The following is a 115,343-nucleotide window of genomic DNA, read 5'->3' on the forward strand; positions in this document are numbered from 1 at the left end:
GGGGCCCCCCCCGCGCGGTGTCCGGGGGGCGCCCCCACCACCCGGGCGCCCTTCCCCGCGCGGGGCGCGTGGCGTACGCCCCGGGCCGGGGGGGGGGGGGGGGGGGGGGCGGCCCCCCGCCCGCCCCGTCCGGATCAGTCGAGCCGGACGCGGGCGATGGTCTTCAGCCGGGAGTCGTCCCGGCCGAGCAGGCTCCGGCAGCGGAACCGCTGGATCTTGCCGCTGGGGGTGCGCGGCAGGTGGCCGCGCTCCACGAAGACGCACTCCGACAGGGCGATCCCCGACTTCTCCAGGGCCACCGTCGCCGCCCGGTCGGCGATCGAGCGGAAGTCGTCGCTCCGGCGCGCCGGTTCGAGGAGCAGCACCAGCCGGGAGACGGGGGAGCCGGGCACCTCGACCAGCGCCGAGCAGCCCTTGCGGACCGGGCCGAGGTCCTCGATCGCCGACTCGATCTCCCCGGTGTGGACGTTCCGTCCGCCGACCGAGATCAGGTCGTCGGCGCGGCCCACGAAGAACACCTCGCCGTCGTGGACGAATCCGAGGTCGCCGGTGCGCAGTTCGCCGCCGCGGAACCGGTCGGCGGTGCGGCGCGGGTCCCCGTGGTAGCCACTGGCGAGGCTCGGCGTGGCGACCAGCAGCTCGGAGACGCGGTCCGGTACGGCGGTCCGCACCCGCACGCCGGGCAGCGGCGGGCCGTTGGACACCAGCCGGGTCGCGCCCGGGGTGCCCGCCGGCACCTCGACGACCCGGTCGTCGAGCAGGGCCGCCCCGTCGAAGGAGCGCGCCGAGGGCAGCTCGCCCAGGGGACAACTGGCGATGGCGAGCGTCGCCTCCGCCATGCCGTACGCGGGCATGAACGCCTCCGGTGCCAGCCCGGAGGAGCGGAACGTCTCCGCCGCGGCGTTCAGGGTGTCGAAGTCGACGCGTTCGGCGCCCACCACGAACACCTTCAGCCGCAGCGGCCTGGGCAGGGCGGTGCGGCCCTGCGCCCGCGTCGCCAGGTGCAGGGCGGTGTTCGTGCCTGCCGTCATCGTCGCGCCGAACTCGGACATGTCGCGGAACCAGCTGCGCGGCGCCATGCCGAAGCGCTCCGGGGACGACATCACGAAGTCGTGGTCGAACGCCCAGGCGTGGAGCATCGTGCCGAAGACGCCCATGTCGTGCGAGAGCGGCAGCCAGGAGGCGATGGTCTCCTCGCCGGGGCGCCCGTCCGACATCTCCCGCAGCATGTGCAGGTGGGTGCCGACGGCGCGCGCGCTCAGCTCGCACCCCTTGGGCAGGCTGGTGCTGCCGGACGAGTACTGGATGAACGCGGTCTCCTCCGGGCCGGGCGGTTCCGGCTCGATCCGCCCGCCGCCGTACAGCGACGTCCACGTGCGCACCGGCAGGCGCGTGGCGAGCCCGGCCGGGACCAGGGACCGCAGCCGCTCGTCGACGAGGAGCGCGACCGGGTCGAGGCGGTCGCTGAGCACGCTCAGCTGCTGCCCGTACTCCTCCGGGCTCTGGCCGCGCGCCGGCAGCGGGAAGGAGGCGACGGCGCCGCCCGCCAGCCACACGGCGAGCAGACCGCGGACCGTGTGCGCCGAGTTGGTCAGCACGGTGGCGACCCGGCTGCCCGGCCCGACCCCGGCGGCGCGCAGGGACGCCGCCATGCCGTGCGCGTCGGCGACGACCTCGCGCCACGGCAGGTGGCCGAAGCCGTCGCCGTCCCAGTGGTGGAGGGTGCCGCGCGCGTCGTCGCGCAGCAGCAGCTCCCACAGGCCCGCGTCGGTGGCCGCCACGGTCACTCCACGTCCACGAGGGAGACGTCGCCGCCGTCGCGGGACCGCTCGGCCATGGGGGCGATCCGCTGCTGGCTGACCAGCAGCTCCTCCTGGCTGAGCCGGCTGCCGGCGACCCGGCTGACGCCGGCCTCGCGCATCGTCATGCGCTCGGGGTCGATGCGGATGACCTTCCACGCCAGGCGGGTCTTCTCCAGGCTCCAGATGAAGATCGCGGAGATGTCGACCTCGTACCACTTCATGCCGTGCCGGGCGGACCGGGGGAAGGCGTGGTGGTTGTTGTGCCAGGCCTCGCCGAACGACGGGATGGCCAGCCAGGCGACGTTGCGGGACTCGTCCGTGGTGGAGAAGCGGCGCCGGCCGAAGTAGTGGCCGATCGAGTTGACCGCGTACGTCATGTGGTTGATCAGGAAGATGCGGACCAGGCCGCCCCAGAGGATGCCGGTCAGCAGCGCCCGCACGGAGCCCCCGCTCACCGCGAAGGCGATCAGGCCCGGCAGGACGACGCCCGCGGCGACCACGGCCAGGAAGTTCTCGCTGAGCCAGCGCAGCGGCTTCTCCCGGACCAGGTCCGGGCAGTAGCGGATCGGGTCCGAGCTGAGCCGCACGTTGAACAGCCAGCCCAGGTGGGCGTGCCACATCCCGGCGAGCGCCCCCTTGAAACCGGGCTCGAAGCCGAGGTGGGGGCTGTGCGGGTCACCCTCCTTGTCGGCGACCCGGTGGTGCTTGCGGTGGTGGGCCGCCCAGATGATCGGCGGACCCTGGCCCGCCATCACCCCGGCGGCCGCGAGCCCCACCCGTATCGGCTTGTACGTCTCGAACGAGCGGTGCGTCAGCAGCCGGTGGTAGCCCGTCGAGATGCCGATGCCCGAGATCACGTACATGATCGCCGTCACCAGCACGTCGGTCCAGCCGAAGACGCGGTTCCACGCCAGCACCATGGCGACGCCGAGTGCGAGCAGCGGCACCACGGAGACCATCAGCATGTACCAGCGATGCTCCCTGCCGTCCATATCCCCTCTTCCCCTCACTCCTAGGTGTGTTGCACTCGGCGCCCCGGCGGGACGGGCCCCGGCGGGACGGGCCACGTCCGGGGCGGGCCCCGGCGGGGCGGACCCGCCGGGGGCGGGTCAGACGCCCGAGGTCGTCTCGGGGTCGAACTCCGTGCGCAGCGCGGGCAGGACCAGCGCCAGCAGCGCGGCGCAGGCGCTGAGCACGGTGCCGACGAGGAACGCCGAGTGGAAGCTCGCCAGCAGGGCGTCGGGCATCGCCGTGCCCGCGGCGACCTCGTCGTCGAGCCGGCTGCCGGCCAGCGCGGCCAGCACCGCGAGACCGGTGGCCCCGCCGATCTGCTGGCCGGTGTTCAGGACGCCGGAGGCCGCTCCGGAGTCCGCCTTCGCCACCCCGCTCACCGCCGCCACCACGAGCGGCACCATCGCCAGCCCGTACCCGGCGGCGCACAGCAGCAGGGTGGGCAGCACGTCGGACGCGTACGACGCCTTGACGGGGGCGCCCAGCAGCAGGCCGAGCCCGACGGTGGCCGTGCCCAGTCCGAGCAGGCACAGCACGCGGCTGCCGAGCTTCGGCAGCAGCTGGATCGCGATGCCCGAGAACACCGCCATCGTCACGCCGAACGGCGCCCACGACAGACCGGCCCGCAGCGGCGACCAGCCCTGGAGGAGCTGCATGTACTGCGTCAGGAAGAAGAAGATCCCGTACAGGCCGGACGCGGCGAGCAGCATCATCACGTTGGCCGCCGCGATCTGCCGGTTGGCGAAGATGCCCAGCCGGATCAGCGGCTGCTCGGCGCGCAGCTCCCGCACGACGAACCCGGCCAGCAGCACGGCCGCGCCGACGAAGCCGGCGATGGTCGCCGCCGAGCCCCACGGGCGGTGGCTGGTGCTGATCACCGTGTACACCAGGAGCAGCAGCGCGGAGGTGATGAGGACGGCGCCGGTGCTGTCCGTGGACGTGCCCTTCGCCGGAGCCTCGCGGTCGGCGAGCGCGGGCCGCATGGCGAGCGCGAACAGCAGGACTCCGACGGGGATGTTGATGAAGAACACCCACCGCCAGTCGATGACGTCGGTGATGACACCGCCGAGGAGCACGCCGGACACCCCGGAGATGCCGGTGAGCCCGCCCCAGATCCCCAGCGCCCTGCGCCGCTCCTTCGCCTCGGTGAAGACGGTGATGAGGATGGAGAGCGCCGCCGGGCTGAGGAGCGCCGCGCCGAAGCCCTGGGCGCCGCGCGACACGATCAGCATCTCCGAGCTGTTGGCGAGCCCGCAGGCGAGTGACGCCACCGTGAAGACGGCGAGGCCGGTCAGGAAGACCCGGCGGCGGCCGAAGAGGTCCGCGCACCGGCCGCCGAGCACGAGGAAGCCGCCGAACAGCAGCATGTAGGCGTCGACGACCCAGGCGAGCGACGCCTGTTCGAAGTCGAGCGCGGTGCGGATCGTCGGCAGCGCCATCGCGACGACCGTGTCGTCGATGATGACCATGAACTGTGCGCCGCACGTCACCGCGAGCGCGAGGCCCGCGGCCTTGCCGGCCGCGCCCGGCGTGGCCTTCGCGGCCCGTGCGGCGGACGGGGTCGTTCCCCTGCCCATGCCTTCTCCTGTTCGCCGTTCTTGCCTGGGGGTGGTGGTGCCGTGGGGGGTGGGCGGCGCGGCCGGCGGGCCGCGCCGCGTCAGGGGGTGGTCGCCCGGGCCACGACCCGGTTCAGCCGGTCCATGCGGGTGGCGAGGCTCATCCGCCCCTCCAGCCGGAAGGCGGGCAGCCGCCGGCCGTCGACGTCGGTGAAGCCGTACTCGGCGGCGAGGTCGCCGACGGTGAGGACCTGCCCGGCCCGCTCCCGGACCTCGGGGTCGCCCGCCAGGTGGGCGATGGCGCGGCCCACGTACTCGGGGGTGTGCACCACCGCGGCGGGACCGTCGCCCAGCGCCTCCCACGCGGCCTCGACCCGCTCGGTGCGGACGAAACCGGGGTGCAGGGAGAGGGCGGTGACCCGCTTCTTGCGCAGGTCCGCGGCGAACGCCCGGCTCATCCGGTCGTTGGCCGACTTGAACACGTCGTACGCGGCCTGCCCCAGGTAGGTGTCGCCGTCCGTGTAGCCGATGCCGACGACCAGGCCGCCCGGCCGCTCGAACATCAGCGGCGTCAGCAGCCGCGTCACGTCGTACTGGGCGCGCAGCGAGCCCTCGCACAGCTCGTAGCGCCACATCGGCTGCTCCCAGTACGGCGCGTCGAACCGGACGTCCGCGGAGCGCTCGTAGCCGGCCCAGGCGTTGTTGACCAGCACGTCCAGACCGCCGTGGTCGGCGCGGATCCGGTCGGCGAGGGCCTGGTTGTCCTCGGTCGAGCGGTGGTCGCAGCGGACGGCGACGCCGGTGCCGCCCCGGGCGGTGACCTCCTCCGCCGTGTCGTCGACCGTGCCGGGCAGCCCCTCCGTGCGTCCCTCGCCGCGGCTGCTGCGGCCGGTGACGTACACCGTGGCGCCCGCGGTGCCCAGGGCCAGGGCGATGCCCCGCCCCACGCCGCGGCTGGCGCCGGTCACCACGGCGACGGTCCCGTCGAGCCGCGGCGGCTTCCACTCCTCGTTCACTTGGCGTGCTCCTTCGGTCTCAGCTGAGGTGGGCGGAGGCGTACTCGAGCGTCCGCAGGTACGCGTCGGTGTCCTCGACGTGCGGGATGCCGTACCGCTCGCGCAGCTCCGGCATGGACGTCGGCAGGACACCGCCGCTGCACCGGGTGACCTCGCTGACGTCCCGCAGTACCGACAGGTACGAGCGGGCCGGCGGCGGGAGCCGCCGCAGCTCCTCCGGGTCGAGGGCGTCGGGGTCGGTCACCGGGACCGGCTTGAGGGTCCGGCCGAGGGTCGCCGCGTGCTTGGCGCACACCTCGACGGCCCGCTCCATGTCCATGGCCTCGTCGCCGTACGTCACCCAGAAGGCGCCCTCGTCGTCGCCGAGTTCGACGGCCCGCAGCACCGCCTTGGCGAGGAGGTCCTGCGGCACGACGTCGATGCGGTTGCCCCGGTGCACGGGGACGAACGGCGCCCGGCCGCGGCAGATCCAGTCCGACATCAGCTGCACGATCTGGCCGCGCGAGGTCCAGCCGGTGACCGAGTCGCCGATCAGGTTGGTGGGCCGGAACACGGTGTGCCGGATCCCGCTGTCGCGCAGCAGCTGCTCGGAGCGCAGCTTGGAGCGGACGTAGTTCGTCGTGACGTTCGTGTCGCTCAGCCGGTGTGGCGCGCCCGTGAAGAGCGCGGCCACGAAAGCGGTGCTCATGAAGTGGACGGTGGCGCCGGCGCGCTGTGCGAAGTCGATGACGCGGCGCGTGCCGTCGACGTTGACCGGCTTGTACCGCTCGTCGGGCAGCCCCCACTCGGTCAGCCCGGCCGAGTGGATGACGGTGTCGACGTCGCGGGCCAGGGCGGCGTAGCTGTCCTCGTCGAGGCCGAAGCGGGGCTGCGCCAGGTCGGCGCCGAGGACCTCCTCGGTGCCGGCCGGGAGGGGGGTGCCGCCGGGGCGGGCCATCGAGACGATCCGTACGGGCCGGCCGGGCGCCTCCCGCAGGACGGCCTGTCCCACGACGCCGGAGGCCCCCGTGAGCAGCACGGTGCGGCGCTGTCCGGTCATGGCCGGGACTCCTTCCACTCCATGAGCCGTGTGGTGGCCCGGGCGCCCACGTACAGCAGCGGCTCGGGCGGGAAGTCGCGCTGCCTGCGGTGGCCGTCGTCGACGTAGAGCAGGCGCGCGTACTCGGTGTCCTTGCCGAGGACGAGGTCGCGCAGGACCTTGCCGCCGGTGTGCGTGGCGGCGATGCCGTTGCCGTTGAAGCCGTAGCCGTAGAAGACGTTGCCGCCGGGCAGCCGCCCGAAGTGCGGGGCGTAGTCCCGGGTGACGTCGACCGTGCCGCCGTACGCGTAGGTGAACCGCACGTCGTCCCACATGGGGAAGAACCGGCGGAACTCCTCCTGGAGCGCCCGGTAGGCGCGCGGGTCGTTCATCCGGCGGCGGCGCGTGTCGCGGCCCAGGAAGTACAGGGCGGGCCCGCCGGCGAACATCAGCCGGTTGTCGGCGGTGAAGCGCGCGCAGGTCAGGAACGTCTTGGCCTCGACCATGCCCTCGCGGCCGGCCCAGGCGACCCGGCCCAGCTGCTCGTCGGTGAGCGGCTCGCTCACCAGCGCGTAGCTCCAGATCGGCACGGTCTTGTTGCGGAACGGCGCGAAGGTGAACTGGTGCGCGTTCGCCGCGATGATCACCTTGTCGGCGGTGATCCGCCCGCCGGGCGTGACCACCGTCGGCCGCACGCCGGGCAGCACCCGCAGCACGGGCGTGTTCTCGTAGACGGTGACGCCGCGCTCCTTGACGACCCGCGCCAGGCCCCTGGCCAGCTTGAACGGGTTGACCAGGGCGCCGCCGGTGCGCATCGCGCCGAGCACCGCCGGGGAGCCGATGACCTCCTGGGCGCGCGCCGCGGAGAGGATCTCGGGCTGTTCGCGGCCGGCGATGGTGGTGGCCAGCCGGCGGTCCTCGCGCAGCCGGCGCAGCTGGGCGGCGTCGGTGGCGACCATCAGGTAGTCGTTGGCCTCGTACTCGGCGTCGACCTTGTTGCGGCGCAGGAACCGGCCGATCTCCAGGATCGAGCGGCCGACCGCCTGGGACGCCTCCAGGGCGCGGCGCGTGCCGAACTCCTGGACGAGCGCCTGGATGTCCTTGCCGATGGTCGGCGTGACGAACCCGTCGGCGCGGCCGGACGCCCCGTACCCCGAGTACTCCGCCTCGACGATCCGGATGTCGAGCGCGGGCTCCGCCTCCTTCAGGAAGTGGGCGGCCCACAGCCCGGTGTACCCGCCGCCGACGACGGCGACGTCGCAGTCGACCGCGTCGCGCAGCGGCGGCTCGGGCGTGACGGCCTCGGTCTCGTGCCAGTAGACGACGTGCTTGCGTGTACCCACTACCGCCCCTTTTCGAGGATGATCCTCGACAGCCCCAGGTGCCGGTTCTCGAAGTGCCGGACGCTCGCCCCCAGGTACTTCTCGTAGTTGCGGACGTTCTCCTCGCCCGCGACCCGTACGGCGGACGCGCGGTTCTCCCGCAGGCGGCGCAGCCACTCCGCGCAGGTGCGGGCGTAGTGGTCGGGGTCGTTGCGCAGGGAGACGACGTCGAAGAGCTTCTCGGACGACTCGACCACCTCGGACAGGGCCGGGATCTCGGACTCCGGGAAGATCGTGTCGATGATGAACATCAGCTCCCGCACCGTGGCCTTGTCCATCACGGTGTTGTTGCCCTTGACGTTGGTCTGCAGGGCGATCCGGCCGCGCGGCGGCAGCCACGCGTGGCACCGCTCGAAGAACTCCCGGTACGCCGCGATCCGTTCGGCGCGGGACAGGCCCGTGGTGGCGAAGTGCTCGAACGCGCCGATGGAGACGATCGCGTCGTACCCCTCCTCGGGGCGGTGGTCGCGCCAGTTCTCCACGCGGACCTCCGCGCCGGGCAGCGCCGCCCCGCGGACCAGTTCGGCCTGGCTGTCGCTGAGGGTCAGGCCCACGGCGTGCTCGACGCCGTAGATCCCCGTGAGCCGCTTCAGCAGGCTGCCCCAGCCGCATCCCACGTCCAGGACGCGGCGGGCGCCGGCCGCCCTGGCCCCCTCGATGAGGTAGTCCAGCTTGCGGGCCTGTGCGCTCTCCAGCGTCTCCGGCACCCCGGCCAGGCCGGTGGCGGAGTCGTCCCACAGGGCGCAGGTGTAGGTGAGGGAGTCGTCCAGCCACAGGGCGTAGAAGTCGTTGGAGACGTCGTAGTGGTGCCGGATCGCCTCCGCCGTCGCGCCCCGGTAGGCGGTGGTCGCGGTGGTCATGCCGCCGCACCGGCGGACTTCGTGGCCTCCACCAGCGTGACCAGGTCGCCGACGGTCTTGACGTTGGCCGCCTCGCTCGGGTCGAGCTCGATCTCCGCGTCGTCCTCGATCGTGTAGACGATGTCGGCGATCTGGAGGCTGGACAGGCCGACCGAGTCGAACGCCGTGTTCTCGTCGAGCGTCAGGCCGGCGGCCTTGCTGCCGAGCTTCTTCTCTATGAGGGAGCAGACGGTGGCGACGGTGATCACGGTGGGTTCCCCATTCGTTCGTACGTCGATGTGCCGGGAAACCTAACGGCGCCACGTGGCCGGATACATGGCAGTCGGACATGGCAGATCCCTGCCATGCGAACCCTCCTCCGGCCGGCAGGTCACTGCCGGTTCGCGTCCGCGGCACCTGGTCGAAACCTGCCGGTGCCGCCCCTGTCGACCGGCAGATCCCGGTCACTTGTCGCTCGTCGGCGGCGCTGCCTGTAATGGCCGCACCACCGTCTGAAGGGGGCGGCCACATGAGAAATTCACCCCGCGTGGTCGATTTCGTCGTGGATTTCCTGCAACGGCAGGAAGTCAGCCATGTATTCGGAGTCGGCGGCGCCAACATCGAGGACCTCTACGACGCGCTGCACCACGCGCAGGCCGGCCCCCTGGGGGTGGTGGCCAAGCACGAGTTCTCCGCCGCCACCATGGCGGACGGCTACCACCGCGCGTCGCAGCGCGTCCCGGTGATCGCCGCCACCTCCGGCGCCGGCGCGATGAACCTCGTCCCCGGCATCGCCGAGCTGCGCGCCTCCTACGTGCCTGCGCTCGTCCTGATCGGGCAGCCGCCCGCCGCGCTCGACGGCCGCGGTTCCTTCCAGGAGACCAGCGGCCTCGCCGGCTCGATCGACGCCGCCCGGATGTTCGCCGAACTGGCCGTGTACTGCGTCCGCGTCGACGACCCCGAGTCGATCGTCCGGGAACTGCCGCGCGCCCTGGCCGCGGCGACCGACCCGGCGGCGCCCGGGCCCGCGGTGCTGCTCCTCCCCAAGGACGTGCAGCAGGCCGTCATCCCGTCGTGGGACCCGCCCGCCGCGGTGGCCCCGGCCGCGCTGCCGCTGTCCGACGCGGCCGAGCGGAGCCGCGCCGCGGCGCTGCTGCGCGCGGCGACCCGGCGCGGCGGTGTCGCCGTCATCGCCGGCGAGGCCGTCGCCCGCGCCGACGCCCGTCCCCAGCTGGCCCGGCTCACCGCGGCGCTGGGCGCGGCGGTCGCCGTCGTCCCCGACGCCAAGGACGTCGCCGACCCGCGCGACCCCGGCCACCTCGGCATCGCCGGCGCGATCGGCACGGCCGAGGTGCAGGAGGCCCTGGAGCGGGCGTCCGCCGTGCTGCTCGCCGGCACGCGACTGCCGCAGATGGCCGGCGCCGGACTGCACGAGCACCTCAAGGGCGTGCCGGTGGTCTGCGTCGACCCGCGCGAGCCGTTCCTCGGCGCCCACGAGGAGCTGGTCCGCCTCACCGGGCCGGTCGCCGCCGAACTGGAGCTGCTGGAGCGGGAGGTCACCACCGCGCCCGGCCCGGCCACGGACCGCCCGGCCGCCGGGCACCCGGCGCCCGACCGGACCGCCCGGCACCCGGGGCCCGCGCCGCGGCCCGTGCGCCCGGCCGCCGCCGTACCCGACCCGGCGACCCCGCTGGACCTGCGCACGGCCGCCCTGACCGTCGCGGCCCACCTCCCCGAAGGCGCCACCGTCGTGGCCGACGCCGGGAACACCGGGGCCGCCGCCATCCACCACGTCGACGTGCCCCCCGGCGGCCGGTTCATCGCCGCCCTCGGCATGGGCGGCATGGGCCACAGCTTCGGCGCGGGGGTGGGCGCGGCGTTCGCCACCGGCCGGCGCACCTGCGTCATCGCCGGCGACGGGGCGTTCTTCATGCACGGCATGGAGGTCCACACGGCCGTCGAACACGACCTGCCCGTCACCTTCGTCGTGCTGAACAACAACGCCCACGGCATGTGCGCCACCCGGGAGCAGCTGTTCTTCTCCGGCGACTACTCCTACAACCTCTTCCGGCCGGCCCGGATCGGCGACGGCGCCGCCGCGATGTTCCCCGGCCTGGCCGCCGACACCGTCCGCACCGCGGGAGAGCTGGGCGCGGCCCTGGACCGCGCCCACGCCACCTCGTCGCCCGCGCTGGTCTGCGTGGACGTCGACCCCACCGAAATGCCACCGTTCCGGCCGTTCCGGCAGCACGTGCTGCTCACCGGCCGCGGACGGCCCGTCCGAGAAGGAGCCGTACCAGGATGACCACCTCCGTCACCAACCCGACCCCCCTGCCCGGCTACGTCGCCCCCGAGCCCGTCCCGGCCGGCGTGAAGGACGTCCCCGGCCTGCTGCGCTGGGAGACCACGCCGCGCGAGGAGGCCATGGCCGTCGCCGCGCAGATGACGAAGGACAGCTTCACCTACGACGAGGTGTACGGCCGGTTCGTCACCGTCCACCAGTACATCGACGCGCCCCCGCAGGCCGTCTACGACTACCTCACCGACGTCCGCAACCTCAACGAGTACACCTACAGCACCCGCGACTTCGCCCCCACCGACGTGCCCGGCGTCTACCAGGGCCGCGACGTCCTCCTCGACGACAACACCAAGATCTTCATGCGGATCGACGGCGACCCGAACGCCCTCACCGTCGACATGCGCTGCGCCTGGGACCAGGGCGAGGAGCTGTGGATGAACTACCTCCACCGGATCGTCCCGGCGGAGATCGTCCTGAACAAGCCCGGCTCCGTGGTCATCTGGACCAACTGCCGCCACCCGTACTACGACGAGAACCCGCACCCGGAGCTCGCCACCACGCCCGACCGCCCCTGGGTCGGCGACATGTGGCCGCTGTTCTACGCGGGCCACCAGGCGGAGATCGACAACCTGAAGAAGATCCTGGAGCACCGGCACGGAAGCGGCGCCCCCGCATGAGGGGCGCCACCGGCGGGGAGACCGGCATGCGGGACGTGAGCCTCCTGGAGGTCGCCTCCTACATGCCGGGCGAACCGGTCGGCACGGAGTACTTCCTGCAGTACCAGGCGCAGGACGCGGCCCTCGCCGGCCACACCATGTTCAAGGCGCCGCGCTTCCGGCACCAGGTGTCCCGGGACGAGACGCCCGCCGACATGATGGAGAAGGCCGCGCACACCCTCGCCGACCGCGTCGGCCGGGACGCGCTGCGCGGCGTCGACGTGGTCATCACCAACACCCTGCTGCCGGAGGTCCCGTTCACCGGGCCCGGCGCGGAGGTCGCCCACCGGCTCGGCATCCGCGCCGACTGGGTGCTCGACGCACACAACGGCGGCTGCGCCTCCTTCGTCCACCTGCTGCGCCTGGCCCGCGTCCTCATCGGCACCGGCCAGGCCCGCTCCGCGCTCCTGCTCAACGTGCAGAACAGCGCGGGGCCGGTGATGACCCAGACCGAGGTGCGCCGGCTCGCCGAGGCGGTCATCCCCGGCGACGGCTGCGGCGCCGCCTTCGTCGCGGCGTCCTCCGAGTCGCCCGTCCTCGGCGTCAAGGTCGCCCACCACGGCGAGTACACCCGGGACTGCGGCCTGACCCTCGACGACGGCCGCAAGTACTGGGAGCCGGGCACCAGCCAGATGCACGTCGGATTCACCCCCGGCCGCGTCAAGGACATCGTCGAGCGCGGCAACCGCCTCGTGCCCGACGTCGTCCTCGGTCTCTGCGACGAACTCGGCCTGGAGACCGCCGACCTGGACGTCCTCATCACCAACCAGCCGAACCGGATGTTCCTGGAGCAGTGGCGGCAGCGCCTGTCCATCGGCCCCGACCGGCACCTGGACACCTTCGACCGGTTCGGCAACCTCTTCGGCGCCGCCGTGCCCATCACACTGGACCACGGCGTACGCGAAGGAAGGATCGGGGACGACAGCCTGCTCATGCTGGCCGGCTTCGCCCACGCGGGGGACTTCGCGGGCGCCGCGGCGGTGCACTGGCGGTCCGGGGGCGCCCGGACGTAGGGGGCGTCGTGCCGATCAGGCAGGACACCCCCCGGCTCGGCACCGCGACCCACCTGACCGGACACCCCCAAGGAGAGTTCATGTCCCCTCCACGAGCAGTGGTCATCGGCGCGGGAATCGGCGGTCTCACGGCAGCGCTGGCGCTGCACCGGCGCGGCTGGCGGGTGACGGTGCTGGAGCGCGCCGCCGGCCTCGCCCCGGTCGGCGCGGCGCTCACCCTGGCCCCCAACGCCCAGCGCGCGCTGGCCGCCCTCTCCCTCGACGAGGAGGTCAGCCGGCTCGCCGCCTGGGACGGCGACGGCCTGCTGCGGGACCCCCGCGGCCGGCCGCTGGCCAGGACGACCAGCGCGTCCGTCGTCACCCGCTTCGGCGGACCGCTGGTCGTGCTGCGCCGCAGCGACCTCGTCGACCTCGTCGTCGACCGGCTGCCCGAGGGCACCGTCCGCACCGGCGAGGCCGCCTTCCTCGCCGACGCGGGCGCGCCCGGCCGGCCGGCGAAGGTGTCGACGGCGGGCGAGGTGTACGAGGCGGACCTCGTCGTGTGCGCCGACGGCGTCAACTCCGCGAGCCGCCGCGTCCTCTTCCCCCACCACCCCGGACCGGCGTACGGCGGCTGGACGGTGTGGCGGATCCTCGCGCCCACCCCGCAGCGGTTCGTGCCCCACGAGACCTGGGGCGGCGGGCAGGTGTGGGGCAGCCTCATCCGCGACCCGGAGAGCGTCTTCATCTACGCCTGCGCCGTCACCGAGCGCGGGGGCCGCTCGCCGGACGGGGAGAAGGCCGAGCTGCGCCGCCGCTTCGGGCACTGGCACCACCCGGTGCCCGCCCTGCTCGACTCGATCGGGGAGGAGGACGTCCTGCGCCACGACGTGTTCCACATGGCGCAGCCGCTGGAGCGCTACCAGCGCGGCCGGTCCGTCCTCCTGGGCGACGCCGCCCACGCCATGGTGCCCACCCTCGGGCAGGGCGCCAACATGGCGATCGAGGACAGCGTCGTGCTCGCCCACCACGTGGCGCCCGACGCCGACGTGCCGGCCGCCCTCGCCCGGTACGACGAGGAGCGCAGGCCCCGCACCACGGCCCTCATCCGCCGCGCCGAACGCGCGTCCCGGATCATGGCGCTCCGCTCCCCGGCCGCGCTCGCCCTGCGCGACGGCGCGATCCGGGCGATGGCGAAGGTCGTCCCCGGACTGCTGCTGCGCGGCTTCGACGGGGTCGCCGACTGGCAGCCGCCGGTCACCCCACCAGGCCCCCGGCCGCGTGACACCCACGCGACCGGGTAACCGCGGCGGCGCCCGCGCCGCCCGGACGTTTCCACGCACACCACCCGTAGTCAGTGGAAAGGTTTTGATGATGCGTCAGATGTTGTCCACCACCGCCGTCGCCACCGCCGGGCTCCTCCTCGGTGGCATCGCCACGGCCGCCCCGGCCACCGCCGTCCAGTCCGCGGCCGCCTCCCAGACGGTGACGGCCCGCTACGACTGCGGCGCGTACGGCGTCACCGACCTCACCATCGAGGCGTCCGCCTCGGGCGGTGCCGGCTCGGTGCGCATCTCCACCAGCGGCGGCCTCGCCCCGTTCGACATCCCGGCCGACTCCATCAGCGCCACGCTCCGCCTGGAGCGTGCCGCCGGTGGCACCGTCGCGTTCAGCGGCACCGCCAACGACGCCGCGGCGGCCGGCCAGCCGGTCACCATCGGCCCCCTGACGGGCGCCGTGTCGGCGGGCGACAGCCTCGACTCGTACGTCCCGGCCGCCGGGGCCGGCGACGTGTCGCTGAGCCTGAACGTCGCCGGCATCGTCAACTCGTGCAACGCGGTCGGCAAGCAGACGCCCGGTCCGATCGTCTTCTGACCGGCGCCGGACCTCCTCCACCGGCCCGGCCGTCCCCGGACGGCCGGGCCCCCGGGAACGGCCGGCCGGGCCCCTGGTGCGGTGGGCCCGGCCGGTCCGCACGCGCGGAGCCGGCACGACCCGGCGGGCGACGCTCCGGCCCGCACGCCCTCGTCGGCCGGCTCCGGGCGGGCACGCCCCGGTCGGCTCCGGCCCGCACGCCCAGGTCGGCCGGCCCCCGGCCCGCACGCCCTCGTCGGCCGGCTCCGGGCGGGCGCGACCGTCCCGTTCAGCCCGTGCTCCCCTGGACCGCGCGGACGACGTGCACCCGGGAGGCGCAGTCGAGCTTCTGCATCACCACCCGCAGGTGGTTGGTCACCGTCCACTCCGAGATGCCGAGCCGACGGGCGATCTGCCGGTTCGTGAGCCCCTCGGCGACCAGCAGGGCGATCTCGTGCTGGCGCGGCGTCAGCCCGTGGGGCGCCGCCCCCGCCACCGCGCGCGGCGGCTCCGGCGCGGGCGGCGGCGCGAACAGCGCGGCGACCAGCGCGTCGTGCAGCGACACCTGCTCGGCGTCCCGGCGCAGCCGCCGCAGCAGCGCGGCGTCCACACTGCCGGCGAGCCGCTCGGTCAGCGCGCCCACCGTGCCCGCGTCGTCCGGCCCGGCGCCGTACCGCCTGCGGATGGCCTGCGCGTACGCCAGCACCCGGGCCACCGCGTGCCGCTGCTCCTGGTCCCCGCCCCCGCCGACGGACGTGACCGCCATGGTCTCCAGCGCCTCGGCGACCTGCACCGGGTCCCCGGTCCCCATGAGCAGCCGCGCGGCCTCCCGCGCGCTGCCGTACGCCTCCTGGTTCCGCCCGAGCACCCGCCGCACCCGGGCCAGCGCCGTCAGCAGGGACGCCCGCGTCGCGACGTCGTCCGCCACGTCGTCCAGCGCGCGCAGCAGCGGAAGTTCCGCCTCCGGGTCGCCGTGCGCGGCCAGCAGCAGCGCCTGGCCGCGGCGGGCCGGCGCGGCGCCGCGGCGTTCCCCGAGCGCGTCGAGGCGCCGTACCGCCGAGTCGAGCAGTACGGTCGCGGCCGCCGCCTCGCCCCGGCGCCGCAGCAGCTCCCCGGTGACCGCGGCCACGCGCGCCCGCACCGCGGGCAGTTCCGCCGCGAGGGACGCCGCCCGGTCCAGCACCCGCTCGGCCCGCCGGAAGTCCCCGCACCCCACGGCCCACCAGCCCACCGCGGTCAGCGCCCCGGCGACCTCCCCGGACGCGTCCGCCGGCGCCCCGGGCGGGCCCCCGGCACCCGCGTGGCCGCCGTGCTCCCCCTGCTCGCCGTCCTCGTCCCGTCCCCGGTCGGCCGCCCACGCCGCCGCGGCCTCCTCGACGAGGTCCGCCGCCGACGGGGCCAGCCGGTGCCGGAGCAGGGGCCCCTCCAACGCCGTCAGCAGCCGCAGCGCGGCCAGGTGGTCACCGTGCCCCGTCAGGTGCCGCACGGCCTTGAGGAGGTCCGGCAGGCGGGCCGCGACCGTCTGGAGGACCTGGTCGACGTGCCGCCCCGAGGCGAGCGCCGCGGCGGTCGTCCCGGCGAAGGCGCGCCAGTGTGCGGCGTGCCGGTCGAGGGCGCGGCGCAGCGCGTCGCCGTCGAGGGCGAGTGCCGCCCGGTGGTGGCAGCGCGCCATGTGCGTCAGCCGGAACTCCGGTTCGCCGTCCGGCCCGTCCGCGCTCAGCAGCAGGCTCTTGCGGACCAGCGACTCCACCCCGGCGACCGCCGCCGCGTGGTCGAGCCCGCTCACACCGCGCACCGCGGCCAGGTCGACGTACGTCTCGCACACGGACAGGTCCCGCAGGAGCGCCAGGTCGCCCGCGTCCAGCGTCCCGGCCGCCCAGCCCAGCGCGGCGGCGACGCTGCGGTGCCGCTCGGGGGTGTCGCGCGGCCGGCTCCGGCCGGGGTACTCGCCGCGCGCCAGCCGCTCCAGCAGGGCGCGCGGCCCCTCGGTGCCGACCGCCTCGGCGGCCATCTCGACGGCGAGCGGGATCCCGTCCAGCGTCCGGCAGATCTCCGCCACCGCGAGCTGCCCCGCCCCGCCGTCGACACCGGCCCGGTAGTACGGGCGCACCCGGTCCGCGAAGACCGCCTCGGCCGGCGAGCCGGCCCCGGTGGGCAGCGGCCCGACCGGCAGGATCCGCTCCGCGCGGATGTCCAGCGCGACCCGGCTCGTCACCAGGACCCGCAGCAGCGGGCAGGCCCGCAGCAGCCCGGCCACGTCCAGGGCGATGTCGGCGACCAGCCGGTCGCAGTCGTCCAGCACCAGCAGCAGCTCGGAGCCGCCGACCCGGTCGGCCGCCTCCCGCGCGGAGCGGGCGCCGAACAGCGCCCACACGGCCCCGCCGTCCGGCGCGTCGGCGAGGTCCGCCCACAGCAGCGCGGTGCCGTGGGCACGGGCGTGAGCGCCGACCGCCGCGTGCGCCAGGTGGCTCTTGCCGACGCCCGCGGGGCCGGTCAGGGTGAGCTGGCGCGCCCCCGCCCCCCGCTCCAGCCAGTCGCGGACCCGGCCCAGTTCGCGTTCGCGCCCGTACAGCTCGCCGAACCCCAGGTCGACGGGGCCGCCGGCGCGGGGCGCCGCCGCGCCGCCGCGCCGTGCGGTGGCCGGACCGGGCGCCACCTCCTCGCTCCTCACCGTCCGGCCCCGTCAGACCGCCGGCACGGCGGAGCCGTACCGGGTGGTGAGCGCGGCGACCGCGCGCAGCAGTTCGTCCTCGTGGGCGCGGACGAAGAAGTGCCCGCCGGGCATGGTCCGCAGCTCGCTGCCGCGCGCCCCGTGGGCCCGCCACGCCGCCATCTTCGGCAGCGGCACGAGGTGGTCGTCCACCCCGGTGAACAGGTGCAGCGGCACGTGGAGCGGTTCGACGTCGGCCGGTTCCACCCAGCCCGAGCACAGCCGCAGGTCGTCGCGGACCAGCGGCATGTACGCCGCCCGGAAGCGGGGCCGGCGGGCCAGCTCCCAGGGGATGCCGCCCAGTTCGGCCAGGCTCGTGGCGAGCGCCTCGTCGTCGGCGTCCGGGTCGAGGATCCGGTTGGGGCGTACGTGCGGGGCCCGGTGCGAGCTCAGCACCAGCGCCCGCGGCAGCGGCGCGCCCCGCCGCTGCCGCGCGAGGGTCAGGGCGTGCGCGACGAACGCGCCCATGCTGTGCCCGTACAGCAGGTGCGGCCGGGCGAACGCCGCGTCGAGCCGCTCGTCCAGGTCCGCGACGAGCGCGTCGAGGTCGGTGAAGCGCGGCTCGCCCGCGCGGTCCTCCCGGCCCGGCAGCTGGACCGGCAGGACCCGCACGCGGGCGCCGAAGGCGTCGAGGCGCTCCTGCCAGCGGGCGTACGCGGAGGCCCCGCCCCCGGCGCAGGGCAGGCAGAACAGGTCCAGCCCGGACCACGGCCCGGACGGCGGGGTGCTCAGGTAGGGCGTCATGGCGTACGTGCTCCCCGCCGCGCCTCAGACCAGCTGCCGGGCGGCGACCGCGCGGTCGTAGTACAGCGTCCCGTCGACCAGCAGCTCCCCGTCGAACTGGGAGAGCACCGCCACGGGCAGCTCCATCCGCTTGCCCCGGTTCGGTATGCCCTGCCAGTCCGCGGCCTGCGTGCCGTTGATCCGGCCCTCCAGGATCACCACGTCGGCCGAGTGGTGGATCGACAGCACCTCGGGCGCCAGGTCCGGGAAGGCGGCGAGCATCGCGTCGAAGTGGCGGCGGACCGCGTCGTCGCCGACCAGCGGCTGCTCCTCGAACGGCACGACGCGGCACACGCCGCCGGCCGGCCCGCCCGCCGTGCCCGGCCCGCCGGCGGGCGGCTCCGCCACCGTGGCGAGGGTGTTCCTGATGACCGTGTCCTCGCGCCGCCTCCGCAGCTCCGCGCCGACCCCCTGCTGTACGTCGTGCATCCCCGTACCTCTTCTCCCCGTTGCCGGCCGGGCCGCGTGCGGCGGCCCGGCCCGTACCCGTCGAAGCCTGCAACGGCCCCGGGCGGCGGGACAGTGGCCTCCTCCCGGTGCCCGGGATGTGTTCCTCTCGGACCGGACGTGAAGCCGTCATACCCGTCCGGCGGTGCGGAGGCGGCGCCCGTGGGGGAGTGGGCGGGGCGGCCGGGCGGCGGGAAATCGTCACGCCCCACGGGTGACGCGGTCACTGTCTGCGCCCGCCGCCCCGGTAGCAGGATCCGGATGACCGCACGGCGGACGCCGAAACCCGCGGTGCGGGACACGGCCGGCCCGCCCGGAGCGCCGGCCCGCCCGGAGCGCCGGACCGCCCGAGCAGTCCGCCCCGGCCGAGGAGCCGGACCGTCCGGAGAGCCGGACATCCGAAGAGTCGGGAACCACCCGAGGAACCGAGGAGTACGCACATGGGGGACGTCATCGCCCGGGCCACCGCGGCCGCCGGGTCCACCACCGAGCCGGGCCGGGGCCCGCAGCCGCGCCGCATCGTCGTGGAACACCTGGAGGGCGGCCCGGACGACGGGGTCGCGCTGTTCACCTTCTGCGCCGTGTCGTCCGCGGTCGAGGGCGATCCCGCCGGCGCATGACGGTCACCCGGGGGAACGAGACCGTCTACGTCGAACTCAAGAGCCACCTGCGGCCCGCCGTCGTCCCCGGGGACGCCGCCTACCTCGTCTCGCACGGGGGGATCACGGCGCTGCGCGGGGCCCCCGCCGAGGTCCTGGTCCCGTTGCTGGACGGGACCCGCACCCCGGCCGCCCTGGCGGACGCCGCCGCACCGGCGCTGAGCCGGGAGGAGGTCGCCGAGGCGCTGCGGCTGCTCGACCGGACGGGGCTGCTGCGGTACCGCGGACGTCCCGCGCCCGCGCAGGCCCCGCCCGGGGCACCGCCGGGCGCCGGGCACGGCGGCCCGCGGGCCGCCGAGCCCGCACCGCCGCACGACCGGGCCGCCGAGGCGTTCTTCGACCTCGCCGGCCTGGACGGTGCCCGCGCCACGGAGCGGATGGCGCGGGCGGTCGTGCGGATCGTCGCCCTGCCGGGCACGGACCCCGCCCCGGTACGGGCCGCCTGCGCCGCCTCCGGGCTGCGCGTGGCGGAACCGGACGGGGACCGGGGGGAGGCGGAGTTGACCGTCGTCCTGTGCGACGACTACCTCGCGCCCGGCCTCGCCGAGGTGGACGCCGGGCACCGGCGGGCCGGCCGCCCGTGGCTGGTGGCCCGGCCGGCCGGACCCGAGCCGTGGGTCGGGCCGGTCTTCCGCCCGGACGAGGGGCCTTGCTGGGCGTGTCTCGCGGCGCGGCTGCGGGGCCACCGCGCCGCCGAGCTGGCCGTGCTGCGCGCCCTGGGCCCGGACCGCCCGCTGGGCCGACCGGAGGCCGCCCTCCCGGCCGGCCGCGCCCTGGCGGCGCAGGCCGTGGCCCTGGAGGCGGCCAAGTGGGCCGCCGGGCTGCGCGGCCCGGAGGCGGGGCGGCTGCGCACCCTGGACACGCGGACCCTGCGCGTCGACGCCCACCCGGTGCCGCGGCTGCCCCAGTGCCCGGTCTGCGGGGACCCGGGCACCGTCGCCGCGCGGGGCCTGCGCCCCTTCACCGTCCGCAGCCGGCCCAAGGCCGCCGACGGCACGGGCGGCGGCCACCGCGCGCTCACCGCCGAGCAGATGCTGGAGCGCCACGGCCACCTCGTCGGCCCGGTCACCGGTGTGGTCAAGGAGCTCCGCCGGGCCCCCGGCGCGCCCGCCTTCACCGAGGCGTACGTCTCCGGCGAGAACCTCGCCGTGCGGCCGGCCGGTCCCACCGGGCTGCGGGCCGGGCCGCGCGCGCTCAGCGGCGGCAAGGGCCTGACGGCCACCGAGGCCCGGGTGAGCGCCCTGTGCGAGGCCGTCGAACGGTACAGCGGCACCCGCCACGGCGACGAACCCGTCGTCCGCGACACCTACCGGGCCCTCGGCGACGAGGCCCTCCACCCCAACGCCGTCCAGCTCTTCCACGAGCGGCAGTTCCGCGAGCGGGACCGGTGGAACGCCGCGAGGTCGCCGTTCACCGCCGTACCCGAGCCGTTCGACGAGGACCGGCCCGTCGACTGGACGCCCCTGTGGTCGCCGGCCACGGGCGCGCGCCGGCTGCTGCCCACGAGCATGCTGTACTTCTCCGCCGACCCGCCCCGGCCGCACGAGCCGGTCGCCGACTCCAACGGCGGCGCGGCGGGCAGCAGCCCGGAGGACGCCCTGCTCCAGGGCGTACTGGAGCTGGTCGAGCGGGACGCGGTGGCCCTGTGGTGGTACAACCGCACCCGCCAACCGGCCGTGGACCTGGCCGCGTTCGACGAGCCGTACGTCGAACGGCTGCGTGCCGGGTACCGCACGCTGGGCCGGGAGGTCTGGGCCCTGGACCTTACGGCGGACCTCGGGATCCCCGTGTTCGCGGCGCTCTCCCGCCGCACGCCCGCCGCCCGCCCGGCCGGCCGGCACCCGGACGGCCCGGACCCGGCCGCCCCCCGAACCGGAACCGGAACCGGAACCGGAACCGGCCCCGGCGCAGGCCCGGCCGAGGAGATCGTCTTCGGCTTCGGCGCCCACCTCGACCCGCGGATCGCGCTGCGCCGCGCGCTGACCGAGATGGGCCAACTGCTCCCCGCCGTGGCGGCGGTGGCGTCCGGCCGGGACACCGGCCACGGCGCCGCGGCCCGCTGGTGGCGCGGCGCCACCACCGCGAACTGCCCGTACCTGACGCCCGATCCGCACGCCGCGCCGCGCGGACCCGGCTCCTGGACGCACACCCACCGCGCGGACCTGCGCGACGACCTGACCGCGGTCACCGGCCTGCTGGCCGCCCGCGGGATGGAGCTGCTGGTGCTGGACCAGACCCGGCCGGACACCGGCATCCCCGTGGTGAAGGCCGTCGTGCCCGGGCTGCGCCACTTCTGGCCGCGGTACGCCCCCGGCCGGCTCTACGACGTCCCCGTGGCCCTGGGCCGCCTGGCCGAACCGACCCCGTACGAACGGCTCAACCCGGTCCCGCTGTTCGTCTGAGCACACCCGGCGACCGCCGCCACCGGGTGTTCGAGGGGTTCAACTGAAAAGTGCGGACCGGACGGCCGCTCGACGTAGAGTCACCCGAAAGAGTGTCTGGGGTCACACTGGCCCCTCCAGTCGCGGGGTGCCCGTGGAGCAGGGCGCCCCGGACTCTGCCACGCGCGGACGAGGAGCACCCGAATGCCCAGCTACGAGGAGCACGAGCCCGTCGCTGCCGGGGTGAGGACGAGCACCAGCCCGGCGCCCCGGCTGGCCCGCGTCATCCCGCTCGCGGTGATGACCTGCTACTTCGTGATCACCGTCATCAACCTCCTGAGCCGCCGACCGGACACCGAGGTGTTCGTGACCGGTCTGATCACGCTCTCGTGCGTGTTCGGCCTGCAGCTGTTCCACTCGCGCCGCGGCGCCGACCGCGCCCCGGCCCCGGCCAGGGCGGCCACGCTCGCCCTCCAGGCCGTCCTCACCTACCTGCCGCTCGTCTGGTTCGGCGTGGCCTGGGGCGCGATGGCCGGCTTCCTCGGCGGCTCCCTGCTCCTGCTGCTCCCGCCCCGGGCCGCCTGGCCGCTGTACGGGCTGACGGGCGCGAGCCTGCTCGTGCCGGGCCTGGCCCTCGACATGTCCGTCATCGACCTCGTCTACATGTGCCAGACCACGCTCCTGACCGGTCTGGTCGTGTACGGCGTCTCGCGACTGTCCGCCCTCGTCGACGAGGTCTTCGCGGCGCGCGCCGAGATCGCCCGCATGGCCGTGGCGCACGAACGGCTGCGGCTCGCCCGCGACCTGCACGACCTCCTCGGCTACAGCCTCTCCGCGATCGTCCTGAAGAGCGAGCTGCTCCAGCGGCTGGTGCGGCTGCGCCACGAGCGGGTCGAACAGGAGGTGGAGGAGGTCCTCGCGATATCCCGGCAGGCACTCGCCGACGTGCGCCGCGTCTCGCGCGGCTACCGGCAGATGTCGCTCGTCTCCGAGGTGTCGTCCGCGCAGTCCGTGCTGGAGGCGGCGGAGGTGGAGGCCACGGTGGTGGTCGACCCGTCGGTCGGGTCCCTCGGGCCGCGGACGGGCACGGTCCTCGCGACGGTCCTGCGGGAGGCCGTGACGAACCTGCTGCGCCACAGCAAGGCGACGCGGTGCTGCATCACGGCCGTCGTCGACGAGGGGACGGCCCGCCTCACCATCGTCAACGACGGGGTGGCGGCGGACTACCACGACCCGTCCCCGCACGGCGGGGACGGCCTGGGCAACCTCGGGCGCCGGCTGTCCGACGTCGGCGGCCGGCTCGTCGTGGACCGCGAACCGCCGGACACGGCGGGCCGGGACGGCTGGTTCCGGCTCGTCGCGGAGGCGCCCGCCACACCCGCCGACGAGGAGCCCGAGGAGCACGCGGAGGCCGCGGAGGGAGGCCCGGAAGACGGCGTGGAGCCCGTCAAGGGGGGCGCGGATCGCGTCACGGCGGCTTGATCGGGCCGATTGCTAAAGTGTCCGTCCACGTCTGGAGAGCAAGGGGGAGCTCCGATGATCCGTGTTCTGCTGGCCGAGGACATGCACATGGTGCGGGGGGCGTTGGAGGCCCTCCTCGGTCTCGAACGGGACCTGACGATCGTGGCGAGCGTGGAACGCGGTGACGAGATCCTGCCGTCCGCCCGCGCGTTCGCGCCGGACGTCGCCATCATCGACATCGACCTGCCGGGCCTCGACGGGATCAGCGCCGCGGCGCAGCTCCACGAGCGGCTGCCGTCGTGCCGGACGCTCATCCTGACCAGCCTCGGCCGCCCCGGCACCCTGCGCCGCGCGATGGCCGCCAAGGTGTCGGGGTACCTGCTCAAGGACGCGCCGCCGCAGGAACTGGCGCACGCCATCCGCAAGGTGGCGGCCGGCCAGCGGGTGATCGACCCCGAACTGGCCCTGGCCGCGTGGGGCGGCGCGGAGAGCCCGCTGACCGCCCGCGAGACCGAGGTGCTGCGGCTGGCGGCGGAGGGTCTGGACGCGACGGACATCGGCAAGCGGCTGCGGCTGTCCACGGGCACCGTCCGCAACTACCTCACCACCGTCGTCACGAAGCTCAACGCCCGCAACCGCGTGGACGCGATCCGGATCGCGACGGAGGCGGACTGGCTGGTGTGACCGGCCCCACGACCCCGGCGGCCACCAGGTAGTCGAGGATGCCCGTCGTGACGTGCGCGGGTATCGGCAGCGTGGCGGCCACGGCCTCGGGCGTGGCCGGCCACGCCAGCCGGGCGACCACGAGCAGGGCCTCGTACCGGTGGAGGACCACCCGGTGCGAGGCCGACCGCATCTCCACCGTGGCCGACGGGCTGTCGAACGCCACCGACACCCCGACCACCAGCTGCAAGACGGCCCCCGCGCGCAGCGGCGGCACGCACAGCGCCGCGCCCTCCGCGAGCGGCCCGATCGACAGCAGTGCCCCGCGCAGGTCGTCGAAGCCGACGGTGCGGCGCAGCAGTTGAGGGAAGCGGGCGAAGACCGGACGCATCAACAGGTACGCGTACACGTGCGGGTCCTGCTCCCCGGCGGCCCCCGCGACGACGGCGTTGCCCAGCAGCACGGGCCCCAGCTGCATCCGCCGCAGCACCTCCCGTACGGTCGGCCCGGCCGGCTCGACCGCCACGGTCCCGGTCTCCCACGTGACGACCACCGCGTCGCGTCGCGCCCCGGCGGCCACCGCCACGTCCTCCCGGAACGACCAGAGGTGCCGCAACCGCCCACCGGCCCGCTCCGCCACATCAGCCGAGCCCACCATCCGCACTCCTCGCCGTACCCCTGGGCCTCCAGCATGGGAGCGCCGCCCGCGCCGGCGACAGCCACGAGTTCATGCACCACCCATGAATCGCTCACGGTGCGACCCCCGACGGTCCGACCCACCGGACACGCCCGGGCCGGACAGTGCCGGGGACGGCCGGGCGGGACCACCGGGGCGGGACCACCGCCGGGCGGGACCGGCGTCGGGCGGCCGTCGACCGGGCGGGCGTGGACCAAGCGGCGGGCCTGCTCTCGGGGCGGGTGCCGTGCCCGGCGCCCGCCCCGCCTCCGGGGGGCGGGGCGGAGGCCGGCCTCACACCAGCAGGCGGTAGACGTAGAGGCCCCGGTCGCCCCCGACGGCGAGCCCCCTGCTGTCCGGGTGCCAACTACAGGACCGCAGCGCCCCTTCGGTCCGTTGGGCGGCCAGCACCCGTCCGCCCGCGCGGTCCCACACCCGTACCGTGGCGTCCTGGCCCGCCGAGGCGATCCAGCGGCCGTCCGGGGAGGCGGCCACCGCGTGCAGGGGTTCGCCGCCGCCCGCGCGCAGGCCCCGGTAGGCACCGGTCCGCGGGTCCCACAGGCGGAGGGTCCCGTCGTGGCCGCCTCCGAACAGCCAGCGTCCGTCCGGTGAGACCGACAGCGCCAGCACCGCGCCGCCCCCGCCGGCCAGCTGGTTCCTCCGGGTACGGGTGGCCAGGTCCCAGACGGTGACCACGCCGTCGGTGCCGCCGCTCGCCAGCCAGGTGGCGTCCGGGGAGACCGCGACGGAACGCACCTTGCCGCCGCAGGTCAGCACGGCCCGCGGCGTCCCCGACCGGGGGTCCCAGAGCCGTACCGTGCCGTCGTCCCCCGCGCTGGCCAGCCAGGTGCCGTCCGGTGCGGCCGCCAGCGCGTTCACGGTCACATAGGTGCCGTGTCCGTGCTCGATGACCTCGACGCCCCGGGCGGCGGCGAGGTCCCACACGGCGATCACGCCCTGACCGTCCGTGCCGGCCAGCCAGGAGCCGTCGGGAGCGAAGGCCAGACACTGCCCGCCACTGCGGAGCCCGTACCTCGTGTACTCCTCCAGCGCGGTGGCGGTGCCTCCCTCCGCCCCGTGGAGCCGCACGACGCAGTCGTGGCCCACCGCGGCCACGCGCGACCCGTCCGGTGTGTGGGCGACGGCCGCCACGGACGGGGGCCGGGTGTCGACCGGCGGCTCCGGGCGCGCGGGCGGGGTCTCCCACAGTCTCGCCACGCCGTCCAGCCCGACGGTGGCCAGCCGGGAGCCGTCGGCGGAGACGACGAGGTCGACGACGGAACCCGTGTGGCCCGTCAGCACCGCGCGGCAGTGCCCGTCGGCCAGGCCGTACAGGCGCACGTGCCCGTTGCGGTGGCCCGCGGCGCACCAGGCGCCGTGGGGGGCGACGGCCAGGGTCGTGACGGTGTCGTGGTGACGGGCGACGAGCGTGGAGGACTCCAGGGGCCTCGTGGGGGAGCGGTCCGCGAGTTCCCAGCGGCGGACGTCGCCGTCGACGTCCGCGATCAGGAGGAAGTCCCCGTCCGGGGAGAAGGCCATGGCGGACGCCCCTCGGACGCCCACGTACGTCTGCACCGCCCTGGTGGGCGCCGCCGGGTCCCACAGCCGGCCCCAGCCGGGTCCGGCGGTCGTGAGACGGTGCCCGCCGGGCGCGACGGCCAGCGGGCGCCAGGCCGCGGCGTCCCACGGCTGCTGCTCCCGGCCCGGCCTCGGCAGCGGTGGGCGCCCGTCCGGCCTCATGGGCAGCGGCTCGGGCGCGCGGGCGACGTAGCCGGGCTCCCGGTCGAGGACGGCGACGGCGACGGGGTCGGGGGCGGAGGCGGGGGCCCGCGTGCCGTCCGCCACCAGCACGTACCCGTACGCGTCCGCCGCCGCGTACCAGCGTCCGTCCGGCGCGGCCGCCACGTCCCGTACCCGGCCGGGCGTGGTGAACAGCGTCTCGGCCGGCCGCCCTCCCAGCGGGTCGACGCGGCGCACCGAGCTGCCGACACCGACGATCAGCGAACGGCCGTCGGGGGCCGGGACCATCGCGCGCACCCCTTCCGTACCGACCCGTTGCCGGGCGAGCGCGGCGCCCGTGCCGGTGGCGGTGACCACCACCTCGCCGCCGGCGTCGCCCGTGGCCACCCATGCCGCGTCCGGTCCGATCGCCACCGACAGCACCGCGCCTCCCGGGGAGGTGAGGATGCGCAGGAGCGCGGGGTCCGGCAGGTCGGGGAGCGGCCAGTGGTTGACGAGCAGGGGGCGGAGGGCCGGGTCGGCGGCCTGGCGGGCGGCGATCTGCCCCTCCCAGCGCGGGAGTTCGGCGAGCCTGCTGTGCAGGACGGCGGTCAGGATCCTGTCGGACTCCATGGGCGCGACGAGGTGGGCGACGCGGGCGAGGTCCCGGGCCAGGGCGGCCGCGGTGGCGGTGGGGACGCGGGCGAGGTCGCTCAGGGGGGCGGTCGGGCCGCGCTGGTGCAGGCGCGCCTCGATCCAGTGGATGTCGCCCGCGATCCGTTCCGCCCTGTCCACCTGCCCGGCGGCGACCAGGTGTTCGACCGTGTGGTCCAGGAGGTAGCCCTCCCGGACCGCGAGCGGGTCGGCCGGGAGGGCGGCGTCCACGAGGACGGCGTTGAGGCGCCGCAGTTCCGCGGGTTCCACCCGGCTCCGCAGGTAGTCGCGGAGCACGTCGTGGAGGGTGATGCGCCCGCCGTGCTCCGGGGTGAGGGAGACGAGGGAGAGCCGGTCCAGCCGGGCGCACAGGTCCCGTGCCTGTGGCTCCGTGAGGCCGCCCGTGGCCTGCCACAGGAGGGCGACGATCGGCACGGGGATGGACTCGTCCTCGACGAACACGGCCAGTTCGGCCAGGCGCAGGTCACCGCCCTCCGGGAGGAGGGTGGTGCCGGCCTCGATGGTCGCGCGGACGGCCCGGGACCGGCGGACGGGATCGTCCAGGTCGAGTGCCTGGGGCGGGGCCTCACCGATGGCCGGGCCCTCCGCCCACAGCCTCTCCAGCATCCCCCGTGCCGCCGCCGCCGCGTCGGCGCCGGTGGCGACCTGCCGGGCGATGAGACGGTTCGTCAGCCGCAGCAGCAGCGCCCACCGGCCGGTGGCCCGCAGCAGACCGGCCACGGTCTCGTCGGGCAGCGGGGGCAGCTCCCAGGTGAGGACGGCCCGCGCCTGCTCGGGGGACATCTCGTCCACCCGGAACCGCGCCGCGCCGTCCGGCAGGACGGCCGGCACCCGCGTGGTCACGAGCCGCACGCAGCTCCCGCCACCGCGCAGGAAGGGCGCCAACTGTTCCGGTTCCCACACGTCGTCCAGCACGATCAGGGTCCGTGGTCGCCGCTCCAGGAGCCGCCCGAGGTGTTCACCGGCCCGGTCCGGATCCTCGAAGGCGGTGGTGTCCCCGGTGATGAAGGCGGTGGCCTCCGCCACCTTGGCCGCGACGGCCGCCCTGCCCCGTACGTCGCGGCCCAGGGTGATCGTGTAGACCCGCTCCCGGAACCGGCGCCGCACCCGTCGGTCCGCGCAGACGAGCGTGGCGAGCGTGGTCTTGCCGAAACCGCCCGCGCCCTCCAGGGCGGTGGTGATCCCCACCGCCCGCGCCTTGCGCCCGCAGACGGCGGCCACGGCGAGGCGGCCCTCCGCACGGTCCACCACCCAGGCGGGGACGACGGGCGCGACGGGCGGGGGCGGGTCCAGGGCGGTCGCCGGCGGGCCGCCACCGAGCAGGACCGCCGCCACGGCCAACACCACGGCCCCGGCCCCGAGCCCACCCACCCAGGGCCAGGGGTCGGCCCGGACGGCATCGAGGACGCCCGGCCAACGGTCGTGCGCCGTGGCGGCGTTGGCGGCGAGCGAGACCAGCACCGCGACGGCCGCGGACAGCGCAGCCGCCAGGCACATGGCCACGGTCCTCACGACGTGCCGCACGGCCCACCCCCCGCCCCGGTCGGCATGCCGACCACCCGACGCACCGGCCGGACCGGCAGCCCGCCGGGAGCGGTCCCGGCTGCTGTCCCGTCGACCCCCACGCCGACCGATCATGCCGCACCCACCCCACCACCGGCACCCGCCCCGCGAAAACCACCACCTGGGAAGCCGCCCCCGCTCCCCGTTCTGCGGGCGCGTGACGCTGTCGGTGCGGCATGTCCTTCTCCGGCAGCGATCCGCCCTTGGTCACTGCCTCACGGGCCGCGGCGAAGGCGGGCGCAGGAGGGCGTGCAGATCGTGGCGGGGAGCCTGCCCCGAACCTATGGGTTGTTCCCGGGTCGGATGGCCGTGAGAGGGCGGCCGGTGATCGGTCTCATCCGGCCCGGCCTCCGGCCTTTGGCATCCCCACCCACTTGCACGAGGCGAGGGTCATTGCACGTCGACGCCGTATCCACGCACGAGGGCCTCCAAGCCATGGTCGTAACCCTGACCGACGGCGCGGAAGCGCCACCGCGAACCCCGACGGTAGATCTCGGCGAGGAGCAGGGTGCGTTCGCTGGTGGCGGCGTCCAGAGTGGCCTGGGCCGTGGTCGGAGCATCGACGCCCGGTGCGAGGGTGATCTGGACCGCTCCGATGTCCCCGAAGGAGGCGGCACCGTCGATGGCGGCGGCGATCGCGATCCTGTGGGCAGCGGGAGGCAGCGCCCCGAGGTCGATGGCGATGGTCTGCTCGGTCGGTCCGTCGCAGAGGAGACGAGTGGCTCCGTCGGGGCTCTCCGGCGCGCTGTAGAAGACGAAGTCCCCGTCGGAGGAGACCTGCTCGTCCTCGTCGAGGACGAGGGCGACGACATCGATCTCGCAGTCCGTCCGCTGCGCCCAGGAGGCACTCACGTGCCAGTGGCCGGCGGTGGGAAGTGAGGGGAGATCGATGACTCCGCCACGCGGTAGAACGTCGGCCGTCGCGCCGTCCTCGGCGGGGACGGCGGCCGGCTCCGAGGCGGTGGCCCCGAGCCATCCGTGCCCGTGGACCGGAACCTGCAACGCGGTGATGCGGGTCATGCGGCGGTCGAGCTCACCCCCGGGGAGGAGGACGACGTCGGTGACGCTCGCCGAGAGGTTGATCGCGGCGGCCCCGCCCAGTTCGACGACCCTGGTCCGGGCAGCGGATGCCTCCTCGTGGGTGCCGCCCAGAACCAGGACCCGTCGACGGCCGAACGGCTTGGCGGATCGCGGGGAATCGGGTCGCCTGGGCGCCGGCATGCCTGCGACGGCGGCGGTCGCAGCGGGGGGCGGTGACGGCGTCGTGGGTGGCGTGGCCGTCGTCGTCGCTTCCGAGGTCTTCTTCGGTCTCTGATTCTCGTGCGGTGTTCCGGGGAGCACCTCTCCCAGCAACTTGAGGAAGGTGTGCTCGTCGATGACCGTGACGCCTTCGGCGACCGCGCGCCGTGCCTTCGCCGAGCCCGAAGCGGCGTCGTTGGTGACGAGAACGCTGGTGTGCCGGGATACCGACGACATGATGTTGAGGCCGGCGGTGACGGCTCGAGCCACCAGCTCGGCCCGCGAGGTCGCGGTCTCGCCCGTGATGGCGATCTTCATGCCTTGGACGAGCGGACCGCCGGGCGCCGGGCGCCCGGGGTTCCGGTAGGCGCACGGGGTCTTCGGCGGATTCGGCGCGAACTGCGGATCCTGTCGGGGCGGGCAGGGCACGAGCGGCAGCGGGACGTCCAGCCGTGCGGCTTCGGAAAGCGAAGACCGGAAGATCCCCGCGAGGACGCGCGTGTCGTCCAGCGCGTCATGGGCGCTGGTCTGCGGCACGCGGTAGTGAGCGGCCAGCGACGCCAGGCTGAGGTCGGCGGCGGGTGGTTCCACGCGCCGGTTCAGGGCCAAGGTGCACAGGCGCTGGGTGACGGGGAGAAAGAGCCGGGCACGGGCGAACTCATGTGCCAGGAAGTCGTAGTCGAACTGAGCGTTGTGGGCCACCATGACCCGGTCCTGCAGGAGCGCTCCGATCCGCCCGGCTACTTGATCGAAGGTCGGGGCGCCGCTCAGTCGTTCCGCGGTCAGGCCGTGGACGTGCACAGGGCCGGGGTCGCAACCTGGGTTCAGCAGGGTGGAGTACTCGCCGCTCTGGACCCCGTCCGGCCCGAAGGTCAGTACCGCGATCGAGAGGATCCGGTCACGCCGGGCGATCAAACCAGACGTCTCGACGTCGACCAGAGCCCAGTCGTACGCGTAGTCGGGGAGGTGTGACACGTCGAGTGTGGCGGCCGACAGCATGGCAGCAAGGATGATCCGGACACGATCGCGGCTTCAACCCGAATGCCGATTTGTCCCCCTGGCACTGCAGGGGAGCCGTCGTGGAACGTCCGGCGGCTTTCGGGCCCAACGGTCACCGTGAGCAGTATTGGGTCGGTTTCCGTGGGACGCATTCAGCCGTCAGGGGGTGCGCCACCCTCGGTTGAAAACCACCCCCGACCAGCAAAAAGACCCTCCCGCGGGAGGGTCGTGTCCAGAGCGCCCCCGGCAGGACTCGAACCTGCGGCCAAGTGCTTAGAAGGCACCTGCTCTATCCACTGAGCTACGGGGGCCGGTGGTGGCCTGGTGGCCGTTGGAGCCCGTGGGTGGGTGGTCCGTGACCTTGCCGGGGTCAAGGATAGGGCTCCGATCACCTTGGCCCGGTCGCTTCACCTGCGTGGCACGATGTGGAGGTTCAGTGAAGCGACCCTGATAATCGCAGGCAGGTGCGATTCCCGCAGCGCTTTTCGCGCCTCGCGCCCCGGGTGTTGTGCACTCGTTATGCCTGCGTCCCACTCATCCCCTCTGTCCCTTCTGTCCGATCGGCGCGCAGGGAGGGTCATACGCTTCAAAAAGATGCTGAAATTGGGCATTCTTCACATGTGGTGACCTTGGATGTACGGCCTCAGCTCCTCGACGCACTCTCCGCTCTGCGCGACAGTGTCGCCGCCGTGCGTCTCCCGCTGCCGATCCCAGGAGCTCCCCGGGCCCGGCAGACGAGGACCGAGCTGCTCGCGCAGCTCGACGACTACCTGGTGCCACGGCTGAGAGAGCCCGAAGCACCGCTGCTCGCCGTCATCGGCGGATCGACGGGAGCCGGCAAGTCCACGCTCCTCAACTCCCTTGTGGGGCGCCGCCTCAGCGAGGCCGGCGTGCTCAGACCCACCACGCGCACCCCCGTCCTCGTCTGCCACCCGGACGACCAGCACTGGTTCTCCGGGCCGCGCGTCCTGCCGCGGCTGACCCGTGTCTGGGGCGCCGGCGCCGAGGACGACGAGGACGACGGCGGCCCCGCCCTGCGCGTGGAGACCGCCGACACCCTCCCCCGCGGACTCGCCCTGCTCGACGCGCCCGACATCGACTCCCTCGTCGTCGAGGGCCGCGAACTCGCCGCCGAGCTGATGTGCGCCGCCGACATCTGGGTGATGGTCACGACCGCGTCCCGCTACGCCGACGCGGTCCCCTGGCACCTGCTCCGCACCGCCAAGGAGTACGACGCCACCCTCGTCACCGTCCTGGACCGGGTGCCGCACCAGGTCATCGGCGAGGTATCCCGCCAGTACGAGGCGCTCCTCGTGCGCGCCGGCCTCGGCGCCGTGCCCCGCTTCACCGTCCCCGAGCTCCCGGAGTCCGCCGGCGGCGGCAGCGGCCTGCTGCCCGACACCGCCGTGGCGCCCCTGCGCGCCTGGCTCGCCCACCGGGCGCAGGACCCGGCCGCCCGCCAGCAGACCGTCGGCCGCACCGCCGGCGGCGTCGTCGCGTCGCTGCGGATGCGCGTGCCGGAGCTCGCCGGCGCCGTCGCCGCCCAGTGCGCCGCCGCCGTCCGGCTGGCCGGTGCCGTCGAGACGGCGTACGCCCGCGAAGGCGAGCGGGTCCGCAGCGAGCTGGCGCGCGGCGCCGTCCTCGCCGGCGACGCCCGCACCCGCTGGCGCGCCCACCCCAAGGACTGCACCGCCGCCGAGCTGCTCGACGCCCTGACCGGCTCCTTCGGCGCCCTCCTCCACTGCGCCGTCGCCGCCGCCGACGAGCGGGTACGGGAGGCGTGGCGGCGCGAACCGGCCGCCGCGGCGCTCGGCGACCCCCTTCCCGCCGGCCTCGACCGCGAGGCCGCGGAACGGGTCGGCATGGCCGTCCGCCGCTGGCGGCGCGTCCTGGAGGAGCTCGCCGAGGACGAGGTGCGGCGTACCGACCGCCCCACCGTGCCCGACCCCGACACCGTCGGCGCCCTGCTCGCCGCCGCGCTCCTCGGCGGGCGCCGGGCACGCGGCGCGGGCGAGCAGCTCGCGGAGCTCCTCGGCGCCCAGGGCACCCTCCGCCTCCGCGACCGGGCCGCCGACCTGATCACCACCTACATCGACCGCGTCCTGCACGAGGAGCGGGACCGCCGCCTGGCACCGCTGGACGCGCTCGGCGTCACCCCGGAACCGCAGGCCGAGCTCATCGCCGCGTTGTCCCTACTGCAGAAGGAGAGGTGACGGCGGGTGAGCGCCGTGGACCAGACGTGGGACGACGGGCTGATCGCCCGGCGCGCCAGTGACCGGGCCGTGTACGAGGACCCCGGCGCGGGCGGCGGCATGGTCGCCGGAATGGGCGGCGGCGTGGGCGTCGGCGCGCCACCCGGGCCGGACGGGTACCCGCCCGTCGGCGGCGGCTACCCGGGCCCCCTGCGCGAGCGCCTCGCCGCCCTGCGCGAGCTGCTCGGCCTGTCCGCCACCCGCCTCGACCCCGAGGACCTCGCCGAAGCCGGCCGGGTCCTCGACGAGGCCGCCGCCCGCCGGCGGCTCTCCGCCCGCCACACCGTCGTCGCCATCGCCGGCGCCACCGGCAGCGGCAAGTCGACCCTGATCAACGCGCTGGCCGGGGTGCCGATCTCCGAGAGCGGCCTCAGGCGCCCCACCACCGCCGCGCCCATCGCCTGCGCCTGGTCGGAGGGCGCGGCCGGCCTGCTGGACCGGCTCGCCATCCCCGGCCGGCTGCGGCGCCGCCCCCTGGCGGGCGGTGACGGCGACGAGGCGCTCCAGGGCCTGGTCCTCGTCGACCTGCCGGACCACGACTCCGCGCTCACCGCCCACCGTGACCAGGTGGACCGGATCCTCGGCCTCGTCGACGCGGTGATCTGGGTCGTCGACCCCGAGAAGTACGCGGACGCCGCCCTCCACGAGCGGTACCTGCGGCCGCTGGCCGGGCACGCCGAGGTCACCTTCGTCGTGCTCAACCAGGTCGACCGGCTCCCCGGTGATTCGGCGCACCAGGTCCTCGACGACCTGCGCCGCCTCCTCGACGAGGACGGCGTGGCCCTCGGCGAACACGGCGAACCCGGCGCCACGGTGCTCGCCTTGTCCGCGCTGACCGGCGAGGGCGTCACCGAACTGCGCGAGATGCTCGGCGCCTTCGTGCAGGCCCGCACCGCCGCCGAACGGCGGCTCTCCGCCGACGTCGACGCGGCGGCCGCCCGCCTCCACCCGGTGTACGTCGGCGAGGGGCGGCCGGGCCTCGGCGAGCGGTCCCAGGAGGACTTCGGCGCCCGGCTCGCCGTCGCGGTCGGCGCCACCGCCGCCGGCGAGGCCGCCGAACGCGAGTGGCGGCGCAACGCCTCACGTGCCTGCGGCACCCCCTGGCTGCGCCTGTGGCGCTGGTACGAACGGTTGCGCACGCCCGCCGCCCACACGGGCGAGCCGGGGGAGGCGGAGCCGCCGGAGGAGGAGCCGACGGCGCGTCAGCGCGTCGAGCAGGCCGTCCGCGTGGTCGCGGAGGAAGCCGCGCACGGGCTGCCCGCGCCCTGGGCGCAGGCGGTGCGGGAGGCGGCGGTGCGCGGCGCGCGGGACCTGCCCGGGGCGTTGGACGACCTGGCCGCCCGGGAACGCGAGACGCGCAGCGGCGGGCGTCCGCCCCGCCCCGCCTGGTGGCCGGTGGCCGTGCTGGTCCAGGCGTCGATGACCCTGCTCCAGATCTTCGGCGCGCTGTGGCTGGCCGGGCAGATCGCGGGCCTGGTGGAGCCCGGCCTCACCCGGCCGGTGCTGGTCATGCTCGGCGGGATCGTCGGCGGTCCGCTCGTCGAGTGGGCCTGCGCGGCGGCGGCCCGCGGTCCGGCGCGCCGGTACGGGAACGACACCGAGCGGCGGCTCCGCGAGGCGGCCGCGTCCTGCGGCCGGGCGAAGGTCCTGGACCCGATCGCCGCCGAGCTGATGCGCTACCGGGAGGTGCGCGAGCAGTACGCGACCGTCTCCGGCCGCCGCCCCACGGGCGGGTGACGGAGTTTTCCCCAGTTCCCGCCGGGGCGCGACCCCGGCGGGGCTCCGGCGGGGCTCCGGTGGAGGTTTGTCCACAGGGCCCGGCGGGATCCGTGCCGGGCGGCCAGGATGGAGCGGGAGGCGGCGCGGGGGAGCGCGGCCCAGGAGGGAGGCGTCATGCACGACACCCTGGTGACGGTCGTGGGGAACGTCGCGACGAACGTCGAGTACCGGGAGACCGCGGGCGGCGGGGTGGCGAGGTTCCGCTTCGCCGCCACGACCCGCCGGTGGGACCGGGAGCGGTCCGTGTGGACGGACGGCCCCACCAGCTTCTACACGGTGAGCGCCTGGCGGCAGCTCGGCGCGAACCTCGCCGCGTCGGTGACGGTCGGTGAGCCCCTCGTGGTGCACGGCCGGTTGCGGGTGCGGGAGGAGACCACGGGCGACGGGCAGGGGCAGGGGCAGCGCAGGACGTTCGTGGACATCGACGCCGTCGCGGTGGGTCACGACCTCGCGCGGGGGACGGCCGCGTTCCGCCGCGGCGGGAAACGGGGACCTGAACAGGCCATGGCGGGACGGAGTGAACCGGCCTCGGCGGAGGATCCACGGCTGGTGCGGAGTTGAGGTGGCCTCAGGAGCCCGCCCATACCGTCCCGAACGGGGCGTAGGGTAAGGGCACTTAGGGGAACGGCGGCTGAAAAACACCCCTCGGGCGAGTGGTTTCCGATAACGATTCAGAGTCGGAATGGTTGAGGGGGGACCTCAGGGGGGACTCGCGGATGCCACCTCTCTAGGATTCCGGTACTCACGGGGCACTTGAGTCATCAGGCGAGTCTCACCTCCCACGTGTCCCGCGCCGTGCCTCACACCGCGGCCACACCGAGGGGTCTCGCCCAGAGGGGAAATCTGTGTTTGCTGCGTTTTCTGTGAACGGGCGGGAGCGGCTCGGCCGCCGGCTCGCCACCGCGGTCCTGACCTCCGGTCTGATCGCGGGAGCCTCCATAGCCGGGACGGCCGTGGCCGTCGCCGACGAGGGCAACCCCCAGCACCAGGGCGGCGCCTCCGCCACCCTCAACGGTCTGACCATCCACGACCGCGCCGTGCTCCACGCCGGCGGCAAGAACAAGGAGCTGCCCGCGGGCCTCTTCGAGATGGCCGTCGACGGCGGCGGCACGCTCAAGACGTACTGCATCGACATCCACAACCCGACCCAGCAGAAGGCCAAGTACCTCGAGACCTCCTGGGACCAGACCTCCCTCGGTCACAACGAGGAGGCCGGCAAGATCCTCTGGATCCTGAAGAACTCCTACCCGCAGGTCGACGACCTCGCGGGCCTGGCCCAGAAGGCCGGCGCGGGCGCCCTGACCAAGGAGACCGCCGCCGCGGGCACGCAGGTCGCCATCTGGCGCTTCTCGGACGGCGTGGACGTCGAGGCCCTCGACCCGGCCGCCGAGAAGCTCGCCGACTGGCTGCAGGCGAAGGCCGAGAAGCTCCAGGAGCCGAAGGCGTCCCTGAGCCTCGAGCCCAACGCGGTCTCCGGCAAGGCCGGCAGCAAGCTGGGCCCGCTCACGGTCCGCACCAACGCCGAGCGCGCGTCCGTGACCGCCCCCGACGCCTCCGGCGTCAAGGTCACCGACAAGGACGGCAAGCCGGTCACCGAGGTGACCGACGGCACCGAGCTGTACGTCGACGTCCCGGCCGGCACCGCCGACGGCACCGCCTCGTTCGGCCTCCAGACGGGCACCTCCGTCTCCGTGGGCCGCGCGTTCGCCAGCCTCTCCAAGAGCCAGACGCAGATCCTCGCCGGCTCCAGCGAGTCGACGGTCGCCGCGACCGCCACGGCCACCTGGGCGAAGCAGGGCGCGATCCCGGCCCTCACCGCCGAGAAGAACTGCGCCAAGGGCGGCGTCGACGTCACCGCGAAGAACGAGGGCGACGAGCCCTTCACCTTCGAGCTGCTGAAGACCACGCACACCGTCGGCGCCGGCGAGTCCAAGACGGTGACCGTCCCGGTCGCCGAGGACCAGGCGTACGACTTCACCATCGAGCTGCCCGGCGGCGAGAAGAAGACCTTCAAGGGCGTCCTGGACTGCAAGACCACCAGCGACACCGAGCCCCCGGCCACCGGTGGCGACGAGCCCGGCTCGCAGCCGAGCCCGCAGTCCGGCGGCACCTCGGCCGGTACGACCGGCGGCGGCGACACGGCCGGTACGACCGGCGGCGGCGACACCACCGGTGACCTCGCCGAGACCGGCGCCTCCAACGCCACCCCGATGATCGCCGGCATCGCCGCGGCGTTCCTCCTGGTCGGCGGCGGCGCGGTGTTCTTCCTCCGCAAGAAGAAGGGCGCGGCGGCCGGTCACTGACCCGGCGGCACCCCGCACCACGGCCCCCGGCGCTCCGCGCCGGGGGCCGCACCCTTTCCCGGCGCCGGTGCCGGCGGCGCACCCGGCCCCGAAGCCGCCGGGCCGCCGCCCCGGGCGCCGGGTCGCCCCGGGCCCCAGGGGCCGGGATCCCGCCCCGGGCCGGGGCCGGGCCGTGTCGCCACCGGACCTCGGAGCGCCGGATCCCGCCCCCGGGCCGGCGGGCCGGGCCGCGCCCGGGTCATCGGCGGGCCGTGCCCTGGGCCTTCCGGGTTCGTCGCCGGTCCGGGCCCGAGCTGTCCCCTGTGCAGGACCCGGGTCGCGCCTATGCCGCGCCCGGCCCGTCCCCGGGCTCTCGCGCCCGGGCGACCGCCGGAGGCGCCCGCCCGGCGTCCGTCGGCGGGGACCGCCCGCCGCCCTCCGTACGGGTGGGTGGGTTCGTGGAGGCGGGTGGGGGGCGGTGGACGGACGGGGTGTGTTCCGGTGGGGGCGGGCGCGTACTCGTTTTCGCCTTGGGGTGGCGGTACGGCAAGATGGGGTGTATCTGCCCTCACGGCGGAGCCGCGAATCGACCCCTACTGATTGCCGGACGGTTTCTCTTGGCTGAGTACATCTACACGATGCGCAAGACGCGCAAGGCGCACGGCGACAAGGTCATCCTCGATGACGTGACGCTGAGCTTCCTGCCCGGCGCGAAGATCGGTGTGGTCGGCCCGAACGGCGCCGGTAAGTCCACCGTGCTCAAGATCATGGCGGGCCTGGAGCAGCCCTCCAACGGTGACGCCTTCCTGTCGCCCGGCTACACCGTCGGCATCCTCCTCCAGGAGCCCCCGCTCGACGAGTCCAAGACCGTCCTGGAGAACGTCCAGGACGGCGTCGCCGAGATCAAGGGCAAGCTCGACCGGTTCAACGCCATCGCCGAGGAGATGGCCACGAACTACACGGACGCGCTGATGGAGGAGATGGGCAAGCTCCAGGAGGAGCTGGACCACGCCAACGCGTGGGACCTCGACGCCCAGCTGGAGCAGGCGATGGACGCGCTCGGCTGCCCGCCCGGCGACTGGCCCGTCACCACCCTCTCCGGTGGCGAGAAGCGCCGCGTCGCGCTCTGCAAGCTGCTGCTGGAGGCCCCCGACCTGCTGCTGCTCGACGAGCCCACCAACCACCTGGACGCCGAGTCCGTGCAGTGGCTGGAGCAGCACCTCGCCAAGTACGCCGGCACCGTCGTCGCCATCACCCACGACCGGTACTTCCTCGACAACGTCGCCGAGTGGATCCTGGAGCTCGACCGCGGCCGCGCCCACCCGTACGAGGGCAACTACTCCACGTACCTGGAGAACAAGGCCGCGCGTCTGAAGGTCGAGGGCCAGAAGGACGCCAAGCGCCAGAAGCGGCTCAAGGAAGAGCTGGAGTGGGTCCGCTCCAACGCCAAGGGCCGGCAGGCCAAGTCGAAGGCGCGCCTCGCCCGGTACGAGGAGATGGCCGCCGAGGCCGACAAGATGCGGAAGCTGGACTTCGAGGAGATCCAGATCCCGCCGGGCCCCCGTCTGGGCAGCGTCGTCGTCGAGGTCGAGAAGCTCAGCAAGGCCTTCGGTGACAAGGTCCTCATCGACGACCTCAGCTTCTCGCTGCCGCGCAACGGCATCGTCGGCGTCATCGGCCCGAACGGCGCCGGCAAGACCACGCTGTTCAAGATGATCCAGGGCCTGGAGGAGCCGGACTCCGGCGTCATCCGCGTCGGCGAGACGGTCAAGATCTCGTACGTCGACCAGAGCCGCGCGAACATCGACCCGAAGAAGACGCTGTGGGCCGTCGTCTCCGACGAACTGGACTACATCAACGTCGGCCAGGTCGAGATGCCGTCCCGCGCCTACGTGTCGGCCTTCGGCTTCAAGGGCCCGGACCAGCAGAAGCCCGCCGGTGTCCTGTCCGGCGGTGAGCGCAACCGCCTCAACCTGGCGCTCACCCTCAAGCAGGGCGGCAACCTGCTGCTCCTCGACGAGCCGACCAACGACCTCGACGTCGAGACGCTCTCCTCGCTGGAGAACGCGCTGCTGGAGTTCCCGGGCGCGGCCGTGGTCGTCTCCCACGACCGCTGGTTCCTCGACCGGGTCGCCACGCACATCCTCGCGTACGAGGGCGACTCGAAGTGGTTCTGGTTCGAGGGCAACTTCGAGTCGTACGAGAAGAACAAGATCGAGCGTCTCGGCCCGGACGCGGCCCGTCCGCACCGTGCCACGTACAAGAAGCTCACGCGGGGCTGAGGAAACGGCCGTGGCTCGTCACCTCTACAGCTGTCCCCTGCGCTGGTCGGACATGGACGCCTTCGGGCACGTCAACAACGTCGTCTTCCTCCGTTACCTGGAGGAGGCGCGGATCGACTTCATGTTCCGGCTCGCGCCGGGGGACGGCTCCCCCTCGTTCTCCGGCGGGTCCGTCGTGGCCCGGCACGAGATCGACTACCTGCGACCGCTGGTCCACCGGCACGAGCCGGTGACCGTCGAGTCGTGGGTCACGAAGATCGGCGCCGCGTCGCTGACCATCGCGTACGAGATCAAGGACCCGGACCAGGTGTACGTCCGGGCCTCCACGGTCGTCGTCCCCTTCGACCTGGAGGCGCAGCGCCCCCGGCGGATCACCGCCGAGGAGCGGTCGTTCCTCCAGGAGTACGTGGACGACGGGATGCGCTCGGAGGGTGCCGCCGCATGACGGCGCCGCTGCACTTCGCCGACGCCGGGCAGGCGGCGGGCGTCGCCGCCTTCCTGGCCCGGCTCGTCCGGTACGACCGGGCCGCCGCCGTGCGCCTCCAGGCGGACGGCGGCGCCCTGGCCGTCTTCGGACGGCCGCCGTCCTTCGAGGTGCTCGCCGTCCGCACGGCGGCCCTGCGCGACGAGGCGGTGCTCGACGTGACCGTCTCCGCCGGGGAACTCCTCGACGGCGTGGAGGAGGCGGCCGGCAAGGCGATCGTGCCGGCGCAGGTCACCGGACCGCCGTGGAGCGGGGTGCTGCCGCCGCGCGGCGGCTGGCGCGAGGTGGCCGGGCTGCCGGACGCCGGCGGGCTGCGCGGCGCCGTGGCCGCCGCCGTCGCCGAGTTCCGCACGCGCGACGAGGAGCTGCCGCAGGAGCGGCGCACCCGCGCGGAACGCGACCGGATCGGCCGCGAGATATGGTCGCGCACCGTCGCCACGACCGGGCTGCCGCTGCGCGCCGCGCACGCCGCCCAGTCGCTGGGCTTCCTGCCCCCGGCGGGGGCCGTCGCCCACGACGTGCCGGTGACGCTGCTGACGGCCGGCCCCTGGCTGCGGCTGCGCACCCCCTTCGGCTCCGTCGCCGTGCGCACCACGACGGGCCTCGGCGAGCTGGGCGTCACGCCACTGCGCACCCCCTGAGACCAGTCCCGCACGCCCCGCCGCGCACGGGTCGGGGCAGGGCGGGGCGGTCGGGCAGGCGGCGGACCGGTCGCACGGCACGCCGATCGGGCGGTCGGGTCGGTCGGGCGGCAGGCCGGTGGGACGGCCGGTCCGCCGGTCAGTCGGGGGCGTTCACCATCGACGCGGCGGCGTACGTGAGGTAGTTCCACAGCTGCCGCTCGTGCTCCTCGGACAGCCCCAGCTCGTCCACGGCGGCCCGCATGTGCCGCAGCCACGCGTCGTGGGCCGCCCTGTCCACCACGAACGGCGCGTGCCGCATCCGCAGCCGCGGGTGCCCGCGGTGGTCGCTGTAGGTACGGGGGCCGCCCCAGTACTGCATCAGGAAGAGCACGAGCCGCTCCTCGGCCGGCCCGAGGTCCTCCTCCGGGTACATCGGCCGCAGCAGCGGGTCCTCGGCGACACCCTGGTAGAAACGGTGGACGAGGCGCCGGAAGGTCTGCTCGCCGCCCACCTGCTCGTAGAAGGTCTGCTCCTGGAGAGTGCCGCGCGGAATCTCATTCACCCGTCCATCGTCTCAGACACGCCGACGGAGGACCCCGGACCCAGGGCCCGTCTTCGGGATCACGCCGCGAGCCCGGCAGGATCCGAAAGGCAGGCCCCAGGTCGCGGCTGGTCGCGCTCGGAGTGAGCCGGCGCGGCGGAGGGGCGGGGTGCTGCCGATCGATGACGTGCGCCGGGGAAAGCGAACCGGTGGACGATGATCTGGCAGAGCCGCTCGTCGACCGGCCCGGCGCCGGCACCGCCACCGTCGACACCCCCCTTGCGGCCCGCGAGGCAGTCCGCCGGTCACCGGTCACCGGCCACCGGCCACCGGCCGGCTCCTCGACCGTGCCGATGCCGTCGAAGCCGCCGTCGGTCACGGGCGTGAGTGGTCGGGGCCGGCGGCGTACGAGGCCTGCTGCGGATCGAGCTGGCTTCCACGGGCCGTAGGCGCCGTGGGCGTCGGGCATCGGCGCGTACCGGAGCCCATGTCGGTCACCGGCGGAAGGCGGGCAGCCGTGGCCACCGGCCGGCCGCCTCCGAGCCGACCGACTGCCGCGGCCGGCATGGCGTCGAGTGCGGCGTCGACCGCCTCCCACGCCACCGGGCGGCGGCCGGCCGGTTCGACGAGCTCGCCCTCCGCTACCCGGCCGCCGTCCACGTCACCGCCGTCGACGCACGGCTCCACCTGCTGCGAGACACGGCCTACTGGTCGCGCTGGGGCCAGCTGAGGCCCTGATCGGTCCAGATGACACCCTTGTTGCGGCAGAGGCAGAAGGGGTGGCCGATGGGGTCGGTGTAGACCCGGAAGCCGTAGCCGTCGGGGTCGACGCAGTCCCGCTGCGGGGTCGCGCCGAGGGCCAGGACGCGGCGCTCTTCGGCCTCGATGTCGTCGACTTCGAAGTCGAGGTGGAACTGCTTGGGGTGCTCGCTGTCAGGCCACTGCGGGGCGCGGTAGTCCTCCACCCGGATGAAGGCCAGTTCGATCTCACCGAACCGGATACCGGCCCAGTTCTCGTTGCTGTCCTGCTTGACCGGGAGCCCCGTCACCGCGGAGTAGAAGGCTGCCAGCTTCATCGTGTCCGGGCAGTCGATGATGAAGTCGGTTAGTCGTAGCATCCCGCGATCTTGCCACAGGGCCCCACCGCATGAGCCGGACTTCGAGACGAGCCCCAGATCGTTCCGTCGGTGGGTCCGAGCGGACATAGTGGATGTATGGGTACAGGTGGGGTGCGGTGGCAGGATGCGTTCGCCGACGCGGCCGGGGTGGCGCGGCGCCGGCTCGTCGCGGCGCTCGACGACGCCGGCGCGCTGCCGGACCCGGCCTGGCGGGCGGCGTTCGCGGAGGTACCGCGCCACCTGTTCGTCCCCGAGTACCACGTCGGCGTGATCGGCGGCCACGAGTGGCTGCGCCACGACGACCCGGACCCGGAGGCCCGGCTGCGCTGGCTCTCCGGCGCGTACGAGGACCGCCCGCTCGGCACCCGGCTGCACGACGGCGACGTCGTCTCGTCCGCCAGCCAGCCGTCCCTCATGGCCGACATGCTGCACGCCCTGGACGTCCGCGACGGCGACACGGCCCTGGAGATCGGCGCGGGCACCGGGTACAACGCGGCACTCCTGTGCCACCGCCTGGGCGACGCGCACGTGACCACCGTCGACCTCGACGGCGACATCACCGCCGCGGCCGACGCCCACCTCCGGCAGGCCGGCTACCGCCCGGCGGTCGTCACCGGCGACGGCGCCCGCGGCTGCCCCGAGCGGGCCCCCTTCGACGTCGTCGTCGCCACCTGTGCCCTGCCGTCCGTACCGGTCGCGTGGACCGCCCAGTGCCGGCCGGGCGCACGGGTCGTCGCGCCGCTGTCCACCGGCATCGTCCGCCTGCGCGTCGAGGACAGCGGGCGCGCGGAGGGCCGCTTCCTGCCGACACCGGCGTACTTCGTACCGCTGCGCGGCACCACACCGGCCGCGCCCGAACCCCGCACCGGCGGGCTGCCCCGGCGGGCGCTCGACGACGAGCTGTTCCGCTTCCTGCTGACCCTCGCCGCCGGCAGCCTCGACCCGTACGAGGCGTACGCCCTGTGGCAGCGCGAGGGGCGGCCCGGGCGCGAGCGGTTCGGGGTGACGATCAGCGGCGCCCGGCAGTGGGCCTGGCTGGACACCCCCGACGGCCCGTACAGCTGGTCCCTCGGCGGGCCCGGCCGCTGACGGCCGCCGGCCGACGCGGCTCCGTCGAGCCGACGTCGACCGGCGGCGGTCGCGTGCGCTCCGGCTGCTAGCCGCGCACCACGGTGAGCGTCGTCCAGGCTCCCACGTGGACCCGGTCGCCGTCGGCGAGCGGGACGGGCACGTAGGGCTGGATCGGGTCGTCGGCGCCGTTCAGCGTGGTGCCGTTGGTGGAGTTCTGGTCCATCACCGCCCACGATCCGTCCTGCTGCCGGACGAACAGCGCGTGCTGGTGCGAGACGCCCGGGTCCTCCGGCGGTACCGACAGGTCGATGTCCGGTGCCTCGCCCGTCGACTGGCGGCGGCGGCCGACGGACAGCTGGTCGCCGGTGAGCGACACCCGCCGCTCCGGCGCGTACGCGGGCAGGTTGAGGCTCGCCGCCTCGGGGCCGCTGCGCCGCATCATCGCCATGAAGTAGTCGCGGTCGGGCCTGACCACCACGGTCCAGCCGGTCCCGGCCGTACCGTGCGCCGGCTGCTGCCCCTGCGGCGGCTGCTGCCCCTGGGGGGAGTGTTGTGCCTGCGGGGGCGGACCCTGCGGGGGCTGCTGTGCCTGCGGTGGCTGGGCGTGGGAGGGCCGCGCGTGCGGGAGCGGGTCCTGCGGGGGCGGAGTGGTGGACGGCGGGGGCAGCACCCAGTCGTCGTCCCCGGGCGGTCCCGGCTGCCGGAACGCCTGCGGCGGCGCGGACGCCGCCCCGGTCCGCCCGGGAGCCGCCTGCGCGCCGGCCGGCCCGTGCCCGCCGTGGCCGTCGCCACCGGGGCCGGGACCGTGGCCGAAGGCCGGGCCGCCGCCCGGGCCGGGGCCCTGGCCGAACGTCGCGCCGCCGCCCGGGCCGGGGCCGTGGGCACCCGGGCCGGGGCCGAACGCCGGGCCGCTGCCCGGAGTGGGCGGAGGGCCGCCGAAGGACGGTCCGTCGGGACCGGTGCCACCGCCGTGGGCCGGACCTTGCCCGGTGGCCGGGCCCGTCCCGGGCGCCGGCGGCGGGGCGAACGGGGAGCCGCCGTGACCGCCGGAGCCCTGGCCGGGACCGGGGCCGGCGCCGGGTGAGGGCCGCCCCTCGTGACCAGGAGCCCCGCCGGAGCCGGGCATGGGGCCGGGCGGCGGGAAGACGGGACCACCGGGCCGCGCCGCCGGTCCGCCGTGCCCACCGGGGCCGGGTTCACTGCGGCCGGGGTCGCCCGGGCCGGGGCTGTCCGCACCACGGCCGTCAGGGCCGCCGTGCCCGCCGTGCCCGCCGGGGCCGCCGGGGATGCTGGGGGGTCCGCTGGGACGGGGGCCACCGGGACCGCCCGGGCCACGCCCGTCGAAGCCGCCGGGGCCGTCAGGGCCGCCGTGCCCGCCGGGGATGCTGGGGGGTCCGCTGGGACCGGGACCGCCCGGGCCACGCCCGTCGAAGCCGCCGGGGCCGCCGGGGAAGCCGGGGCCTCGGCCGTCGGGGCCGGGGCCGTCAGGGGTGCCGGGGCCGGTCGGGCCCGGGCCGAAGGGCTGGTGGGGCGGTGCGGGGGCCGGTCCCGTACCGGGGGCGCCGGCGCCGTACGACGGGCCGCCGGGAGCCGGCGGCGGGGGCGGAGGGCCCTGGTTGGGCTCCGGCGGAAGCGGCTCCGCCGGGAGGTTCACCTGCGAGGGGCGGGAGCCCTGGTACTCGTACGGGTCCGGCGGGCGCGGCGCGGAGGTGAAGCCGGGGGGAAGGTTGAGGCCGCCGCCGGAGCGAGCCGGCGGGGGAGGGGAGACGGGCGTGTACGACGTCGCCGTGTTCGTGACGAAGTTCCACCGGCACTCCTCGCAGAACGGCGCCATCGCCTCGCGCGGGGTGCGGCACTGCGGGCACAGCTCCGCCTGCTGCGTGGCGTTGGGGTCACCGCCCGCGGGGCCGGGGTAGCCGTACCCGGGGGCCGGCGGCGGGGGCGGGGGAGGGGGCGGCACGGCACCCGTGGGCGCGCCCGGCCCGGCCATGCGGTGGCCGCAGACCTCGCACCAGTCGTCGGCGCCCGACTGGTGTCCGTTCGGGCAGGTCGGCATGTGGGCCCTTCCCCCTCTCTCCTCGCCGGCCGCCGCTGCGACCGTCGTCACGGTTTCTTCACGCGAACCGTCTTGGTGGAGCGCGTCTCGAGCGTCATCTCGTCCGCGTCCGCGACCTTCGCCTTCAGTCGCACAGTACCCGTCGCCGCGTCGACGACGTCCACCACCTTCGCAAGCAGTTTCGCCGTATCCGTGTTCCCCGAGGCCGCCGCGAGCTGCACCGCCCGGCCCAGGCGGGCCGTCGCCCCGCGCAGGTCACCGCACTTGCGGGCGTCCAGTCCCTGCCGGATGGCGCGGGCCAGCTCGGCCTGCCCGGTGTAGTGCGCGACCTGCGGGTCGAGGGGGGTCAGCACCGCCGGGTCGTCCGTCCACACCGCCCGGACCAGTCCCTGCGCCGGTGTCGCGGCCGGCCCGCCGGCGGGGTCGGGCACGACCGCGGACACGCGTGCCGCGAGCATCTCCCGGCCGAGGCCGGCGGCGGGCACCCGGACGCACAGGTGGTAGTCGCGCGACTCGTCCCCCCACGATCCCGTCGGGTAGTCGCCGAGCCGCGGCCCCGCCTCCGTGCGGCGGTCGGTGAGGTCCTCCACCGTGGGCGCCACCTGCTTGACGAAGACGACCTCCGCGTCCACCGGGGTCCACAGCCGCAAGGCGACGTCCGCGACCTCCTTGCCCATGGCGTGCTCCATGATGCGCGTGAAGTCGGCGGCGAGGCCCGCCGGATCGGCGACGATGTCCGCCGTGCCGAGCAGCGCCGACGCGACACCGGTGACCTCCCGCACCTCCCAGTCGGTGCCCACCCCGCGCGCGTCACAGGTGAACCGGCCGGCGCAGGCGTCGAGCGCCGCCCGCAGGTCCGCGGGGGACTCGTGCTCGTTGCGGCCGTCGGTGAGCAGCACGCCGTGCCGGATCCCGGCACCGGAGCCGGCCAGCAGCCGGTCGGCGAGCCGCAGCCAGGTGCCGATCGCCGTGCCGCCGCCCGCGGCCAACCGCCGCAGCGCCTCCTTCGCCTCGGCGCGCGTCCGGGCGTCGGCGGTGGCGAGCCGCCCGCCGCCCGGGTACACCTCGTGGGCGGCGTGCGTGCCCGCGACGACCGCGAAGGACACCCCGTCGCGCAGGGTGTCGACCGCGGCCGCCGTCGCCGCGCGCGCGTGGCGCATCTTCGCCGGCGGGTACTCCATCGAGCCGGAGCAGTCGACCATCAGCACCACCGCCGCCCGCGGCCCCACCGCCCCGCCGCCCGCCGCGCCGCCGCGTGCGCCACCACCGGGCGCCCCACCACCGGGCGCCCCGCCCGTCGTGCCACCGCCGGTGGCGGTGACCGTCACGACGGCGTGCACCTCGCGCCCGCCCTCCGGCAGGTACTCGTTCTGGTACACGTCCACCGAGAACCGCGGCACGCTGGACTTCGAGAAGTTCGCCATCTGGTCGGCTCCTGTGCTCCCTCGGCGCTCCGCACGACGGGCGGGCGCGCACGCCCGGTCAGGCCGATCCTGCCCCCTGCCGCTCCACGGCGAACGGCACCACCGCCACCGTTACGTTGTCGTGGCCCCCGCCGTCGAGGGCGTGGCCGACCAGGACGCGGGCGCAGTGCAGGGGGCGGCCGGCGGCGTCGCCGGGCACGACCCGCGCCAAATCCTGCGCGCCCTCGGCGTAGTTCCACAACCCGTCCGTGCACACCACGACCACGCCCGGCTGCTCCGGGCGGAACACGGCGGTGTGCGGCTCCACTTCGTACGCGTCGGCGCCGAGCCAGCCGGTGATGGCGTGGGCGCGTTCGTCCGCGTACGCCTCCTCCTCGTTCATCAGGCCCGCCGCGACCATCTGCGCGGCCCACGAGTCGTCCTCGGTGAGCCGGGCCGCCGGGGCCGACCGGTCGTCGGGCACCCAGTAGACGCGGCTGTCACCGACCCAGCCGACGACGAGCAGGTCGCCCGCGGCGACGGCGCCGACGAGGGTGCAGGCGGGGGCGTTGCGATGGCGGTGCCCGTCGCGCTCGCGGCCGCCCCGACCGTCGCCGGACGGCTCGTCGGCGAGGGCCTCGACCGCCTCGGCCGCGGCGACGATCGCCTCGTGCATGGCCTGCTGCGGCGGCGTGCCGCGCGCGAGCGAGCCGCGCAGGGAGACCTCCGCGGTGGCCGCGGCGGCCGCCGACGCGTCGTCGGGGCGGGACGCGGAGGACACGCCGTCGCAGACGATGGCGACGACGGCCGGCGAACCGTCCGGGAGCACGGCCGTGGTGACGGCGAACGCGTCCTCGTTGCGGTGGTGGCGCAGTCCCCGGTCGCTGACGGCGGCGACGGCGCCGAGCTCCCGCTCGACGTGGTCGCGCGCGTGCGGCTGCTTGTGGCCGCAGTTCTCGCAGTACCCCTCGGCGGAGACCCGGCCCGTCCGGCAGGCGACGCAGGGGGCGCCGCCGGCGGCGTGCGGGTCGGGCGCGGCGAGTTCGAAGTCCCCACCGCCGGACCCGGGGCCGCCGCCCGGCGTGCCGGAGGACGCGCCGGAGGACACGCCGGCGGGGGCGGCGGCGGGGGTGGCGGCGGGTACGCCGTCCGGTCCGCCGGCCGGCCCGTCGTGCCGCACCGCAGGCTCCGGGGCGGGCGGCGCGGTGGGCGCCGACGTGGGCTGCGGGGGCGCCGGGGCCCGTGGCGGCTCCGGCAGCGCCGGCTCACGTCCCTGCGCGGCGGGCGGCGCCGCGGCCGGGGCGGGGGCCGGTGGGGGCGGAGGGGGCGCCGCCTCGGGAGCCGGCACCGGTGGCGCGGCCGGTGGCGCCGGCGGGGCGCCGGGGGCGGGAGCCGGGGCCGGGGCCGGTGGGGCCGTTGGGGCGCCCGGGGCCATGGCCGGATGGTCCTGCGGCGGCTCCGGTACGACCGACAGGTCGTACCCGCACGCGCCGCAGAACCGGTCTCCCGGTTCCAGCGGCTCGGAGCAGCCCGGGCAGGCCGACAGTTGATGCGTCTGCGACATCGTTCACACCCACGTCCGGGGGCGGAAGCGGTTGGCCCGTTCCACCAGTTCGATCCTCTCCTCGCCGCGCTGGGCGAGCCGGGCGAGCACCCGGTACGAGCGTTCCAGGCCGAACCGCAGCCCGCGCTCGTGCAGTTCGCTGCCGAGCAGCGGGTGGTCCGGCGACAGGCCGCCTGCCCGCCCCGACAGCCACCAATCCAGGGCGAGGCCCAGGACCTCGGCCGACAGCCGCTCGCGGCGCACCGCGTCGAGCCCGAGGGCGTCGAGCGCGGTGATCTGGCGCGCGGCCGCGTACAGGTCGTCCCGCAGTGGCGCCCGCGGGTCGCGCCGGCGCAGCCGGGCGCGCACGGCGGCGACGCGCGCGGCCGTGTAGTGGATGGACGACTCCGGTACGGACTCCAGCGTCCGCACCGCCGCCGCCCGGTCACCCGCGGCGAGCCGCACGCGGGCCAGGCCGAACGCCGCGCCGACGTGGCCGGGGTCCGTCGCCCACACCAGGTGGTGGCGGGCGGCGGCGTCGTCCGGCCGGCCGAGCAGCTCGGCGCACACGGCGAGCGCCAGCTTGGGCGCGGGTTCGCCGGGGAACGCCGCGTACACGGCGTCGAAGTCCCGCGCCGCGGCGGTGTGTTCACCGGTGGCGAGCGCGGTGACGCCGCGGCACCAGACGACGCGCCAGTCGTTCGGGCGGGCCCGCTCCAGTTCGTCCAGCGCGCGGACCGCCGCCGGGGCGTCCCCCAGCTCCAGCAGGGCCCGCACCTCGCGCAGCCGCAGTTCGGGGGAGTCGGTCGGGGCCGCCCGCAGCGCGGCCAGCAGTTCGGCCGGGGCGGACGCGGCGAGACCGGCGAGCAGGGCGGCGTTCGGGTCGTCCGCGTCGAGGAGCGGTACGGGCAGCGCGAGGGCGGCGGCCCGCGCGTCCAACGGGGCGAGCGGCGGTGCCCCGACCACCTCGACCGCCCCGGCCACCTCGACCGCCCCGGCCGCCTCGACGGCCCCGGTCGCCTCGACGGCCCGGACGACTCTGGTCGCCTCGACCGCCTCGACCGTCCCGCCGGTTGCACCGGTCTCGACGGCCGCGCCGGTCCTGGTGGCACCGGTGGCACCGGTGGCACCGGTGGCGGCGGGGGCCCCACCGGGCCCGGCGGCCCCCGCGCCCGCATCCCCGGCGGGACGCCCCACGCGGCCCGGCCACCCCACGCGGCCCGGACGACCGGAGCGGCCCGAGCGCCCGGCCCGTACCGGACGCCCCCCACGGTCCGGGCGGCCCGCGCGGTGGCCCGTGGGCCGCAGGCCGAGCCGTGACACCTCGCCCGCCGGCTCCGCGAACAGCACCGTGTCCGCGACGCGCCGCTCCGGGCCGAACAGCGTCGACAGGGCGGGCCTCGGCGTGCCCGTCTCCAGGGCCACGACCTCGCGCAGCACACCCGTCAGCTGCTCCGCCATCTCCTGCGCGGAGCCGAACCGGCCCGCCGGGTCGGGGTCCGTGGCCCGCACCAGCAGCCGGTGGAACGACTCGTACCGCCGGAAGACCGGGATGTGCCGCGGATCGGGCAGCGAGTCCGCGAACACGTTGGTGTACCCGTGGAACTCGAACGTCAGCACCGCCAGCGTCCGCGCCACCGTGTACAGGTCCGACGCGACCGACGGGCCGTACTCCGCGACCTCCGGCGCCTGGTAGCCGACCGTGCCGTAGACGGCGGACTCGCGGTCGTCCATCCGCCGCACCGCGCCCATGTCGATCAGCTTGAGCTGGTCCTCGCTCTGGATGGCGTTGTCGACCTTGAAGTCGCAGTACAGCAGGTTGCGGTCGTGCAGGTGGCCCAGCGCCTCCAGCGCCTCGATGCCGTACGCGCACGCCTGCCCCACCGGGATGGGGTACCCCCTGCTCGCACGGAGCCGGGAGCCGGTGGAGGGGTCGCGCCGCTCGTCGGCCACCTCCTTCAGGGACTTGCCGCCGACGTACTCCATGACGATGTACCCGTCGAGGGAGCCCGTCCGCTGGTCCAGGTGCTCCACGAAGTTGTAGATGCGGACGATGTTGGCGTGCTCGATCTCGGCGAGGAACCGCCGCTCGGATATCGCGGCCGCCATCGCGTCCTCGTCCCCGGTGTCCAGCAGTCCCTTGAGCACCACCCACCGGTCGGACACGGCCCGGTCCACCGCCAGGTACACCCAGCCGAGACCGCCGTGCGCCAGGCAGCCCGCCACCTCGTACTGGCCGTGCACCACGTCCCCGGCGCGCAGCTTCGGCACGAAGGAGTACGGGTGGCCGCACGCCGTGCAGAACCCCTCCGTACGGCCCGCCCGGCCGCCGCGCGCCCGGCCGACCGGCGCCCCGCAGTCGGAGCGGGAGCAGAACCGCCGCCGCTCCGGTACCTCCGGGCACTCCATCACCGCCGTGCGCGGGTCCGGGCGCGGTACGGCGGGCACCGTCACCAGGCCCGCGCCGAGCCGCCCGCGCGATGCGGAGCGGCCGCTCGGCGCCCCGGGGCCGCGCGCGGGCAGTGACCGCACCGTCGCGCCCGAGGCGCGGGACGACCCCGGCGCGGCGACGGAACCGGAGGAGGGGGCGTACGGCCCGGACCCGCCCGGGTACGGCTCGGGCACGGGTCCGTGGGGCACGGGCGGCTCGGGCACGGGTCCGTGGGGCAGGCTGCGCCCGTGGGGTGGGGGCGGCTCCGGCACGGGGCCCCGCGGTACGGGCCGCTCCGGTACGGGCCCGTGCGGGCCCTCCGCCGTGGCGGCCGGGGCCAGGCCGCACGTGTCGCAGTACAGCCGCCCGCCGCCCACGTCCTCGTACGCGCCGCCGCAGCCGGCGCGGGGGCACCGGTTCACGCGCCGCCCCCCGTCGACAGCAGCTCGCTCGCGGCGCGCTGGTAGCGCAGTACGGCCCGCTCGGCGGCGCGCAGGTCGCAGGGGGCGCTCCACAGCATCCGGCGGGCGGCGTCGTACCGCTCGCCGAGGAACGCGTCGTCCGCCAGGCCGTGCCGGGCGACCCGCGCCCGGTACGCGTCGAGGCGCCCCCGCAGCTCGGCGCGGACCGCGAGCGGCGCCGTCACCGCCGTCAGGGACTCGCGGGCCCGCAGCAGTTCCTCCTCCGCCTCCCGCTCCAGCGCCTCCAGCAGCGGCGACAACCGGTGCCACTGGGCGTGCCGCCGGTACTCGGCGGCCATGGCGAGGCGCTCGTGCAGCGCGGTCGGCGGGCCGCTCACCACCGGCACCTCCGTCGCGGCGATCTTCGAGAGGACCTCGACGCGCGCGGTCCGCGCCTCCGCGAGGGTGCGGTCGGCCCGCGACAGCAGGTCCCGCAGCCGCAGCAGGCGCGACTCCGAGTCCTGCCGCACCTGGAGCACCGCCTCGATCTCCCGGCGCACGTCCTCCAGCGCGCGGGCCGCCCGGTCGTACCGGTCCGTGTCGGGCCGCCCGCCGCCGGGCGCCGAACTGCCCGCCGGCCGCCGCCAGAACGCCAGCGGGTCGCTGACCACCTGCGCGCGCAGCGCGGTCAGCTCCTCCGTGATGGCCTCCAGGTCGTCGCCCGCCGGGTGCTCGCCGGGCCGCACGCCGACCGAACGCGCCAGTGACCGGGTGCGGTTCAGCTCGGCGGCCAGGAGGTCTATACGGGCGGGCAGCGCCGACCAGACCGCCTCGGCCGTCACGACGACGTCGAGCGAGCGCGCGTACAGCTCGTTGATCCGTGCCACCAGCCGGTCCAGCGTGAACCGCTCGACCGGCCCGCCCGACGCGCCCCCGGCCCCCGCGCCGCCCGGTGCGGCGCCGTCCGGTTCCGCACCGGGCGGTGTCGCGTCGTCCGGTGGCGCGCCCTCCGGTTCCGCGCCCCCGCCCCCGGAGTCCGGGAGCCCCGCCGCGCCCCCGGGGTCGGGGGCCACCGGTACGGTGACGCACTCCGCGCGCAGCCAGCCGCTCAGCTCGGCCAGTTCGCCGCTCCCGGGCGTGCGGCGCCGGGAGCGCACCTCGTGGGCCGCGCGCAACGCGTCCGTGTACGCGTCGAAGTACGTCCACAGCAGCGCGATCGTCCGCTCGGCCGCGGCCCACCGCTCCCGGGTCGTCCCGGTCAGCGCGGCGCCCTCCAGCAGCCTGCGGCCCGCGTGGTCCTGCAGCGCGAGCAGCGAGTCCTCGACCGCCTTGTGCTCCGCGCCGAGGCGGGCCAGCGCACGGTCCGCCTCGTCCCGGTCCATCACCGGACCGGGGGGACCCGTGACGCCCATCGATCACCTCTCGCTCTCAGGAACGGTTCGTCCGGTACAGGGGTGCGGGCGGCCCGGCGATGCCGGGGAGGTCCGCCTCCAGCCACTTCTCGTACGCCTTCGTCCAGGGCCCGGCGCGGTACGCGACGAGCACCTGGTTCACCCGCCGCACCAGGTCGTCGGCGCCGAGCCTGGCCGCGACCCCGTAGTACTCGGTCGTGAAGGGCTCGCCCTTCAGCTCGACGGCCGGGTCCTGCGCGGCCTGCCCGGCGGCCAGGGCGCTGTCCGTGACGACCGCGTCCACCTCCCCGGTCTGCAACCGGACCAGGCAGTCCAGCTGGTTCGGCACGGTGAGGCGGTCGGCGTCCCGTGCCGTGCCGTCGTACGCGTCGCGGTAGACCGCGCCGAGCGGGGCGCGGTCCAGCGCGTCGTACGCCGTGGAGCCCTCGGCCGTGCAGACGCGCCGGCCGGCGAGCGAGGCGTCGTACCCGGTGATCGGCGAGTCCTTCGGCGCGAGGACCTGCTGGCCGGTCTCGAAGTAGGCGGTGGAGAAGGCGACCTGCCGGATCCGGGCGCAGTTGATCGTCATCGTCCGGACCACCAGGTCGACCTTCCCGCTCACCAGGGCCGCTATCCGCTGGTCGGTGGGGACGGTGCGGAAGACGATCGCGTCGGGGCTGCCGAGGAGGTCGGCGGCGACGGCCCGGGCGAGGTCGATGTCGAACCCCTCCAAGGTGCCCTTGACCGAGTCGCGGTAGCCCCAGCGGTAGCTGTTCTGGTCGACGCCGACGACCAGCCTGCCGCGCGCCCTGATCGCGGCGACCGCCGGCCCCTCGGCGCGGGACGGGGGCAGGGACGCCTCCGGGTTCCGACAGGTCCCCGACCGGGCGGGCGGCGGCTCGGCGGCGGACCGGGCCTCCGGTACGGGCCGGACGGCGCCGGGCCGCTCGCCCCGGGGTGTTCCGGGCTGCCCAGGTGATACGGGCGGTACGGACTTGACGGGCGGCCCCGGTGGTACGGGCGGTACGGGTGACGGGGGCGTGACCGCCGACGTGCCGGCGGGGGCGCCGGTCGACGCCCTGCCCGACGCCGCCCCCGACGCCGCGACCGGCGCGCCGCTCGGCGCCGCCGACGGGGCGCCGGCCTGCCCGCCCGCCAGCACGCACGCCAGTCCCACGGCGAGGACCGTGCCCCGGCGCCGTACCCGCCGTACCCGCGTGCCGCGCGGCCGGCCACCGGCTGCCGCGCCTGCGCCGCCACCGATCAGGGCGGCCGTTCCGCCGCCGGTCACCGCGCCCGCCCCGTCACCGGTCACGGCGCCCGCCCCGTCACCGGTCACGGCGGCCGTGCTGCCGCCGGTCACCGCGTCCCTCCCCGCGCCGGTCACCGCGTCTCCTCCCGGGCCGGTCACCGCGTCCCTCCCCGCGCCGGTCACCGGTACTCCGCCAGCCTGCGGTTGACACCCGCGACGGCGGCGACCGCGGCCACCGCTGCCAGGACGGCCGCCCCGGTCGGGAGCCCCGCCAGGACGTCACGGCCGCGGGCCGCCGCCCGGGTGAACTCGCTCTGCTCGTGGTCGACGGCCGTGCGCAGCGCCGCGTCGACCCGGTCGAAGGCGGCGCCCGTCGACGGGCCACCGCCCACCACCCGTGCCAGCGCGCCGTCGTAGTCGCCCTCGTCGTTGGTGCGCCGCGCGGCGGCGTGGCGCTCGCGCCACTCGGTGCTCCACCGGGCGGCCTCCTCCACCGCGGCGCGGCCCGCCTCGTCGTCGGCCAGCCCGCGCGCCCCGGCAAGCGCCCGGTCGAGACCGGCCATGGCCACGCCGTGGTCGGTCTCGTACTTGTCGCTCCTGCCGTCGTCGGTCAGTACCGCCCCACGTGCCACGAGGGTCAGGTTCTCGTTCGCCCGGGCCTTCAGGGAACCGATCCGGGCCTCGTTCAGCACCTTGAGCGAATCCAGGCCGTGGACGCGGGCGTCGTCCAGCCCCGCGCGGGCGAGGGTGTGGGCGCCCGCCAGCCACAGCAGCGCCGCCGCGGTGGCGGCCGCCGCGGCCACCAGCCCCGGGTTCAGCACGCGGTGGGTGCGCCGGTAGTCGCGCCACTGCGCCGCGGCGAGCGCGGCCAGCGCCAGCGCGCCCAGGGCGAGGGAGGGCGCCGGCCAGGCGCGCGCCCGGCGCTCGTCCTCGGCGAGCCGCGCCGTCTCCGCCGCGTACAGGCGCTGCGCCGCGGGGAGCAGATCGGTCGTCATGTGCGCGTTGGCGTACCGGAGGTAGGCGCCGCCGAGCGGCAGGCCCTGGCGGTTCGCGGCGCGGGCCCGCTCGACGAGGCCCGTGTAGACGGGGAGCTGCTCGTTGAGCGTGGCGATCTCGTCCGCCGACCGGGACGGGCCGCCGGCGCCGCCGGCACCGGCGTCGGCCGCGGCCTTCACCAGCAGCCGGGCGGCGGTGGCGACGTCCGCGTCGTACCGCTCGCGCAGGTCGGCGGGTTCCTGCGCGCCGGCGAGGAAGCCGCCGGCGGCGACCGTGTCGGCGTCGGCGAGGGATCGGTAGAGGTGCGCGGCGTCGGCGCTCAGCGGCTGGCTGCGACCCACGACCTCACCGGCGGCGGAGGACCGGCCGGTCACCTCCAGGGCCGTCACCGCGCCGAACGCGACGAGGAGCGCGGCCAGGACGGCGCCGAGCAGGCACAGCCGACCGGGTGGCGTGGCCACGACGGCCCGCAACCGCGCCCGGCCGCCCACCGGTCCGGCGGTGCGCCCGCCGAACCGTCCGCCGCGCGGGGCTCCCGCGGCCTCCGGGACGTACGGGCTGTCCGGGCTCTCCGGGGCGTACGGGCCTTCGGGGGCGTGGGGGTCTGCCGGGACGTACGAGCCCGCCGAGATGCCCGAGACCTCCATGGCGCTCGCGGCGTGCGGTACCTCCGGGGCTGCCAGGGCTTCCGCGGCTTCCGGCGCCTCGGGGGCGTACGCGCCCTCCGAGGTGTCCGGGTCGTCCGCCGGGCGTTCGGGTGCCGGCGGGTCCGGGCGCGCGGTACGTGCGTGCGGTACGTGCGGTACGCCTGCCACGTGCCCTCCCCCCTCGTCACCGGTCGGCCGCCCCGTCCCCACGGTGCGGTCCGGCCAGCAGTATGGCCGCAGGGGGCCGTGCACACACCGGTATTGACTGGATCTTGTTCTGATCGTGGCCCCGCCCCGATGCCCGCCACCGGCGCCCGCGCCCCGCCCGCGCCCGCCGTGCCCCCGCCCGCGCCGTCCGCGCCCGCGACGGTCGGTCGACCCGCCCCCGGGTGCGGTTCGCCGGCGGCGATCCCCGCGCGTGACCCGACCGGCAGCGTCCCGCGCGTCCCCGTCACCCCGGGGGCGGCAGGTCGGACCCCCGTCACCCCGGGGGCGGCAGGTCGGACCCCCGTCACCCCGGGGCCGGTAGGGCGGACTCCCACCGCCCCGGGGGCCCGCAGGCCGGACCGCCGCCACCCCGGGCCCCGCGGGTCGGACCCTTCGTCTCACCGCCCGTGGTCCACCGCCGCCCGGTTCGCGGCCGCCGCGTAGTGCGCGCGCAGCGCCGCCCCGGCCGCCGCCGGGGCCGCCACGTGGTCCAGCCCCAGCAGCGCCGCGCCCAGCACCGGCGGCGCGGTCACCACGCGCGGTACCGCCGCGGGCGCCCGCTCCCGCAGCAGGGCGACGATCCGGGTGTCCAGGTCCCGGTGCCCGGCCGCCAGGACGCTCCCGCCCAGCACCACCGGCACCGGGACCCGCGCGTGGTCCAAGTCCAGCCGCTCCAGGGCCACCCCCGCCATGGCCACGACCTCCCCCGCCAATCGCTCCACCAGCCCCCGCGCCACCGGGTCGCCGGCCGCGGCGACGGCGAACAGCACGGGAGCCAGCTCGTGCCGCCGCCGGGCCGGGATGCGGCCCAGGTGCAGCGCCTCGATCAGCGCGCGCATCGACGCCAGGCCGAAGTGCGCGGGCAGCGCGCGGGCCAGCTCCGTCGGCCCGCCCCGCCCGTCCTCGGCCCGCGCCGCGTGCCACAGCGCCTCGTCCGCCAGACCGGCACCGCCGCCCCAGTCCCCGGAGAGGCGGCCCACGGCAGGGAAGCGGGCCGTCCGCCCGTCGGGCAGCATGCCGACGCAGTTGATGCCCGCCCCGCACACCACGGCGACGCCCCGCGGCTCGTCGACCCCGGCCCGCAGCACCGCGAACGTGTCGTTGCGCACGGTGGTCGAAGCGCCCCAGGCGCGCGCCCCCACGGCGCGGGTGAGTCGTTCCTCCTCCACCGGCAGGTCCGCGTTGGCCAGGCACGCCGACACGTGCTCCGCGTACGGCCCGCCACCGCGCGCGTCCCACCGGGGCGCCGCGTCCCGCACGGCCTCCCGCACCGCCGCCGCCACCACGTCGACGGCCGCCTCGACCCCCACCACCTGCGGTTGGAAGCCGCCGCCGCGCGCGGCGGCGAGGACGGTCCCGTCGGCGGCGACGAGCGCCACGTCCGTCTTGCTGTTGCCCGCGTCGACCGCGAGCACGGCCGCGGCCGGGGTCACGCCCACGCCAGGTGCTCCCGGTTGTGCGCGACCAGCCGGTCCGTGAGCGTGTCGGCGTACCCGTACTGACCGACCAGCGGGTGCGCGAGCAGCGCCCGGAACACCCGCTCCCGCCCTCCGCGCAGCGCCGCGTCCAGCGCCAGCTCCTCGTACGCGGCGACGTGCGCGACGAGCCCCGCGTACAGCGGGTCCAGCGGGCGTACCGGCAGCGGCCGCACGCCCGTGCCGTCCACGGCGGCCTGCACCTCCACCACCGCGTCGTCCGGCAGGAACGGCAGCGTGCCGGCGTTGCGGGCGTTCACCACCTGCACCGCACCGCCCCGGCCGCCGAGCAGCGACGCCACCAGGTCGACGGCGGCCTCCGAGTAGAAGGCGCCGCCCCGCTCGGCCAGCAGCGCCGGCTTCTCGTCCAGCGCGGGATCGGCGTACATCCGCAGCAGCCGGCGCTCCATGTCGGCGACGGCGGCGGCCCGCGACGGCCCGGCCCGCAGCTCGTCCACGACCTGGTCGTGGGCGTAGAAGTACCGCAGGTAGTACGAGGGGACGACGCCGAGCCGGTCCAACAGGCCGCGCGGCAGCCGCAGGTCGTCCGCGACCGCGTCGCCGTGCTCCGCGAGCAGTGCCGGCAGCACGTCCGGCCCGTCCGGCCCGCCGAGCCGTACGCCCAGCTCCCACGTGAGGTGGTTGAGCCCGACGTGCTCCAGGTGCACGTCCGCGGCGGCCGCGCCCAGCAGCGCCGCGAACTTCCGCTGGAGGCCGATGGCGACGTTGCACAGCCCGACCGCCCGGTGCCCGGCGTCGAGGAGGGCGCGGGTGACGATGCCGACGGGATTGGTGAAGTCGACGATCCAGGCGTCCGGGGCGGCCCGCCGGACCCGCTCGGCGATGTCGAGGACGACCGGCACCGTCCGCAGCGCCTTGGCGAGACCGCCCGCGCCCGTCGTCTCCTGCCCCACGCAGCCGCACTCCAGCGGCCACGTCTCGTCCTGCTGCCGGGCCGCCTGCCCGCCCACGCGCAGTTGGAGCAGGACCGCGTCCGCGCCGTCGGCGGCCGCGTCCAGGTCGGTGGTGGTCGTGACCTTCGCCGGATGGCCCTGCCGGGCCAGGATCCGCCGGGCCACCCCGCCGACCACCTCCAGGCGCTCGGCCGCCGGATCGACGAGGACCAGCTCGTCGACGGGCAGCGCGTCCCGCAGCCGCGCGAACCCGTCGACCAGCTCCGGGGTGTAGGTGGAACCACCGCCCACCACCACGAGTCTCATGCCACCCGCGTTCACCGCGTTCACCGCGTTCACCGCGTTCACCGTCTTTACCGCGTCGGACGTGTTGGATGTGCCGGACGTGCCGGCCGTGCCGGCCGTGCTGGACGTGTTCAAGGTGTTTCCCCTACCCCTTCACTCCGGTGAGCGTGACGCCCTCGACGAAAGCCTTCGGGCGAAGAAGAACACGACGACGACCGGTGCCATCACGAGCACCGCCGAGGCCATCGCCAGGTTCCCGTCCGTGTGGTCCGCGTGCAGTTCCACGTCCGGGGCGCCGGATCCGCCGGCGCGCACCGCCTGCTGGATCTTGTCGTCGGTGACGTCGGGGACGGCCTCCACCGTGATGTCCGGGTGCGCGTCCTCGAACGCTCGATGCCCGCGTCGACCGCCGCCACTTCCCTGGGCGCGGACCAGCGGTGCCAGAAGGTGAGCGTCCCCTTCGTGTGCGGGGCGTCGTGGTCCCCGCCGCCCGCCGAGCCGGTACAGCCGACGCGGGCCAGGGCCAGGGCCATACGCGCGGCGGCCGTGCCGAGCGGACGCGAGCGCGGGCGCCGGTGCCGGAGCGCGGGCAGGGACGCGGGCGCGGGCACGCTCACCCCGAGCGGCCGCGGGCGGGGGCATGGCGGGTCTCCTGTCGTCGGGGACGGACGGTCAGCGCACGGAGGTGTCGAACACGTCGTCGCGGGTGGCGGCCAGGGCGACCTCCAGCGCGCCCCGCAGCACCGGGTGCTCCCGCACGCCGCCGAGGACCAGCCGCGGCCGGGTGGCGGCCAGCTCCCCGAGCTCCGCGCGCACCCGCTCGCACAGCGCCTCGCCGCCCGCGACGGCCACGTCGCCGGAGAGCACGACCAGCTCCGGGTCGAGGACGGCGACGAGCGAGGCGAGCCCGGTGGCCAGCCCGGTGGCGTAGACGTCGAGCAACCGCGCGTACGCCCCGGCGAGGGTGCCCCCGGCGCCGGCGCCGGTCCCGACGGTCACGCCGGCCCCGGCGGTCACGCCGGCCCCGGCGGGCTCCGCGTCCCCACCCGCCCCGACGACCCCGCCCGCCCCGTCAACCCCGGCGCCCGCCCCGGCCGCCGTCGAGCCGGCCACCGCCGGGTCGGCCGCCGTCGCCCCGGCCACCGCCGCGGCGGCCCGCTCCAGCAGCCGCACGGCGACCTCCGGGTACGGCCCCGCCGGTACGTCGAGCCCCAGCTCGCGGGCCAGCCGGGGGAGCACCTGACCTCCGGCGAGCTCCTGGAACCCGCCGCTGCCGGCCTTGGCGACGTTCCGTACGAGCGGCGCGCCCGGCACCGGCATGAACCCGACCTCGCCGGCGCCACCGGTGTACCCGCGGTGCAGCCGCCCGCCCAGCACGAGGGCCGCGCCGAGGCCCTCCTCGCTCCACAGCAGGACGAAGTCGCCGTACCCGGCGGCGGCGCCGAGACGCTGCTCGGCGACGGCCACGAGGTTGACGTCGTTCTCGTACTCGACCGGTGCGGGCAGCGCGGCGGCCAGCTCCTCCAGCAGGGTCGGCCCGTGCCACCCGGGAAGGTGCGAGGCGTACCGCAGCCGGCCGGTCGAGGGGTCGAACGCGCCGGGCGTGCCGATCACGAACCGGTGCACGTCGCCGAGGGTCAGCCCGGCCGCCTTCACCGCGCCGTCCAGCGCCTCGGTCACCTGCCGCACCGCCCCGGGTCCGCCGCGCCGCGGGGTGCGCAGCTCGAACTCCCCGACCACCGCACCGGTCACGTCGGCGACGGCCGCGCGGACGCGCCGCGGGTTCACGTCGAGCCCGGCGGCGTACGCGGCCCGCGGATTCACCCCGTACAACTGCGCGTTCGGCCCGGGCCGCCCCTCGCTCGTCCCGGTCGCGACGACCAGCCCGGCCGCCTCCAGCCGCGCGAGCAGCTGCGACGCGGTCGGCTTCGACAACCCGGTCAACCGCCCGATCCGCGCCCGCGACAGCGGCCCGTGCTCCACCAGCAGATCGAGCGCGGCCCGATCGTTCATCGCCCGCAGCACACGGGGGGTGCCGGGGACACCGAAGCTGCTTCCGGACAAGGGGCGCGCACCTGCCTTCGACCACGGCCGGGACCGCGTCACCAGCCACTGTCAGGAAAGTTTCCTGTTTGCTTCCTGCGACGGTAGGACCGGCGTGATCCCGCGTCAACACCCTCGGCGCCGTCCTCCCGGGAAGGCATCCGAGAGGACGGAGGACGACTCGAACGGCACGCTCCAGCCGCCGGAGGGTCGCTTTGTCGCCACGAGCCGCGCCACCGTCGATAACGCGTTGACTCCGTGCCGTTCCGCTCCGTAGCGTCGCGTCGATCACTCTGCGTCGTATGTTCGATCCGGGTGAGGATTCCGAGGGGGGATTCCATGCTTGTCCCGTCATCCCGGCCGCAGGTCGGGCGACGTGCCGGACGGCCGCGCGGCCGGTTCCGGTTCACCGCCGCGCTGGCGGTCGGCCTGCTCGCGGCGGCTGCCGTACCGCCGGCGTACGCGACGACCGCCACCGACGATCCCGTGCCCCGCGCACCCCGCGTCACGTCGCTGGGACCGTACGAGGAGTGCACGACCAACCAGTGCGCCACGTACGGCGCTTCCGGCCTGCCGGGCCGGTTCCGCTTCACGCCGGACCCCGCCGACGAGGACGTCACGAGCTACCGCGTGCGCGTCGGCGGCGAGGTGCACACGATCAGCGCGGCGGAGGCCGAGTCGTTCGCGTTCGTGCCGCCCACCGCGGGGTTCTACGTGCTCTACGTGGAGGCCGCCGACCGGGGTAGCCGCTACGGGCCGGAAACCACGTTCTCCTTCAAGGTGGGGTACGTCGAGGAGGCCGCCCGCTGGCGCTTCGACGACGGGCTGACCGACCCGTCCGCCACGGTCGCCGCCGACTCCGGCGTCCGGGGAGCGCACCAGGACGCCGCGCTCCACACCGACGGCGACCCCTGGTCGCGGCTCGCCCGTGCCGGGGACCGCGACCGCGCCCTGCTGCTGGACGCCCCGGGGGAAGGCCGGCCGCAGGAGTACGCACAGACCGCCCGGCCCGTCGTGGACACCTCCCGGCCGTTCACGGTGTCGGCCTGGGTGCAGCTCGCCGACACCGGCGCGGACCGCGTCGTGCTGTCCGCGCCCGGCGAGCACGGCTCGGCGTTCGAACTGCTCTACTCGGCCGCCGACCGGCGCTGGGCGTTCGGCAGGACGGCCCGGGACGAGCCCGGCGCCCCGCGGGTGCGGTCCCTGGCGACCACCGCCGATCCGGCGCGGAACGCCTGGACCCACCTGGCGGGCGTCTTCCACACCCGGCACGACACCGACCCGTCCAACGACACGGTCCAGCTGTACGTCAACGGTCGCCCGCAGGGCAGCCCCGTCGTCCTCGCCGAGGGAGCCCCCGCCTACGAGCCGTGGACGAGCACGGCGGGTCTGCAGTTCGGCCGCGGCCGTACCGGCGGCGCGTACGACGGCCACTTCCTGGGCCGGATCGACGAGGTCCGCGCCTGGCAGTGGGCGCTGACCGCGGACGACGTGCGGAACGAAACGGACGTACGGGACGCCGAGGGTTATCCGGCCGTGCCGCTGGCCGCCCACTGGGACGCCGCGTCGGCCGGGGACGGCCGTGTGCCGCAGGTCGGCCCGTACCCGGTCGGGGACATGGCCCTCTCACCCGCCGGCGCCACCCTGGACGCGGAGGAAGGCAGCGTCCTCCTCGACGGGGTGGCCGGGCACCTCTCGGCGACCGGGCCGGTCGTCGACGAGACGGGGTCGTTCACGGTGTCCGCCCGGGTGCGGGTGGACAGCGCCGGTCTGGAGTCCAAGCCTGTCGGCTACCGCGCGCTGGTGGCGGGCCAGCGCGCGGGTTCGGAGTACTCCTGGGCCCTGTGGGCGCGGAAGACCTCGCCGGAGACGTGGCGCTGGGAGTTCTCCCGCACGGTCCTCGGCCCCGACGGCGAAAGCACGGACACGGCCACCGTGGGCAGCAACGAGGTTGTCGCCGCGGACACCTGGGTGGACCTGACGGGCAGCTACGACGCCTTGGACGGCAACGGGCGGCTGACTCTCTACGTCGACGCCTCCTGGCAGTACGGCTCCGGCGCATCCGAACTGAACGGCGTCCAGCAGGGCGGTGGTGTCCTGCGGGCCGGTGGTGACGCCCGCGACGGCGCGACCACCGAGCACGCCCTGCCCGGGGCGCTGAAGTCCGTGCGGGTGTGGACGGGCGCGCTCACCGGGGACGACCTGTGGCGGCACGTCCTGCCGCAGTGACCGGGCCCGGACCGACGTGAAGGCGCCCCCTCCGCTCGTGTGGAGGGGGCGCCTTCGCCCGCTGGACGGCCCGGCGCCGGGCCCCGGTCGCCGCGCGTCAGCCCTTCGACAGGTTCGGGCCCGTGGACGGCTGGGGTATCGACGGGGGGTGCTGGAGGGGGGTCGCCGCCAGGGACTGGGGGGTCGTCGGGGAGGCGAAGGCGGACGGGGCGGCCATCGCGGCCGTCGGGTCGGCCGGGGCGTCCTCCGCCGGGAGCGGGACGCCGCCCACGATGCGGATGCCCGCCGCGTCGAAGGCGCGCTTGAGGCGCCAGCGCAGCTCCCGCTCCACGCCCAGCGCCTTGCCCGGCATGGTCTTCGCCGCGACGCGCAGCGTCATCGAGTCGATGAGGACCTCCGTCAGGCCCAGCACCTCGATCGGGCCCCACAGGCGCTCGTTCCACGGCTCCTCGGCCGCCATCTCCTCCGCGACGCCCTCGATGGCCTTGCGCAGCGCGTCCAGGTCCTCGGTCGGGCGGACCGTGACGTCGACGGCCGCCGTCGCCCAGCCCTGGCTGAGGTTGCCGATCCGCTTGATCTCGCCGTTGCGGACGTACCAGATCTCGCCGTCGGCGCCGCGCAGCTTCGTCACGCGCAGGCCCACCTCGATGACCTCGCCGGAGGCGACGCCAGCGTCGATGGAGTCGCCGACGCCGTACTGGTCCTCCAGGATCATGAAGACGCCGGACAGGAAGTCCGTGACCAGGTTCCGCGCGCCGAAACCGATCGCCACGCCCGCCACACCGGCCGAGGCCAGCAGCGGCGCCAGGTTGATCTGGAAGGCGCCCAGGACCATCAGCACCGCCGTGCCCATGATCAGGAACGACGCCACCGAGCGGAGCACCGAGCCGATCGCCTCCGACCGCTGGCGGCGCCGCTCGGCGTTCACCAGCAGTCCGCCCAGCGCCGTGCCCTCCACGGCCTGGGCGCTGCGGTTCATGCGGTCTATCAGCTTGGTCAGCGCCCTGCGGATCAGGAAGCGCAGCGTCACCGCTATGGCGATGATCAGCAGGATCCGCAGGCCGGTGTTGACCCACGTGGCCCAGTTCTGCTCGACCCAGCCGGCGGCGGCGCCGGCCTGGCGGGCGGCCTCGTCCAGCGTCACGGGGGCCGGGGGGGACGGGGTGGATTCGGTGGGCGGTACGGAAGGCGGGGCCGACCTGAGCACGGTGGACAACCTCCTGGGATCACGAGCGGGTCACAACCATTTAACGGCGTCGGCAGGGGGGTTCGTCGCACTGTTCGAGGGAGAGCCTCGTCTCATGTGGGGATGACCACGGTGTGGTCGAAAACACCTCGGGCCCGTTACCGCCATGTGGTGGCGCTTCGACCTGGCATGAGGAGAGACTGAGAGCAGATCGTCCCGGCGCGAGCCACGCGCCGCCGGCGTAATAGGAGGCATCCGTGCCGCATGTCCTGGTCCTCAACGCGTCGTACGAGCCCCTCGGCGTCGTACCGCTCCGCCGCGCGCTCGTACTCGTCCTCGAGAACAAGGCCGTGTGCCTCGAGGAGTCCGGCGCCTTCATGCACAGCGCTACCCGAGCCATCGCCGCCCCCAGTGTCGTGCGGCTGAAGCGGTTCGTGCGGGTCCCCTACCGGGGGCCCGTTCCTCTGACCCGCAAGGCGCTCTTCGCCCGTGACGGAGGGCGCTGCATGTACTGCGGTGGCGTCGCAACCAGCGTCGACCACGTGGTCCCGCGCAGCCGGGGCGGCAAGCACGCCTGGGACAACGTGGTGGCCGCCTGCCGCCGCTGCAACCACGTCAAGGCCGACCGGCACCTGCGCGAGCTGGGCTGGCGGCTGCACCAGCCGCCGGCGCCGCCGTCGGGGCTCGCGTGGCGGATCATCGGCACGGGGCATCGGGACCCGCGCTGGCTGCCGTACCTGCAACCGTACGGCGCGGATGACGCACTGGCCCGGATCGACGGCATCTCAGCCTGAGGCCCGGGCCCCGTCGTAGGCGGGTCCGGGTCCGGGTGGGCGCCCCGGGCGGACCGCAGGCGCGGGGCGGGGCGCGTCGTGGTGCGGGCGGGCGGGGACCACCGGGGGTGGTGGGTGCCGGTCCGTCGTTCCGGCGTGCCCGCGTACGGGGGCGGCGGGCGCGGTCCCGCGGGGTGGCCGTGCCCACCCGTTCCGCCCTGCGGAACGCCTGCCCACGACCACACGGGCTCCGGCCCCGCCCGCATGGGCCACCGCCACCACCCGGGCGCGCCGCCCGACCGCGCCCGGCCCACCGCGCCGCTCAGCCCACCGCGCCGCCCCGGCCCCGGCCCACCGCGCCGCCCCGGCCCCGGCCCACCGCGCCGCCCCGGCCGCGCCGCGCCCGGCCCCGGCCTACCCCGCCGCCCCGGCCGCGCCGCGCCCGCCCCGGTCTACCCCGCCGCCCCGGCCCCGCCCGCCCGGCCTGCCGTGTCGCCGGCTGCGGGTGCGCCCTTCCGGGCGGCCGGTGGGCGGGCGGTCTCCGTGACCGCGTACGCCTCCACCGCGTACAGGGAGTAGCCGTACTTCGTCGCGCGCTCCTCGCCCTGGATGCGGAGGTAGCGGGTGCCGGGGGCGTCGAAGCGGACCGTCTCGCGGGCGCCGCGGCCCTCGCGGACCGTCGCTGCGGTCCGCCAGGTGCGGCCGTCGGCCGAGACCTGGACGCGGTACCGGGTCGCGTACGCGTCCTGCCAGTGCAGGACGACCTGGCCGACGCGCGCCGGGCGGGCCAGCTCGACCTGCCACCACGCGCCGTCCTCCGCCGGGGAGGACCAGCGGGTCTCCGGGTCGCCGTCGAGCGCCGCCGGGGCGGGGAAGTCGGGCGTCTCGTCACCCGAGGAGGTCGCCGTGCCGGTGCGGGCCAGGTCGGGGCCGCCGGTGCGCGGGTAGGCGCGCACGGTCAGCGTGCGTTCCTCGCCGGCGAAGGCGAGCCGCACCTCGTACGTGCCGACCGGGGTGGTCGCCGGGACGGTGACCGTCACGGGCACCTTCGCGGCCGTGCCGCGCGGCACGGCCGTCAGCGCGGGGACGGTCACCGTGACGCCCTTCGGGGCCCGGACCGTGAGCGCCCCGCGGACGGCCCCGGGGCGCTGCGCGGAGAGGAGCGCGTCGACCCGCTGGGGGCCGCCGCCGATCACGACGTCCGTCTCGGCGCGCGGCAGCTCCAGAGCGGCCTGCGGCTGGTCCGCGAACCACGGCACCAGGGAGCGCACGGGCGGCTCCGGCGCGCCCTGCGGCCAGGACACGCGGACCGCGTCGGCGCGGACCCCCGCGCCGGGCGTCTGCGTCCAGCCCGTGGGCGACAGGGCGCCGAGCCGGCGCCACCCCTCGCCGGGCACGTGCACGTCGACGCTGCCCGTGCCCGTGCCGGGCCCGGTCAGCGCGGTCACCGCCTCCAGGGGCCGCACCCGGCCGAGGTCCACCGTGTACGAGGTGGCCGTGCGGTACGGCTCCCCGGTGGAGCGGGACGCTCCGGTCCACTCGGCCGCCGCGTCGAGGGCCCGCTCCAGGAACGGGTCGAGGACGCCCTGCCCCACCTTCGCGGGGCTCGCCGCCAGGTCCCGGCGCATGGACTCCAGCTCCAGCTGGGCCTTCCAGGCGGCGGCGCCGTCACCGCGCGCCTGTGCCTGGAGCATGTCGACGGCCCTCTCGCCGGCCCGGCCGTACCGGGCGAGCTGCTCCAGCCACGGCCGCACCTCGTCGTCGAACCGTCCGTCGGCGGGGGCGGTCAGCGCGTCCGGGGCCTCCCGCATCACGGTGAACGCCGCCCGCAGCTGCCGGGCGGCCCGGTCGCGGGTGGCGGCGGGGACGCCCGCCGAGGTGCGGGTGTGCCAGAAGCCGGTCAGCAGCGGGCGCAGGTACGCCGACTCGCCGGACGGGTCCAGCAGCGACGAGGCGTCGTTGCCGGCCAGCGCGCCCAGGGCCCGGCGGGCCGCCGGGTCGCCGCCCGCGAGGTCGTCCAGCGCGGCCCGCCAGGACTCCTGCGGGCGATAGCCGCGCGGGTTCCACGCGAAGTCCGCGGCGGTGAAGACGGGGACGCGGGAGGCGGACGCCTGCTCCATGGCGTTGGCGAGGAGCGCCGCCGACCCGGCCGCCACGGCCGGCTCGCGGCCGGTGTACGGGCCGAGGAAGATACGGTCCTGCGCGTAGTCGTTGACGGGGTAGTTGTCCATGGTGACCAGCGGGTGCCGGAACACGTCGCGGGCCTCGGCCAGTTCGCCGCCGCTGATGGTGCGCGGCACGACGCCGACGCCCGTCCACGCCACCTGGACGCGCGCGTCGAGGGTGTCGGCGAGCGTCGTGCGGTAGTCGGTGGCGCCGTCCTGGTAGTACTCGGTCGGCATCAGCGACAGCGGCGCGGCGTCCGGGTGGTGCGCCGTGAGGTGCCGGGACAGTTCGCTCGCCACGCGGGCGTGCGCCCGCGCCGCGCCCCCGGGGCCGCCGCCGAAGGCGTCCGCGTCCCGCGAGCAGTGCCACTCGTCGTACCCGGCGTCCTGGAACTGCAGCTGGAAGGCGCGCACCCCGAGGGCGTACATGGCGTCGACCTTGCGCTTGAGCGCCCGCAGGTCGTCGTCCGAGGCCAGGCACATGGACTGGGCGGGCGCCACCGCCCAGGCCAGGGTCACGTGGTTGGACCGGGCCCGCTCGGCGAGGCGGCGGAACTCCGCCCGCTGCGCCGCCGGGTAGGGGTCGCGCCACTGGGCCTGCCGGTACGGGTCGTCACCGGGGGCGTAGAGGTACCGGTTCTGCTTGGTGCGGCCCATGAAGTCGAGCTGGGCGAGCCGCTGGTCGTGGCTCCAGGGCCGGCCGTAGAAGCCCTCCGCCAGGCCGCGCACGGCCGTGCCGGGCCAGTCGCGGACCACGACGCCGGGCACGGTCCGGTCCGCCGCCACCAGCTGGCGGAGGGTCTGCACGGCGTGGAACAGCCCGTCCGGGCCGACGCCGTCCGCCGCGACCGCGTCCCGGCCCTGGTACCGGCCTGTCGCGAGCCGGTAGCCGCCGGCGGGCAGGTCCCCGCGCTCGGGCACCCGCAGGGCGCGCAGCACGCTCTGCGCGCCGTCCCCGCCCCACCACACCACCGGCCCGCGGGCGCCCGCGGGACCCTGCGGCCCGGCGCGCAGCACCCGCCGCACACCGGCGGCGCGCAGGACGTCCTCCAGGGCGGCCACGGCGTACGGGTCGGCGGACGCGTCCGCGACGAGCGTCACCTCGTCCCCGAGGCGCACGGCTCCACCCGCGGCCCGCAGGGACTGCGGGCGCGGCCACACGGCGGGCGGCACCGCCCCGGCGTCGCGGTCGGGCGCCGCGGCCGCGGGGGCGCCGGGCCCGCCGGGGGCGGCCAGGGCGCCGGGCGCGCCGCCGAGCAGACCGCCGAGCACGGCGACCGCGATGGCGGTCGCCGTGCCCTTGCCGCGTCCGAACTGCGCGAGCTGGCCGAACTGCACGCGCGTCTCCCCTCGTCCTGCGTGGTTCTGCGGGTAGCTTTGCCGGTGCCGTACCGGTGTTCTGACTGGTTGTCGGACAGGGTCGTCCGTCCGGTGGGTGTCGAGCCCACCACCCCCTCGGCGAAGGTGTCAATGTGCGTGGCCGATGTGTCGGATTTGCACACCGGGCCCTGCGGGCCGGGCGCCGTCGCCCCGCGCCCGCGCCGGACGCGGGGTGTGAGCAGCGCCACGTCCGGTGGATGCCCGGGCGCGCGATGGGTAGGGCTGGGTCGAACCGCCGTTCCTGTCGTCCAGTACCGGGAGGCCGCCATGGCCGCGTCCGCACAGCTCCTCCTCACCGCCCTCTCCAAACAGGTTCCGTCCCCCCGGCCTGTCTCCTGCCCGTTCTCCGGGCCCCTCACCAGCGAGCCGCCGCTCGCCGACGCCGCGCCCCTCACCAGCGAACCGCCGATCTACGACGCCACGCCCCTGACCAGCGAACCGACCGCCCGCGGTACGGCCGGCGGACCGGAGTCGCCCCGTACGTAACGCCGCACCGGCACGGGGGCCGCGCGATCCGACCCGATCGACCCGTCCCCCCGAGCGTCCAGGAGGCCGAATGACCCTCGCCCGGCTCGCATCGCTGCACGGAGTGGCCACGGCCTACTCCCCGTCCCCGGGCGCCACGGTCCCGGTCCCCGAAGCGACCGTGGTCACCGTCCTCGGGGCGCTCGACGTCGACGCCACCACCCCTGCGGCGGTCCGCGCGTCGCTCGCGGCCGCCGAGGAGGCGGCCGCCGCGCGGCTGCTGCCGCCCACGGTGGTGGTGTGGCAGGGCGACGAGCCGTCGGGACGCCCCCGGCCGCTCGCCGCCCTCCCCGCGGGCAGCGCGCTCCACGTCACGCTGGAGGGCGGCTCGGCCGCCGCGTCCCCCGTCCCGTGGGCCGACCTGCCGCCCGGGATCCACACCCTGGAGGCGCGGGCGCCGGACGGGCGGACCGGGCGCGCCGCCCTCGTCGTGGCACCCCCGCGGGCGCCGCGCCCCGCCGCGCCCTGCCACGGCGTGCTCGTCCAGCTCTACTCGCTGCTGTCCACCCGCTCCTGGGGCATGGGCGACCTCGGTGACCTGCGCGAGCTCGCCGACTGGGCGGGCCGCTCGCTCGGCTCGGGCTTCGTCCAGGTCAACCCCCTGCACGCCGCCGTCCCCGGCACCCCGACCGACCCGTCCCCCTACCGGCCCTCCTCGCGCCGCTTCCCGGACCCGGTCCACCTGCGGGTGGAGGACGTGCCGGAGTACGCCTACGTCACGGGGGCCGCCCGCGCCGAGCTCGACGCGCTCGCCGGGCGGGCCGGGGAGCTGCGCGACGGCGTCCTGCGCAAGGGCGAGCTGATCGACCGGGACGCCGTGTGGGTCCTGAAGCGGCGCGCCCTGGAGATCGTCGCCGACGTGCCGCTCGGCCCCGGCCGGCAGGCCGCGTTCGACGCCTTCCGCGCCGCGCAGGGGCAGGCCCTGGAGGACCACGCCACCTGGTGCGCGCTGGTCGAGCGGTACGGCGCCGACCGCGCCCCGTGGCCGCGGGGGCTGGACGACCCCCGGTCCGCCGCGACCGCCCGGGCCCGCGAGGAGCTGGCCGACCGCGTCGCCTTCCACCGGCGGCTGGTCTGGCTCACCGACGGCCAGCTGGCCGCCGCGTCACGGGCCGCCCGCGACGCCGGCATGGCCGTGGGCGTCGTGCACGACCTGGCCGTCGGCGTCCACCCCGACGGCGCCGACGCCTGGGCGCTGGGCGACGCGTACGCGCGCGGCATGTCGGTCGGCGCCCCGCCGGACGCCTTCAACGCCCGCGGCCAGGACTGGGGACTGCCCCCCTGGCGCCCCGACGCCCTCGCCGCGTCCGGCTACGCCCCCTACCGCGAGCTGCTGCGGTCGCTGCTGCGGCACGCGGGCGCGCTGCGCATCGACCACGTCATGGGCCTGTTCCGGCTGTGGTGGGTGCCGGCGGGGCTGCCGCCCACGGAGGGCACGTACGTCCGCTACGACGCCGACGCCATGCTCGCCGTCCTCGTCCTGGAGGCCCACCGCGCGGGCGCCGCCGTGATCGGCGAGGACCTCGGCACGGTCGAGCCGGGCGTCCGGGACGCGCTGGATCGCCGGGGCGTGTGCGGCACGTCCGTCCTGTGGTTCGAACGCGACTGGGAGGGCGACCGGCGCCCCCTGCCCCCGGAGGCGTGGCGGGAGGACTGCGTCGCCACGGCCACCACGCACGACCTGCCGTCCACGGCGGCCCGGCTGAGCGGTGAACACGTGGACCTGCGCCACCGACTGGGCCTGCTGACCCGGCCGCTGGCGGAGGAGCGCGCCGAGGACGCCCGGGACGTCGCCGAGTGGCTGGCGTACCTGCGCGGGCTCGGCCTGCTGGACGCGGACGCCGGGCGGGACGAGGAGGCCGAGGTCCGCGCCGTGTACCGCTTCCTGCGCCGCACGCCGTCCCGGATGACGGGGGTGTGGCTGCCGGACGCGGTGGGGGACCGGCGCCCGCAGAACCTGCCCGGCACCTGGGACCAGTACCCGAACTGGCGGCTGCCCCTCGCCGGCGCGGACGGCCGCCCGCTCACCCTGGAGGAGCTCGCCGCCTCGCCCCGGCTGCGCGCCCTCATGGCGGAGCTGGACGCCGCCGGCGCCCCGGAGCGGCCTCCTACGGCACCCCCGGGCGCGCGGGGCGAGTAGGCGTTCGCTACGTTTGCTCCGTGGACAAGAAGAACGCCCTGCGCGCCGGCGCCGTCGCGGCCGGTACGACGCTGATGATGCTGCTCATGTCGTCCCCCGCGCTCGCGCTCACCCGCGACGACGGCGACGACCCGGGTTCCGGCCTGTCCGTCGTCGAGACGCTCGGCCTGTACGTGGTCGCGCCGATCGCGCTCTTCGCGGTCATCGCGGGCCTGGTCATGGTCCTCGACCGGTCGAAGAAGCAGCACCAGGGCTGACGCCGCCTCCCGCTCTTCCGGGGCGCCGCGCGACGGGGTGACCCCCGCCGCGCGGCGCTCCGTCGTGTCCGCGCCCGGGTACGGGCCGGGTCCGCCGCCCGCGCGCGGGGGCCGGGGCCTGCCGCCCGCGCGGACATCGGGCGGCCCGACCGCCGGCTCGCCCACCCGCCCTTCCGTGCCCCGGGCCGTCGGGCCGTCCGTGCGCCGGGTGTCGGGCCGCCGGCCTGTCCGTGCGTCGGGCGCGGGGCTGCCGGCCCGTCCGGCGCGTGGGGCTGCCCGTACGCCGCGCCGGCGTCGCCCGTACGCGCGCCCGGCAGACCTGACCGTACGCCGTCGGCCTGCCGGCCGCCCGTACGCCGTCGGACCGCCCCTCCGCCCGTGTCGCGCGGGGCGGGCCGCGTCATCCGGCCGTCGTGCCGAGCAGCCGGCGCAGCAGCACGGCCAGCTCCTCGGCCTCCCGTTCGTCGAGCGCCGCCTCCAGCGCCTCGCGCTGCACGGCCAGCCCGGCCGCCACCGCCCCGTCCACGACCTCCCGGCCCCGGTCGCTGAGGGTCACCCGCAGGGCGCGCCGGTCGTGCGGGTCGGGGCTGCGGCTCAGCAGCCCGGCCCGCTCCAGCTTGTCCAACCGGCCCGTCATGCCCCCGGTCGTCAGCATCAGGGTGTCCGACAGCTGCCGCGGGGAGAGCGTGTACGGCTCCCCGGAACGGCGCAGCGTCGCCAGCACGTCGAACTCGCCGCGTGAGACGCCGAAGGGCGCGTAGGCGCGGTCCATCCGCTCACCCATCGCGTGCGCCAGCCGGTACACCCGGCCGAAGACGGCCATCGGCAGCGTCTCCAGGTCGGGGCGTACGACCGCCCACTGTGCGGTGATCGCGTCGACCGCGTCGGCGGCTTCCGCGGGGGCGCCGGGGTGTGCGGGTGCGCCGGTGCCGGCGGGGGCGTCGGGGGCCGGCGTGGAGATGGGGCTCGCGTTCATGGCCGCAGTCTTCCCGCGCGGCCCCTTCGCTCGCAAGCAAGCAACACGACGGTAAGCAACTCACCCGCAAGTACCTTGCCAATAATTAGCTTAGCGCTAAGCTAATTACCACCAAGCTATCGATCGGAGGGTCGCCATGCCGTCCCGCACCGCTGTCGTCGCCGTGACCGCGCTCGCCCCGGTGTCCTGGGGCACCACCTACGCCGTGACCACCGAGTTCCTGCCGCCCGACCGGCCGCTGTTCACCGGGCTCATGCGGGCCCTGCCCGCCGGGCTCGCCCTCCTCGCCCTCACCCGCACGCTCCCGCGCGGTGCCTGGTGGTGGCGGTCCGCCGTGCTGGGCGCGCTGAACATCGGTGCCTTCTTCCCGCTGCTCTTCCTCGCCGCGTACCGGCTGCCGGGCGGGGTCGCCGCGGTGGTGGGCTCGGTCGGGCCGCTGTTCGTGGTCGGTCTGGCGGCGCTGCTGCTGGGCGAACGGCCCACGGTCCGGGCCCTGTCGGCGGCGACCGCGGCGGCCTTCGGGGTGAGCCTCGTGGTCCTCACGGCGGGCGCCGCCTTCGACTGGGTGGGCGTGGTGGCCGGGCTCGCCTCGTCGGCGTCCATGTCCGTCGGCACGGTCCTCACCAAGCGCTGGGGCCGACCCGCGGGGACCGGACCGCTCGCCATGACCGGGTGGCAGCTCACCGCGGGCGGGCTCGTCATCGCGCCGGTCGCCTTCCTGGTCGAGGGGGCGCCGCCCGCGCTCGACGGGGGCGCGCTCCTCGGTTACGCCTACCTGGCCCTGGCGAACACCGCGGTCGCCTACTGGCTCTGGTTCCGCGGCATCGGGCGCCTCTCCGCCACGTCCGTGACCCTGCTCGGGCCGCTCTCGCCGCTCACCGCCGCCGTCGTGGGCTGGGTGGCGCTCGGGCAGTCCCTGGGCCCGGTGCAACTGGTCGGCATGGCCGTGGCGTTCGCGGCGACCGTGACCGGGCAGATCGCGCCGCGGCGAGTGCGACCTTCCGGCTCCGCTGAGCAGACCGGTCCCGGAGTCCCCGTGGACCTTGCCGTTCCGGCGGTGCGGCGGTAGGACCCGCGGGCGACGGACCCGCCGTACGGGTGGGAGGGGACACCTGCGCGCGGCCGCACGGGACCACGACGACCGGTACGCGCCCGCCCCACCGCCCTGACGGCCACCGACCCGGCGGGAGGCAGGCCCTCCCACCCAAGGCGGCAGGCCACGGCCCGAGGCGGCAGCACTGCCCTCCCGCAAGGTGAGGTCTGCCCGGCCCGAGGCGGCAGCACTGCCCCCCCCCGCAAGGTGAGGTCTGCCCGGCCCGAGGCGGCAGGTCCCCCCCGCCCAGGGCGGTAGCACCGCCCGGCCCGAGGCGGCAGGGCCCCACCCGGCGGTCGGACCGTCCGGACTCCGCGGGCGGGACCGGGCCGCCCCGCGACCCGGACGACGGGAGCGCCCCACCGACCCGGTCGATGGGGCGCTCCCGTCGTCCGGCCGGGGCGCCGCGCGCAGGTGCCGCACGGCGCCCCGGCCGCTGCCGGCTACTTGTCGGCCGCCTGCGCCTTCAGCGCGCGCTCGACGCCCGCGCGGGACTCGGAGACCAGTCGGCGCAGTGCCGCGCTGGGCTCCGCGTCCGCCAGCCACGCGTCCGTGGCGGCGAGGGTGGCCTCGGACACCTGGAGCGACGGGTACAGGCCGACGGCGATCTGCTGGGCCATCTCGTGCGAACGCGACTCCCACACGTCCTTGACGACGGTGAAGAACCGCTCCGTGTACGGGGCGAGCAGCTCACGCTGGTCGGTCTGGACGAACCCGCCGATCACGGCCTCCTGCACGGCGTTCGGCAGCTTGTCGGACTCGACGACCGACGCCCACGCCTCCGCCTTGGCCTCCGCCGTGGGCCGGGCGGCCATGGCGGTGGCGGCGTGCCGCTCACCGGCCGCGGTCCGGTCCCGCTCGTGCTCGGCGGCGATCTCCGCCGCGCCGAACCGGCCGGTCGCCGCGAGCCGCTCGACGAACGCCCAGCGCAGCTCGGTGTCGACCTCCAGGCCCTCGACCGTCTCGGTGCCGTCCAGCAGGGCGTTCAGCAGGTCGAGCTGCTCGTCCGTGCGGGCGGTCGCCGCGAAGGCGCGGGCCCACGCCAGCTGGTGGTCGCTGCCCGGCGCGGCCGCGCGCAGGTGCTCCAGGGTCGCCTCCGTCCAGCGGGTCAGCCCGGCCTCGCGCCACTGCGGCGCCGCGTACAGGTCGAGCGCGAGCTTGACCTGCCGGTGCAGAGTCTGGACGACGCCGATGTCGGTCTCCTTGGCGATGCCCGACAGCACCAGGTCCAGGTAGGCGCGGGTGGCGAGCTCGCCGTCGCGGGTCATGTCCCAGGCGGAGGCCCAGCACAGGGCGCGCGGCAGCGACTCGGTGAAGTCGCCGAGGTGCGCGACGACGTTGCGCAGCGACTCCTCGTCGAGCCGCACCTTGGCGTACGACAGGTCGTCGTCGTTGAGCAGCACGACCGCCGGCCGGCGCTTGCCGACGAGCGCCTCGACGCCGGTCAGCTCGCCGTCGACGTCCAGCTCGACCCGTTCGGTGCGCACCAGCTTGCCCGCGTCGTCCAGGTCGTACAGGCCGATGGCGATGCGGTGGGGCCGCAGGACCGGCTCGCCCTGGGCGCCGGCGGGCAGGGCCGGGGCCTCCTGCTTCACCGCGAACGACGTGATGCGGCCGTCGGAGCCGGTGTCGACGACCGGGCGGAGGATGTTGATGCCGGCCGTCTCCAGCCACTTCTTCGACCAGTGCCGCAGGTCGCGGCCGGAGGTCTCCTCCAGCGCGCCCAGCAGGTCCGACAGGCGGGTGTTGCCGAAGGCGTGGCGCTTGAAGTACGCCTGCACGCCCTGGAAGAAGGCGTCCGTGCCGACGTAGGCGACGAGCTGCTTGAGCACCGACGCGCCCTTGGCGTACGTGATGCCGTCGAAGTTGACCAGGACGTCGTCGAGGTCGCGGATCTCCGCCATGATCGGGTGCGTGGACGGCAGCTGGTCCTGCCGGTACGCCCAGGTCTTCATCGAGTTCGCGAACGTGGTCCACGAGTGCGGCCAGCGCGAGCCGGGCGCGGCGGCCTGGCAGGCGATCGACGTGTACGTGGCGAACGACTCGTTCAGCCAGAGGTCGTTCCACCACTCCATGGTCACGAGGTCGCCGAACCACATGTGGGCCAGCTCGTGCAGGATCGTCTCCGCACGCACCTCGTACGCCGCGTCCGTCACCTTCGACCGGAACACGTACTGGTCGCGGATGGTCACCGCGCCCGCGTTCTCCATCGCGCCGGCGTTGAACTCCGGCACGAACAGCTGGTCGTACTTGGCGAAGGGGTACGCGTAGTCGAACTTCTCCTGGAACCAGTCGAAGCCCTGCCGGGTGACCTCGAAGATGGCGTCCGCGTCCAGGAACTCCGCGAGCGACGGCCGGCAGTACACGCCCAGCGGCACGACCTGCCCGCCCGGGCCCTCGTACGTCGAGTGCACGGCGTGGTACGGGCCGACGATGAGCGCCGTCACGTACGTCGACATGCGCGGCGTCGGCTCGAAGGCCCAGACGTCGCCCTGCGGCTCCGGGGTCGGCGAGTTCGAGATGACCGTCCACCCGGCCGGCGCCTTCACGGTGAACCGGAACGTCGCCTTCAGGTCCGGCTGCTCGAAGCTGGCGAACACCCGCCGGGCGTCCGGCACCTCGAACTGGGTGTAGAGGTACGCCTGGTCGTCGACCGGGTCGACGAACCGGTGCAGGCCCTCGCCGGTGTTGGTGTACGCGCAGTCCGCGACGACCCGCAGGTCGTTCGCGCCGCGGCGCAGGTGCTTCAGCGTGATCCGGGAGTCCCGGAAGACGGACGCCACGTCGAGGTGCCGACCGTTGAGCACCACCTCGTGGACGGCGGGCGCCACCAGGTCGATGAACGTCTGCGCGTCGTCCTCGGCGGACTCGAAGCGCACCGAGGTCACGGACCGGTAGGTGCCGCCCTCCTGCGCGCCGCTGAGATCCAGGTCGATCTCGTACGCGTCCACGGTCAGCAGCGCCGCGCGCCGCTGCGCCTCTTCGCGGGTCAGGTTCGTGCCAGGCACCCGTTCATCTCCTCCATGTACGACTTTGGGGGCCATCCTTCCACGCGCGGAGCGGATCACGGAGTGGGAAAACGGGGTGCGCGGGGCGAGGGCGGCGGGCCGCGGCGGACACGGGCGGCGGGGCGCGCGGGCCGAGGGCGGCGGGGCACGCGAAAAGGGGCGCCTGCGCCGTTCGGCGGAGGCGCCCCGGGGGCGTGGCGGCGCGGCGCGTCAGCCCCGCAGCTCCCGTGCGACCAGCTCGGCGATCTGCACGGCGTTCAGCGCGGCGCCCTTGCGGAGGTTGTCGCCGGACAGGAACAGCGCCAGACCGTTCTCGACCGTCTCGTCGACGCGGATGCGGCCCACGTACGAGGCGTCCTTGCCGGCCGCCTGGAGCGGCGTCGGGATCTCGGAGAGCTCCACGCCCTCGGCGTCGCCGAGCAGCTCGTGGGCGCGCTCCACGCTGATCGGACGCGCGAAGCGGGCGTTGACCTGGAGGGAGTGGCCGGAGAAGACCGGGACGCGCACGCAGGTGCCGGAGACCTTCAGGTCCGGGATCTCCAGGATCTTGCGGGACTCGTGGCGGAGCTTCTGCTCCTCGTCCGTCTCGAAGGAGCCGTCGTCGACGATCGAGCCGGCCAGCGGCAGCACGTTGAAGGCGATGGGGCGCTTGTACACGCCGGGCTCCGGGTACGCCAGGGCGGCGCCGTCGTGGGTGAGCTCCGTGGCGCGGTCGGCGACGGCCCTGACCTGGCCGTCCAGCTCGGCCACGCCGGCCAGGCCCGAGCCCGAGACGGCCTGGTAGGTGGTGGCGACCAGGGCGGTCAGCCCCGCCTCCTGGTGCAGCGGCTTCAGCACCGGCATGGCGGCCATGGTGGTGCAGTTCGGGTTGGCGATGATCCCCTTGGGGCGGTCCTTGACCGCGTGCGGGTTCACCTCGGAGACGACCAGCGGCACCTCGGGGTCGCGCCGCCACGCGGAGGAGTTGTCGATGACGACGGCGCCCTGCGAGGCGACCTTCTCCGCGAGGGCCCGGGAGGTGGCGCCGCCGGCGGAGAACAGCACGATGTCGAGGCCGGTGTAGTCGGCCGTGGCGGCGTCCTCGACGGTCACGCCGTCCAGGAGGGTGCCCGCCGACCGGGCGGAGGCGAACAGCCGCAGCTCCTCGACCGGGAAGTCCCGCTCCGTGAGGATGCTGCGCATGACCGTGCCGACCTGACCGGTGGCTCCGACGATTCCGACCTTCACGGGGACTCCTCCGTACGTACGTGCTGGGCGCTGGTCCATGATGCGTCGGCCCCCGGCCGCCTTGTCCAATCCATTGTCCACGGGGTGAGAAGGACCACGCGGGGGCGTGGGGCGGTCCGGGAAGGGGAAAGGGCGGGCGCCCGCAGGACGCCCGCCCTCACGCTCCGTATCCCTCCAGATTACGGAGTGGCCCCGCCGATCACGACGCTGCCGGAGCCCGCGGCGGTGCCGCGCGCGTTGAGCAGCTGCACCTCACCGAAGAACCGGCGGCCCTCGGGGGCGGCGTCGGTCACCACGACCTCGGCGCCGAACCGCGCGGAGGCGCCGTTCGCCAGCGACACCGTCGAGGCGGCGTCGACGCGCACCTCGCCGAGCGCGGAGGAGAAGTACACGTCCTTGTAGTCGAAGGCGGTCTCACCGGCCGGGACCGAGTAGCCGTCGACGACGATCGTGTACGTGCCCGCGGCGGGCTTGACCAGGGACACCGACTCCTCCGAGTCGCCGTCGGCGGACGAGCCGACCTGCACGCCGTCGCGCAGCACCGTCAGGTCCAGGTCGGCGGCCTTGTCGGAGACGTTGCCGATGGCGACGTCGAACCGCTCGACACCCTCGCCGAGCTGCACCGTGGTGCGCTGGACGGCGTGGTGGGCGAGGGTCGGACGGGTGACCTTGGCGGAACCGAGCGGGCCGCCCCGCAGCTTGCCCTCCAGCGCGGCGAAGCCGTTGGTGACGGTCCACTGCACCGGCGCGGCCTTGCCGGGGGTGACCTCCGGCAGGGTCTGGACGGCCGGGTCGAACGTGGCGCCGAGCACGGCGACGTCCAGCTTGTACGGGTTGTCCAGCAGCGGCGACGTGCGGCGCGACTCGACCTCGATCTCCCAGACGCCCGGCTGCGGGTTCGGGTAGGACCGCAGGTCGGGGCGGCAGGTGTTGGCCGGGTTCGGGTAGTTCGGGTAGCAGTTCACCGTCGACGTGGGGTCGGACGGGACGCCGTACGGGTGGATCGCGACGAACCGGGTCTGGCTGTCCTTCGCCAGGCCGCCCAGGGAGACCTCCAGGGACTTGGCGCCGGCCGGCACGTCCACGAAGTACGAGCGGTGGCTGTTGCGCTGCACCGAGCCCTCGGCCGACAGGGCGAAGGCCGGCTTGGCGAGCTGCCCGGCGGCGACGACGGTCGTCAGGACCTGCTTGTCGATGCCGCGCGTCCGCGGGTCGGTGATCTCCAGGACGGCGCTGTGCACGCCGGCGCTGCGCGGCTTCGCGGCGACCTTCACGGTGACCGGCTTGTTCAGCGGCAGGTCCACCTCGTCGCTGCCGACGACGCGGAAGGTGCGCTCGTGGTTGTTCTCGAACCACAGCTCGTGCCGGACCGGGCGGTCGGCACCCGTGGTGCGGGTGACGGTGATCTCGTAGACCTTCTCCTGGCCGACCTTGGCGCCGCCCTCGCGGTCGTACAGGCCGGTGCCGAGGCCGGGCTCGGCGAGGAACTGGTCGAGCGCGGTGTCGACCGGCGCCTTGACGGTGTACTCGTGGGCGTGGGCGCCGCGGAGCACCTCCTTCCAGGCGTCGACGACGTTGATGCGGCCGGCGCCCTGCTCGTGCGCCTGCGTGCCGGGGATGAGGTCGGCCTGGCTGACCACGGCGGTGCGCAGCTTCGCGGGCGTGAGGTCGAGGCCCTGCTGCTTGGCGGCGGAGAGCATCAGCGCCATCGCGCCGGTGGCCTGCGGGGCCGCCATCGAGGTGCCCTGGAGCATGGAGTAGCCGGCCGGCAGCTCGTAGCCCGCCTCGCGGACGGGGCCGCCGGGCGACCAGGTCTGCGTGGTGTTGACGGCCGCGCCGGGGGCGCTGATCGTCGGGGTGAAGCCGCCGTCCTCGCGCGGGCCGCGGGAGGAGAAGGGCATCATCGCGTACGGCGTGGAGACGGCCGAGCCGTAGTTGGCGGCCCAGGTCTCGCGGGACGCCGCGGCGCCGACGCTGACGACCTTGTCGGCCAGGGACGGGTCGCCGATGGTGTTGACGCCCGGGCCGCTGTTGCCGGCCGAGATGACCAGCTGGACGCCGTAGGTGTCGATGAGGCGCGTGTACAGCCGGGCGCGGGCGTTGTTGCCGTCGTTGAGCGCCGGCAGACCGCCGATCGACATGTTGACGATGTCGACGCCGCGGTTCACGACCAGGTCGATCATGCCCTCGGTGAGCGCGACGTTGGTGCAGCCGCCGCTCCAGGTGCACGCGCGCGAGGAGACCAGCTTCGCGCCGGGTGCCGCGCCGTTCATCCGGCCCCCGAAGAGGCTGTGGGCGGCGGTGATGCCGGCGACGTGGGTGCCGTGCGAGCCCTCGATGACGCCGATGTTGACGAAGTCGGCCTTGGCGCCGGCGCCGTTGTACACGACGTCCTTGCGGATCTCGACGACGAAGGGGATCCGCTCGACGACGTCGGTGGCCGGGTTGTCGGTGCCGAAGTAGCCGACCTGGAAGCCGTCCTTGTACGGCTTCATCGCCTCGTCGTCGCCGAAGTCGCCGTTGGCGTTCAGGTCGACGCGGACGGTGCCGGCGGCCGGGTCGTACAGGACGCCCCAGACGTCGGTGGTGTCACCGTCGCGGTTGAGGTCGCCGTCCATGTCGCCGCCCTTGGTGGCGGCCTCGGCGAAGGTGCGGAACCGGTACGCGCCCTCGGGCGCCTGCCAGCCGCGGCCCTCGGCGGTGAAGGACGGGCCGGACACGCCGACGTCCATCCGGCGCCAGGTGCCGTCGCCGTCGGCGACCGGGTCGGTCGCGGTCACCCAGTCGACGATCTTGCGCTCACCGGTGGTGGTCTTCTGCAGCGCCGGGTGGCCGAGGTCGACGCCGGAGTCGAGGATGCCGATGGTGACACCGCGACCGTCCGCGGCCGGCCACTTCCGCACGAAGTCGACGGCGCCCGTCTCGTGGGACGGGTTGTACGGGTTGGCCGCCGGGGTGGTGCGGCCCGGCGCCGGGTACGTCCCGGCCGTGTCCGCGCTCGCGCCCGCGCGGTCGGCGGCGGGCGTCGGGTCGTCCAGCCGGATCTCGTGCTTGAGGTCGATGCCCTGCACGCTGGAGAGCTTGGCGGCCGCGCCGATGGCGGCCTCGGCCCGCGCCGTGGGGACGGTGGCGCGCACGTAGCCGAGCTTGTCGTGGGCGACGCCGACGGTGCCGCCCTCGACCGCGTCGAGCTGCCGGGCGACCTGCTCGGTGGCGCCGGGGGCGGTCGCCACCATGAGGGTGATGTTCTTCTGGCCACGGGACTCGGCGTCGGCCAGGCGCTCCGCGTCGTCCGAACCGAGCTTGGCGGCGGCCGACTTGGCCGGTTCGGGTGTGGTCGCCGGGGGCTCGGCGGGGGCGGCGAAGGCGGGAGCGGCGCCGGTCGCGACGAGCGCGGCGACCAGGCCGGCGGCGGCCGCGATGCGGGCCGCGCGTCTCGCCCCGGGTATGGGGCTGGGGGGTTCGAGGGTCATCAGCATCCCTGTGCAGTGGAAGGACAAGTCCGGATTCCGGTACCGGATGACCGCTGAGCCTTGCGTACGCGACCGGGTCTTGTGGAGGTCTGGCGGAGGGGGAATGGCGCCGTGGCGGACATCCGCCACCGCGGCCCGTACGCCATCAGGAACAAACAGGGAGATAGTGAACTCCTCAACCGATGCCCGGAGTTGTCCGTACCCTTCTGCGGGTGAGACGGACCCTGAGGGTGGCGGCCTACGCCGTGTGCGTACGAGACGGACGGCTCCTGCTGGCCCGCGGCGCCGCGGGGGACGGCGCGGGGGCGTGGACCCTCCCCGGCGGCGGTACGCGCCACGGGGAGGACGTCCTCGACGCGGTCGCGCGCGAGGTCGAGGAGGAGACCGGCTACCGCGCCGAGATCACCGCCCTCCTCGGCGTCGACACGCTCCGCCGGGAGCTGCGCCGGGGCCGTGCCCGGCGGCGGGTCGACCACCACGCCGTGCGCGTCGTCTACGAGGGCCGCGTCACCGGCGGCACCCTCCGCCCCGAGGTGGGCGGCACCACCGACCTCGCCGCCTGGCACCCGCTCGCCGACGTCCCCGGCCTGCCGCGCGTCCCGCTCGTCGACACCGCCCTGCGCCTGTGGCGCGACCGCCCGCCGACGGGCCGCCCCGCCCCCTTCCGCCCGGCTCCCGGCGAGGACGGCTGAATCCGGCTCAACCCCCGTGGGCGGCCCGCCCGGACGCTCAACCCGCGGGGCACCCCCGCGGTCCCCACCCACGACCGCACCCGCAGTCGTCAAGGAGGGGACACCCCATGCCCGTACGCAGCACCAGAGGCGCCCTCGTCGCCGCCGCCCTCGCGGCGGCCGTGACCGCCACCGCGCTCACCGCCCCCGCGGTGGCCGCCCCGACCGGCCCCGACGCGCCCACCGGCCGCCACGAGGCCACCCGGAAGGCCGCGGAGGAGATCGTGCGGGCGGGGGCGCCGGGCGTCCTCGTCCAGGCCCGCGACCGGTACGGCGTCCGGAACGTGGACGCGGGCGTCGCCGACCGGACCACCGGGCGCGAGCGCCGGGCGCACGACCGCTACCGCATCGCCTCCATCACCAAGACGTTCGTCGCCACCGTCGTCCTCCAGCTGGAGGCGGAGGGCCGCCTCGACCTCGACGACAGCGTCGAGAAGTGGCTGCCCGGCGTCGTCCGCGGCAACGGCCACGACGGCCGGCGCGTGACCCTGCGCCAGCTGCTCAACCACACCAGCGGGATATACGACGTGACCTCCGACCCCGCCTTCCAGGCGAAGGTCTTCGGTCCCGACTTCCTGCGCCACCGCTACGACACCTGGACCCCGGGGCAGCTCGTCGGCATCGCCATGGGCCACGCGCCGGAGTTCGCCCCCGGCGCCGGCTGGCAGTACTCCAACACCAACTACGTCCTCGCGGGGATGGTCGTGGAAAAGGCCGCCGGCCGCCCGTACGCCGAGGAGGTCGAGCGCCGGATCATCCGCCCGCTCCGGCTGCGCGCCACGTCCCTGCCCGGGACGGACCCGCGGATGCCGCGGCCCGCCGGCCGCGCGTACTCCACCCTCGGCGGCGACCCGGCCGACCCGGCCACGGGGGTCCACGACGTCACGGAGCTGAACCCGTCCGTGGCGGGCGCCGCCGGCGAGATGGTCTCCGACGGCGCGGACCTGCAGCGGTTCGTACGGGCGCTGATCACCGGTCGGCTGCTGCCGCCGGCGCAGATGAAGGAGTTGACCAAGGCCGTCCCGGTGGAGCCGGGCGACGGGCGGAACGCGTACGGCCTGGGCGTGGTGCGCCAGCAGCTGAGCTGCGGCAAGGAGGTGTGGGGCCACACGGGCGGCATCCACGGCTCCGGTTCGGTCGTCGTGTCGACCCCCTCGGGCGACCACACCCTGGCGGCGAACGTCAACGGCGACTGGGTGGACGGCCTCGACAAGGTCGTGGAGGCCGAGTTCTGCGGGTGACCCCGCGCCGTCACCGCGGCAGGACCACCACGTAGGCGGCCGGCGCGCGATCGCCGGCCGCCATCAGGGCGGTCCGCACCACGACGGCCTGCTGGTCGGCGGCGTCACGCAGCTTGCGCGGCGTCAGGTGGACGACCGTGATCCCCAGCCGCTCCAGGTACTCGCGCTTGCGGGTGTACTCCGACCACAGGGCGTCCTCGTCCTGGCGCGGCGCCCGCGTGTCGAGCTCCACCGCCACGGCGTGGTCCGGCCAGTAGGCGTCCACCCCGCCCAGGTGCGGTCCGCCGGGCAGCCGCAGGTCGACGTTCCACACCGGGTCCGGCAGGCCGTGGTCCCGCACCATCGCGTAGAGCCGCTCCTCCGCCAGCGCCCGGCCCTCCGCGAGGAGCGAGTCCACCGCGTCGACCACGTGCGGCCGGGACAGCAGCCGGGCCCGGCTCAGCTCCCGCACCACCGGGGCCGGCTCGCAGTACCCCTCGCGCACGGCCTCGGTGAGCAGCCGGCGCACGGTCCGCGGGTCGGTCATCCCCTCCAGGGCGTCCGCCAGCGCCCGCGCCACCGGCGCGACCGGTAGCCCCGTCAACTCCTCCGCCACCGGAGGCTCGTGGGCCGACGCCCGCACGATCCGGACGAAACCGGTGGACCGCAGCCGGCGGGTGCGCGGCACGAGGACGTCCACCCGGTCCAGCGACCGCAGCCGGGGAGCGGACCGGAAGCCGTGCAGCGCGAGCGCCGCCAACCCCGTGACCATGGATTCGCCGAACCCGGCCCCGTCGGCGGCACCGGGCCGCCGCCCCGTGTACAGCAGGGCGGCGTGCAGCCGCTCGTCACTGGTCGGCGGCCCCGGGTGCAGGAGGTACACCCCCGGCAGCAGCTGCTGCCAGGGGCCGCCCGGCCGGCTCTGGGCGGCGACCTCGGCGGCGGGCACGCCGTGCGCCCGCAGCTGCGCGGCGGTCAGGACGCGGCGGGGCGCGTCGGAGAGGTCGGACAGGGGGCGGGGGGGAAGCGGGGTGTTCTTCATGCTCGGGAAGTGCCCGCCGACTCCCGCCCTCCTAACCGCTGTTACACGCCCGTCTACAATCCGGGACGAGCCCGTCCTAAAGGACGGACGTTCGATTGCCGATGATGGAAGTTTTGCCCGGCTCCCGGCTCCCGGCTCCCGGCTCCCGGCCTCCGGCTCCCGGCTCCCGGCTCCGATCTCCGGCGCAGCCTCCGGCTGCCGGAAGCCGGCCCCCGGCTGCCGCTCCCCGCCGCCCGTGTCAGGCCGCGGCGTCGCACTCCTGGGCGCGCAGGGCGCGGGCCAGGTCGTCCCGCGCCTCCAGCACCAGCCGGCGCAGCGCCGGCGCGCCGTCCTCGTGCGCGGCGAGCCACGCGTCCGTCGCCGCCAGCGTCGCCGGGTCGTCCTGGAGCGACGGGAACAGCCCGCGCACCACGTCCATCCCGATCTGGATCGACCGCTCGGCCCACACCCGCTCGATGGCCGCGAAGTACTTCTCCGCGTACGGCGCGACGAGCTCCCGCTGCGACGGCTGCGCGAACCCGGAGATCACCGCCTCCACCAGCGCGTTCGACAGCCGGTCGGACTCCACGACCTGCGCCCACGCCTGCGCCTTCACCGCCGCCGACGGCCGTGCCGCCAGACAGCGCACCTGGTGCCGCTTGCCCGACGCGGTGTCGTCCCGGGCGAGCTCCGCCGCGACCGCCGCCTCGTCGGCCCGGCCGTGCGCGGCCAGCGGCTCCAGGAACGCCCAGCGCAGCTCCTGGTCGACGTCGAGTCCGTCGACCTTCTCCGTGCCCGCCAGCAGACCCTCCAGGAAGGCGAGGTCGGCGTCCGCCGACGCGACCGACGCGAAGAACCGCGCCCACGTCAGCTGGTGCTCGCTGCCGGGTTCGGCCTGCCGGAGCTCGCGCAGCGCGCCCTCGGCGAGGAGCCGGCCGCCCGTCGCGCGCCACGCGGGCGCCGCGTAGTGGACGAGCGCCGTCCGCGCCCACGCGTGGAGCATCTGGAGCACGCCGATGTCGGTCTCGCGACCCGCGAAGTCCAGGACCAGCGCGACGAAGTCCCGCGCCGGCATGAGGGCGTCCCGCGTCATGTTCCACAGCGCGGACCAGCACAGCGCCCGCGCCAGCGGGTCGTCGACGTCACCGAGGTGGGCCCGCAGCGTGGCGAGCGACCCCTCGTCGAAGCGGACCTTGCAGTACGTCAGGTCCTCGTCGTTGACCAGCACCAGCGCCGGCCGCTCGGCGCCGGCCAGCTCGGTCACGGCCGTGCGCCGCCCCGTGACGTCCACCTCGGCGCGGGCGTAGCGCACCAGCCGGCCGTCCTCCAGCCGGTACAGCCCGACCGCCGCGCGGTGCGGGCGCGGCTCGGCGCCGTCCTGCTCGACGACGAGCTCGGCGATGCGCCCGCCGGCCGTCCCCGCCCCGGCACCCCCACCGGTCTCCTCGTCGTACGTGAGGACCGGCGTGAGGGCGTTGACTCCCGAGGTCTCCAGCCAGGACCGGGACCACGCCTTCAGGTCCCGCCCGGAGGTCTCCTCCAGCACGGCCAGCAGGTCGCCGAGGGTGGTGTTGCCGTACGCGTGCCGCTTGAAGTACCGGCGGGAGCCCTCCAGGAACGCCTCCCGGCCCGCGTAGGCGACGAGCTGCTTCAGCACGGCCGCGCCCTTGGCGTAGGTGATCCCGTCGAAGTTCAGCTTGGCGTCCTCCAGGTCGCGGATGTCGGCCGTGATCGGGTGCGTCGACGGCAGCTGGTCCGCGCGGTACGCCCACGCCTTGCGGTTGTTGGCGAACGTGGTCCAGCCGTTGGTGAACCGGGTCGCCTCCACCATCGAGAAGGTGCCCATGAAGTCCGCGAAGGACTCCTTCAGCCACAGGTCGTCCCACCACTTCATGGTGACCAGGTCGCCGAACCACATGTGCGCCATCTCGTGGAGGATGACGTTGGCCCGCCGCTCGTACGCCGCGCGGGTCACCTTGCCCCGGTAGATGTACTCCTCGCGGAAGGTGACCATGCCGGGGTTCTCCATCGCGCCGAGGTTGTACTCGGGCACGAACGCCTGGTCGTACTTGCCGAAGGGGTACGGGTAGTCGAAGGCGTCGTGGAAGAAGTCGAGCCCCTGCTTGGTGACGAGGAAGACGTCCTCCGCGTCGAAGTGCCGGGCGAGGCCCTTGCGGCACATCGCGCCGAGCGGGATCTCCAGGTCGCCGCGCCGGTAGACGTCCGTGACGTGGTGGTACGGCCCGGCGACGACGCAGGTGATGTACGTGGAGATGGGACGGGTCTCCGCGAACCGCCACACGCCCGCCTCGCGGGACTCCTCCGCGCCGTTGCTCCACACCGTCCAGCCCTCGGGCGCCGTCACCTCGAAGCGGTACGGGGCCTTCAGGTCGGGCTGTTCGAAGTTGGCGAAGACGCGGCGCGCGTCGGCCGGCTCGTACTGCGTGTACAGGTAGACCTCGCCGTCCTCCGGGTCCACGAACCGGTGCAGGCCCTCGCCGGTGCGGCTGTAGGCGCACTGCGCGTCCACCACCAGGACGTTCTCCTCGGCGAGGCCGTCCAGGGCGATCCGCGCCCCGTCGAAGGCGGTCGCCGGGTCCAGCTCCCGCCCGTTCAGCGTGACCGAGGTCACCGAGGGGGCGACCAGGTCCGCGAAGCTGCCCGCGCCCGGGGTCGCGCAGCGGAACCGGATGGTCGTCACGGACCGGAACGTACGCTCCCGCTCCTCACCCTCCCCGACGGCGGACCGCAGGTCGAGCGCGACGTCGTACCCGTCGACGGACAGCAGGGCGGCCCGCTCGCGGGCCTCGTCGCGGGACAGATTCTCACCGGGCACGGGCACTCCTTCGTGGCTCGTTGGTTCGGCGGTGATCCTCCCACGCTGCCCGGACCCGGGATAAGCGGGAATGCCCTCGTCGCCCCCCGGTGTTGTCGCGGTGGAGCGCACCGCACCTTCCCCGCGCGACGCCCGGATCCGAGGAGAGAGATGTCCGAGACGAGGACCACCGCCGACTTCTGGTTCGACCCGCTGTGCCCGTGGGCGTGGATGACGTCCCGCTGGATGCTGGAGGTCCAGGAGGTCCGCCCGGTGGACGTGCGGTGGCACGTGATGAGCCTCGCCGTCCTCAACGAGAACAAGCTCGACGAGCTGCCGGAGGAGTACCGGGAGATGCTCGCGACGCAGGCCTGGGGCCCGGTGCGGGTCGTCGTCGCGGCGGAGCAGCTCCACGGCCCCGAGGTGCTCGGCCGCCTGTACACGGCGATGGGCACCCGCTTCCACAACGAGGGCCTGGGCCCGACGCGCGAGGCGATGGCCGCCGCCCTCGCGGACGCCGGGCTGCCGGCCGGGCTGCTGGAGTACGCCGAGAAGGACACGTACGACGCGGAGCTGCGCGCCTCCCACAAGGAGGGCATCAACAAGGTCGGCCAGGACGTCGGCACGCCGGTCATCTCGGTGCCGGGCCCCGACGGCACGGAGGTCGCGTTCTTCGGCCCGGTCGTCACCCCCGCGCCCAAGGGCGAGGCCGCGGCGCGGCTGTGGGACGGCACGCTGCTGGTGGCGTCGACACCCGGCTTCTACGAGATCAAGCGCACGCGCACCGAGGGCCCGATCTTCGACTGAGCCCCACGACCGGGCCCCGGTCACCGGTCCCGCCCTCCCGGGCTCCGGTCACCGGTCCCGCCCTCCCGGGCCCCGGTCACCGGTCCCGCCCTCCCGGGCCCCGGTCACCGGCTCCGGCCCGCTCCCTGCTCCCGCCCACCGGGTCCCGACACGCCGAACGGCCCCCCGCGAGTCCTGTCCTCGCGGGGGGCCGTTCCTCCATCCGCCTGCCACGTGAAGGGTGAGAAGACGATCACGAGCAGGACGACCTGGGCGCGGTGGGCCGTCAGGGGGCGATGAGCGGCGTGCGGTCCTTCGCCTCGGCGTAGCGCTTGGCCACGTCCTGCCAGTTGACGACCTGCCACATGGCCTCGATGAAGTCCACCTTCTGGTTCCGGTACTGGAGGTAGAAGGCGTGCTCCCAGGCGTCGAAGACCAGGATCGGGACGGAGCCCTGGCCGACGTTGCCCTGGTGGTCGTAGACCTGCTCCACGATGAGGCGGCCGCTGACCGGCTCGTAGGCGAGGACGCCCCAGCCGGAGCCCTGCGTCGTCGCCGAGGCCTTGGTCAGCTGCGACTTGAAGCGGGCGAAGGAGCCGAACGACTCGGCGATCGCGTCCGCGAGCTCGCCGACGCCGTCCTTCTCCAGCGGCTCGCCGCCGCCCTCGCCCGTCATGTTGTGCCAGTAGATGGAGTGCAGGATGTGGCCCGAGAGGTGGAAGGCCAGATTCTTCTGGAGGCCGTTGACGGCGCCCCACTGGTCCTTGTCCCGCGCCTCCTCCAGCTGCTCCAGGGTGTCGTTCGCGCCCTTGACGTACGCGGCGTGGTGCTTGTCGTGGTGCAGCTCGATGATCTCCGGGCTGATGACGGGCGCCAGCGCCGCGTAGTCGTAGGGAAGTTCCGGAAGGGTGTAGATCGCCATGGCCGAGCCTCCGACTGCTTATTGCAACCTATGTGCAGGTGCAGGCTAGCAGCAGCTTCCCGTGGAGTTGATCAGTCCTTCGTCGTAGGTCCGGGGGACGTGGCGGGGGTGCGCCGAAAGGGGGAGGCCCCGGCGCGACGAGCGCCGGGGCCTCCCCCTGGATGGTGCGGACGGGTCAGTCGTCGGCCTCGGTGGGCTTCGCGGCCGCCTCGGTCCCGCCGTTCCCGGTCGCCGGAGTGGCGGCGGCGGGCGTCGGCTCGGCGGCCTTCGCCACCGGCTCGGCGGCCTTCGGCTCGGTGGCGGCCGGCGTGGCGGCGGGGACGCCGGCGGCGGCCGCGGCGGTCGCGGTGCCGGCGGTCATCCGCTGGTGGGCGTAGCCGAGCACGGCGAGGAAGATGACCAGGCCGCCCGTGTAGTACAGCTGCGTCCGGGTGCCCTCCTCGCGGGCCATCAGCAGGAACACCGCGGCGATGCCCGCGAGCGCGGCCCACGTCAGGTAGGGGTACGCCCACATCCGCACGGCCAGCTTCTCCGGCGCCTCCTGCTCCAGGCGGCGGCGCAGCACCAGCTGGGAGACGGCGATGAAGAACCAGACGACCAGGATGATGGCGCCGATCATGTTGAGCAGCCACATGAAGATGTCGTCCGGCCGCCAGTAGCTCAGCAGGACGCAGAGGAAGCCGAAGACCGAGGAGGTCAGCACCGCGACGCGCGGCACGCCGCCCGAGATCTTGCCGAGCCCCTTGGGGCCCTGGCCGCGCGCCACGAGGGAGCAGGCCATGCGGGAGGCGCCGTAGATGTTGGCGTTCATCGCGGAGAGCAGCGCGATGAGGACGACGACGTTCATGATCTCGCCGGCGGCCGGCAGGCCCAGGTGCTCCAGGGTGGCGACGTAGGAGCCGTTGGCGAGCGACTTGCTGTTCCACGGGATCAGCGTGACGATCACCGCCATGGAGCCGATGTAGAAGACCGCGATGCGCCACATCGCCGTGCGGACGGCCTTGGCGACGCCCTGCACGGGGTGCTCGGACTCGGCGGCGGCGATGGTGACGGTCTCCAGACCGCCGTACGCGAAGACGGAGGCGAGCAGGCCGACGATCAGGCCCTCGCTGCCGTTCGGCAGGAAGCCGCCCTGACCGGTCAGGTTCGTCATGCCGGGGGACTCCGTGCCCGGGAGCAGGCCCAGGATGGCCAGCAGGCCGATGACGAGGAAGAGGGCGATGGCGCCGATCTTCAGCGCGGCGAACCAGAACTCGAACTCGCCGAAGTTCTTCACGGCGGCCAGGTTCGTCACGCAGAAGACCAGCATGAACAGGGCGACCATCGACCACTCGGGCACGCCCGGCAGCCAGCCGGTCACGATCTTCGCGGCGCCGATGGCCTCCAGGCCGACGGCCACGCACAGCAGGAACCAGAAGGCCCAGCCCGCGGTGAAGCCCGCCCACGGGCCGATGGCCCGCTCCGCGTGGACGGAGAAGGAGCCGGACGCCGGGTTGGCCGCCGACATCTCACCGAGCATGCGCATCACCAGCATGACCAGCAGGCCGGAGATCGCGTAGGCGACGATGATCGACGGGCCGGCGGCGGCGATGGCGGCACCCGAGCCGACGAAGAGGCCGGCGCCGATCACACCGCCGAGGGCGATCATCGACAGGTGGCGTTGCTTGAGCCCGTGCGTGAGCGGCACGTCGGTGACCGGCGTGCCGCCCTCGTGCGGGCTGTCGTCGACGGCGGCCGGTTCGGCGGGCGCGGAGGTCCGAGACATGGATGGGCCCTGTTCCGTATCGGGGGGAGGTGGAAGGGACGCCACAGTGTCGATGCGGGCCCCGGCCACAGGGAACATGTTTCCGCTATACGGACACAGCGCTCACACATTGTGAAGCCCTGCCCACGGAAACATCACAAGCGGAGGGTGATCACCGCTTGTCCGGAAACCGCCGTCAGACCAGCGGCACCCGCCGTGCCCGCCGCTCGCGCAGCAGCGCCACGGCCACCACGGCCGCCGTGGCTCCGCTGGACCACAGCACCTGCGGACGGGTCGCGTCCTCCCGCAGCATCAGCACGAGCACCCCGGTCATCCCAGCCAGGGCCACCCATGTCAACCACGGGAAGCCCCACATCCGCAGCGTGAGGGACTCCGGCGACGCCGCCTCGATCCGGCGCCGCAGCCGCAGCTGCGACACCGCGATCAGCGCCCAGACGAAGAGCAGCACGGCCCCCACGGAGTTGAGCAGGTAGAGGAAAACGGAATCCGGCCACTTCAGGTTCAGCAGGACGGAGGCGAACCCGAACGCCACCGACGCCAGCACCGCCCGCCGCGGCACCCCGCCCGCCGACACCTGCAGCAGCCCGCGCGGCGCCTCCCCCCGCTCGGCGAGCGAGAAGACCATCCGCGACGCCCCGTACAGGTTGGCGTTGAGCGCCGACAGCAGGGCCACAAACACCACGACGTCCATCACCTGACCGGCCGCCGGGACCCCCACCGCGTCGAGCACCATGACGTACGGGCTGAGCCCCGGCCGCATCTGCGTCCACGGCAGCAGCGCCACGACGACCAGCATCGACCCCACGTAGAAGAAGAGGATCCGCCACACGGCGCTGCGCACCGCCCGCGCCACGTTGCGCGCCGGGTCGTCCGACTCGGCGGCGGCGATCGTCACCACCTCCAGGCCGCCGAAGGCGAACACCACGGCCAGGACCCCGGAGACCACCCCCGCCCAGCCGTTCGGGAGGAACCCGCCCTGCCCCGTGAGGTTCGTCATCCCCACCGGCTCGCGCCCCGGCAGCCAGCCCAGCACCGCCGCGACGCCGATCAGCAGGAACGCGACGATCGCCGCGACCTTCAGGGCGGCGAACCAGAACTCCGCCTCGCCGAAGGTGCGGACGGCGGCCAGGTTCGCGGCGGTGAACACCACCATGAACAGCAGCACCCACCCCCACTGCGGCACCACCGGCAGCCACCCGGCCGCGATCCGCGCCGCGCCCGTCGCCTCCACCGCCAGCACCACCACCAGCAGCAGCCAGTAGAGCCAGCCCACCGAGAACCCCGCCCAACGGCCCAGCGCCCGCTCCGCGTGCACCGAGAAGGCCCCCGACGCGGGCATCGCCGCCGACATCTCGCCCAGCATCCGCATCACCAGCGTCGCGAGCGCCCCGGCGATCAGGTACGACAGGACGATGCCCGGCCCGGCCACCGCGATCCCCGCGCCCGAACCGACGAACAGCCCGGCGCCGATCACCCCGCCCAGCCCGAGCATCGTCAGATGACGCCGTTTCAGCACGTGCGCCAAGGGCTCGGCGGGGGCGGTCACGGTGTCCTGCATGGCGCTGCGCACACTTTCCTCGTACGGCGGTACGGGCACCCGGCCCGCGTCTGCTTTGGTGAGACCCCACAGTCTCTCCGTAGAGCGCGGCTCCGCGCAAAAGGGACCGATCAACCGCCGTCCCTAGTGACGAGCATCACGTCCATCGGTGATTGAGAACGGCTCTTTGTGTGAACTCCACCAACGGCGGGAGTGGGGCTTTGTCGTCGGCTGACGGTGATCGCCCGTTCACCCCTGGGCTACGGTCGGCCTGTCCCTCTGTCCCCCGTCCCACCGTCCGCGGAGCACCGCGGAGTACCGGAGTCCCGATGAGCACTGCCGCCGCTGCCGCGCCCGCCCGTACCGGAACGGTCCTCGCCGACCTGCTCCCCGCCAGTCGCGTCCGCGACATCGCGCTCGTCGCCGGGGGCGCCGTCCTCACCGGTCTCGCCGCCCAGATCTCCCTGCCCGTGCCGGGCTCCCCGGTCCCGGTCTCCGGCCAGACCTTCGCCGCCCTCCTCGTCGGCACCGCGCTCGGCGCCCGCCGCGGCTTCCTCTCCCTCGCCCTCTACGCGCTCGCCGGCATGGCCGGCATGCCGTGGTTCGCCGAGGGCACCGCCGGGTACGCCATGCCGACCCTCGGCTACATCCTCGGCATGCTCCTCGCCGCGACCGCCGTCGGCGCCCTCGCCCGCCGCGGCGCCGACCGCTCGGTCCTGCGCATGGCCGGCACGATGGCGCTCGGCTCCCTGATCATCTACGCCGTCGGCGTCCCCTACCTGGCCCTCGCGACCGGCATGCCGCTCTCGCGCGCCGTCGCCGTCGGCCTGCTGCCGTTCCTGATCGGCGACGCCCTCAAGGCCGCCCTCGCCATGGGCCTGCTGCCCACCGCCTGGCGGCTCGTCGGCCGCCGCGACTGACCCCGCGCACGGGGTGCCGCACCCGGCGCGCGCCGCCCCACCCACGACGAGAGGCCCTCCACCCGAGCGGGTGGAGGGCCTCTCCTGCGTCGCGGACGACGCTCAGACCTTGCGGGCGGTCCGGTGCCTGCGGTCCACGACCACACCGACGGCCACGACGACCGCCGCCACCAGCACCGACAGCAGCACGACCTGCCGGTTGGCGTCGTCGAACAGCATGTAGACCAGCACGAACAGGATCATCGCGGCGGTCGCCCACGTCAGGTACGGGAAGCACCACATCCTGACGGTGACCCGCTCCGGGGCCTCCCGCATGAGGATGCCGCGCATCCGCAGCTGGGTCAGGCAGATCACGAGCCACACGAAGAGCGCGACCGCGCCCGAGGAGTTCAGCAGGAACGTGAAGACTGTGTCCTTGAACGCGTAGTTGAAGTACACCGCGACGAAGCCGAACGCGACCGACGCCCAGATCGCGACGGCCGGCACGCCCTTGCCGTTGACCCGCGCGAAGGCCTTCGGCGCGTCACCGCGCTCGCCCAGCGAGAACGCCATGCGGGAGGCCGTGTAGAGGCCGGAGTTCAGGCAGGACAGCACGGCCGTCAGCACGATCACGTTCATGATCTGCCCGGCGTGCGGGATGCCGATGGAGTCGAGCGCGGCGACGTACGAGCCCTTCTTGACGATCGACGCGTCGTTCCACGGCAGCAGCGTCAGCACGACGAAGATCGAACCGAGGTAGAAGACGCCGATGCGCCAGATGACGCTGTTGGTCGCCTTGGTCACCGCGCGGCGCGGGTCCTCGGACTCGCCCGCCGCCAGTGTGACGATCTCGCTGCCCATGAAGGAGAAGACCACCATCAGCACACCGGTGAGCACCGCTCCGGCGCCCTTGGGGAAGAACCCGCCGGTGTCCGTCAGGTGCGCCAGCCCCGCCCCCGGGTTGTCCGAGCCGGGCAGCAGCCCGAAGACCGCCAGCAGGCCGATGACGACGAAACCGCCGATGGCCACGACCTTGACCCCGGCGAACCAGAACTCGAACTCGCCGTACGACGACACCGAGACGAGGTTGGTCGCGGTGAGCACGACCATCACGATCAGCGCCCAGCCCCACTGCGGGACGGCCGGGACCCAGCCCTCCAGGATCACGGCGCCCGCCGTCGCCTCGACGGCGAGGACCACGACCCAGAAGAACCAGTACAGCCAGCCGATCGAGAACCCCGCCCAGCGGCCGAGGGCACGCTCGGCGTAGGAGGAGAAGGAGCCGGAGTCCGGGCTGGCCGCGGCCATCTCGCCCAGCATCCGCATCACGAACACGACCATCGCGCCGACGAGGGCGTACGACAGGAGGATGGCGGGCCCGGCGGCGGCGATGCCGCCGGACGAGCCGACGAACAGGCCGGCGCCGATCACGCCACCAATGGCGATCATGGAGAGATGGCGGTTCTTGAGACCCGCCTTGAGACCGTGGGAGGGCTGCGAAGTACCGGGGTCCCCGGGGTTTTCGCCTTCCTTCACCAGGTTGGTCTGGGTGGTCATGGGCAATTCCTTAGTTCTCTGGGTGCTCGGGTCGCGAGCCCACGCATTGAACACTGCCCCCGGCCACGGTCGTAAGGCCCCGAGTCCGGATCGTTGTACGCGTCACGTCGCGGTCACCCCACGACGACCCCCGGGGGCCACCCTGCGTGTCCCCGTGCCACACTCGGAGCCATGCGCGTGTACCTCGGCTCGGACCATGCCGGCTACGAACTCAAGAACCACCTCGTCGAGTGGCTGAAGGCCCACGGCCATGAGCCCGTCGACTGCGGACCCCACATCTACGACGCCCAGGACGACTACCCGCCGTTCTGCCTGCGCGCCGCGGAGCGGACGGCCGCCGACCCGGACGCCCTCGGCGTCGTCATCGGCGGCTCGGGCAACGGCGAGCAGATCGCCGCGAACAAGGTGAAGGGCGTCCGTGCCGCCCTGGCGTGGAGCGAGCAGACCGCCGCCCTGGGCCGCGAGCACAACGACGCCAACGTCATCGCCGTCGGCGCCCGGATGCACTCCACTCAGGACGCCACCAAGTTCGTCGAGGTCTTCCTCGCCACGCCGTACTCCGGCGACGAGCGCCACACGCGCCGCATCGACATGCTGGCCGCGTACGAGACGACCGGCGAGCTCCCCCCGATCCCGGCCCACCACCCGCGGCAGGACTGACCCTTGCCCGAAGGGCACACGATCCACCGGCTGGCCGCCGACCACCGCGAGCGGTTCGGCGGCCGGCCCGTGCGGGTGAGCAGCCCGCAGGGCAAGTTCTCGGACGCCGCCGCCCTCCTCGACGGGTCCGTGCTGCGCACCGCCGAAGCCCACGGCAAGCACCTCTTCCTCGGCTTCGGCCCCGAGGAGTGGGTCCACATCCACCTCGGCCTCTTCGGCAAGGTCGCCTTCGGCCCGGCCCCCGCGCCGCCGCCCACCGACACGGTGCGCCTGCGGATCGCCGACGCCGACGCCTACGTCGACCTGCGCGGCCCCACGACCTGCGCGCTCGTCACGGAGCCCGAGAAGCAGGCGGTCCACGACCGGCTCGGCCCCGACCCGCTGCGCCCCGGCGACGACCCGGACCGGGCGTGGCACCGGATCTCGCGGTCCCGCACGACCGTCGCCGCCCTCCTCATGGACCAGAAGGTCGTCGCGGGCGTCGGCAACGTCTACCGGGCCGAGGTGCTGTTCCGGCACGGCATCGACCCGTACCGAGCCGGCCGCGACCTCCGCCGCGAGGAGTGGGCCGCGCTCTGGCAGGACCTCGTGGCGCTGATGCGCGAGGGCGTCCGCCACAACCGCATCGACACGGTCCGCCCTGAGCACACCCCCGAGGCGATGGGCCGCCCGCCGCGCGTCGACGACCACGGCGGCGAGGTGTACGTCTACCGCCGGGCCGGGCAGCCCTGCCACGTGTGCGGCGGGGAGGTCCGCGCCGCCGGCCTCGCCGCCCGCAACCTCTTCTGGTGCCCCACCTGCCAGGCCGCCTGACCCCCCACCGGCCCACCCGTGCCGCCCGGCACTCCGACCCGCGCCCCCCGCCTGAGCGCCCGGCCCGCCGGAGCCGCCCGGCCCACCCGAGGCCCCCGGCCCGCCGGAGCCGCCCGGCCGCCAGACCCCTCCAGGCGCGGCGCCTCCCGGGCCTCGCACGGCGCCGGGGCGGCCCTCCGCCCCGGCCGCCTGGTCCCCGCATACATCCCGGCCCCCGCACGGGCCGTCCGCCTCCTGCCCCTCGGCCGTGGCGGTCCGCCTCCGGCCCGCCCGGGGGGTCCGCCTCCGGTCCCGGAGGCTCCGGCACCTCGGTCCGGGCGGTCCGCCTCCTGTCCCGGACGCCCCCGGCCCGCCCGAGCGGTCCGCCTCCGGCCCCGGACGCCTCAGGCACCTCCGCCCGGGCCGTTCGCCTCCTGCCCCTCGGCCGTGGCGGTCCGCCTCCGGTCCGGACGTACCCGGCCCCGCCCGCCCGTCGGCGCCCCCGACCTGCCGGAGCCTCCGCCCGGCGCCGTACGCCATCCGTACCCGGCGGTGCGGACGGCCGGTGCCGGCCCCGGTCGGTCCCCCGCCGGTGCCGACCCCGGCGCGGCACCGTAGCCGGACCGCGGCGGGTGCCCGTTCCCGGTGCCGCGCACGCCGCCCGGCGGCCCACCCCGGGCACGCAGGCCGTCCAGCCACCGCCGCGCCATCGGGACGAGGGCGGCGCACCTCCCCGGTCCGTCCCGGAGCCGTCCCATGCCCGGCATATGCCAGGCGTACGGGCCCCTCCCGCGCCGCGGGACCGATTTCGAACGCAATGTCACGGGGGTCCCCCTGCACGCCGCCCACCCGGGTGGATAGGGTCCAGGCCAATGGCTCGTAGCGCACAACGGATCGGCGCGTACACGGCCCGGTACCGCAAGGCGGCCCACCGGGCCCGCGTCGCGCTGCGCAAGTCGGCCGTCGACTACTTCCGCGGCGACGGCTCCGACTGGATCGCCCTCGCCGGCCTCTTCCTCACCATCCCGGCGATCCTGTTCGCCACCCTCGCCACCCCCGTGTGGTGCGCGCCGGAGACCCTCGTCCTGCCGATCGTCGCCGGCGGCCTGCTGCTGCGCCCCGCCAGCCTGCTGGGGCTCTACGCCGCTGCCGCCGCCGCGCTGATCGTGGAGTCGGCCGTCCTCGGCCCGTACACCGAGGGCGCCGCCCGGGTCACCCCCGGCACGGTCCTCGTCGTCGCCGCGTGCGGCCTCTTCGGGCTGCTGATCGCCCAGTTCCGGGCCCGCGTCGGCGTGCCCTGGCGGCGCGGCGGCACCATGCTCTTCGACCTGCGCGAACGCATCCGCGTGCAGAGCGCGCTGCCGCCGCTGCCCGCCGGCTGGCACCGCGAGATGGCGCTGCGGCCGGCCGGTGGCCAGTCGTTCTCCGGTGACTTCGTCGTCGCCGCGCGCACCCACGGCGGCCGCACCCTGGAGGTCGTCCTCACCGACGTCTCCGGCAAGGGGATGGACGCCGGGTCCCGCGCCCTGCTGCTCTCCGGCGCCTTCGGCGGCCTCCTCGGCTCCCTCCCGCCGCACGGCTTCCTCCCGGCCGCCAACGGCTACCTGCTCCGCCAGGACTGGGACGAGGGGTTCGCCACCTCCATCCACCTCGTCCTCGACCTGGAGTCCGGCGACTACGAACTGCTCTCCGCCGGCCACCTGCCCGCCCTCCAGCTCCACGCGGGCAGCGGCCGCTGGGAGGAGAAGGCCGCCGACGGGCCGCTGCTCGGCGTGTACGACGGCGCCGAGTTCCACGGCCTCAAGGGCAGCCTGCGCCCCGGGGACGTGCTGATGCTCTTCACCGACGGCCTCGTCGAGGCGGCCGACCGCGACATCGCCGAGGGCATCGACCGGCTCACCGGCGAGGCGGACCGGTACGTCACCTCCGGCTTCCGCGGCGCGGCCTGGCATCTGATCGAGGCGTGCGCCAAGGACGTCAACGACGACCGGGCGCTGCTGATCGTCTCCCGCGACGCCTGAGCCCCGGCACCCCGTCCGGGACCTGGCACCCCGTCCGGGACCCGGCACCCCTCCGGGGCACCCGTCGGGCCGGGCCTGCCGTCGGCGTACAGTCGCCGGCATGCCGCACCTCTCGCTCCCGCAGGTCGAAGCCCTCGCGCGCCGCGCCCACGCCGGGCAGAAGGACAAGGCGGGACGGCCCTACGCCGAGCACCTGAGGGCCGTCGCGGACGGCGTCCGGGCACGCGGCGGTACCGACGGACAGGTCGCCGCGGCCTGGCTGCACGACGCGGTCGAGGACGACGCGCTGACGGCCGAGTGGCTGGCGGCCGCGGCGCTGCCGCAGGAGGTCAAGGACATCGTCCTCGCGCTGACCAAGCGCCCCGGCGAGGATCCGGCCCGCTACGCCGCCCGGATCCTCGCCGTGCCGGGCGCCCGCCTCGTCAAGGAGGCCGACCTCGCGCACAACGCGGACCCCGCCCGGCTCGCCGCCCTGGACGCGCCGACCCGCGACCGGTTGACCGCCAAGTACGCGCGCATGCGGCGGCTGCTCGGCCTCACGGCCGGCTGACCGCCCCGGCGGCGCAGGCCGCCACCGCCCGCTGCGGCCCGCCGGCCTCGTGCGCCCGCGGCCCTCCGGCGGCCCCGCCGCCCGCCCGGGGCCCGGCGCCACCCGCCCCGCCGGCGCCCGCCCCCGCCCCCGCGGCGGCCGGGGGCGTACGGCGGAACGCCCACTCCAGGCGCGGTTCCACCGCCCACCGCAGCGCCCGCCGCACGGGCGGGGTGCACATCAGCGTCACGGCGACGGCGGACGCCACCGTCAGACCGACCCGCCCGGCCGGCGTGGCCAGCACCTCGTAGGCGTCGACGAGCCGCCAGTACTGGAGGGCCTTCACCGCGAAACCGTGCAGCAGGTAGCCGCAGACGCTGCCCGCCCCGAGGACCGTGAACCAGGTCCGCCGCGCGGGCACCCACGCCAGGAACGCCGCCGTCAGCACCAGCGCGCACGCGCCGAGGGCGACCGTCGCCACCGGCCCCGCCCACCACGCCGCGTCGAGCTCCTGGGCGCTCGTGTTCCGGTAGAACCAGCCCATCCGCACGTGCGGGGCCACCGCGTAGGCCACGACCGGCGCGACCACCGCGAGCACCCCGGCCGCCACCCGCACCGCCCGCCGCCGCAGCAGCCGGAAGTGCTCCTCGCGCAGGCACAGCCCCAGCACGAAGAACGGCAGGAACTGCAGCACCCGCTGGAGGTCCAGGTCCGCCGCGATGCGCGGGGTCAGCGAGGCGAGCGCGGCGACGGCCACCGCGACCGGCAGGGGGTGGCGCAGGGCCCGCCACAGCGGCGCGGAGAGCCGCCAGACGAAGAGCGCCACCAGGAACCACGTGAGGTAGAAGGGGTCGGTCAGCGAGAAGGCCGTCCCCGGCGCGTCCTCGGCCCAGCGCCGGTAGAGCGTGTATGCGACCTCGAAGACCAGGTACGGCACGGCGACGCCGGAGACGAGCCGGCGCAGCTGGTCGGGACGGCCGGTGAAGCCGCGCGAGAAGTACCCGGAGATGATCACGAACGCCGGCATGTGGAAGGCGTAGACGAGCATGTAGAGCGCCCGCGTCGCGCGGCTGCCCTCCATGACCGGCTCCCAGGCGTGGCCCACCGCGACGAGCACGATCGCCAGGTACTTGGCGTTGTCGAAGTAGGCGTCCCGCTGACTGCGTTCTGCGTGGCGTGGCTGGAACATCCGAGGCACCCTAGCCGCGCCCCGCGCCTTCCCGAAAAATCCGCGAAATCGATCATCACGCCGAGCGCATCGCCCGAAATGCCACCACAAATCCCGGACAAAGGCCGCGATTCTCCCCGCTCTCCATGGCCGGAAAACATCCCGCTCGGGGCCCGTGCGGATTTCCTGTGGCGGACTCGCGGGCACCTGGGGAGGATTCCCGCGCATTCCGTCGCGGAATTCCCGTACCTCCGTAGGCCGACCGGGTCCGCCCGGCCCGGTGGCTCCGCCCGCGCGTCCACGATCCGTCACGGGGCAGCATGAAAGGGGCCGTTGGTGGCACGATGGTCGGCGGGCGGGGGAGTGCCGGGCCGTGTGCCCCCCGGGCCGTGCTGGCGGACCGACCGAGGGGTGAACTGGTGGCTATTTCGCTGTCCGTGGTGCTGCTGTTGGCGATCGTCCTGGTCGTGATGATCCGCAGCGGTTCGATCAAGGCGGGGCCCGCCGTGGTCGCCGCGCTCTTCGGCTTCTTCCTGGCGTCCTCGGGTCTCGGGCCCACCATCACCAAGGTGCTGAACGAGATAGCCGCGTCCATCAGCAAGATCAACTTCTAGGCGGGAGCCGGCGCCTTCCGGCCATGCCGACCCGCCCGGGCAGCGCCCCGGCGGGCGACCCGCGCGCCCCCTGCACGCGGCTCGCGCGCCCCCCGCGCCCGACTCGCGTGTGACCGGGGAACGACTGCGGCCCGGCCGGGACCCGAGGGTCCCGGCCGGGCCGCAGTGCCGTGGAGCGGGCGACGGGAATCGAACCCGCGTAGCTAGTTTGGAAGACTAGGGCTCTACCATTGAGCTACGCCCGCGAGCGGCGCACCGCGCGCGTCCCCACTGGGGCGACGGCCGCGGCACGTAGTGCATCGTAGCGGGTCCGCGGCCCTCGTCGCACACCGCTATATGTGCCGACGCAGCGCCCGCGGGCATGTACCCTACGTGTCGCACCGACGGGGTGTGGCGCAGCTTGGTAGCGCGTCCGCTTTGGGAGCGGAAGGCCGTGGGTTCAAATCCCGCCACCCCGACCACACACACCCCCGCGCGCGCACGCGACGACCCCCGCGTGCGCAGGCGACGCAATCAAGATCACGTTGTGGGGCGCCTACTGCTTGCGGTTACTATGCAAGCTGCGTGCCCGTGTGTCTCTCTGACCGGGCCGATCCGCTGGGACGCCGCAGTCAGCGCCCAGCTGAAACCCAGAATCAGCCACCAAGGAGACCGAACCGTGAAGAGCGCCGTGGAGACCCTGAACCCGACCCGGGTTCGGCTCACTGTCGAGGTGCCCTTCGAGGAGCTCAAGGCCAGCCTCGACGCGGCGTACAAGAAGATCAACCAGCAGGTCACGGTCAAGGGCTTCCGCAAGGGCAAGATCCCGGCCCGGGTCATCGACCAGCGGTTCGGCCGTGGTGCGGTGCTGGAGGAGGCCGTCAACGACGCCCTGCCGAAGCTCTACACCGAGGCGGTCAACGAGGCGGACGTCAACCCGCTGGGCCAGCCCGAGGTCGACATCACCGAGCTGAAGGACGGCGAGCTGCTGGCCTTCACCGCCGAGGTCGACATCCGCCCGGCGATCGAGATCCCGGACTACTCCGGCATCGAGGTCACCGTCGACGCGGTCGAGGTCGACGACGAGGACGTCGAGAAGTCGGTGGAGCAGCTGCGCGAGCGCTTCGCGTCCACCTCCCCGGTCGAGCGCGCCGCCGCCGAGGGCGACGTCGTGACGATCGACCTGCGGGCCGAGGTCGACGGCGAGGTCCTGGCCGACGGCGTCGCCGAGGGCGTGCAGTACACCATCGGCTCCGGCGAGCTGCTCGACGGCATCGACGAGGCCGTGACCGGCCTGGAGGCCGGTGGCGAGGCCACCTTCACCTCCACGCTGAAGGGCGGCTCCGCCGAGGGCAAGGAGGCGCAGGTCACCGTCAAGGTCACCACCGTCGCCGCCCGCGAGCTCCCCGAGCTGGACGACGAGTTCGCCCAGATGGCGAGCGAGTTCGACACCCTCGACGAGCTCAAGGCCGACAGCCGCAAGCGCCTCGAGAACATGAAGCAGTACGACCAGGCCACCCAGGCGCAGGAGCGCGTCCTGGACGAGCTGCTGAAGCTGGTCGAGGTCCCGATCCCCGAGAAGCTCCTCGAGGACGAGGTCAACACCCGCAAGCACAACCTGGAGCACCACCAGCTCGGCCAGATGGGCCTCACGCTGGAGAAGTACCTGGAGCTCCAGGGCAAGACGGTCGAGGAGTTCGACGCCGAGACCAAGGAGCAGGCGGTCAAGGGCATCAAGACCCAGTTCATCCTCGACGAGCTCGTCTCCCGCGAGAAGCTCAACGTCAACCAGGAAGAGCTGACCGAGCACCTGATGCGCCGCGCCGCGTCCTCCGGCATGAGCCCGGACCAGTTCGCGCAGGCCGTCGTCGAGGGCAACCAGGTCCCGATGCTCGTCGGCGAGGTCGCCCGCGGCAAGGCCCTGGCCCTGGTCGTCGAGTCCGCCAAGGTCGTCGACACCGAGGGCGAGCCCGTCGTCCTGGACGACGACTCCGACGACACGGACGAGGTGGAGGAGGCAGCCGAGGCCGCCGACACCACCGAGGAGAAGACCGAGGCCTGAGCGGCCTCGCCCTGAGCTCCACGGCGGGCTCCGGACGCTTCGCGCGCCCGGGGCCCGCCGCCGTACTCACGGAACCTTGCGCTCCCAGCGAACAGTTCGGGAACCGGGATGGCGCCCGCCCACCTGCGCGTTAGGGTCCATGAATACGAGGGCAGGGGAGTACCCGCCCCCAGTACGACAGACGCTGAGACGGCCGCCGCGGCCGTCGGAGACGAGCAGGTGGATACGTGACGAATCTGAAGCCTTACGCCGCGGGTGAGCCGTCCATCGGTGGTGGCCTCGGCGACCATGTCTACAACCGGCTGCTCGGCGAGCGGATCATCTTCCTCGGCCAGCAGGTCGACGACGACATCGCCAACAAGATCACCGCCCAGATGCTCCTCCTGGCCGCCGACCCGGACAAGGACGTCTACCTGTACATCAACAGCCCCGGCGGTTCGGTCACGGCCGGCATGGCGATCTACGACACCATGCAGTACATCCCGAACGACGTGGTCACGATCGGCATGGGCATGGCCGCGTCCATGGGGCAGTTCCTGCTCACCGGCGGCGCGACGGGCAAGCGCTTCGCCCTGCCGAACACCGACATCCTGATGCACCAGGGCTCCGCCGGCATCGGCGGCACCGCCTCCGACATCAAGATCCAGGCCGAGTACCTGCTCCGCACGAAGCGCCGCATGGCCGAGATCACCGCGCGGCACTCGGGCCAGACCGTCGAGACGATCATCCGTGACGGTGACCGCGACCGCTGGTTCACCGCGGAGGAGGCCAAGGACTACGGCCTGATCGACGAGATCATCTCCGCCGCCTCGGGCGTTCCGGGCGGTGGCGGCACCGGCGCCTGAGCGGCCGCCCCGCCTCCGTCCCCCAGCCCCAGCCCGTCGAACGCCACCAGGATGGTGAACACCCCATGAGCAACTTCTCCGCGAGCGGCCTCTACACCGGCCCGCAGGTGGACAGCCGCTACGTCGTCCCGCGCTTCGTCGAGCGCACCTCCCAGGGCGTGCGCGAGTACGACCCGTACGCCAAGCTCTTCGAGGAGCGCGTGATCTTCCTCGGCGTGCAGATCGACGACGCCTCCGCCAACGACGTCATGGCGCAGCTGCTGTGCCTGGAGTCGATGGACCCCGACCGGGACATCTCGGTCTACATCAACAGCCCCGGTGGCTCCTTCACGGCGCTGACGGCGATCTACGACACGATGCAGTTCGTGAAGCCGGACATCCAGACGGTCTGCATGGGCCAGGCGGCCTCCGCCGCGGCCGTCCTGCTGGCCGCCGGCACGCCGGGCAAGCGCATGGCGCTGCCCAACGCCCGCGTGCTGATCCACCAGCCGTCCGGCGGCACCGGCCGCGAGCAGCTCTCCGACCTGGAGATCGCGGCCAACGAGATCCTCCGCATGCGCACGCAGCTGGAGGAGATGCTGGCCAAGCACTCCAGCACCCCGATCGAGAAGATCCGTGACGACATCGAGCGTGACAAGATCCTCACGGCCGAGGACGCCCTGGCGTACGGCCTGATCGACCAGATCGTCTCGACCCGCAAGAGCACGGCGGCCGCGGCGGCCTGACGCTCGACCTTCCCTTGGCACGGCCCGCCGTGGACACCCGTCCGCGCCAACCGTGCCAAGGGGGGCCCGAACGGGGGGCCCGGCAAGGTACCGTCGGATATGAGGCACCAGGAGTCGGCTGCGAACAAGCCGCTCCCAGGCGAAGGGGAAGCACCTCGTGGCACGCATCGGTGATGGCGGCGACCTGCTCAAGTGCTCGTTCTGCGGAAAGAGCCAGAAGCAGGTGAAGAAGCTCATCGCAGGCCCCGGTGTGTACATCTGCGACGAGTGCATCGACCTCTGCAACGAAATCATCGAGGAGGAACTCGCCGAGACGAGCGAGGTGCGCTGGGAGGAACTCCCCAAGCCCCGCGAGATCTACGAGTTCCTCGAGGGGTACGTCGTCGGGCAGGAGCCCGCGAAGAAGGCCCTGTCGGTCGCGGTGTACAACCACTACAAGCGCGTCCAGGCCGGTGAGAACGGCGGCGCGCAGGGCCGGGACGACGCGATCGAACTGGCCAAGTCCAACATCCTGCTGCTGGGCCCGACGGGCTCCGGCAAGACGCTGCTGGCCCAGACCCTCGCCCGCATGCTGAACGTGCCGTTCGCCATCGCCGACGCGACGGCGCTGACGGAGGCCGGCTACGTCGGCGAGGACGTCGAGAACATCCTCCTGAAGCTCATCCAGGCGGCCGACTACGACGTCAAGAAGGCCGAGACGGGCATCATCTACATCGACGAGATCGACAAGGTCGCCCGTAAGAGTGAAAACCCGTCCATCACACGGGACGTCTCCGGTGAGGGCGTGCAGCAGGCGCTGCTGAAGATCCTGGAGGGCACGACCGCCTCCGTCCCGCCGCAGGGCGGTCGCAAGCACCCGCACCAGGAGTTCATCCAGATCGACACGACGAACGTCCTGTTCATCGTGGGCGGTGCCTTCGCCGGCCTGGAGAAGATCATCGAATCCCGGGCGGGCGCGAAGGGCATCGGCTTCGGCGCGACGATCCGCTCCAAGCGCGAGATCGAGGCGAGCGACCAGTTCCAGGAGGTCATGCCGGAGGACCTGGTGAAGTTCGGGATGATCCCCGAGTTCATCGGCCGGCTCCCCGTCATCACCTCCGTCCACAACCTGGACCGCGAGGCGCTGCTGAAGATCCTCGTCGAGCCGCGCAACGCCCTGGTGAAGCAGTACCAGCGCCTCTTCGAACTCGACGGCGTGGAGCTGGACTTCGACCGGCCCGCCCTGGAGGCCATCGCCGACCAGGCCATCCTCCGCGGCACCGGCGCGCGCGGTCTGCGCGCCATCATGGAGGAGGTCCTCATGTCGGTGATGTACGAGGTCCCGTCCCGCAAGGACGTGGCCCGCGTCGTCGTCACCGAGGACGTCGTCCACAACAACGTCAACCCCACGCTGGTGCCCCGGGTCGTCAAGGACCAGGGCCGCCACGAGAAGAGCGCGTAGCGCGCGGCCCCACCACGACGACAGGGCGCCCGGCCGGTTCACCGAACCGGCCGGGCGCCCTGTCGTCGTGCGTGCGGCTCACGCCTTGACGCGGATCTCCTTGCGGAGGTCGGCGGTGATCTGCGCCGCCGCGTCCTTGCCGAGGCCGGTCGTGGCCTGGCCGGCGTAGACGACGGCGAAGGTGCTGTGGTCGGACCAGGCGCAGAACCAGCTCGTCTGGCGCTGCTTCGTCATCATGTTCTCGCCCTCGACCGACTGGCACTTCATCAGGCCGTTGAAGCCGTCCGGCTCCACCGCCTCCGGGGAGCCGATGAGCTTCGACTTGCTGGTCGTGTCCTTCTTCGCCTCCGCGTCCACGCTGGCGAAGTAGGCGTCGAGCGTCTTCTCCGGGTCGGCGATCGTGCCGTGGATGCCGCTGAACGTGACGGACTTCGCCGTCATCAGCTCGGGGGAGGCCGACGGGTTGGTCAGGTCGATCTTCTTCGGGTCGACCGTGGAGTACGCCCCCGTCACGGACGTGCCGCCCTGGACGCCGGCCTTCTCCATGTCCTTGACCATGTCGGCGTTGTCCGTGCCCTCCTTGGTGGAGCGCTTGTACTCGCCGAGGACCGTCTCCGGCGCCGTCAGCTTGTGCGGGCCGTCGTCCTCCAGGCCGCCGCCCAGGCCGCCGCCGAAGACGAACCACGCGCCGACCGCCAGCGCCGCGACGCCGGCGGTCACCCCGATGATCAGACCCGTCTTCTTCTTCGGCGCCGGCGGCACCGGGGCGCCCGGGTAGCCGCCGGGGGCACCGCCGTACTGCGGCTGCTGCGGCGGCTGGCCGTACGCGCCCGGCTGCGGGGGCTGGCCGTACGGGTTCGGCTGCTGCTGCGGGTACCCGTAGCCGGGCTGCGGCGGCGGGGCCTGCTGCGGGTAGCCGTAGCCGGGCTGGGGCGCCTGCGGGGGCTGGCCGTAGGGGCCGGGCTGCTGCCCGTAGGGGCCCGGCTGGCCGTACGGCCCGGGCTGCTGGGGCGGTCCACCGTACGGGCCCGGCTGGTTGTAGCTCATCGAAGGGTTCCCCCATCCAGACGTTCAATCGTTCCCCACATAGTGGCCGAAGCGGGCCCCGCCAAGGCCGCCGGGGTGCACACCGTCACGGAACATTCCCGTTTCAGTACGCGCCTGTGACACCTCTAAACTGGCCCGGTGACCGAGAACACTCAGCAGCAGCCCGCATCCGTCCCCGAACTGCCGACCCAGTACGCGCCGGCCGAGGTAGAGGGGAAGCTGTACGAGCGCTGGGTGGAGCGCGGTTACTTCACGGCCGAGGCGACCAGCTCCAAGCCCGCCTACACCATCGTCATCCCGCCGCCGAACGTCACCGGCAGCCTCCACCTGGGCCACGCCTTCCAGCACACCCTCATGGACGCCCTCACGCGCCGCAAGCGCATGCAGGGGTACGAGGCGCTGTGGCTGCCCGGCATGGACCACGCCGGCATCGCCACCCAGAACAAGGTCGAGCAGCAGCTCGCCGAGGAGGGCAAGTCCCGCCACGACCTGGGCCGCGAGGAGTTCGTCCGGCGGGTCTGGCAGTGGAAGGAGGAGTACGGCGGCCGGATCCTCGGCCAGATGCGCCGCCTCGGTGACGGCGTCGACTGGTCGCGCGAGCGGTTCACGATGGACGAGGGCCTGTCGAAGGCCGTCCAGACCATCTTCAAGAAGCTCTACGACGACGAGCTGATCTACCGCGCCGAGCGCATCATCAACTGGTGCCCGCGCTGCCTGACCGCCATCTCGGACATCGAGGTGGAGTACCAGGAGGACGACGGCGAGCTCGTCTCCATCCGGTACGGCGAGGGCGAGGACAGCCTGGTCGTCGCCACCACCCGCGCCGAGACGATGCTCGGCGACACGGCCGTCGCCGTCCACCCGGACGACGAGCGGTACCGGCACCTGGTGGGCAAGCGCATCAAGCTGCCGCTGACGGACCGTACGATCCCCGTCGTCGCCGACGCGCACGTCGACCCGGAGTTCGGCACCGGCGCCGTCAAGGTGACCCCGGCGCACGACCCGAACGACTTCGCCATCGGCCAGCGCCACGGCCTGGAGTCCCTGACCATCATGGACGAGCGCGGCGTCATCACCGTCCACGGCCCCTTCCAGGGCCTGGACCGGTTCGAGGCGCGCTCCTCCGTCGTCGGCGCGCTGCGCGAGCAGGGCCGGATCGTCGCCGAGAAGCGGCCGTACGTCCACTCCGTGGGCCACTGCTCCCGCTGCCGGACCACCATCGAGCCGCGCCTGTCGATGCAGTGGTGGGTCAAGGTCGGCCCGCTCGCGCAGGCCGCCGGTGACGCGGTCCGCGACGGCCGGGTGAAGATCCACCCGGAGGACATGTCGAAGCGGTACTTCGACTGGGTCGACAACATGCACGACTGGTGCATCTCGCGCCAGCTCTGGTGGGGCCACCGCATCCCCGTCTGGTACGGGCCGAACGGCGAGGTCGTGTGCGTCGGACCGGACGACGAGGCCCCGACGGGCGAGGGCTGGACGCAGGACACGGACGTCCTGGACACGTGGTTCTCCTCCGGCCTGTGGCCGTTCTCCACGCTCGGCTGGCCGGAGCACACCCCGGACCTGGAGAAGTTCTACGCGACCGACGTCCTGCTCACGGGCCACGACATCATCTTCTTCTGGGTCGCCCGGATGATGATGTTCGGCCTGTACGCGATGGACGGCGAGGTCCCCTTCAAGACCATCGCGCTGACCGGCCTCGTCCGCGACGAGCGCGGCAAGAAGATGTCGAAGTCCTTCGGCAACGTCGTCGACCCGCTGGACTGGATGGACGCGTACGGCTCCGACGCCGTCCGCTTCACCCTCGCCCGCGGCGCCAACCCCGGCACCGACGTCCCGATCGGCGAGGACTGGGTCCAGGCCTCCCGGAACTTCGCCAACAAGATCTGGAACGCCACCCGCTTCGCGCTGATGAACGGCGCGACGGTCGAGGGCCCGCTGCCGGACCCGTCGCGGATGTCCGCCACGGACCGGTGGATCCTCTCCCGCCTGAACAAGACGGTCGCCGAAGTCGACGCGTTCTACGAGGACTTCGAGTTCGCGAAGCTCTCCGACGCGCTCTACCACTTCGCGTGGGACGAGGTCTTCGACTGGTACGTCGAGCTGTCGAAGACGACGTTCTTCGCGGGCGGCGAGCAGGCCCGGGTCTCCGGCCGGGTCCTCGGCGAGGTCCTCGACGTGATGCTGCGCCTGCTGCACCCGGTCGTCCCCTTCGTCACCGACGCCCTGTGGACGACGCTCACGGGCGGCGAGTCCCTCGTCGTCGCCGACTGGCCGCGCGACAGCGGCTTCCGTGACGACGCGGCCGAGCGCGAGATCGAGTTCGTCCAGCGCGTCGTCACCGAGGTGCGCCGCTTCCGCTCCGACCAGGGCCTCCAGCCCGGCCAGAAGGTCCCGGCCCGCCTGGACCTCGCCGGCACGGAGCTCGCCCCGCACGAGGCGGCCATCCGCCAGCTGCTGCGCCTCCAGCCGGAGGGCGAGGGCTTCCACGCCACCGCCTCCCTGCCGGTCGCGGGCGCCACGGTCGCGCTCGACCTGTCGGGCACGATCGACGTCGCCGCGGAGCGCAAGCGCCTGGCGAAGGACCTGGCGGCGGCCGAGAAGGAGCGGGCCCAGGCCCAGGCGAAGCTCGGCAACGAGGCGTTCCTCGCCAAGGCGCCCGACCAGGTCGTCGAGAAGATCCGCACCCGGCTCGCCCAGGCGGACGAGGACATCGCCCGCATCGGCAACCAGCTGGCGAACCTGCCGCAGGGCTGACCCGCCCGCCCGCCGAGGGCCCCGGAGCCGCACGGCTCCGGGGCCCTCGCGGGTCCTCCGCCGCGTGCGCGGGTCCGGCCGGACCGCGGCCGCGGCGCTCCGTAGACTGGACGGCGTGAGTGAGCAGCCCTCGTCCAGCGACCCCAGCGACCACCCGACCGGCGACGCCTTCGACGCCTCCGACGACTTCGACGGCATCGTCGACGCGGAGACCGAACGAGACCCCGACCTGGCGGTGATCGAGGCGGGCAGCCGCACCCTGCGCGCCCAGTCCGGTCCGCCCCAGGGGGACCCCGTACCGGCGCGCCCCACCGACCCCGAGGTCGACGCGGCGCTGCGCGAGGTCGAGCAGGAGCTCTCGACCCGCTGGGGCGAGACCAAGCTGGAGCCGTCCGTCCGGCGGATCGCCGCCCTCATGGACGTCCTCGGCGACCCCCAGCGCGCCTACCCCTCCGTCCACATCACCGGCACCAACGGCAAGACGTCCACGGCGCGCATGATCGAGGCGCTGCTCGGCGCGTTCGACCTGCGCACCGGCCGGTACACCTCGCCGCACGTCCAGATGATCACCGAGCGGATCAGCCTCGACGGCGCCCCGATCAGCGCCGAGCGCTTCGTCGAGACCTACCGGGACGTCCAGCCGTACCTCGACCTGGTCGACGGCGGCCAGGAGCACCGGCTGTCGTTCTTCGAGGTCCTCACCGCGATGGCGTACGCCGCCTTCGCCGACGCCCCGGTCGACGCGGCCGTCGTCGAGGTGGGCATGGGCGGCACCTGGGACGCGACGAACGTCATCGACGCCTCCGTCGCCGTCGTCACGCCGATCTCGCTCGACCACACCGACCGGCTGGGCGGCACCCCCGCGGAGATCGCCGGCGAGAAGGCCGGCGTCATCAAGGAGGGCGCCACCGTCATCCTGGCGCAGCAGCCGGTGGACGCGGCGCAGGTGCTGCTCAAGAAGGCCGTGGACGTCGACGCGACCGTCGCCCGCGAGGGCATGGAGTTCGGCGTCGTCGCCCGTGAGGTCGCCGTCGGCGGCCAGCTGCTGACGCTGCGCGGCCTGGGCGGCGAGTACGACGGCGTCTTCCTGCCGCTGTACGGCGCGCACCAGGCGCACAACGCCGCGGTGGCGCTCGCCGCGGTCGAGGCGTTCTTCGGGATCGGCGCGCAGCAGGCCCGCCCGCTGGACCTCGACACCGTCCGCCGGGCGTTCGCGTCGGTGGCGTCGCCGGGCCGCCTGGAGGTCGTCCGGCGCAGCCCGACCGTCGTCCTCGACGCCGCGCACAACCCCGCCGGGGCGCGTGCCGCCGCGGAGGGCGTGCAGGAGGCGTTCGGCTTCTCGCGGCTGATCGGCGTGGTCGGCGCGAGCGCGGACAAGGACGTGCGCGGCGTGCTCGAGGCCTTCGAGCCGATCTTCGCGGAGGTCGTCGTCACGGCGAACTCCACCCCCCGCGCCATGGACCCCGACGCCCTCGCCGCGGTGGCGGTCGAGGTCTTCGGCGAGGACCGGGTCGTCGTCGAGCCGCGCCTCGACGACGCCCTGGAGGCGGCGATCACGCTCGCCGAGGAAGAGGGCGAGTTCGCGGGCGCGGGCGTGCTGGTGACGGGTTCGGTGATCACGGTCGGGGAAGCCCGGCTGCTCCTGCGGAAGGGCTGACACGATGCGTACGCTCTGCGCCTCGACTCTGATCGGCGAGTTCTTCGTCATCGGTTTCGCCGGGCTGGTGGCCATGAAGGACGACAGCCTCTCCACGGGCACGGTGTGGACGGTGTGCGGCGTCGCGATGCTGCTCTCCGTCCTGCTGTGCGGGATGCTCACCCGACCGGGCGGCGTCCAGCTGGGTTGGGCGCTGCAGATCGCCCTCGTGGCGAGCGGCTTCGTCGTGCCGGTCATGTTCTTCCTCGGCATCGTCTTCGCGGGGCTGTGGTGGGCGTCGATCCACTACGGCCGCCGGATCGACGAGGCGAAGGCCCGCTGGGCGGCGGCGGAGACCGCCGAGGCCCCGTAGGGCCTGTCCTTCGGATCGGGCCGGGCTCGCGGCCCCCGACCCGTTCCGGCGCTCCGCGACCCGGACGGGGGACGCCCGGAGGGGCGTCGCGGGCCGTACCCGGAGCCGGGTGCCGGGGCGCCGGTCACACCGGGTAACCTCGGGCGGAACCGCACACCCCGGCCTGCAAGGAGCCGCACACCATGACCGAGCGCACGCTCGTCCTGCTCAAGCCCGACGCCGTCCGCCGTGGCCTGATCGGCGAGATCATCGGCCGTATCGAGCGCAAGGCCGGCTGGAGCATCACCGCGCTGGAGCTGCGCACGCTGGACCAGGAGACGCTGGAGCAGCACTACGGCGAGCACCAGGGCAAGCCCTTCTACGAGCCGCTCGTCGCCTTCATGTCCTCCGGCCCCGTCGTCGCGCTGGTCGTCGAGGGCGAGCGGGTCATCGAGGGTGTGCGCCGGCTGGCCGGCCCGACCGACCCGATCGCCGCGGCGCCCGGCTCCATCCGGGGCGACTACGGCACGATCGTCCGCGAGAACCTGATCCACGCCTCGGACTCGGAGGAGTCCGCCATTCGGGAACTGAAGATTTTCTTCCCCGGTCTTTCCTGACCTGTTGTCAGCCATACAGCGCTCTCGCCCTGGGGCGACCGATGGAATTTCGGTCGCCCCCCGGCATATGACGACGATGATCGGGAACGCATCGGTCCGACACCTCGTCACCTATACAGAGGCGGACCACCGCGCGGTGTTCGCGTAGGCGGCACTACGATGGAATCCTCCGCTCCACACGATCCAGCGCGCCGTCCTGAGAAGCCGTCAACGCTCTATGGGAAGGCCCGACGCTCCTCATGGGAAACAAGGGGAACTCTATGTCGTTCATCGGCCGTGACATGGCTGTCGACCTCGGGACCGCCAACACGCTGGTGTACGTCAGGGGTCGCGGCATCGTCCTCAACGAGCCGTCGGTCGTCGCCATCAACACCAACACCGGTGGCATCCTGGCGGTCGGCGCGGAAGCGAAGAAGATGATCGGCCGGACCCCCGGCAACATCGTCGCCGTACGGCCGCTGAAGGACGGCGTGATCGCCGACTTCGAGATCACCGAGCGGATGCTCCGCTACTTCATCCTGAAAATCCACAAGCGCCGTTATCTGGCCCGCCCCCGGGTCGTCGTCTGCGTGCCCTCCGGTATCACCGGGGTCGAGCGCCGCGCCGTGATCGAGGCGTCGACGCAGGCCGGTGCCCGCCAGGTGCACATCATCGAGGAGCCCATGGCCGCCGCCATCGGCTCCGGCCTGCCCGTCCACGAGGCCACCGGCAACATGGTGGTCGACATCGGCGGCGGCACCACGGAGGTCGCCGTGATCTCCCTCGGGGGAATCGTCACGGCACAGTCCATCCGCGTCGCCGGCGACGAGCTGGACAACGCGATCATCCAGCACATCAAGAAGGAGTACAGCCTCCTCCTCGGTGAGCGCACCGCCGAACAGATCAAGATCACCATCGGCTCGGCGTACGACCTCGGCGAGGACGAGCACACCGAGATCCGCGGCCGTGACCTCGTCTCCGGCCTGCCGAAGACCGTCGTCATCTCGGCCGGCGAGGTCCGCAAGGCCATCGAGGAACCCGTCAACGCCATCGTCGACGCCGTGAAGACCACCCTCGACAAGTGCCCGCCGGAGCTCTCCGGCGACGTCATGGACCGCGGCATCGTCCTCACCGGCGGCGGCGCCCTGCTGCGCGGCCTCGACGAGCGGCTGCGCCGCGAGACGGGCATGCCGATCCACATCGCCGAGGACCCGCTCGACTCCGTGGCCCTCGGCTCCGGCAAGTGCGTGGAGGAGTTCGAGGCGCTCCAGCAGGTCCTGGACGCCCAGCCCCGCAGGTAACGGCGGACGCGGTCAGCCGTACGGGTGCTGTCGGACCCGTACGGCTGATCGTTGGTATAACGGCATGAACATTCCTACGAGGAAGGTACGGCCGCCCCACGTGAGGGACACGAAAGAGAGCCGGCTGCTCCTGGCGCTGCTGGTCGCCGTGGCGTTCGCACTGATCACGGTCGACATCCGCGGCGGCGAGGAGTCGCCCGTCGACGGAGCCCGGCGGGCCGCCGCCACCGTGTTCGGCCCGGTCGAGAACGGCGTCGCGTCCGCGGTCGACCCGATCGGCAACGCCATCGGGGCCGTGCGGGACTCGGGCGAGCGCCACAGCCGCATCGCACGCCTGGAGCGGGAGAACGCCGAGCTGAAGGTGAGACTCGGCAGCGACGACCGCAACCGCAACCGGGTCCGCGAACTCGACAAGCTGCTGCGCACGGCCGGCGCCGGCCAGTACGGCATCAAGGCGGCCGAAGTCATCGCCATAGGAGCCGCGCAGGGCTTCTCCTGGACGGTCACCATCGACGCCGGCTCCCACGACGGCATCCGCCGCGACATGACCGTCGTCAACGGCGACGGCCTCGTCGGCCGCGTCACCACCGTCGGCCCCTCCACCGCCACCGTGCTCCTCGCCAACGACCCGGACTTCACCGTCGGCACCCGCATAGAGCGCACCAACGAGCTGGGCTTCGCCACCGGCCAGGGCGAGCGCCCGCTCTCCGTACAGCTCCTCAACGGCAAGGCCAAGGTGCGGCCCGGCGACCGGCTCGTCACCTTCGGCTCGCAGGCCGACCGGCCGTTCGTCCCCGGCGTCCCGGTCGGCGAGGTCATCCGCGTCGACCCGTCCAGCGGCGACCTGACCCGCCGGCTGTTCGTCCGCTCCTACGCCGCGTTCAGCCGCCTCGACATCGTCGGCGTCGTCGTCCAGCCGCCGCGCACCGACCCGCGCGACACGGTCCTGCCCGCCAAGCCGAAGCCCGCCCCGACCGTCACCGTCACGGTCACCCCGTCCCCGAACGCCGAGGCCGCCGAGGGCGACCGGCCGCAGGGGGAGCGGGAGGGGCAGACGGAGGCGCAGCCCGGCGTGACCGCCCGCACCGACGAGCAGGAGCAGGAGTAGTCCCATGCGCTTCAACCGGATCCTGCTCTCCACCACCCTCGTCATCGTCGCCCTCGTCGTCCAGGTCTCCGTCCTCGCCCGCCTCCAGCTGCCCGGCGCCGTACCCGACCTGGTCCTGCTGACCGTCCTCGCCCTGGCCCTCGTGTACGGGCACGTGAGCGGCGCGCTCATCGGCTTCGGCGCCGGCCTCCTCGCCGACCTGGCCCCGCCCGCCGACCACGCCGTCGGCCGCTACGCCCTCGTGCTCTGCGTCATCGGCTACGTCGCCGGCCTCACCAAGCCCGAGAACGGCCAGCCGCGGTCCGCCGCCGGCCCCATGGTCATGGTCGTCGCCGCCGCGGTCGGCTCGACGCTGCTGTACGCGGGCGTCGGCGCGCTCGTCGGGGACACCGGGGCGCGCCACGTCGGCCTCGTCTCGCTCATCCTCACGGCCGTCGTCTACGACCTGCTCCTCGCCCCGTTCACCGTGCCGTGGATCATGGCGCTCGCCCGGCGGGCCGACAACGACCCGCTCGCCGAGTCGACCACCACCGCCGGCGACGTCACCTCCGGCTGGATCGCCTCCGGCACGGGGCTGCGCGTCGGCGACCGGCGCGGCGGCGGACTGCGCGGCGGACTGCGGACCAGGGCCGCCCGCGGCAGGGCGGCCCGCGCGGCCCGCATCAAGGGGGTCAAGCGCCTGTGAGGCCGACCGGAGCGGTCCGGGTGACACCGGCGACCCGTGCGCGTCGACACACCCAGGGGAGGGAGTCATGAGCAACATCCCGGAGACGGGCCGCACCCCGCGCGTCCAGATCCGCCTCGTCGTCATCCAGGTCCTCGTCTTCTCCCTCCTCCTCACCCTCCTCGGCCGGCTCTGGTACCTCCAGATCCGGCAGGGCAAGGAGTACACCGACGAGGCACGCAACAACCACGTCCAGCAGGTCGTCCAGCCCGCCGTCCGCGGCTCCATCCTCGACGCCCGCGGCGTGCCCCTCGCCGACAACGAGACCCGCCTCGTGGTCTCCGCGTCCCGCACCGAGCTGATGAAGATGAAGGACGACGGCAGGGCCGTCCTCACCCGGCTCGCGGGCGTCCTGGGCATGAAGCCCAAGGAGGTCATGGACAAGATCCGCCTCTGCGACTCCAAGACCCCCCAGCCGTGCTGGAACGGCTCGCCCTTCCAGCCCATCCCCGTCACCGACTCGGCCACCACCCAGCAGGCCCTCCAGATCCGCGAACGCGCCGAGGACTTCCCCGGCATCACCGCGGAACCCACCGCCGTACGCCGCTACCCGGCCCCCGGCAAGGCCCGCACCTCGCAGGTCCTCGGCTACCTCTCGCCCGTCACCGACGCGGAGATCGAGGAGGCCAAGGACAGCGACTCGCCGTTCCTCCGCTCCGACCAGGTGGGCCGCTCCGGACTGGAGCGCACGTACGACAAGGCGCTGCGCGGCAAGGCCGGCGTCACCCGGTACGAGGTCGACAACCTCGGCCGGGTCCTCGGCGAGGCGGAGAGCGACCCGGGCCGGCCCGGCTCCACCGTCGTCACCAGCATCGACGCCCGGGTCCAGGCCGTCGCCGAGTACGAGCTGCACCAGGCGATGCAGACCGTCCGCAAGGAGACCGACCGGATCACCGGCCGCCCGTACAAGGCCGATGCGGGCGCCGTCGTCGTCATGGAGTCCAAGACCGGCCGGGTCGTCGCCATGGCGTCCCAGCCCGACTACGACCCCAACGCCTGGGTCGGCGGCATCTCCGGCAAGGAGTACGCGAAGCTCACCGGCAAGAACTCCAACTACCCGCTGCTCAACCGGGCCATCCAGGGCCAGGCACCGGCCGGCTCCATCTTCAAGGTGATCTCGGCGAGCGCCGCCGTGCGGGCCGGCTACCCCTTCGACGGCCGGTACAACTGCAGCAGCTCCTACAGCCTCGGCGGCCGCAGCTTCGCCAACTTCGAGTCCAAGGGGCACGGCCCCATCTCCCTCGGCGACGCCCTCAAGTTCTCCTGCAACACCGTCTTCTACGCCCTCGGGCACAAGGAGTGGCAGAAGGACGGCGGCCTCAAGCCGAAGAAGGACGCCCACGACTGGTTCTACCGGACCGC

Annotated in this window: 85 protein-coding genes, 3 tRNA genes and 1 pseudogene (1 of these 89 only partly in view); 46 read left to right on the plus strand and 43 right to left on the minus strand. The window is 74.6% G+C overall.

All coding sequences use genetic code 11. The features are described 5' to 3' along the window. Positions 1–134 precede the first annotated feature (134 nt). The 8 genes from ACF053_RS06725 to ACF053_RS06760 form a co-directional block, all read right to left on the minus strand. Positions 135–1,781: an AMP-binding protein gene (locus ACF053_RS06725; protein ID WP_391952867.1), complete on the minus strand. Its 1,647-nt coding sequence runs from the start codon at positions 1,779–1,781 to the stop codon at positions 135–137. A 2-nt stretch (positions 1,782–1,783) separates the two neighbouring features. Next, the gene (locus tag ACF053_RS06730; RefSeq protein WP_391952868.1) at positions 1,784–2,794 is read right to left on the minus strand and encodes an acyl-CoA desaturase; all 1,011 of its coding nucleotides are present in this window, start codon (positions 2,792–2,794) and stop codon (positions 1,784–1,786) included. A 117-nt stretch (positions 2,795–2,911) separates the two neighbouring features. After that, positions 2,912–4,390 carry an MFS transporter gene (locus ACF053_RS06735; RefSeq protein WP_391952869.1) on the minus strand — a complete coding sequence of 493 codons (1,479 nt, stop codon included), beginning with the start codon at positions 4,388–4,390 and terminating at the stop codon, positions 2,912–2,914. Positions 4,391–4,470: 80 nt separating this feature from the next. Beyond that, entirely contained in the window at positions 4,471–5,385 is a 915-nt protein-coding gene (locus ACF053_RS06740; RefSeq protein WP_391952870.1) for an SDR family NAD(P)-dependent oxidoreductase, read from the minus strand. Positions 5,386–5,404: 19 nt separating this feature from the next. After that, positions 5,405–6,424 (minus strand): SDR family oxidoreductase, encoded by a 1,020-nt coding sequence (locus tag ACF053_RS06745; RefSeq protein WP_058945052.1) that lies wholly within the window; start codon positions 6,422–6,424, stop codon positions 5,405–5,407. Then, complete coding sequence (locus ACF053_RS06750) at positions 6,421–7,746, minus strand: NAD(P)/FAD-dependent oxidoreductase (RefSeq protein ID WP_391952871.1); 1,326 nt, start codon at positions 7,744–7,746, stop codon at positions 6,421–6,423. Before ACF053_RS06750 ends, ACF053_RS06745 begins: the two co-directional genes overlap by 4 nt. Continuing rightward, positions 7,746–8,645, minus strand: coding sequence for a class I SAM-dependent methyltransferase (locus ACF053_RS06755; protein ID WP_391952872.1), 900 nt, complete (start codon positions 8,643–8,645; stop codon positions 7,746–7,748). The genes ACF053_RS06750 and ACF053_RS06755 overlap by 1 nt, the downstream gene beginning before the upstream one ends. Then, entirely contained in the window at positions 8,642–8,893 is a 252-nt protein-coding gene (locus ACF053_RS06760) for an acyl carrier protein (RefSeq protein WP_058945049.1), read from the minus strand. The genes ACF053_RS06755 and ACF053_RS06760 overlap by 4 nt, the downstream gene beginning before the upstream one ends. A 260-nt stretch (positions 8,894–9,153) precedes the next feature. Between ACF053_RS06760 and ACF053_RS06765 the strand changes: the two genes are divergently transcribed. The 5 genes from ACF053_RS06765 (at position 9,154) to ACF053_RS06785 (ending at position 14,506) form a co-directional block, all read left to right on the plus strand. After that, complete coding sequence (locus ACF053_RS06765) at positions 9,154–10,929, plus strand: thiamine pyrophosphate-binding protein (protein ID WP_391952873.1); 1,776 nt, start codon at positions 9,154–9,156, stop codon at positions 10,927–10,929. Further along, positions 10,926–11,600 (plus strand): SRPBCC family protein, encoded by a 675-nt coding sequence (locus ACF053_RS06770; protein ID WP_391952874.1) that lies wholly within the window; start codon positions 10,926–10,928, stop codon positions 11,598–11,600. The genes ACF053_RS06765 and ACF053_RS06770 overlap by 4 nt, the downstream gene beginning before the upstream one ends. Before the next feature lie 26 nt (positions 11,601–11,626). Continuing rightward, complete coding sequence (locus ACF053_RS06775; RefSeq protein ID WP_391952875.1) at positions 11,627–12,652, plus strand: 3-oxoacyl-ACP synthase III family protein; 1,026 nt, start codon at positions 11,627–11,629, stop codon at positions 12,650–12,652. A gap of 80 nt (positions 12,653–12,732) precedes the next feature. Continuing rightward, entirely contained in the window at positions 12,733–13,935 is a 1,203-nt protein-coding gene (locus ACF053_RS06780; RefSeq protein WP_391952876.1) for an FAD-dependent oxidoreductase, read from the plus strand. Positions 13,936–14,014: 79 nt separating this feature from the next. Further along, positions 14,015–14,506 (plus strand): hypothetical protein, encoded by a 492-nt coding sequence (locus tag ACF053_RS06785; protein WP_391952877.1) that lies wholly within the window; start codon positions 14,015–14,017, stop codon positions 14,504–14,506. Between the two features lie 268 nt (positions 14,507–14,774). Here the strand turns inward: ACF053_RS06785 and ACF053_RS06790 are convergent, their stop codons facing one another. Genes ACF053_RS06790 through ACF053_RS06800 form a run of 3 tightly spaced genes read right to left on the minus strand, consistent with a single transcriptional unit; the run spans position 14,775 to position 18,407 of the window. Beyond that, complete coding sequence (locus tag ACF053_RS06790; protein WP_391952878.1) at positions 14,775–17,141, minus strand: LuxR C-terminal-related transcriptional regulator; 2,367 nt, start codon at positions 17,139–17,141, stop codon at positions 14,775–14,777. 27 nt (positions 17,142–17,168) lie between these two features. Beyond that, on the minus strand, positions 17,169–17,939 hold the full coding sequence (locus ACF053_RS06795) for a thioesterase II family protein (protein ID WP_391952879.1): 771 nt from the start codon (positions 17,937–17,939) through the stop codon (positions 17,169–17,171). A 24-nt stretch (positions 17,940–17,963) separates the two neighbouring features. Beyond that, positions 17,964–18,407, minus strand: coding sequence for an ester cyclase (locus ACF053_RS06800; RefSeq protein WP_391952880.1), 444 nt, complete (start codon positions 18,405–18,407; stop codon positions 17,964–17,966). A gap of 458 nt (positions 18,408–18,865) precedes the next feature. On the opposite strand from ACF053_RS06800, the gene ACF053_RS06805 reads away from it, so the two are divergent. The 4 genes from ACF053_RS06805 to ACF053_RS06820 all read left to right on the plus strand — a co-directional run bounded on the left by ACF053_RS06805 (position 18,866) and on the right by ACF053_RS06820 (position 23,610). After that, on the plus strand, positions 18,866–19,045 hold the full coding sequence (locus ACF053_RS06805) for a hypothetical protein (RefSeq protein ID WP_391952881.1): 180 nt from the start codon (positions 18,866–18,868) through the stop codon (positions 19,043–19,045). Further along, positions 19,042–21,486 (plus strand): TOMM precursor leader peptide-binding protein, encoded by a 2,445-nt coding sequence (locus ACF053_RS06810; RefSeq protein ID WP_391952882.1) that lies wholly within the window; start codon positions 19,042–19,044, stop codon positions 21,484–21,486. The genes ACF053_RS06805 and ACF053_RS06810 overlap by 4 nt, the downstream gene beginning before the upstream one ends. Positions 21,487–21,669: 183 nt before the next feature. Beyond that, positions 21,670–22,947, plus strand: coding sequence for a sensor histidine kinase (locus ACF053_RS06815; protein WP_391952883.1), 1,278 nt, complete (start codon positions 21,670–21,672; stop codon positions 22,945–22,947). A 54-nt stretch (positions 22,948–23,001) separates the two neighbouring features. Further along, entirely contained in the window at positions 23,002–23,610 is a 609-nt protein-coding gene (locus tag ACF053_RS06820; RefSeq protein ID WP_058944640.1) for a response regulator transcription factor, read from the plus strand. On the opposite strand, the gene ACF053_RS06825 is transcribed toward ACF053_RS06820, so the two are convergent. The 4 genes from ACF053_RS06825 to ACF053_RS06840 all read right to left on the minus strand — a co-directional run bounded on the left by ACF053_RS06825 (position 23,549) and on the right by ACF053_RS06840 (position 30,771). Further along, entirely contained in the window at positions 23,549–24,247 is a 699-nt protein-coding gene (locus ACF053_RS06825; protein ID WP_391952884.1) for an NADH oxidase, read from the minus strand. The two genes, ACF053_RS06820 and ACF053_RS06825, sit on opposite strands and share 62 nt — an antisense overlap. Before the next feature lie 312 nt (positions 24,248–24,559). Further along, positions 24,560–28,156: an NB-ARC domain-containing protein gene (locus ACF053_RS06830; RefSeq protein WP_391952885.1), complete on the minus strand. Its 3,597-nt coding sequence runs from the start codon at positions 28,154–28,156 to the stop codon at positions 24,560–24,562. A 456-nt stretch (positions 28,157–28,612) separates the two neighbouring features. Continuing rightward, a complete protein-coding gene (locus ACF053_RS06835; protein WP_391952886.1) occupies positions 28,613–30,460 on the minus strand; it encodes a TerD family protein in 1,848 nt (615 codons plus the stop codon). A 238-nt stretch (positions 30,461–30,698) separates the two neighbouring features. After that, positions 30,699–30,771 (minus strand) — tRNA-Arg (locus ACF053_RS06840). A 318-nt stretch (positions 30,772–31,089) separates the two neighbouring features. Here ACF053_RS06840 and ACF053_RS06845 point away from each other — a divergent pair. From ACF053_RS06845 to ACF053_RS06875, 7 genes are all read left to right on the plus strand, one after another. After that, positions 31,090–32,673 carry a dynamin family protein gene (locus tag ACF053_RS06845; RefSeq protein ID WP_391953196.1) on the plus strand — a complete coding sequence of 528 codons (1,584 nt, stop codon included), beginning with the start codon at positions 31,090–31,092 and terminating at the stop codon, positions 32,671–32,673. 6 nt (positions 32,674–32,679) lie between these two features. Beyond that, positions 32,680–34,449: a GTPase gene (locus ACF053_RS06850; protein ID WP_391952887.1), complete on the plus strand. Its 1,770-nt coding sequence runs from the start codon at positions 32,680–32,682 to the stop codon at positions 34,447–34,449. Between the two features lie 156 nt (positions 34,450–34,605). Further along, positions 34,606–35,052, plus strand: coding sequence for a single-stranded DNA-binding protein (locus ACF053_RS06855; RefSeq protein ID WP_391952888.1), 447 nt, complete (start codon positions 34,606–34,608; stop codon positions 35,050–35,052). Between the two features lie 302 nt (positions 35,053–35,354). Continuing rightward, the gene (locus ACF053_RS06860) at positions 35,355–36,794 is read left to right on the plus strand and encodes a Cys-Gln thioester bond-forming surface protein (RefSeq protein ID WP_391952889.1); all 1,440 of its coding nucleotides are present in this window, start codon (positions 35,355–35,357) and stop codon (positions 36,792–36,794) included. 596 nt (positions 36,795–37,390) lie between these two features. Continuing rightward, the gene (gene ettA, locus ACF053_RS06865; RefSeq protein ID WP_391952890.1) at positions 37,391–39,055 is read left to right on the plus strand and encodes an energy-dependent translational throttle protein EttA; all 1,665 of its coding nucleotides are present in this window, start codon (positions 37,391–37,393) and stop codon (positions 39,053–39,055) included. Between the two features lie 10 nt (positions 39,056–39,065). After that, complete coding sequence (locus ACF053_RS06870) at positions 39,066–39,500, plus strand: acyl-CoA thioesterase (RefSeq protein WP_058944658.1); 435 nt, start codon at positions 39,066–39,068, stop codon at positions 39,498–39,500. Continuing rightward, on the plus strand, positions 39,497–40,180 hold the full coding sequence (locus tag ACF053_RS06875; protein ID WP_391952891.1) for a hypothetical protein: 684 nt from the start codon (positions 39,497–39,499) through the stop codon (positions 40,178–40,180). The genes ACF053_RS06870 and ACF053_RS06875 overlap by 4 nt, the downstream gene beginning before the upstream one ends. Positions 40,181–40,319: 139 nt before the next feature. Here the strand turns inward: ACF053_RS06875 and ACF053_RS06880 are convergent, their stop codons facing one another. Both ACF053_RS06880 and ACF053_RS06885 read right to left on the minus strand, forming a co-directional pair. Continuing rightward, entirely contained in the window at positions 40,320–40,724 is a 405-nt protein-coding gene (locus ACF053_RS06880; RefSeq protein ID WP_058944656.1) for a globin, read from the minus strand. Between the two features lie 683 nt (positions 40,725–41,407). Next, positions 41,408–41,821, minus strand: coding sequence for a VOC family protein (locus ACF053_RS06885; RefSeq protein WP_391952892.1), 414 nt, complete (start codon positions 41,819–41,821; stop codon positions 41,408–41,410). A 96-nt stretch (positions 41,822–41,917) separates the two neighbouring features. Between ACF053_RS06885 and ACF053_RS06890 the strand changes: the two genes are divergently transcribed. Continuing rightward, a complete protein-coding gene (locus tag ACF053_RS06890; RefSeq protein WP_391952893.1) occupies positions 41,918–42,910 on the plus strand; it encodes a methyltransferase domain-containing protein in 993 nt (330 codons plus the stop codon). Between the two features lie 67 nt (positions 42,911–42,977). Here the strand turns inward: ACF053_RS06890 and ACF053_RS30225 are convergent, their stop codons facing one another. Beyond that, positions 42,978–44,726 (minus strand): FHA domain-containing protein, encoded by a 1,749-nt coding sequence (locus tag ACF053_RS30225; protein ID WP_449336531.1) that lies wholly within the window; start codon positions 44,724–44,726, stop codon positions 42,978–42,980. Here ACF053_RS30225 and ACF053_RS06900 point away from each other — a divergent pair. Continuing rightward, complete coding sequence (locus ACF053_RS06900; RefSeq protein WP_391952895.1) at positions 44,665–44,808, plus strand: hypothetical protein; 144 nt, start codon at positions 44,665–44,667, stop codon at positions 44,806–44,808. The genes ACF053_RS30225 and ACF053_RS06900 overlap by 62 nt on opposite strands. A gap of 187 nt (positions 44,809–44,995) precedes the next feature. Here the strand turns inward: ACF053_RS06900 and ACF053_RS06905 are convergent, their stop codons facing one another. From ACF053_RS06905 to ACF053_RS06950, 10 genes and pseudogenes are all read right to left on the minus strand, one after another. Next, positions 44,996–46,372 carry a vWA domain-containing protein gene (locus ACF053_RS06905; protein ID WP_391952896.1) on the minus strand — a complete coding sequence of 459 codons (1,377 nt, stop codon included), beginning with the start codon at positions 46,370–46,372 and terminating at the stop codon, positions 44,996–44,998. 58 nt (positions 46,373–46,430) lie between these two features. Further along, entirely contained in the window at positions 46,431–47,915 is a 1,485-nt protein-coding gene (locus ACF053_RS06910) for a PP2C family serine/threonine-protein phosphatase (protein WP_391952897.1), read from the minus strand. A 3-nt stretch (positions 47,916–47,918) separates the two neighbouring features. Further along, positions 47,919–50,747, minus strand: coding sequence for a serine/threonine-protein kinase (locus ACF053_RS06915; RefSeq protein WP_391952898.1), 2,829 nt, complete (start codon positions 50,745–50,747; stop codon positions 47,919–47,921). Beyond that, positions 50,744–52,138: a hypothetical protein gene (locus ACF053_RS06920; RefSeq protein ID WP_391952899.1), complete on the minus strand. Its 1,395-nt coding sequence runs from the start codon at positions 52,136–52,138 to the stop codon at positions 50,744–50,746. The genes ACF053_RS06915 and ACF053_RS06920 overlap by 4 nt, the downstream gene beginning before the upstream one ends. 16 nt (positions 52,139–52,154) lie before the next feature. Continuing rightward, positions 52,155–53,276, minus strand: a complete 1,122-nt coding sequence (locus ACF053_RS06925) for a glutamate ABC transporter substrate-binding protein (protein WP_391953197.1) — start codon at positions 53,274–53,276, stop codon at positions 52,155–52,157. A 272-nt stretch (positions 53,277–53,548) separates the two neighbouring features. Continuing rightward, the gene (locus ACF053_RS06930) at positions 53,549–55,012 is read right to left on the minus strand and encodes a hypothetical protein (protein WP_391953198.1); all 1,464 of its coding nucleotides are present in this window, start codon (positions 55,010–55,012) and stop codon (positions 53,549–53,551) included. 605 nt (positions 55,013–55,617) lie between these two features. After that, entirely contained in the window at positions 55,618–56,658 is a 1,041-nt protein-coding gene (locus tag ACF053_RS06935) for an N-acetylglucosamine kinase (protein ID WP_391952900.1), read from the minus strand. Further along, positions 56,649–57,914 carry a 6-phospho-beta-glucosidase gene (locus ACF053_RS06940; RefSeq protein ID WP_391953199.1) on the minus strand — a complete coding sequence of 422 codons (1,266 nt, stop codon included), beginning with the start codon at positions 57,912–57,914 and terminating at the stop codon, positions 56,649–56,651. The genes ACF053_RS06935 and ACF053_RS06940 overlap by 10 nt, the downstream gene beginning before the upstream one ends. A gap of 124 nt (positions 57,915–58,038) precedes the next feature. After that, positions 58,039–58,166: pseudogene (locus ACF053_RS06945) on the minus strand (carbohydrate ABC transporter permease); the annotation flags it as partial. 399 nt (positions 58,167–58,565) lie between these two features. Beyond that, on the minus strand, positions 58,566–59,906 hold the full coding sequence (locus ACF053_RS06950) for an ROK family transcriptional regulator (protein WP_391952901.1): 1,341 nt from the start codon (positions 59,904–59,906) through the stop codon (positions 58,566–58,568). 369 nt (positions 59,907–60,275) lie between these two features. On the opposite strand from ACF053_RS06950, the gene ACF053_RS06955 reads away from it, so the two are divergent. After that, complete coding sequence (locus ACF053_RS06955) at positions 60,276–62,165, plus strand: LamG domain-containing protein (protein ID WP_391952902.1); 1,890 nt, start codon at positions 60,276–60,278, stop codon at positions 62,163–62,165. 97 nt (positions 62,166–62,262) lie between these two features. On the opposite strand, the gene ACF053_RS06960 is transcribed toward ACF053_RS06955, so the two are convergent. Beyond that, positions 62,263–63,372 carry a mechanosensitive ion channel family protein gene (locus ACF053_RS06960; protein ID WP_391952903.1) on the minus strand — a complete coding sequence of 370 codons (1,110 nt, stop codon included), beginning with the start codon at positions 63,370–63,372 and terminating at the stop codon, positions 62,263–62,265. A 236-nt stretch (positions 63,373–63,608) separates the two neighbouring features. Between ACF053_RS06960 and ACF053_RS06965 the strand changes: the two genes are divergently transcribed. Beyond that, the gene (locus ACF053_RS06965) at positions 63,609–64,145 is read left to right on the plus strand and encodes an HNH endonuclease (protein ID WP_058945299.1); all 537 of its coding nucleotides are present in this window, start codon (positions 63,609–63,611) and stop codon (positions 64,143–64,145) included. A 431-nt stretch (positions 64,146–64,576) separates the two neighbouring features. Here the strand turns inward: ACF053_RS06965 and ACF053_RS06970 are convergent, their stop codons facing one another. Beyond that, a complete protein-coding gene (locus ACF053_RS06970) occupies positions 64,577–67,627 on the minus strand; it encodes a beta-N-acetylglucosaminidase domain-containing protein (protein WP_391952904.1) in 3,051 nt (1,016 codons plus the stop codon). Positions 67,628–67,936: 309 nt separating this feature from the next. On the opposite strand from ACF053_RS06970, the gene ACF053_RS06975 reads away from it, so the two are divergent. From ACF053_RS06975 to ACF053_RS06985, 3 genes are all read left to right on the plus strand, one after another. Next, a complete protein-coding gene (locus ACF053_RS06975; RefSeq protein ID WP_391952905.1) occupies positions 67,937–68,155 on the plus strand; it encodes a hypothetical protein in 219 nt (72 codons plus the stop codon). A 70-nt stretch (positions 68,156–68,225) separates the two neighbouring features. Further along, positions 68,226–70,334: a 4-alpha-glucanotransferase gene (gene malQ / locus ACF053_RS06980; RefSeq protein ID WP_391952906.1), complete on the plus strand. Its 2,109-nt coding sequence runs from the start codon at positions 68,226–68,228 to the stop codon at positions 70,332–70,334. A gap of 20 nt (positions 70,335–70,354) precedes the next feature. Next, a complete protein-coding gene (locus ACF053_RS06985; protein WP_391952907.1) occupies positions 70,355–70,591 on the plus strand; it encodes a hypothetical protein in 237 nt (78 codons plus the stop codon). Between the two features lie 400 nt (positions 70,592–70,991). Here ACF053_RS06985 and ACF053_RS06990 read toward each other — a convergent pair whose 3' ends face one another. Further along, a complete protein-coding gene (locus ACF053_RS06990; protein ID WP_391952908.1) occupies positions 70,992–71,567 on the minus strand; it encodes a MarR family winged helix-turn-helix transcriptional regulator in 576 nt (191 codons plus the stop codon). Between the two features lie 136 nt (positions 71,568–71,703). On the opposite strand from ACF053_RS06990, the gene ACF053_RS06995 reads away from it, so the two are divergent. Next, positions 71,704–72,636 carry an EamA family transporter gene (locus ACF053_RS06995; protein WP_391952909.1) on the plus strand — a complete coding sequence of 311 codons (933 nt, stop codon included), beginning with the start codon at positions 71,704–71,706 and terminating at the stop codon, positions 72,634–72,636. A gap of 467 nt (positions 72,637–73,103) precedes the next feature. On the opposite strand, the gene pepN (ACF053_RS07000) is transcribed toward ACF053_RS06995, so the two are convergent. The 3 genes from pepN (ACF053_RS07000) to ACF053_RS07010 form a co-directional block, all read right to left on the minus strand. Then, a complete protein-coding gene (pepN, locus tag ACF053_RS07000; protein WP_391952910.1) occupies positions 73,104–75,668 on the minus strand; it encodes an aminopeptidase N in 2,565 nt (854 codons plus the stop codon). Between the two features lie 210 nt (positions 75,669–75,878). After that, complete coding sequence (locus ACF053_RS07005; protein ID WP_391952911.1) at positions 75,879–76,895, minus strand: aspartate-semialdehyde dehydrogenase; 1,017 nt, start codon at positions 76,893–76,895, stop codon at positions 75,879–75,881. Between the two features lie 179 nt (positions 76,896–77,074). After that, on the minus strand, positions 77,075–80,368 hold the full coding sequence (locus ACF053_RS07010) for a S8 family serine peptidase (RefSeq protein ID WP_391952912.1): 3,294 nt from the start codon (positions 80,366–80,368) through the stop codon (positions 77,075–77,077). 212 nt (positions 80,369–80,580) lie between these two features. Between ACF053_RS07010 and ACF053_RS07015 the strand changes: the two genes are divergently transcribed. Next, positions 80,581–81,060 (plus strand): NUDIX hydrolase, encoded by a 480-nt coding sequence (locus ACF053_RS07015; RefSeq protein ID WP_391952913.1) that lies wholly within the window; start codon positions 80,581–80,583, stop codon positions 81,058–81,060. A gap of 107 nt (positions 81,061–81,167) precedes the next feature. Beyond that, positions 81,168–82,340, plus strand: coding sequence for a serine hydrolase domain-containing protein (locus tag ACF053_RS07020; RefSeq protein ID WP_391952914.1), 1,173 nt, complete (start codon positions 81,168–81,170; stop codon positions 82,338–82,340). Between the two features lie 10 nt (positions 82,341–82,350). Here the strand turns inward: ACF053_RS07020 and ACF053_RS07025 are convergent, their stop codons facing one another. Both ACF053_RS07025 and pepN (ACF053_RS07030) read right to left on the minus strand, forming a co-directional pair. Beyond that, positions 82,351–83,361, minus strand: coding sequence for a hypothetical protein (locus tag ACF053_RS07025; protein WP_391952915.1), 1,011 nt, complete (start codon positions 83,359–83,361; stop codon positions 82,351–82,353). Between the two features lie 238 nt (positions 83,362–83,599). Continuing rightward, positions 83,600–86,176: an aminopeptidase N gene (gene pepN / locus ACF053_RS07030; RefSeq protein WP_391952916.1), complete on the minus strand. Its 2,577-nt coding sequence runs from the start codon at positions 86,174–86,176 to the stop codon at positions 83,600–83,602. A gap of 150 nt (positions 86,177–86,326) precedes the next feature. Here pepN (ACF053_RS07030) and ACF053_RS07035 point away from each other — a divergent pair, with 150 nt between their 5' ends. Beyond that, positions 86,327–86,962, plus strand: a complete 636-nt coding sequence (locus ACF053_RS07035) for a mycothiol-dependent nitroreductase Rv2466c family protein (RefSeq protein ID WP_391952917.1) — start codon at positions 86,327–86,329, stop codon at positions 86,960–86,962. A 265-nt stretch (positions 86,963–87,227) separates the two neighbouring features. Here ACF053_RS07035 and ACF053_RS07040 read toward each other — a convergent pair whose 3' ends face one another. The 3 genes from ACF053_RS07040 to ACF053_RS07050 form a co-directional block, all read right to left on the minus strand. Beyond that, positions 87,228–87,863 (minus strand): superoxide dismutase, encoded by a 636-nt coding sequence (locus ACF053_RS07040; RefSeq protein WP_391952918.1) that lies wholly within the window; start codon positions 87,861–87,863, stop codon positions 87,228–87,230. A 175-nt stretch (positions 87,864–88,038) separates the two neighbouring features. After that, a complete protein-coding gene (locus tag ACF053_RS07045; protein ID WP_391952919.1) occupies positions 88,039–89,628 on the minus strand; it encodes an amino acid permease in 1,590 nt (529 codons plus the stop codon). A 175-nt stretch (positions 89,629–89,803) separates the two neighbouring features. Beyond that, on the minus strand, positions 89,804–91,186 hold the full coding sequence (locus ACF053_RS07050; protein ID WP_391952920.1) for an amino acid permease: 1,383 nt from the start codon (positions 91,184–91,186) through the stop codon (positions 89,804–89,806). Between the two features lie 308 nt (positions 91,187–91,494). Here ACF053_RS07050 and ACF053_RS07055 point away from each other — a divergent pair, with 308 nt between their 5' ends. Continuing rightward, positions 91,495–92,085, plus strand: coding sequence for a biotin transporter BioY (locus ACF053_RS07055; RefSeq protein WP_391952921.1), 591 nt, complete (start codon positions 91,495–91,497; stop codon positions 92,083–92,085). 102 nt (positions 92,086–92,187) lie between these two features. On the opposite strand, the gene ACF053_RS07060 is transcribed toward ACF053_RS07055, so the two are convergent. Beyond that, positions 92,188–93,621 carry an amino acid permease gene (locus tag ACF053_RS07060; protein ID WP_391952922.1) on the minus strand — a complete coding sequence of 478 codons (1,434 nt, stop codon included), beginning with the start codon at positions 93,619–93,621 and terminating at the stop codon, positions 92,188–92,190. Positions 93,622–93,792: 171 nt separating this feature from the next. Here ACF053_RS07060 and ACF053_RS07065 point away from each other — a divergent pair, with 171 nt between their 5' ends. The 4 genes from ACF053_RS07065 to ACF053_RS07080 all read left to right on the plus strand — a co-directional run bounded on the left by ACF053_RS07065 (position 93,793) and on the right by ACF053_RS07080 (position 97,644). Further along, positions 93,793–94,281 (plus strand): ribose-5-phosphate isomerase, encoded by a 489-nt coding sequence (locus ACF053_RS07065; RefSeq protein WP_391952923.1) that lies wholly within the window; start codon positions 93,793–93,795, stop codon positions 94,279–94,281. Positions 94,282–94,284: 3 nt separating this feature from the next. Further along, entirely contained in the window at positions 94,285–95,094 is an 810-nt protein-coding gene (locus ACF053_RS07070) for an Fpg/Nei family DNA glycosylase (RefSeq protein WP_391952924.1), read from the plus strand. Positions 95,095–95,945: 851 nt separating this feature from the next. Then, on the plus strand, positions 95,946–97,094 hold the full coding sequence (locus ACF053_RS07075) for a PP2C family protein-serine/threonine phosphatase (protein ID WP_391952925.1): 1,149 nt from the start codon (positions 95,946–95,948) through the stop codon (positions 97,092–97,094). A 100-nt stretch (positions 97,095–97,194) separates the two neighbouring features. Next, positions 97,195–97,644 carry an HD domain-containing protein gene (locus ACF053_RS07080; RefSeq protein WP_391952926.1) on the plus strand — a complete coding sequence of 150 codons (450 nt, stop codon included), beginning with the start codon at positions 97,195–97,197 and terminating at the stop codon, positions 97,642–97,644. On the opposite strand, the gene ACF053_RS07085 is transcribed toward ACF053_RS07080, so the two are convergent. Next, positions 97,631–98,812, minus strand: coding sequence for an acyltransferase family protein (locus ACF053_RS07085; protein ID WP_391952927.1), 1,182 nt, complete (start codon positions 98,810–98,812; stop codon positions 97,631–97,633). The genes ACF053_RS07080 and ACF053_RS07085 overlap by 14 nt on opposite strands. 398 nt (positions 98,813–99,210) lie before the next feature. Here ACF053_RS07085 and ACF053_RS07090 point away from each other — a divergent pair, with 398 nt between their 5' ends. After that, a complete protein-coding gene (locus ACF053_RS07090) occupies positions 99,211–99,405 on the plus strand; it encodes a hypothetical protein (RefSeq protein ID WP_079047547.1) in 195 nt (64 codons plus the stop codon). Between the two features lie 171 nt (positions 99,406–99,576). Here ACF053_RS07090 and ACF053_RS07095 read toward each other — a convergent pair. Continuing rightward, positions 99,577–99,650, minus strand: a tRNA-Gly gene (locus tag ACF053_RS07095). Between the two features lie 139 nt (positions 99,651–99,789). On the opposite strand from ACF053_RS07095, the gene ACF053_RS07100 reads away from it, so the two are divergent. The 5 genes from ACF053_RS07100 to clpX all read left to right on the plus strand — a co-directional run bounded on the left by ACF053_RS07100 (position 99,790) and on the right by clpX (position 104,457). Then, a tRNA-Pro gene (locus tag ACF053_RS07100) sits at positions 99,790–99,866 on the plus strand. A gap of 197 nt (positions 99,867–100,063) precedes the next feature. Continuing rightward, positions 100,064–101,446 (plus strand): trigger factor, encoded by a 1,383-nt coding sequence (tig, locus tag ACF053_RS07105; protein ID WP_391952928.1) that lies wholly within the window; start codon positions 100,064–100,066, stop codon positions 101,444–101,446. A gap of 227 nt (positions 101,447–101,673) precedes the next feature. Next, entirely contained in the window at positions 101,674–102,291 is a 618-nt protein-coding gene (locus ACF053_RS07110) for an ATP-dependent Clp protease proteolytic subunit (RefSeq protein ID WP_058945380.1), read from the plus strand. A gap of 65 nt (positions 102,292–102,356) precedes the next feature. Beyond that, positions 102,357–103,016, plus strand: coding sequence for an ATP-dependent Clp protease proteolytic subunit (locus ACF053_RS07115; protein WP_058945381.1), 660 nt, complete (start codon positions 102,357–102,359; stop codon positions 103,014–103,016). A 157-nt stretch (positions 103,017–103,173) separates the two neighbouring features. Further along, on the plus strand, positions 103,174–104,457 hold the full coding sequence (clpX, locus tag ACF053_RS07120; RefSeq protein WP_257375374.1) for an ATP-dependent Clp protease ATP-binding subunit ClpX: 1,284 nt from the start codon (positions 103,174–103,176) through the stop codon (positions 104,455–104,457). Positions 104,458–104,535: 78 nt separating this feature from the next. On the opposite strand, the gene ACF053_RS07125 is transcribed toward clpX, so the two are convergent. After that, positions 104,536–105,504, minus strand: coding sequence for a hypothetical protein (locus tag ACF053_RS07125; protein WP_391952929.1), 969 nt, complete (start codon positions 105,502–105,504; stop codon positions 104,536–104,538). A gap of 138 nt (positions 105,505–105,642) precedes the next feature. Between ACF053_RS07125 and ACF053_RS07130 the strand changes: the two genes are divergently transcribed. The 8 genes from ACF053_RS07130 to mrdA form a co-directional block, all read left to right on the plus strand. After that, entirely contained in the window at positions 105,643–108,264 is a 2,622-nt protein-coding gene (locus ACF053_RS07130; protein WP_391952930.1) for a valine--tRNA ligase, read from the plus strand. Between the two features lie 115 nt (positions 108,265–108,379). Then, positions 108,380–109,921, plus strand: a complete 1,542-nt coding sequence (folC, locus tag ACF053_RS07135; RefSeq protein WP_391952931.1) for a bifunctional tetrahydrofolate synthase/dihydrofolate synthase — start codon at positions 108,380–108,382, stop codon at positions 109,919–109,921. A gap of 4 nt (positions 109,922–109,925) precedes the next feature. Continuing rightward, the gene (locus tag ACF053_RS07140) at positions 109,926–110,273 is read left to right on the plus strand and encodes a DUF4233 domain-containing protein (RefSeq protein WP_391952932.1); all 348 of its coding nucleotides are present in this window, start codon (positions 109,926–109,928) and stop codon (positions 110,271–110,273) included. 182 nt (positions 110,274–110,455) lie between these two features. Beyond that, the gene (ndk, locus tag ACF053_RS07145; protein ID WP_058945225.1) at positions 110,456–110,869 is read left to right on the plus strand and encodes a nucleoside-diphosphate kinase; all 414 of its coding nucleotides are present in this window, start codon (positions 110,456–110,458) and stop codon (positions 110,867–110,869) included. Between the two features lie 260 nt (positions 110,870–111,129). Further along, complete coding sequence (locus ACF053_RS07150) at positions 111,130–112,149, plus strand: rod shape-determining protein (RefSeq protein WP_058945224.1); 1,020 nt, start codon at positions 111,130–111,132, stop codon at positions 112,147–112,149. Between the two features lie 100 nt (positions 112,150–112,249). Next, positions 112,250–113,257: a rod shape-determining protein MreC gene (gene mreC, locus ACF053_RS07155; RefSeq protein WP_058945223.1), complete on the plus strand. Its 1,008-nt coding sequence runs from the start codon at positions 112,250–112,252 to the stop codon at positions 113,255–113,257. A 4-nt stretch (positions 113,258–113,261) separates the two neighbouring features. Further along, positions 113,262–113,942, plus strand: coding sequence for a rod shape-determining protein MreD (mreD, locus tag ACF053_RS07160; RefSeq protein ID WP_391952933.1), 681 nt, complete (start codon positions 113,262–113,264; stop codon positions 113,940–113,942). Positions 113,943–114,009: 67 nt separating this feature from the next. Next, positions 114,010–115,343, plus strand: the 5' portion of a protein-coding gene (mrdA, locus tag ACF053_RS07165; RefSeq protein ID WP_391952934.1) for a penicillin-binding protein 2. 856 nt of this gene lie beyond the right edge of the window; the window shows 1,334 of its 2,190 coding nt (coding positions 1–1,334); the start codon lies at positions 114,010–114,012; its stop codon lies beyond the right edge, outside the window.

Origin of the sequence: Streptomyces kanasensis, from assembly GCF_043077165.1 — a bacterium.
GTDB classification, from domain to species: domain Bacteria; phylum Actinomycetota; class Actinomycetes; order Streptomycetales; family Streptomycetaceae; genus Streptomyces; species Streptomyces changanensis.

Excerpts from the sequence above, each read along its gene's own strand:
- ACF053_RS06825 (WP_391952884.1), bottom strand. The coding sequence starts at position 24,247 with ATGGTGGGCTCGGCTGATGTGGCGGAGCGGGCCGGTGGGCGGTTGCGG.
- ACF053_RS06875 (WP_391952891.1), top strand. The coding sequence starts at position 39,497 with ATGACGGCGCCGCTGCACTTCGCCGACGCCGGGCAGGCGGCGGGCGTC.
- ACF053_RS06950 (WP_391952901.1), bottom strand. The coding sequence starts at position 59,906 with ATGAACGATCGGGCCGCGCTCGATCTGCTGGTGGAGCACGGGCCGCTG.
- ACF053_RS06930 (WP_391953198.1), bottom strand. The coding sequence starts at position 55,012 with ATGGAGGTCTCGGGCATCTCGGCGGGCTCGTACGTCCCGGCAGACCCC.
- ACF053_RS07045 (WP_391952919.1), bottom strand. The coding sequence starts at position 89,628 with ATGTCTCGGACCTCCGCGCCCGCCGAACCGGCCGCCGTCGACGACAGC.
- ACF053_RS06800 (WP_391952880.1), bottom strand. The coding sequence starts at position 18,407 with ATGCACGACGTACAGCAGGGGGTCGGCGCGGAGCTGCGGAGGCGGCGC.
- ACF053_RS07010 (WP_391952912.1), bottom strand. The coding sequence starts at position 80,368 with ATGACCCTCGAACCCCCCAGCCCCATACCCGGGGCGAGACGCGCGGCC.
- ACF053_RS06755 (WP_391952872.1), bottom strand. The coding sequence starts at position 8,645 with ATGACCACCGCGACCACCGCCTACCGGGGCGCGACGGCGGAGGCGATC.
- ACF053_RS07025 (WP_391952915.1), bottom strand. The coding sequence starts at position 83,361 with ATGAAGAACACCCCGCTTCCCCCCCGCCCCCTGTCCGACCTCTCCGAC.
- ACF053_RS06975 (WP_391952905.1), top strand. The coding sequence starts at position 67,937 with ATGGCCGCGTCCGCACAGCTCCTCCTCACCGCCCTCTCCAAACAGGTT.
- ACF053_RS06775 (WP_391952875.1), top strand. The coding sequence starts at position 11,627 with ATGCGGGACGTGAGCCTCCTGGAGGTCGCCTCCTACATGCCGGGCGAA.
- malQ (WP_391952906.1), top strand. The coding sequence starts at position 68,226 with ATGACCCTCGCCCGGCTCGCATCGCTGCACGGAGTGGCCACGGCCTAC.
- ACF053_RS06910 (WP_391952897.1), bottom strand. The coding sequence starts at position 47,915 with ATGTCGCAGACGCATCAACTGTCGGCCTGCCCGGGCTGCTCCGAGCCG.
- ACF053_RS06955 (WP_391952902.1), top strand. The coding sequence starts at position 60,276 with ATGCTTGTCCCGTCATCCCGGCCGCAGGTCGGGCGACGTGCCGGACGG.
- ACF053_RS06920 (WP_391952899.1), bottom strand. The coding sequence starts at position 52,138 with ATGGGCGTCACGGGTCCCCCCGGTCCGGTGATGGACCGGGACGAGGCG.
- ACF053_RS07075 (WP_391952925.1), top strand. The coding sequence starts at position 95,946 with ATGGCTCGTAGCGCACAACGGATCGGCGCGTACACGGCCCGGTACCGC.
- ACF053_RS07085 (WP_391952927.1), bottom strand. The coding sequence starts at position 98,812 with ATGTTCCAGCCACGCCACGCAGAACGCAGTCAGCGGGACGCCTACTTC.
- ACF053_RS06855 (WP_391952888.1), top strand. The coding sequence starts at position 34,606 with ATGCACGACACCCTGGTGACGGTCGTGGGGAACGTCGCGACGAACGTC.
- ACF053_RS07060 (WP_391952922.1), bottom strand. The coding sequence starts at position 93,621 with ATGACCACCCAGACCAACCTGGTGAAGGAAGGCGAAAACCCCGGGGAC.
- ACF053_RS06905 (WP_391952896.1), bottom strand. The coding sequence starts at position 46,372 with ATGGCGAACTTCTCGAAGTCCAGCGTGCCGCGGTTCTCGGTGGACGTG.
- ACF053_RS06835 (WP_391952886.1), bottom strand. The coding sequence starts at position 30,460 with ATGCTGTCGGCCGCCACACTCGACGTGTCACACCTCCCCGACTACGCG.
- ACF053_RS06780 (WP_391952876.1), top strand. The coding sequence starts at position 12,733 with ATGTCCCCTCCACGAGCAGTGGTCATCGGCGCGGGAATCGGCGGTCTC.
- ACF053_RS07050 (WP_391952920.1), bottom strand. The coding sequence starts at position 91,186 with ATGCAGGACACCGTGACCGCCCCCGCCGAGCCCTTGGCGCACGTGCTG.
- ACF053_RS06810 (WP_391952882.1), top strand. The coding sequence starts at position 19,042 with ATGACGGTCACCCGGGGGAACGAGACCGTCTACGTCGAACTCAAGAGC.
- ACF053_RS06735 (WP_391952869.1), bottom strand. The coding sequence starts at position 4,390 with ATGGGCAGGGGAACGACCCCGTCCGCCGCACGGGCCGCGAAGGCCACG.
- ACF053_RS07035 (WP_391952917.1), top strand. The coding sequence starts at position 86,327 with ATGTCCGAGACGAGGACCACCGCCGACTTCTGGTTCGACCCGCTGTGC.
- ACF053_RS06805 (WP_391952881.1), top strand. The coding sequence starts at position 18,866 with ATGGGGGACGTCATCGCCCGGGCCACCGCGGCCGCCGGGTCCACCACC.
- ACF053_RS07020 (WP_391952914.1), top strand. The coding sequence starts at position 81,168 with ATGCCCGTACGCAGCACCAGAGGCGCCCTCGTCGCCGCCGCCCTCGCG.
- ACF053_RS06890 (WP_391952893.1), top strand. The coding sequence starts at position 41,918 with ATGGGTACAGGTGGGGTGCGGTGGCAGGATGCGTTCGCCGACGCGGCC.
- ACF053_RS06940 (WP_391953199.1), bottom strand. The coding sequence starts at position 57,914 with ATGAGACTCGTGGTGGTGGGCGGTGGTTCCACCTACACCCCGGAGCTG.
- ACF053_RS06770 (WP_391952874.1), top strand. The coding sequence starts at position 10,926 with ATGACCACCTCCGTCACCAACCCGACCCCCCTGCCCGGCTACGTCGCC.
- ACF053_RS07065 (WP_391952923.1), top strand. The coding sequence starts at position 93,793 with ATGCGCGTGTACCTCGGCTCGGACCATGCCGGCTACGAACTCAAGAAC.
- ACF053_RS07080 (WP_391952926.1), top strand. The coding sequence starts at position 97,195 with ATGCCGCACCTCTCGCTCCCGCAGGTCGAAGCCCTCGCGCGCCGCGCC.
- ndk (WP_058945225.1), top strand. The coding sequence starts at position 110,456 with ATGACCGAGCGCACGCTCGTCCTGCTCAAGCCCGACGCCGTCCGCCGT.
- ACF053_RS06885 (WP_391952892.1), bottom strand. The coding sequence starts at position 41,821 with ATGCTACGACTAACCGACTTCATCATCGACTGCCCGGACACGATGAAG.
- ACF053_RS07125 (WP_391952929.1), bottom strand. The coding sequence starts at position 105,504 with ATGAGCTACAACCAGCCGGGCCCGTACGGTGGACCGCCCCAGCAGCCC.
- ACF053_RS06995 (WP_391952909.1), top strand. The coding sequence starts at position 71,704 with ATGCCGTCCCGCACCGCTGTCGTCGCCGTGACCGCGCTCGCCCCGGTG.
- ACF053_RS30225 (WP_449336531.1), bottom strand. The coding sequence starts at position 44,726 with ATGGCGCCGTTCTGCGAGGAGTGCCGGTGGAACTTCGTCACGAACACG.
- mreD (WP_391952933.1), top strand. The coding sequence starts at position 113,262 with ATGCGCTTCAACCGGATCCTGCTCTCCACCACCCTCGTCATCGTCGCC.
- ACF053_RS07040 (WP_391952918.1), bottom strand. The coding sequence starts at position 87,863 with ATGGCGATCTACACCCTTCCGGAACTTCCCTACGACTACGCGGCGCTG.
- ACF053_RS06795 (WP_391952879.1), bottom strand. The coding sequence starts at position 17,939 with ATGACGCCCTACCTGAGCACCCCGCCGTCCGGGCCGTGGTCCGGGCTG.
- ACF053_RS06785 (WP_391952877.1), top strand. The coding sequence starts at position 14,015 with ATGTTGTCCACCACCGCCGTCGCCACCGCCGGGCTCCTCCTCGGTGGC.
- ACF053_RS07115 (WP_058945381.1), top strand. The coding sequence starts at position 102,357 with ATGAGCAACTTCTCCGCGAGCGGCCTCTACACCGGCCCGCAGGTGGAC.
- ACF053_RS07140 (WP_391952932.1), top strand. The coding sequence starts at position 109,926 with ATGCGTACGCTCTGCGCCTCGACTCTGATCGGCGAGTTCTTCGTCATC.
- ACF053_RS06745 (WP_058945052.1), bottom strand. The coding sequence starts at position 6,424 with ATGACCGGACAGCGCCGCACCGTGCTGCTCACGGGGGCCTCCGGCGTC.
- ACF053_RS06830 (WP_391952885.1), bottom strand. The coding sequence starts at position 28,156 with ATGTGCCTGGCGGCTGCGCTGTCCGCGGCCGTCGCGGTGCTGGTCTCG.
- ACF053_RS06820 (WP_058944640.1), top strand. The coding sequence starts at position 23,002 with ATGATCCGTGTTCTGCTGGCCGAGGACATGCACATGGTGCGGGGGGCG.
- ACF053_RS06765 (WP_391952873.1), top strand. The coding sequence starts at position 9,154 with ATGAGAAATTCACCCCGCGTGGTCGATTTCGTCGTGGATTTCCTGCAA.
- ACF053_RS07150 (WP_058945224.1), top strand. The coding sequence starts at position 111,130 with ATGTCGTTCATCGGCCGTGACATGGCTGTCGACCTCGGGACCGCCAAC.
- ACF053_RS06730 (WP_391952868.1), bottom strand. The coding sequence starts at position 2,794 with ATGGACGGCAGGGAGCATCGCTGGTACATGCTGATGGTCTCCGTGGTG.
- ACF053_RS06815 (WP_391952883.1), top strand. The coding sequence starts at position 21,670 with ATGCCCAGCTACGAGGAGCACGAGCCCGTCGCTGCCGGGGTGAGGACG.
- ACF053_RS06990 (WP_391952908.1), bottom strand. The coding sequence starts at position 71,567 with ATGAACGCGAGCCCCATCTCCACGCCGGCCCCCGACGCCCCCGCCGGC.
- ACF053_RS07055 (WP_391952921.1), top strand. The coding sequence starts at position 91,495 with ATGAGCACTGCCGCCGCTGCCGCGCCCGCCCGTACCGGAACGGTCCTC.